The 112,263-nt window shown below is 70.8% G+C and carries 102 protein-coding genes, 7 tRNA genes and 2 pseudogenes (1 of these 111 running past the window's edge); 67 read left to right on the top strand and 44 right to left on the bottom strand.

Annotated features, from left to right (window positions below):
- The first annotated feature begins 207 nt into the window (after nucleotides 1–207).
- The 3 genes from ACIRR9_RS20600 (at nucleotide 208) to ACIRR9_RS20590 (ending at nucleotide 3,473) form a co-directional block, all read left to right on the top strand.
- Entirely contained in the window at nucleotides 208–1,299 is a 1,092-nt protein-coding gene (locus tag ACIRR9_RS20600) for a PP2C family protein-serine/threonine phosphatase (protein WP_403753626.1), read from the top strand.
- 229 nt (nucleotides 1,300–1,528) lie between these two features.
- The gene (locus ACIRR9_RS20595) at nucleotides 1,529–2,869 is read left to right on the top strand and encodes a transcriptional regulator (protein ID WP_403260822.1); all 1,341 of its coding nucleotides are present in this window, start codon (nucleotides 1,529–1,531) and stop codon (nucleotides 2,867–2,869) included.
- Nucleotides 2,870–2,936: 67 nt separating this feature from the next.
- On the top strand, nucleotides 2,937–3,473 hold the full coding sequence (locus ACIRR9_RS20590; protein WP_365343947.1) for an NUDIX hydrolase: 537 nt from the start codon (nucleotides 2,937–2,939) through the stop codon (nucleotides 3,471–3,473).
- Here ACIRR9_RS20590 and ACIRR9_RS20585 read toward each other — a convergent pair.
- Nucleotides 3,470–3,727, bottom strand: a complete 258-nt coding sequence (locus ACIRR9_RS20585) for a hypothetical protein (RefSeq protein ID WP_316774681.1) — start codon at nucleotides 3,725–3,727, stop codon at nucleotides 3,470–3,472. The genes ACIRR9_RS20590 and ACIRR9_RS20585 overlap by 4 nt on opposite strands.
- A 265-nt stretch (nucleotides 3,728–3,992) precedes the next feature.
- Between ACIRR9_RS20585 and ACIRR9_RS20580 the strand changes: the two genes are divergently transcribed.
- Nucleotides 3,993–5,483 carry an FGGY-family carbohydrate kinase gene (locus ACIRR9_RS20580; protein ID WP_403753622.1) on the top strand — a complete coding sequence of 497 codons (1,491 nt, stop codon included), beginning with the start codon at nucleotides 3,993–3,995 and terminating at the stop codon, nucleotides 5,481–5,483.
- Between the two features lie 181 nt (nucleotides 5,484–5,664).
- On the opposite strand, the pseudogene ACIRR9_RS20575 reads toward ACIRR9_RS20580, so the two are convergent.
- Both ACIRR9_RS20575 and ACIRR9_RS20570 read right to left on the bottom strand, forming a co-directional pair.
- Nucleotides 5,665–5,778 (bottom strand): annotated as a pseudogene (locus tag ACIRR9_RS20575) (3-hydroxyacyl-CoA dehydrogenase family protein); the annotation flags it as partial.
- Between the two features lie 409 nt (nucleotides 5,779–6,187).
- Nucleotides 6,188–7,045, bottom strand: a complete 858-nt coding sequence (locus ACIRR9_RS20570; protein WP_403753619.1) for a 3-hydroxybutyryl-CoA dehydrogenase — start codon at nucleotides 7,043–7,045, stop codon at nucleotides 6,188–6,190.
- A 185-nt stretch (nucleotides 7,046–7,230) separates the two neighbouring features.
- Between ACIRR9_RS20570 and ACIRR9_RS20565 the strand changes: the two genes are divergently transcribed.
- Nucleotides 7,231–8,460 (top strand): glycoside hydrolase family 10 protein, encoded by a 1,230-nt coding sequence (locus ACIRR9_RS20565; RefSeq protein WP_403753616.1) that lies wholly within the window; start codon nucleotides 7,231–7,233, stop codon nucleotides 8,458–8,460.
- A gap of 33 nt (nucleotides 8,461–8,493) precedes the next feature.
- On the opposite strand, the gene ACIRR9_RS20560 is transcribed toward ACIRR9_RS20565, so the two are convergent.
- Together ACIRR9_RS20560 and ACIRR9_RS20555 are read right to left on the bottom strand one after the other, a co-directional pair.
- The gene (locus ACIRR9_RS20560; RefSeq protein ID WP_123978415.1) at nucleotides 8,494–8,694 is read right to left on the bottom strand and encodes a DUF1918 domain-containing protein; all 201 of its coding nucleotides are present in this window, start codon (nucleotides 8,692–8,694) and stop codon (nucleotides 8,494–8,496) included.
- A 13-nt stretch (nucleotides 8,695–8,707) separates the two neighbouring features.
- Nucleotides 8,708–9,649: a DMT family transporter gene (locus tag ACIRR9_RS20555; RefSeq protein ID WP_403753613.1), complete on the bottom strand. Its 942-nt coding sequence runs from the start codon at nucleotides 9,647–9,649 to the stop codon at nucleotides 8,708–8,710.
- On the opposite strand from ACIRR9_RS20555, the gene ACIRR9_RS20550 reads away from it, so the two are divergent.
- The 3 genes from ACIRR9_RS20550 (at nucleotide 9,648) to ACIRR9_RS20540 (ending at nucleotide 12,293) form a co-directional block, all read left to right on the top strand.
- A complete protein-coding gene (locus ACIRR9_RS20550) occupies nucleotides 9,648–11,093 on the top strand; it encodes a PLP-dependent aminotransferase family protein (protein WP_403753610.1) in 1,446 nt (481 codons plus the stop codon). The genes ACIRR9_RS20555 and ACIRR9_RS20550 overlap by 2 nt on opposite strands.
- Nucleotides 11,094–11,136: 43 nt before the next feature.
- Complete coding sequence (locus ACIRR9_RS20545; RefSeq protein WP_403257341.1) at nucleotides 11,137–11,583, top strand: GNAT family N-acetyltransferase; 447 nt, start codon at nucleotides 11,137–11,139, stop codon at nucleotides 11,581–11,583.
- A gap of 116 nt (nucleotides 11,584–11,699) precedes the next feature.
- The gene (locus ACIRR9_RS20540) at nucleotides 11,700–12,293 is read left to right on the top strand and encodes a histidine phosphatase family protein (RefSeq protein ID WP_403753607.1); all 594 of its coding nucleotides are present in this window, start codon (nucleotides 11,700–11,702) and stop codon (nucleotides 12,291–12,293) included.
- A gap of 109 nt (nucleotides 12,294–12,402) precedes the next feature.
- On the opposite strand, the gene ACIRR9_RS20535 is transcribed toward ACIRR9_RS20540, so the two are convergent.
- Entirely contained in the window at nucleotides 12,403–12,849 is a 447-nt protein-coding gene (locus ACIRR9_RS20535; RefSeq protein ID WP_403753604.1) for a DUF6314 family protein, read from the bottom strand.
- A 2-nt stretch (nucleotides 12,850–12,851) separates the two neighbouring features.
- Nucleotides 12,852–13,115, bottom strand: coding sequence for a hypothetical protein (locus ACIRR9_RS20530; RefSeq protein WP_403753601.1), 264 nt, complete (start codon nucleotides 13,113–13,115; stop codon nucleotides 12,852–12,854).
- Nucleotides 13,116–13,247: 132 nt separating this feature from the next.
- Here ACIRR9_RS20530 and ACIRR9_RS20525 point away from each other — a divergent pair, with 132 nt between their 5' ends.
- Nucleotides 13,248–15,734 (top strand): alpha-L-arabinofuranosidase C-terminal domain-containing protein, encoded by a 2,487-nt coding sequence (locus ACIRR9_RS20525; RefSeq protein ID WP_403753598.1) that lies wholly within the window; start codon nucleotides 13,248–13,250, stop codon nucleotides 15,732–15,734.
- Here ACIRR9_RS20525 and ACIRR9_RS20520 read toward each other — a convergent pair.
- The 3 genes from ACIRR9_RS20520 to ACIRR9_RS20510 all read right to left on the bottom strand — a co-directional run bounded on the left by ACIRR9_RS20520 (nucleotide 15,721) and on the right by ACIRR9_RS20510 (nucleotide 18,451).
- Nucleotides 15,721–16,155, bottom strand: coding sequence for a carboxymuconolactone decarboxylase family protein (locus ACIRR9_RS20520; RefSeq protein WP_123978421.1), 435 nt, complete (start codon nucleotides 16,153–16,155; stop codon nucleotides 15,721–15,723). The genes ACIRR9_RS20525 and ACIRR9_RS20520 overlap by 14 nt on opposite strands.
- An 87-nt stretch (nucleotides 16,156–16,242) precedes the next feature.
- Complete coding sequence (locus ACIRR9_RS20515; RefSeq protein ID WP_403753595.1) at nucleotides 16,243–17,229, bottom strand: phosphotransferase family protein; 987 nt, start codon at nucleotides 17,227–17,229, stop codon at nucleotides 16,243–16,245.
- Nucleotides 17,230–17,542: 313 nt separating this feature from the next.
- Nucleotides 17,543–18,451, bottom strand: coding sequence for a LysR family transcriptional regulator (locus ACIRR9_RS20510; protein WP_403753592.1), 909 nt, complete (start codon nucleotides 18,449–18,451; stop codon nucleotides 17,543–17,545).
- An 81-nt stretch (nucleotides 18,452–18,532) separates the two neighbouring features.
- On the opposite strand from ACIRR9_RS20510, the gene ACIRR9_RS20505 reads away from it, so the two are divergent.
- The 11 genes from ACIRR9_RS20505 to ACIRR9_RS20455 all read left to right on the top strand — a co-directional run bounded on the left by ACIRR9_RS20505 (nucleotide 18,533) and on the right by ACIRR9_RS20455 (nucleotide 30,033).
- Entirely contained in the window at nucleotides 18,533–19,447 is a 915-nt protein-coding gene (locus tag ACIRR9_RS20505) for a DMT family transporter (protein ID WP_403753588.1), read from the top strand.
- Between the two features lie 216 nt (nucleotides 19,448–19,663).
- Nucleotides 19,664–22,288, top strand: a complete 2,625-nt coding sequence (locus ACIRR9_RS20500) for a YfhO family protein (RefSeq protein WP_403753585.1) — start codon at nucleotides 19,664–19,666, stop codon at nucleotides 22,286–22,288.
- 22 nt (nucleotides 22,289–22,310) lie between these two features.
- Nucleotides 22,311–23,285: a glycosyltransferase family 2 protein gene (locus ACIRR9_RS20495; protein ID WP_123978426.1), complete on the top strand. Its 975-nt coding sequence runs from the start codon at nucleotides 22,311–22,313 to the stop codon at nucleotides 23,283–23,285.
- Nucleotides 23,285–23,704 carry a GtrA family protein gene (locus tag ACIRR9_RS20490; RefSeq protein ID WP_403753581.1) on the top strand — a complete coding sequence of 140 codons (420 nt, stop codon included), beginning with the start codon at nucleotides 23,285–23,287 and terminating at the stop codon, nucleotides 23,702–23,704. Before ACIRR9_RS20495 ends, ACIRR9_RS20490 begins: the two co-directional genes overlap by 1 nt.
- Nucleotides 23,705–23,769: 65 nt before the next feature.
- Entirely contained in the window at nucleotides 23,770–24,798 is a 1,029-nt protein-coding gene (gene argC, locus ACIRR9_RS20485) for an N-acetyl-gamma-glutamyl-phosphate reductase (RefSeq protein WP_365343903.1), read from the top strand.
- A complete protein-coding gene (argJ, locus tag ACIRR9_RS20480) occupies nucleotides 24,795–25,946 on the top strand; it encodes a bifunctional glutamate N-acetyltransferase/amino-acid acetyltransferase ArgJ (protein ID WP_403753578.1) in 1,152 nt (383 codons plus the stop codon). Before argC ends, argJ begins: the two co-directional genes overlap by 4 nt.
- On the top strand, nucleotides 25,943–26,845 hold the full coding sequence (gene argB, locus ACIRR9_RS20475) for an acetylglutamate kinase (RefSeq protein WP_403753575.1): 903 nt from the start codon (nucleotides 25,943–25,945) through the stop codon (nucleotides 26,843–26,845). The genes argJ and argB overlap by 4 nt, the downstream gene beginning before the upstream one ends.
- Nucleotides 26,842–28,038 (top strand): acetylornithine transaminase, encoded by a 1,197-nt coding sequence (locus ACIRR9_RS20470; RefSeq protein ID WP_403753572.1) that lies wholly within the window; start codon nucleotides 26,842–26,844, stop codon nucleotides 28,036–28,038. Before argB ends, ACIRR9_RS20470 begins: the two co-directional genes overlap by 4 nt.
- 7 nt (nucleotides 28,039–28,045) lie before the next feature.
- The gene (locus ACIRR9_RS20465; protein ID WP_123978432.1) at nucleotides 28,046–28,591 is read left to right on the top strand and encodes an arginine repressor; all 546 of its coding nucleotides are present in this window, start codon (nucleotides 28,046–28,048) and stop codon (nucleotides 28,589–28,591) included.
- 109 nt (nucleotides 28,592–28,700) lie between these two features.
- Nucleotides 28,701–29,288, top strand: coding sequence for an RNA polymerase sigma factor (locus ACIRR9_RS20460; protein WP_403753569.1), 588 nt, complete (start codon nucleotides 28,701–28,703; stop codon nucleotides 29,286–29,288).
- Nucleotides 29,278–30,033, top strand: a complete 756-nt coding sequence (locus ACIRR9_RS20455) for a zf-HC2 domain-containing protein (RefSeq protein WP_403753566.1) — start codon at nucleotides 29,278–29,280, stop codon at nucleotides 30,031–30,033. The genes ACIRR9_RS20460 and ACIRR9_RS20455 overlap by 11 nt, the downstream gene beginning before the upstream one ends.
- A 1-nt stretch (nucleotide 30,034) precedes the next feature.
- On the opposite strand, the gene ACIRR9_RS20450 is transcribed toward ACIRR9_RS20455, so the two are convergent.
- The 8 genes from ACIRR9_RS20450 to ACIRR9_RS20415 all read right to left on the bottom strand — a co-directional run bounded on the left by ACIRR9_RS20450 (nucleotide 30,035) and on the right by ACIRR9_RS20415 (nucleotide 38,035).
- Entirely contained in the window at nucleotides 30,035–30,853 is an 819-nt protein-coding gene (locus tag ACIRR9_RS20450; RefSeq protein WP_403753563.1) for a serine/threonine-protein kinase, read from the bottom strand.
- Nucleotides 30,850–32,664, bottom strand: coding sequence for an ABC transporter ATP-binding protein (locus tag ACIRR9_RS20445; protein ID WP_403753560.1), 1,815 nt, complete (start codon nucleotides 32,662–32,664; stop codon nucleotides 30,850–30,852). The genes ACIRR9_RS20450 and ACIRR9_RS20445 overlap by 4 nt, the downstream gene beginning before the upstream one ends.
- A gap of 78 nt (nucleotides 32,665–32,742) precedes the next feature.
- A complete protein-coding gene (locus ACIRR9_RS20440; protein ID WP_403753557.1) occupies nucleotides 32,743–32,919 on the bottom strand; it encodes a hypothetical protein in 177 nt (58 codons plus the stop codon).
- 125 nt (nucleotides 32,920–33,044) lie between these two features.
- On the bottom strand, nucleotides 33,045–33,785 hold the full coding sequence (locus ACIRR9_RS20435; RefSeq protein WP_403753723.1) for an FAD:protein FMN transferase: 741 nt from the start codon (nucleotides 33,783–33,785) through the stop codon (nucleotides 33,045–33,047).
- A gap of 55 nt (nucleotides 33,786–33,840) precedes the next feature.
- Nucleotides 33,841–34,674 carry an FMN-binding protein gene (locus ACIRR9_RS20430; RefSeq protein ID WP_403753554.1) on the bottom strand — a complete coding sequence of 278 codons (834 nt, stop codon included), beginning with the start codon at nucleotides 34,672–34,674 and terminating at the stop codon, nucleotides 33,841–33,843.
- 46 nt (nucleotides 34,675–34,720) lie between these two features.
- On the bottom strand, nucleotides 34,721–36,103 hold the full coding sequence (locus tag ACIRR9_RS20425) for a ferredoxin reductase family protein (protein ID WP_365343883.1): 1,383 nt from the start codon (nucleotides 36,101–36,103) through the stop codon (nucleotides 34,721–34,723).
- 59 nt (nucleotides 36,104–36,162) lie between these two features.
- On the bottom strand, nucleotides 36,163–36,666 hold the full coding sequence (locus ACIRR9_RS20420; protein ID WP_403753550.1) for an FMN-binding protein: 504 nt from the start codon (nucleotides 36,664–36,666) through the stop codon (nucleotides 36,163–36,165).
- Nucleotides 36,667–36,676: 10 nt separating this feature from the next.
- Complete coding sequence (locus ACIRR9_RS20415) at nucleotides 36,677–38,035, bottom strand: ferric reductase-like transmembrane domain-containing protein (protein ID WP_403753547.1); 1,359 nt, start codon at nucleotides 38,033–38,035, stop codon at nucleotides 36,677–36,679.
- A gap of 151 nt (nucleotides 38,036–38,186) precedes the next feature.
- Between ACIRR9_RS20415 and ACIRR9_RS20410 the strand changes: the two genes are divergently transcribed.
- A complete protein-coding gene (locus ACIRR9_RS20410) occupies nucleotides 38,187–38,927 on the top strand; it encodes a response regulator transcription factor (protein ID WP_403753720.1) in 741 nt (246 codons plus the stop codon).
- A complete protein-coding gene (locus tag ACIRR9_RS20405) occupies nucleotides 38,924–40,417 on the top strand; it encodes a sensor histidine kinase (RefSeq protein WP_403753544.1) in 1,494 nt (497 codons plus the stop codon). Before ACIRR9_RS20410 ends, ACIRR9_RS20405 begins: the two co-directional genes overlap by 4 nt.
- A 335-nt stretch (nucleotides 40,418–40,752) precedes the next feature.
- On the opposite strand, the gene ACIRR9_RS20400 is transcribed toward ACIRR9_RS20405, so the two are convergent.
- Complete coding sequence (locus ACIRR9_RS20400; protein ID WP_403753541.1) at nucleotides 40,753–41,295, bottom strand: DapH/DapD/GlmU-related protein; 543 nt, start codon at nucleotides 41,293–41,295, stop codon at nucleotides 40,753–40,755.
- A gap of 103 nt (nucleotides 41,296–41,398) precedes the next feature.
- On the opposite strand from ACIRR9_RS20400, the gene ACIRR9_RS20395 reads away from it, so the two are divergent.
- On the top strand, nucleotides 41,399–41,659 hold the full coding sequence (locus ACIRR9_RS20395) for a hypothetical protein (protein WP_403753539.1): 261 nt from the start codon (nucleotides 41,399–41,401) through the stop codon (nucleotides 41,657–41,659).
- Nucleotides 41,660–41,735: 76 nt separating this feature from the next.
- On the opposite strand, the gene ACIRR9_RS20390 is transcribed toward ACIRR9_RS20395, so the two are convergent.
- The 7 genes from ACIRR9_RS20390 to ACIRR9_RS20360 all read right to left on the bottom strand — a co-directional run bounded on the left by ACIRR9_RS20390 (nucleotide 41,736) and on the right by ACIRR9_RS20360 (nucleotide 50,242).
- Nucleotides 41,736–41,870 (bottom strand): hypothetical protein, encoded by a 135-nt coding sequence (locus ACIRR9_RS20390; protein WP_403753536.1) that lies wholly within the window; start codon nucleotides 41,868–41,870, stop codon nucleotides 41,736–41,738.
- A 44-nt stretch (nucleotides 41,871–41,914) separates the two neighbouring features.
- Nucleotides 41,915–42,526, bottom strand: coding sequence for a hypothetical protein (locus ACIRR9_RS20385; protein ID WP_403753533.1), 612 nt, complete (start codon nucleotides 42,524–42,526; stop codon nucleotides 41,915–41,917).
- Nucleotides 42,523–42,906 (bottom strand): hypothetical protein, encoded by a 384-nt coding sequence (locus tag ACIRR9_RS20380; RefSeq protein ID WP_403753530.1) that lies wholly within the window; start codon nucleotides 42,904–42,906, stop codon nucleotides 42,523–42,525. Before ACIRR9_RS20380 ends, ACIRR9_RS20385 begins: the two co-directional genes overlap by 4 nt.
- On the bottom strand, nucleotides 42,899–47,866 hold the full coding sequence (locus ACIRR9_RS20375; protein ID WP_403753527.1) for a caspase family protein: 4,968 nt from the start codon (nucleotides 47,864–47,866) through the stop codon (nucleotides 42,899–42,901). Before ACIRR9_RS20375 ends, ACIRR9_RS20380 begins: the two co-directional genes overlap by 8 nt.
- Before the next feature lie 75 nt (nucleotides 47,867–47,941).
- Nucleotides 47,942–48,646, bottom strand: coding sequence for a L,D-transpeptidase (locus ACIRR9_RS20370; protein ID WP_403753524.1), 705 nt, complete (start codon nucleotides 48,644–48,646; stop codon nucleotides 47,942–47,944).
- 3 nt (nucleotides 48,647–48,649) lie between these two features.
- Complete coding sequence (locus ACIRR9_RS20365; protein WP_403753521.1) at nucleotides 48,650–49,237, bottom strand: pyridoxamine 5'-phosphate oxidase family protein; 588 nt, start codon at nucleotides 49,235–49,237, stop codon at nucleotides 48,650–48,652.
- 132 nt (nucleotides 49,238–49,369) lie between these two features.
- Entirely contained in the window at nucleotides 49,370–50,242 is an 873-nt protein-coding gene (locus tag ACIRR9_RS20360) for a hypothetical protein (protein ID WP_403753518.1), read from the bottom strand.
- A gap of 188 nt (nucleotides 50,243–50,430) precedes the next feature.
- Here ACIRR9_RS20360 and ACIRR9_RS20355 point away from each other — a divergent pair, with 188 nt between their 5' ends.
- The 3 genes from ACIRR9_RS20355 to ACIRR9_RS20345 all read left to right on the top strand — a co-directional run bounded on the left by ACIRR9_RS20355 (nucleotide 50,431) and on the right by ACIRR9_RS20345 (nucleotide 54,920).
- Entirely contained in the window at nucleotides 50,431–51,624 is a 1,194-nt protein-coding gene (locus tag ACIRR9_RS20355) for an argininosuccinate synthase (protein ID WP_403753515.1), read from the top strand.
- A 78-nt stretch (nucleotides 51,625–51,702) separates the two neighbouring features.
- Entirely contained in the window at nucleotides 51,703–53,133 is a 1,431-nt protein-coding gene (argH, locus tag ACIRR9_RS20350; RefSeq protein WP_365343860.1) for an argininosuccinate lyase, read from the top strand.
- Nucleotides 53,134–53,483: 350 nt separating this feature from the next.
- On the top strand, nucleotides 53,484–54,920 hold the full coding sequence (locus tag ACIRR9_RS20345) for a hypothetical protein (protein ID WP_403753512.1): 1,437 nt from the start codon (nucleotides 53,484–53,486) through the stop codon (nucleotides 54,918–54,920).
- Nucleotides 54,921–55,022: 102 nt separating this feature from the next.
- On the opposite strand, the gene ACIRR9_RS20340 is transcribed toward ACIRR9_RS20345, so the two are convergent.
- Nucleotides 55,023–55,778, bottom strand: a complete 756-nt coding sequence (locus ACIRR9_RS20340) for an HAD family hydrolase (RefSeq protein ID WP_403753509.1) — start codon at nucleotides 55,776–55,778, stop codon at nucleotides 55,023–55,025.
- Nucleotides 55,779–55,956: 178 nt separating this feature from the next.
- Here ACIRR9_RS20340 and ACIRR9_RS20335 point away from each other — a divergent pair, with 178 nt between their 5' ends.
- From ACIRR9_RS20335 to ACIRR9_RS20325, 3 genes are all read left to right on the top strand, one after another.
- Entirely contained in the window at nucleotides 55,957–56,928 is a 972-nt protein-coding gene (locus ACIRR9_RS20335; RefSeq protein ID WP_403753506.1) for an aldo/keto reductase, read from the top strand.
- 84 nt (nucleotides 56,929–57,012) lie between these two features.
- On the top strand, nucleotides 57,013–57,564 hold the full coding sequence (locus ACIRR9_RS20330) for a TetR/AcrR family transcriptional regulator (protein WP_221305148.1): 552 nt from the start codon (nucleotides 57,013–57,015) through the stop codon (nucleotides 57,562–57,564).
- A complete protein-coding gene (locus ACIRR9_RS20325; protein ID WP_403753503.1) occupies nucleotides 57,561–59,087 on the top strand; it encodes an MFS transporter in 1,527 nt (508 codons plus the stop codon). Before ACIRR9_RS20330 ends, ACIRR9_RS20325 begins: the two co-directional genes overlap by 4 nt.
- A 109-nt stretch (nucleotides 59,088–59,196) precedes the next feature.
- On the opposite strand, the gene ACIRR9_RS20320 is transcribed toward ACIRR9_RS20325, so the two are convergent.
- Entirely contained in the window at nucleotides 59,197–60,837 is a 1,641-nt protein-coding gene (locus ACIRR9_RS20320) for a multicopper oxidase family protein (protein ID WP_403753500.1), read from the bottom strand.
- Between the two features lie 191 nt (nucleotides 60,838–61,028).
- Complete coding sequence (locus ACIRR9_RS20315; RefSeq protein ID WP_365345519.1) at nucleotides 61,029–61,700, bottom strand: lysophospholipid acyltransferase family protein; 672 nt, start codon at nucleotides 61,698–61,700, stop codon at nucleotides 61,029–61,031.
- 321 nt (nucleotides 61,701–62,021) lie between these two features.
- Between ACIRR9_RS20315 and ACIRR9_RS20310 the strand changes: the two genes are divergently transcribed.
- The 3 genes from ACIRR9_RS20310 (at nucleotide 62,022) to ACIRR9_RS20300 (ending at nucleotide 64,329) form a co-directional block, all read left to right on the top strand.
- The gene (locus ACIRR9_RS20310) at nucleotides 62,022–63,206 is read left to right on the top strand and encodes a glycerophosphodiester phosphodiesterase (protein WP_365345521.1); all 1,185 of its coding nucleotides are present in this window, start codon (nucleotides 62,022–62,024) and stop codon (nucleotides 63,204–63,206) included.
- Between the two features lie 74 nt (nucleotides 63,207–63,280).
- Nucleotides 63,281–63,787: a sigma-70 family RNA polymerase sigma factor gene (locus tag ACIRR9_RS20305; protein ID WP_403753497.1), complete on the top strand. Its 507-nt coding sequence runs from the start codon at nucleotides 63,281–63,283 to the stop codon at nucleotides 63,785–63,787.
- 44 nt (nucleotides 63,788–63,831) lie between these two features.
- Nucleotides 63,832–64,329, top strand: a complete 498-nt coding sequence (locus tag ACIRR9_RS20300) for a GNAT family N-acetyltransferase (protein ID WP_365345525.1) — start codon at nucleotides 63,832–63,834, stop codon at nucleotides 64,327–64,329.
- A gap of 116 nt (nucleotides 64,330–64,445) precedes the next feature.
- Here the strand turns inward: ACIRR9_RS20300 and ACIRR9_RS20295 are convergent, their stop codons facing one another.
- Both ACIRR9_RS20295 and ACIRR9_RS20290 read right to left on the bottom strand, forming a co-directional pair.
- Complete coding sequence (locus tag ACIRR9_RS20295; RefSeq protein ID WP_403753494.1) at nucleotides 64,446–64,865, bottom strand: hypothetical protein; 420 nt, start codon at nucleotides 64,863–64,865, stop codon at nucleotides 64,446–64,448.
- Nucleotide 64,866: 1 nt separating this feature from the next.
- Nucleotides 64,867–65,226 carry a hypothetical protein gene (locus ACIRR9_RS20290; RefSeq protein ID WP_365345528.1) on the bottom strand — a complete coding sequence of 120 codons (360 nt, stop codon included), beginning with the start codon at nucleotides 65,224–65,226 and terminating at the stop codon, nucleotides 64,867–64,869.
- A gap of 69 nt (nucleotides 65,227–65,295) precedes the next feature.
- Here ACIRR9_RS20290 and ACIRR9_RS20285 point away from each other — a divergent pair, with 69 nt between their 5' ends.
- The 9 genes from ACIRR9_RS20285 (at nucleotide 65,296) to ACIRR9_RS20245 (ending at nucleotide 77,719) form a co-directional block, all read left to right on the top strand.
- Complete coding sequence (locus ACIRR9_RS20285) at nucleotides 65,296–65,952, top strand: HAD family hydrolase (RefSeq protein WP_403753491.1); 657 nt, start codon at nucleotides 65,296–65,298, stop codon at nucleotides 65,950–65,952.
- 374 nt (nucleotides 65,953–66,326) lie between these two features.
- Nucleotides 66,327–67,361, top strand: coding sequence for a methionine ABC transporter ATP-binding protein (locus ACIRR9_RS20280; protein WP_384574133.1), 1,035 nt, complete (start codon nucleotides 66,327–66,329; stop codon nucleotides 67,359–67,361).
- 20 nt (nucleotides 67,362–67,381) lie between these two features.
- Complete coding sequence (locus tag ACIRR9_RS20275; RefSeq protein WP_403753717.1) at nucleotides 67,382–68,095, top strand: methionine ABC transporter permease; 714 nt, start codon at nucleotides 67,382–67,384, stop codon at nucleotides 68,093–68,095.
- Between the two features lie 77 nt (nucleotides 68,096–68,172).
- Nucleotides 68,173–69,009 (top strand): MetQ/NlpA family ABC transporter substrate-binding protein, encoded by an 837-nt coding sequence (locus ACIRR9_RS20270; protein WP_403753488.1) that lies wholly within the window; start codon nucleotides 68,173–68,175, stop codon nucleotides 69,007–69,009.
- A 168-nt stretch (nucleotides 69,010–69,177) separates the two neighbouring features.
- Complete coding sequence (locus ACIRR9_RS20265) at nucleotides 69,178–69,816, top strand: GNAT family N-acetyltransferase (RefSeq protein ID WP_403753486.1); 639 nt, start codon at nucleotides 69,178–69,180, stop codon at nucleotides 69,814–69,816.
- A gap of 106 nt (nucleotides 69,817–69,922) precedes the next feature.
- Entirely contained in the window at nucleotides 69,923–71,155 is a 1,233-nt protein-coding gene (gene cbiE, locus ACIRR9_RS20260; protein ID WP_403753484.1) for a precorrin-6y C5,15-methyltransferase (decarboxylating) subunit CbiE, read from the top strand.
- Between the two features lie 395 nt (nucleotides 71,156–71,550).
- Nucleotides 71,551–75,327, top strand: coding sequence for a nicotinate-nucleotide--dimethylbenzimidazole phosphoribosyltransferase (gene cobT / locus ACIRR9_RS20255; protein WP_403753480.1), 3,777 nt, complete (start codon nucleotides 71,551–71,553; stop codon nucleotides 75,325–75,327).
- A 248-nt stretch (nucleotides 75,328–75,575) separates the two neighbouring features.
- Nucleotides 75,576–76,808 (top strand): uroporphyrinogen-III C-methyltransferase, encoded by a 1,233-nt coding sequence (cobA, locus tag ACIRR9_RS20250; protein WP_403753477.1) that lies wholly within the window; start codon nucleotides 75,576–75,578, stop codon nucleotides 76,806–76,808.
- A gap of 92 nt (nucleotides 76,809–76,900) precedes the next feature.
- Nucleotides 76,901–77,719, top strand: a complete 819-nt coding sequence (locus tag ACIRR9_RS20245) for an RNA methyltransferase (RefSeq protein WP_365345547.1) — start codon at nucleotides 76,901–76,903, stop codon at nucleotides 77,717–77,719.
- A gap of 37 nt (nucleotides 77,720–77,756) precedes the next feature.
- On the opposite strand, the gene ACIRR9_RS20240 is transcribed toward ACIRR9_RS20245, so the two are convergent.
- Nucleotides 77,757–79,073 carry a serine/threonine-protein kinase gene (locus ACIRR9_RS20240; RefSeq protein WP_403753714.1) on the bottom strand — a complete coding sequence of 439 codons (1,317 nt, stop codon included), beginning with the start codon at nucleotides 79,071–79,073 and terminating at the stop codon, nucleotides 77,757–77,759.
- 196 nt (nucleotides 79,074–79,269) lie between these two features.
- Here ACIRR9_RS20240 and ACIRR9_RS20235 point away from each other — a divergent pair, with 196 nt between their 5' ends.
- The 4 genes from ACIRR9_RS20235 (at nucleotide 79,270) to ACIRR9_RS20220 (ending at nucleotide 81,668) form a co-directional block, all read left to right on the top strand.
- Nucleotides 79,270–79,545, top strand: coding sequence for a hypothetical protein (locus ACIRR9_RS20235; protein WP_123978468.1), 276 nt, complete (start codon nucleotides 79,270–79,272; stop codon nucleotides 79,543–79,545).
- Between the two features lie 210 nt (nucleotides 79,546–79,755).
- Nucleotides 79,756–79,932 carry a hypothetical protein gene (locus tag ACIRR9_RS20230; protein ID WP_123978469.1) on the top strand — a complete coding sequence of 59 codons (177 nt, stop codon included), beginning with the start codon at nucleotides 79,756–79,758 and terminating at the stop codon, nucleotides 79,930–79,932.
- A gap of 358 nt (nucleotides 79,933–80,290) precedes the next feature.
- Nucleotides 80,291–81,214: a phosphotransferase family protein gene (locus ACIRR9_RS20225; RefSeq protein ID WP_403753472.1), complete on the top strand. Its 924-nt coding sequence runs from the start codon at nucleotides 80,291–80,293 to the stop codon at nucleotides 81,212–81,214.
- Between the two features lie 142 nt (nucleotides 81,215–81,356).
- Nucleotides 81,357–81,668, top strand: a complete 312-nt coding sequence (locus ACIRR9_RS20220; RefSeq protein ID WP_365345554.1) for a zf-TFIIB domain-containing protein — start codon at nucleotides 81,357–81,359, stop codon at nucleotides 81,666–81,668.
- A gap of 81 nt (nucleotides 81,669–81,749) precedes the next feature.
- Here the strand turns inward: ACIRR9_RS20220 and ACIRR9_RS20215 are convergent.
- The 5 genes from ACIRR9_RS20215 to ACIRR9_RS20195 form a co-directional block, all read right to left on the bottom strand.
- A tRNA-Val gene (locus ACIRR9_RS20215) sits at nucleotides 81,750–81,821 on the bottom strand.
- Nucleotides 81,822–81,855: 34 nt separating this feature from the next.
- Nucleotides 81,856–81,927, bottom strand: a tRNA-Val gene (locus ACIRR9_RS20210).
- Between the two features lie 34 nt (nucleotides 81,928–81,961).
- Nucleotides 81,962–82,033, bottom strand: a tRNA-Val gene (locus tag ACIRR9_RS20205).
- Between the two features lies 1 nt (nucleotide 82,034).
- Nucleotides 82,035–82,108: transfer RNA gene (locus tag ACIRR9_RS20200), tRNA-Cys, on the bottom strand.
- Nucleotides 82,109–82,146: 38 nt separating this feature from the next.
- Nucleotides 82,147–82,219: transfer RNA gene (locus ACIRR9_RS20195), tRNA-Gly, on the bottom strand.
- A 177-nt stretch (nucleotides 82,220–82,396) separates the two neighbouring features.
- On the opposite strand from ACIRR9_RS20195, the gene ACIRR9_RS20190 reads away from it, so the two are divergent.
- The 3 genes from ACIRR9_RS20190 to ACIRR9_RS20180 are packed head-to-tail and all read left to right on the top strand — an operon-like array spanning nucleotide 82,397 to nucleotide 85,137.
- On the top strand, nucleotides 82,397–83,440 hold the full coding sequence (locus ACIRR9_RS20190; RefSeq protein ID WP_403753469.1) for a chorismate-binding protein: 1,044 nt from the start codon (nucleotides 82,397–82,399) through the stop codon (nucleotides 83,438–83,440).
- Entirely contained in the window at nucleotides 83,437–84,258 is an 822-nt protein-coding gene (locus ACIRR9_RS20185) for an aminotransferase class IV (RefSeq protein ID WP_403753466.1), read from the top strand. The genes ACIRR9_RS20190 and ACIRR9_RS20185 overlap by 4 nt, the downstream gene beginning before the upstream one ends.
- A gap of 54 nt (nucleotides 84,259–84,312) precedes the next feature.
- On the top strand, nucleotides 84,313–85,137 hold the full coding sequence (locus ACIRR9_RS20180; RefSeq protein WP_403753463.1) for a GNAT family N-acetyltransferase: 825 nt from the start codon (nucleotides 84,313–84,315) through the stop codon (nucleotides 85,135–85,137).
- Nucleotides 85,138–85,192: 55 nt separating this feature from the next.
- Here ACIRR9_RS20180 and ACIRR9_RS20175 read toward each other — a convergent pair whose 3' ends face one another.
- Nucleotides 85,193–85,711 carry a DsbA family protein gene (locus ACIRR9_RS20175; protein ID WP_403753460.1) on the bottom strand — a complete coding sequence of 173 codons (519 nt, stop codon included), beginning with the start codon at nucleotides 85,709–85,711 and terminating at the stop codon, nucleotides 85,193–85,195.
- A 260-nt stretch (nucleotides 85,712–85,971) separates the two neighbouring features.
- Here ACIRR9_RS20175 and ACIRR9_RS20170 point away from each other — a divergent pair, with 260 nt between their 5' ends.
- Complete coding sequence (locus ACIRR9_RS20170) at nucleotides 85,972–86,418, top strand: hypothetical protein (RefSeq protein WP_403753457.1); 447 nt, start codon at nucleotides 85,972–85,974, stop codon at nucleotides 86,416–86,418.
- A gap of 256 nt (nucleotides 86,419–86,674) precedes the next feature.
- Nucleotides 86,675–86,827: a hypothetical protein gene (locus ACIRR9_RS20165; RefSeq protein WP_167450005.1), complete on the top strand. Its 153-nt coding sequence runs from the start codon at nucleotides 86,675–86,677 to the stop codon at nucleotides 86,825–86,827.
- Between the two features lie 128 nt (nucleotides 86,828–86,955).
- Here the strand turns inward: ACIRR9_RS20165 and ACIRR9_RS20160 are convergent, their stop codons facing one another.
- The gene (locus ACIRR9_RS20160) at nucleotides 86,956–87,516 is read right to left on the bottom strand and encodes a CGNR zinc finger domain-containing protein (protein ID WP_123978477.1); all 561 of its coding nucleotides are present in this window, start codon (nucleotides 87,514–87,516) and stop codon (nucleotides 86,956–86,958) included.
- Between the two features lie 299 nt (nucleotides 87,517–87,815).
- Entirely contained in the window at nucleotides 87,816–88,229 is a 414-nt protein-coding gene (locus ACIRR9_RS20155; RefSeq protein ID WP_004002642.1) for an SsgA family sporulation/cell division regulator, read from the bottom strand.
- A 191-nt stretch (nucleotides 88,230–88,420) separates the two neighbouring features.
- On the opposite strand from ACIRR9_RS20155, the gene ACIRR9_RS20150 reads away from it, so the two are divergent.
- The 10 genes from ACIRR9_RS20150 (at nucleotide 88,421) to ACIRR9_RS20105 (ending at nucleotide 98,987) form a co-directional block, all read left to right on the top strand.
- Nucleotides 88,421–88,885, top strand: coding sequence for a TIGR02611 family protein (locus ACIRR9_RS20150; RefSeq protein ID WP_403753453.1), 465 nt, complete (start codon nucleotides 88,421–88,423; stop codon nucleotides 88,883–88,885).
- 76 nt (nucleotides 88,886–88,961) lie between these two features.
- Nucleotides 88,962–89,033 (top strand) — tRNA-Val (locus ACIRR9_RS20145).
- Nucleotides 89,034–89,819: 786 nt separating this feature from the next.
- Nucleotides 89,820–91,106, top strand: a complete 1,287-nt coding sequence (locus tag ACIRR9_RS20140; RefSeq protein WP_403753450.1) for an ABC transporter substrate-binding protein — start codon at nucleotides 89,820–89,822, stop codon at nucleotides 91,104–91,106.
- A 16-nt stretch (nucleotides 91,107–91,122) separates the two neighbouring features.
- The gene (locus ACIRR9_RS20135; protein WP_403753447.1) at nucleotides 91,123–92,091 is read left to right on the top strand and encodes a carbohydrate ABC transporter permease; all 969 of its coding nucleotides are present in this window, start codon (nucleotides 91,123–91,125) and stop codon (nucleotides 92,089–92,091) included.
- On the top strand, nucleotides 92,088–92,978 hold the full coding sequence (locus tag ACIRR9_RS20130) for a carbohydrate ABC transporter permease (protein WP_403753444.1): 891 nt from the start codon (nucleotides 92,088–92,090) through the stop codon (nucleotides 92,976–92,978). Before ACIRR9_RS20135 ends, ACIRR9_RS20130 begins: the two co-directional genes overlap by 4 nt.
- 7 nt (nucleotides 92,979–92,985) lie before the next feature.
- Nucleotides 92,986–93,567, top strand: coding sequence for a hypothetical protein (locus tag ACIRR9_RS20125; protein WP_403753441.1), 582 nt, complete (start codon nucleotides 92,986–92,988; stop codon nucleotides 93,565–93,567).
- Nucleotides 93,568–93,662: 95 nt separating this feature from the next.
- Nucleotides 93,663–96,401, top strand: a complete 2,739-nt coding sequence (locus tag ACIRR9_RS20120; RefSeq protein WP_403753438.1) for a Tat pathway signal sequence domain protein — start codon at nucleotides 93,663–93,665, stop codon at nucleotides 96,399–96,401.
- Between the two features lie 122 nt (nucleotides 96,402–96,523).
- Nucleotides 96,524–96,970: an SRPBCC family protein gene (locus tag ACIRR9_RS20115; protein ID WP_403753435.1), complete on the top strand. Its 447-nt coding sequence runs from the start codon at nucleotides 96,524–96,526 to the stop codon at nucleotides 96,968–96,970.
- 39 nt (nucleotides 96,971–97,009) lie between these two features.
- Nucleotides 97,010–97,081, top strand: a tRNA-Val gene (locus ACIRR9_RS20110).
- A gap of 91 nt (nucleotides 97,082–97,172) precedes the next feature.
- Nucleotides 97,173–98,987, top strand: coding sequence for a DUF2207 domain-containing protein (locus ACIRR9_RS20105; protein WP_403753432.1), 1,815 nt, complete (start codon nucleotides 97,173–97,175; stop codon nucleotides 98,985–98,987).
- Between the two features lie 37 nt (nucleotides 98,988–99,024).
- Here ACIRR9_RS20105 and ACIRR9_RS20100 read toward each other — a convergent pair whose 3' ends face one another.
- A complete protein-coding gene (locus tag ACIRR9_RS20100) occupies nucleotides 99,025–99,750 on the bottom strand; it encodes a 3'-5' exonuclease (RefSeq protein ID WP_365345584.1) in 726 nt (241 codons plus the stop codon).
- Nucleotides 99,751–99,919: 169 nt separating this feature from the next.
- Here ACIRR9_RS20100 and ACIRR9_RS20095 point away from each other — a divergent pair, with 169 nt between their 5' ends.
- The 3 genes from ACIRR9_RS20095 to thrS all read left to right on the top strand — a co-directional run bounded on the left by ACIRR9_RS20095 (nucleotide 99,920) and on the right by thrS (nucleotide 103,816).
- Nucleotides 99,920–100,486, top strand: coding sequence for a DUF4365 domain-containing protein (locus ACIRR9_RS20095; RefSeq protein ID WP_093505297.1), 567 nt, complete (start codon nucleotides 99,920–99,922; stop codon nucleotides 100,484–100,486).
- Entirely contained in the window at nucleotides 100,483–101,718 is a 1,236-nt protein-coding gene (locus tag ACIRR9_RS20090; protein ID WP_123978488.1) for a hypothetical protein, read from the top strand. The genes ACIRR9_RS20095 and ACIRR9_RS20090 overlap by 4 nt, the downstream gene beginning before the upstream one ends.
- 121 nt (nucleotides 101,719–101,839) lie before the next feature.
- On the top strand, nucleotides 101,840–103,816 hold the full coding sequence (thrS, locus tag ACIRR9_RS20085; RefSeq protein WP_403753427.1) for a threonine--tRNA ligase: 1,977 nt from the start codon (nucleotides 101,840–101,842) through the stop codon (nucleotides 103,814–103,816).
- A gap of 31 nt (nucleotides 103,817–103,847) precedes the next feature.
- Here the strand turns inward: thrS and ACIRR9_RS20080 are convergent, their stop codons facing one another.
- Nucleotides 103,848–104,507 (bottom strand): potassium channel family protein, encoded by a 660-nt coding sequence (locus ACIRR9_RS20080; protein WP_403753424.1) that lies wholly within the window; start codon nucleotides 104,505–104,507, stop codon nucleotides 103,848–103,850.
- Between the two features lie 67 nt (nucleotides 104,508–104,574).
- On the opposite strand from ACIRR9_RS20080, the gene ACIRR9_RS20075 reads away from it, so the two are divergent.
- Entirely contained in the window at nucleotides 104,575–105,138 is a 564-nt protein-coding gene (locus tag ACIRR9_RS20075) for an HIT family protein (protein ID WP_384573795.1), read from the top strand.
- Between the two features lie 135 nt (nucleotides 105,139–105,273).
- On the opposite strand, the gene ACIRR9_RS20070 is transcribed toward ACIRR9_RS20075, so the two are convergent.
- A complete protein-coding gene (locus ACIRR9_RS20070) occupies nucleotides 105,274–106,914 on the bottom strand; it encodes a hypothetical protein (protein ID WP_403753421.1) in 1,641 nt (546 codons plus the stop codon).
- A gap of 161 nt (nucleotides 106,915–107,075) precedes the next feature.
- Nucleotides 107,076–109,274, bottom strand: coding sequence for an elongation factor G-like protein EF-G2 (locus ACIRR9_RS20065; protein ID WP_403753418.1), 2,199 nt, complete (start codon nucleotides 109,272–109,274; stop codon nucleotides 107,076–107,078).
- A gap of 222 nt (nucleotides 109,275–109,496) precedes the next feature.
- On the opposite strand from ACIRR9_RS20065, the pseudogene pgsA reads away from it, so the two are divergent.
- From pgsA to ACIRR9_RS20050, 3 genes and pseudogenes are all read left to right on the top strand, one after another.
- Nucleotides 109,497–110,232 (top strand): annotated as a pseudogene (pgsA, locus tag ACIRR9_RS20060) (phosphatidylinositol phosphate synthase).
- Nucleotides 110,229–111,137, top strand: coding sequence for a phosphatidylinositol mannoside acyltransferase (locus tag ACIRR9_RS20055; RefSeq protein ID WP_403753416.1), 909 nt, complete (start codon nucleotides 110,229–110,231; stop codon nucleotides 111,135–111,137). Before pgsA ends, ACIRR9_RS20055 begins: the two are co-directional and overlap by 4 nt.
- On the top strand, nucleotides 111,134–112,263 hold the 5' portion of the coding sequence (locus tag ACIRR9_RS20050) for a glycosyltransferase family 4 protein (protein ID WP_365345601.1). 31 nt of this gene lie beyond the right edge of the window; 1,130 of the gene's 1,161 nt are visible here — the first part of the coding sequence; its start codon is at nucleotides 111,134–111,136; its stop codon lies beyond the right edge, outside the window. The genes ACIRR9_RS20055 and ACIRR9_RS20050 overlap by 4 nt, the downstream gene beginning before the upstream one ends.

Raw genomic sequence — 112,263 nt, 5'->3', positions numbered from 1 at the left:
GCGGGTTGTCCGTGGCTGGTCGCGCAGTTCCCGCGCCCCTTCGGGGCGCTTGCCACCTGCATAAATGCGGGTGGCTCGGTGATCGTCACTCATTTGGGTGAGATCCAACCCGGACATGGGCGTTTCGGGGGATGCCGTCGACAGAATCGGACCGGCCTTTCGGGGTCGGTCCGTCTGTCTGTCAGGGCCTATATGGGGGCCATCGGCATGATCCGCATCAAGGCTGGGGTTCCCCGCAGCGGGCGGCCCCGGACGAACCCACGGCCCAGGCGCCGTGGCCTCGCCCTGGCGTTGCCCACGGCGTGGGGTGTCGTCGCGGTCGGCTACAAATTCGGATGCCCGCTGGCCGAGCAGAACGGGCTCGGTGCGCGGATCGTCACCAGCGCCGTGTTCTTCGCGGTCGGCACCGGGCTCATACTCCACGTCCGCCGGGCCCTGCTCCGGGAGCTGCGGCAGGTCCGCAAGGTCGCCGGCGCCGCGCAGAGCGTGCTGCTGCGCCCGCTGCCGCCCCGCCTCGCAGGGCTGAACATCGCCGCCGCCCAGCTCTCCGCCGACCGGGGCGCCAGCATCGGCGGCGATCTCTACGAGGCCGTCGCCACCGAACACGGCGTACGGGTCGTGATGGGCGACGTCCGCGGGCACGGCCTGTCCGCCGTCGGCACCGCCGCCGCCGTCCTCGGCAGCTTCCGCGAGGCCGCCCATGACGAACCCGAACTGGGCCGTGTCCTGGGCCGGTTGGACCGCGCCCTCGCCAGGCATCTGCGCGAACGGGCCAGGGCCGAGCACCCGTCACGAGGTGGCCAGGACCCCGACGACCCGGTGGCCGAAGAGTTCGTCACGCTACTGCTGCTGGAGATCGCGGGAGACGGCGAACTACGGGCGATCAACTGCGGTCATCCATGGCCGTATGTGCTGAGCGGTGCGAGCGTGGAGCCCCTGTCACGAGCCGATCCGCTACCGCCCCTCGGCCCGTTCCCGCTGCCGACGGACCTGGTCGCCATCGACTGCGGCCGCCTGGACCCCGAAGACTCCCTGGTGCTGTTCACGGACGGTGCGGAGGACGCGAGAGACGCGAGGGGGCGCTTCTTCTCCCTGCAGGAAGCGCTGGAGAAAGCTGTACGAGACCAACAGGTCTCTCCCCAGAGCATCCTGAGAACTATCTTCACCGGTCTGCTCCACCACACGAACGGACGCCCCACCGACGACATCGCGCTCCTGGTACTTCGCAACGAAGGCCAGCACCAACGCCCTTTCTCGGGGGCGCGGGAAACTGCGCGACCAGCCCCCACCCATCCGTAGCCGACAACGCACCGCTAGCCCCGAACCGTCGGCCAAGCCGACGGCCAGGCCACCGCACTGTACGAGGGGGAGCCGGCGGCCCGGCCGGCCTCTTGCGAGGCAGTTCAGTCAACCGGTACGACACTCTCCGCAACAGTGCGCGCACGCTACGGATTCGCGCACTCCGTTCACACCCCGTGTGAATACGGACGCACTACGCTGACGGCACCAGGCCACTCGGGGGGCATCCATGCAGCCCAACTCACTGCTCGACGCGATCCTGGACGAGGCGGGGATCTCGCACGCCGGTCTCGCCGCCCACGTCAACCAGGCGGGCCGGGCCCGTGGGCTCGCGCTCCGTTACGAACACACCGCCGTCGCACGGTGGTTGAAGGGGCAGCGGCCGAGAGGCCAGGTGCCGGACCTGATCTGCGAGGTGCTGGCCGGCCGGCTGCACCGCCCCGTGACCCTCGACGACATCGGCCTCGGCGTCCCCGGCGAGCCCAGCGTCCCGCACACGACCTCGCTCTCCGGATTCGTCGAACGGGCCACCGCCCTGTGGCGGTCCGACGAACAGCAGCGTCCGCACATACTCGGCGCCCCGGCCGTCACCGGCACGCCCGCGGTGATGCCGGTGTGGGAGTGGGAGAACCCCCCGGAGGACGTGGACGTCTCGCGCGGCGGGCGGCACCGGGTCACCCATGCCGACCTGGAGATGCTGCGCTCCGCCCGCGCCCACTACGAGCAGATGTACCGCAAGGCCGGCGGCATGGCGACCCGCACCAGGATCGTCGGCTTCCTGAACGCCGAGGCGGCCCCGCTGCTGCGCGGCAGCTACACGGATGCCACGGGGCGTCAACTGCACCGCGCGACCGGCGGGTTGGTGGCGATCGCGGGTATCTGCGCCTACGACTCCGACGCCCACGGCCTCGCCCAGCGCTACTTCCACCAGGCACTGCGGCTGGCAAAGGCGAGCGGCGACCGGGGACTCGGCGCCTACGTCATCGCGCTGCTCGTCAACCAGGCGCTGTTCATGAGGGAGTACCGCCAGGCCGTCGCCTTCGCGGAGGCCGCGCTGCGCGCCGCGGGCAAGCACATCACCCCCGCCCTAGCCTCCGACCTCTACGCGATGCAGGCCAAGGCGTACGCCCACCTCGGTGACGGCACGAGCGCGCTGTCCTGCATCCGGCGGGCCGAGACGGCCGCCGAACGCATCCGGCGCGGCCACGAACCCGACGAGACCGGCTATGTCCAACCCGGCCTGGTCAACGTGCAGGTGGCCGAGGCGCTGCTCAGCCTCGGTGAGATCGCCGCCGCCCGGGAGCATGCCGCGGCCGCCGTCGACAACCCGGCCCACGACCGGGGGCGGGTGCACCGGCTCGCCATGCTCAGCACCATCGAACTGCGCCAGGGAAACGCGGACAACGCGGTGGCCACGGCCGTGCAGATGGCCGAACAGGCCCGCGGAATGGAGTCCCAGCGTCTGCGCGACAGACTCCGCGCGGTACGCGAGCACCTGGTGCGCAGCGGTGGTGCCGGAACCGCCGAAGCCGCCGAACTCATTGACGGCGCACTGCGCGTACCGCTGTAGAGGCCCGGTAGGCCTGAGGAGTCCCTGCTGCGATATTGCCACTTACTCGGCGGAAGGTGGCAGAACCGTGCAGTGGACGAAACAGAACGAACAAACTGTGTATGAAAACCGCTGGTTCAGCGTCAATCTCGCAGATGTCGAGCTGCCGGACGGCCGGCATCTCGACCACTTCCTGATCCGGCTGCGGCCTGTGGCCGTGGCGACGGTGGTCAACGAGGCCAATGAGGTCCTCCTCCTGTGGCGCCACCGTTTCATCACCGACAGCTGGGGGTGGGAACTGGCCGCGGGGGTCGTCGAGGACGGCGAGGACATCGCGTACGCGGCCGCCAGGGAACTGGAGGAGGAGACCGGCTGGCGGCCGGGGACCCTGCACCATCTCATGACCGTGGAGCCGTCCAACGGCCTCACCGACGCCCGGCACCACATCTACTGGTCCGACGAGGGCGAGTACCTCGGACACCCCGTGGACGACTTCGAGTCGGACCGCCGGGAGTGGGTACCCCTCAAGCTCGTCCCGGACATGATCGCCCGTGGGGAGGTCCCGGCCGCCAACATGGCGGCCGCGTTACTCCTGTTGCATCACATGCGGCTCACTGATGATTAGTGGGCCAGCGCCTGCCAGACGGTGACGACCAGGGCGCCCAGTGCGGTGAGCGCGGCGATCGAGGGCAGGGGCCAGCGAGCGTGCTCCAGCGAGGCAAGTCGGGTGTTCAGGTCGTCCAGTTCCTTGGCCGTCTCCTTGGTGCGATGGCTGAGCAGGTTCAGTCCTCCCTCGACCTGGGCGTAGGCCACATCGAGGCGACGACGTAACTCTGCGAGTTCTCCTTGGACCACGGGATGCTCTGGTTCGGTGGCCACGGGTCCGCTCCTTTGCGTAGTCGAAGATGTCGTTCCGCATCCCATTGCATGCGCATGATGAGTGAACTCGCCTGGTGAACGCGTGGGGAGAGTGTGCGAAGGGCATATGCGTGCCCGGCGCGCACACGGTGTGTGAAAAACCCGGGCCCGGCACCGATGATGGTGCCGGGCCCGTGGGGCATCGCTCCCTGTAACCAAGTACGGCGCAGCCGCCGGACGGCGAGTGCCGGCCGCCCCCCCGCACCCTTCCGACCCGAGGATCCTCATGACCCTGCTGCTCGGCATCGACATCGGCACCTCCGGCTCCAAGGGCGTGCTCACCCGCCCCGACGGCGAGCTCGTCGCCCAGGCCGTGCGCGAACACCGCACCTCCAGCCCGCGGCCCGGCTGGGTGGAGCACGACGCGGAGGCCGTCTGGTGGCAGGACTTCCGGGAGCTGGCCGGCGAGCTGCTGGCCCGCGCGCCGCACGGCGAGCGGCCGGCCGCGGTCGGGGTCAGCGGGATCGGCCCCTGCCTGCTGCCCACGGACGCCTCCGGCACCCCGCTGCGGCAGGCGATCCTGTACGGCGTCGACACCCGGGCCGGGCAGGAGATCGCTGAGCAGACCGCCCGCTACGGCGCCGAGGAGGTGCTGTCCCGCTGCGGGTCACCGCTGACCAGCCAGGCGATCGGCCCCAAACTCGCCTGGCTGCGCCGCCACGAGCCGGACGTCTACGCCCGCACCCGGCGCTGGTTCATGGCGAGCTCCTACCTCGCCCACCGCCTCACCGGCGCCTATGTCCTGGACCATCACTCGGCCAGCCAGTGCACCCCGCTGTACGACCTGCGCGAGCAGGCGTGGATCGAGGACCGTTGCGAGGAGATCGCCCCCGGACTTCAGTGGCCGCGGCTGGTCCAGCCCGCCGAGGTGGTCGGCACCGTCACCGCGGGGGCCGCCGCCCGGACCGGACTGCCGGAAGGCGTCCCGGTGGTCGCCGGCACGGTCGACGCCTGGGCCGAGGCCACCGCGGTCGGGGTGCGCAGCCCCGGCGACGTCATGCTGATGTACGGCACCACCATGTTCCTGGTGAACGTCACGGCCGACGTGGTGAGCAGCCCGCGGCTGTGGGGCACCGCGGGCGCCTTCCCCGGCACGTACTGCCTGGCCGCCGGGATGGCCACCTCGGGAGCGGTCACCGGCTGGCTGCGCGACCTCACCGGGGCCCCGTACGAGACCCTGACGGCCGAGGCGGCCGAGGTGCCGCCCGGCGCGCAGGGCCTGCTGATGCTGCCGTACTTCGCCGGGGAGCGTACCCCGCTGTTCGACCCGGACGCCCGCGGCCTGCTGCACGGTCTGACGCTGCGCCACCAGCGCGGCCACCTGTACCGGGCCGCGCTGGAGGGCACCGCCTTCGGGGTACGGCACAACCTCGCCACCATGGCCGAGGCGGGCGGCGACCTCCGCCGGCTGGTCGCCGTGGGCGGCGGCGCCCGCACCCTGTGGACCCGGATCGTCTCCGACGTCACCGGCAGGCCGCAGGAGCTGCCGCGCCACACCATCGGCGCGGCGTACGGCGACACGTTCTTCGCCGCGCTGGGCGCGGGGCTGGCCGGCCCCGACGACATCGACGACTGGAACCCGACCGTGGCCGTGGTGGAACCGGACCCCGGGGCCGGTGCGGTCTACGACGAGCTCTACCGGCTCTACCTGGACCTCTACCCGGCGACCCGCGAGGCGGCGCACGCCCTGGCGGCCCGCCAGCGGGCGGACTCCTGACGGATCGGATGACGGATCTGATGACGGACCGGATGACGGACCGGACCGGCTGATCCCGACCGCTCACGTACACACGCGCTCACGTACACACGCCGAGGGGCCCGGTCCATCGGACGGGCTCCTCGGTCTCTGCCAGGCGGCGGAACATCGCGGTGCGGCGGTGTCGCCGGACCCGCCGCTGGTACGTGTAGAAGCCCGAGCCGGTCTTCCGGCCCAGCCGGCCCGCCTCGACCATGCGCTGGAGCAGCGGGGGAGCGGCGTACAGCGGCTCCTTGTACTCGGCGGCATACACGTTGTCAGTATGCGCCGTTACCGCTCTCACCTGCGTGCCCTGACAGCTTTCGATGGTGCGGCACCAGGCGCCGGCGCAAAGCACAGAACGCGCCGTCTGATCAGGCACAACAGCATCCCGCAGCATCACTGGGTCGCGCCGAACCAGGGACTTTCCAGGGACTTTCCGCTGAGTGAGCGGGAAGGCCCTGACAGCTTGGAAAGACACAAAGCCCCAGGTCAGGGCCGGTTTTTGTGTCGGCCGATGCCGCTCACCAAGCCGTGTCCCCGTGCAGTCCACATGGGCTGGGCGAGGAGGCGCGGACGAGGACCTCGCGGGCGTCGCGAGAGCCCTCCACGGCAGCGCCGCCATGGGTGCTGGTCCGGGTGAATTCACCCTGGAGCAGCGCCACTTGGCGGCGTCGCCGAACTCCCTAGTACGTGTAGAAGCCCGAACCGGTCTTCCGGCCCAGCCGGCCCGCCTCGACCATGCGCTGGAGCAGCGGGGGAGCGGCGTACAGCGGCTCCTTGTACTCGGCGTACATGCTGTTCGCGATCGACACGATGGTGTCCAGGCCGATCAGGTCGGACAGCCGCAGCGGGCCCATCGGGTGGGCGCAGCCCATCTCCATGCCGTTGTCGATGTCCTCGCGGCCCGCGATACCGGACTCGAACATCCGGATGGCGGAGAGCAGATACGGCACCAGCAGCGCGTTGACCACGAAGCCGGAGCGGTCCTGGGCGCGGATCGCGTGCTTGCCGAGCACCTTCTCGGCGAACAGCTGGGCGCGGCTGAGGGTGCCCTCGGAGGTGGTGAGCGCCGGGATCAGCTCGACCAGCTGCTGCACCGGGGCCGGATTGAAGAAGTGGATGCCGATCACGTGGTCGGGGCGGGAGGTCGCGACGGCCAGCTTCACCAGCGGGATCGAGGAGGTGTTGGAGGCCAGGATGGCGTCCGGGCGGGCCATCACCTGGTCGAGCACCTGGAAGATCTCCGTCTTCACCTGCTCGTTCTCCACGACGGCCTCGATCACCAGGTCGCGGTCGGCGAACTCGCCGAGATCCGTGGTGAAGCTCAGCCGCGCCAGCGTGGCGTCCCGCTCCTCCTCGCTGATCTTGCCGCGCTCGGCGGCCTTGCCCAGGGAGTTGAACAGCCGGGTACGGCCGATCTCCAGGGCCTCGCCGGTGGTCTCGGCGACCTTCACGTCCAGTCCGGCGCGGGCGCACACCTCGGCGATGCCCGCTCCCATCTGGCCGCAGCCCACGACTCCGACCTTCTCGATGTCGGTCACATCGTCCCCTTCGCTGATCTACGGGCGGCCGGCAGGACCTCCGGATCCGGTGCCTGCTCCGTTCGTGCACGTTACCCGTAAGTATCGATGATCGATCGTCCGGGTGGGGCATCCTGCCCGCGGACGAAGATCCGCCAGGGTGCGGATCTCCCTACCGGATCCCCCGAGCGTAAGAGGGTCTCACGATGGCAGGAGTGTCTCGCAGGGCATTCGCGTTGGCCGCGCTGTCGACGCTGACGCTGGTCACACCGGGCGCGGCGGCCGTACGGGGACTGCCCCGCCGGGCGGCCACGGAGATGCGGGGCATGTGGCTGGCGACCGTCTCCAACCGCGACTGGCCCTCCCGTACCGGTCTCACCGCTTCGGACCAGCGCAAGGAGCTGACCGCGCTCCTCGACAAGGCGGTCGACCACCGGCTGAACGCCGTGATGTTCCAGGTACGGCCCACCGCCGACGCGTTCTGGCCCTCGCCGTTCGAGCCCTGGTCCGAGTACCTCACGGGCACCCAGGGCGGGGACCCCGGCTGGGACCCGCTGGGCGTGGCCGTCGAGGAGGCCCATGCCAGGGGCCTGCAACTGCACGCCTGGTTCAACCCGTACCGGATCGCCAACAACACCGACCCCGGCAAGCTGGTCCCCACCCACCCCGCCCGCACACACCCGGACTGGGTGGTGCCGTACGGCGGCAAGCTCTACTACAACCCGGGCATCCCGGCGGTCCGCGCCTTCGTGGAGCAGGCGATCCTGGACGCGGTCGCCAAGTACCCCGTGGACGCCGTCCACTTCGACGACTACTTCTATCCGTACCCGGTGGCCGGCCAGACCTTCGACGACGACGACGCCTACGACACCCACGGCGGCGACTTCTCGTCGCGGGCGGCCTGGCGGCGGGACAACATCGACAGGCTGGTGACCGAGACCGCGGCCGGGATCAAGGAGCTGCGGCCCGGGACCCGGTTCGGGATCAGCCCGTTCGCGGTGTGGCGCAACGCCGCCACCGACTCCCGGGGCTCCGACACCAAGGCGGGCGTCGAGACGTACGACGACCTGTACGCGGACACCCGGACATGGGTGCAGAAGAACTGGATCGACTACATCGTCCCGCAGGCGTACTGGCAGATCGGCAACACGGCCGCCGACTACGCCAAGGTCGTCGACTGGTGGGCGGGCGTGGCCAAGGACACCGGGACCCGGCTCTACATCGGCGAGGCCCTCTACCAGGCGGGGGCCGCCGACGCGCCCTCGGCCTGGCAGGACCCGGCCGAACTCTCCCGGCATCTGACCCTGACCGACCGGTATCCGCAGGTCGGCGGGCATGTGTACTTCGCGGCCAAGGAGGTGGCCGCCGATCCGATCGGGGCGCTCTCGCGGGTGGTCGCCGACCACTACCAGCAGCCGGCGCTTCCGCCGGGCTGACCTGCGCGCGGCCGGCGACCTGGTCACCGCGGCCTAACGTTGCGGATGGGTCTCCCGGTGCTTGACCTGGCAGTCGGGGCCGGGGGACATGATGGCCTCGTGGCCGTCCTCGAAGCGGACCCGGTAGGGCGGGGTGCCCTCCGGTCCCAGCACCTTGACGATGGTCGAGACATGGTCGTGCTGACCGACCACCCTGCCGTGCTGGACAAGCTGGTCGCCCTCGGATGCACGCATCTCCAGGGCCTCCTCACGATCGCGATCGTTGGGTGACGGCGATGCACACGAGCACTGCGGCGGCCGTGAGTGGAGCGGCCGCGGAGAGGTGCTCGCCCAGCAGCAGCACCGACCACACCAGTGTGAGCAGCGGCTGGGCCAACTGCAACTGGCTGGCCTTCGGAATGCCGACGGCCGCCATGCCCCGGTACCAGACCACCAGACCGAGGAACTGGGAGCCGACCGCGACCCACAGCACACCGAGCACGCCGTGCGCGTTCCAGACGACCGGCTCGTACGACAGTGCGACCACCGCGGCCGGCACGGTCAGCGGCAGACAGAACACCAGCGCCCAGCCGATGACCTGCCAGCCCGGCATGATCCGGGCCAGTCGGCCGCCCTCGGTGTAGCCGGCCGCGCACACCACGAGCGCCGCGAACAGGTAGCCGTCGGCCGCCGTGAGCGCCCCGCCGCTCTGCGCGACCGTGAACGCCAGCACGGCCGCCGCGCCCGCCAGGGCCGCCGCCCAGAAGGTACGGGAGGGCCTGATGCCCATGCGCAGGGCGGAGAAGAGGGCGGTGGTGAGGGGGAGGAGGCCCACGACCACGGCCGCGTGCGAGGTGGTGGAGGTCTGCAGGGCGAGCGTGGTCAGCATCGGGAAGCCCAGCACGACCCCGGCCGCAACGACGGCCAGCCCCGCCCAGTGCCGGCGCTCGGGCAGCCGTACCCGAAGCATCAGGAGGCAGGTGCCCGCCATGGCCGCCGCGAGCACACTGCGCACGGCCACCAGCGACCAGGGGCCGAAGCCCTGCAGGCCCCAGGCGGTGGCAGGGAAGGTGAGGGAGAAGGCGACGACACCGAGGGCGGCCTGCAGCGTGCCGAGCCGCTGGGAGGCGGGAGCGGTGCCGCCGGGATCCGCCGGGGAGGTGCTGACCGCTATCGAACTCGGACCGGTAGCGCTACTCTGTGCTCTCATGCAAGAGCGTAGCAGCGTCCTTGAACTGGCGGAACAGCTGAGGCGAGACCTCGACCGCTACTCACCCGGGGGAAAGCTCCCGTCGAGCCGGGCGCTCGTCGAGCGGTTCCGGGTGAGTCCGGTGACCGTCTCCCGGGCGCTGGCCCAGCTGGTCGCCGAGGGCCTGGTCGTCACCCGGCCCGGCGCCGGTGCCTTCAAGGCCCGGCCGCGCACCACGGCCGAGCCCGCCGGGGACACCTCCTGGCAGGAGGTGGCGCTCAGCGCCGACGGCGCCCTCGACGTGGTGCCGCGCACGGTCGACGCGTCCGGGGTCACGGTGTGCCTGGCCGTCCCACCGCCGGGTGTCCTGGAGCTCAGCGGCGGCTATCTGCATGCCTCCCTGGAGCCGGAGCGGGCGATGGCGGCCGCGCTGGCGCGGGCCGGCCGCCGTCCCGGCGCCTGGGGGCGGCCGCCCCTCGAAGGGCTGCCGGAGCTGCGCGAATGGTTCGCCCGCGAGATCGGCGGCGCCGTCACCGCGGCCGAGGTGCTGATCGCGAACGGCGGCCAGTCCGCCCTGGCCACCGCCCTGCGCGCACTCGCCCCGCCCGGCGCCCCGATCCTCGTCGAGTCCCCGACCTACCCCGGCATGCTCGCCATCGCCCGCGCCGCCGGCCTCCGCCCCGTCCCGGTCCCCGTCGACCCCGACGGGGTGAAACCGGAGCTGCTCGCCGACGCCTTCCGGGCCACCGGCGCCCGCGTGTTCGTCTGCCAGCCCCTCTTCCAGAACCCGACCGGCGCCGTCCTCGCCCCCGGCCGCCGCCCCGAAGTGCTCCGCATCGCCCGCGAGGCGGGTGCCTTCGTCATCGAGGACGACTACGTACGACGGCTGGTACACGCCGACGCCGGACCGCTGCCCCGACCGCTGGCCGCCGACGACCCCGACGGAGTCGTCGTCCACGTCGTCTCACTGACGAAGGCCACCTCGCCCAGCTTCCGGGTGAGCGCCCTGGCGGCCCGGGGCCCGGTCCTCGAACGCCTGCGCGCCATCCAGATCGTCGACACCTTCTTCGTCCCCCGCCCCCTCCAGGAGGCAGCCCTCGAACTCGTCGGCTCCCCGGCCTGGCCCCGCCATCTGCGCAACCTGTCGGCGGAGTTGAAGACCCGCCGCGACGCCCTGACCGGCGCCCTCGCCCACCGGCTCCCCGAACTCGCCCTCCCGCACATCCCCTCCGGCGGCTACCACCTCTGGGTGCGTCTCCCCGAAGGCACCGACGACGCGACCCTGACCGCCGCCGCCCTCCGCGCGGGCGTCGCCATCACCCCGGGCCGCCCGTACTTCAGCGCCGAACCCCCGGCCGCCCACGTCCGCCTGAGCTTCGCGGCGGTCGCCGGGGCGGGGGAGATCACCGAGGGGGTACGACGGCTGCGGGCGGCCTGCGACGAGGTGCTGAGGCCAGGACCGTGAAATCCCATCGACGCCGGTGCCCCCGACCGGCGAGGATCCCCGCATGAGCGATGCACCCGACCTCCCCGAGGGATACGAGTTCTCCGCCGACACCGACCGCGTGGACGTCGAGCGCGTCCACGGCTGGCTGTCGACCGACGCCTACTGGGCGACCGGCCGGCCACTGGAGCAGCAGCGCAGGGCGATGGCGGCTTCCCTGAACTTCGGGGTGTACGACACCGTCACCGGGGAGCAGGTGTCGTACGCGCGTGTGGTGACCGACCATGCGCTGTTCGCCTGGCTCGCCGACGTGTACGTCGACCCGTCGGTGCGCGGCAAGGGCGTCGGCACGGCGATGGTCGGGGCGATCCGCGAGCACCTGCGGCCGACCGGGGTGCGGCGCGTGCTGCTGGCCACCAGTGACGCTCACGGGGTCTACGAGAAGGTCGGATTTGCCCCGCTCGAACACCCGGACATGTGGATGGCGCTCTACTACACGTCGCCCGAGTGACATTCCGGCCGACTTGTCGGACACCTCCTGACCTTTGAGTAACATTTCCTCCACCTTGGACGACTCATCACCCCATAGCCCTTGACCTGCGCACATGAGCGTCACACCATCGCCGCATGTCACTTCGGGTCACGTTCGTCGCAGCCGCGCGCAGCTCACCGCTGCTCGCGGAGCGCTTCGAGGACACCCGCCCGCTGGACCAGGCGGGCTGGCAGGAGGTGCAGCATGTCGCGGGTGAGCTGCTGCCCCTCGCGGCGGCCGAGCTGCGCTACTGCTCGCCGACGCCACGCAGCCGTTCGACCGGCGAGGGCCTGGGGTACGCCCCGCTGGTCCAGGTCGCGCTGCGCGACTGCGACATGGGCCGCTGGCGCGGGCTGACCCTCGGCGAGGCGATGGCCAGGGAACCGGACCAGGTGGACGCCTGGCTGTCCGACCCGCGAGCCATCCCGCACGGCGGCGAGTCGCTGCTGGCGTTCATCTCCAGAGTCGGCGGCTGGCTCGACACCCGGCCGGTGGGCGACGGCGGCCGGATCGTCGCCGTGGCCGAGCCCTCGGTGATCCGCGCCGCTCTCGTCTACGCCCTCAAGGCACCGCCCTCGACCTACTGGAACATCGACGTCCGCCCGCTGTCGACGACCACGGTGACGGGCATCGCCGGCCGCTGGAACCTCCGCTTCGACGCGGCGTCGGCCCAGGCGTCGCGCGCGTAGGCGCTCCGCTGGGTGCGCCGGGGCATGTCGTGCCTCGTCCGCAGCGCCGTCGTGGCTGGTCGCGCAGTTCCTCCCCCAGCCTTCGGCCGGGGGTACCCCCGGCGCCCCTTCAGGGCGCCCCGCGCTCGTAGTCGGTCGTGAGTACCAGGTCCTTTGCCGGGCCGCCCACCCGCCAGACCGTCCGCCAGTGGTCGGTGTCCCGGACCGTGAACTCGCCCCGATAGAGGTCGGCCGCGCAGGGGTGGTCGGCGACATACCGCCCCGACGTGAGGTCCAGGTCGTGGAAGGGGCGACCGTCGGCGAACCGCACGTCCGCCGTCCCCGGACGCGCGCCGGGCAGGAAACGCAGGGTGCGCTCGGCGGGCCGGGCCACGCCCTGCCAGGTGAACGTCCCGGACTCCTCGTGCAGCAGTCCGCCCTCCGCCAGCGGCCGGAACACCGTGGCGCCCTCGAAACGCCCCTCGTCCCCGCCGGCCAGATCACGCACGGTCCGCTCGACGTGCCACCGCCCGGTGAGATGGGCCAGTACATCAGGCACGGGCCAGAAGTCGTCCACGGTCACTCCTCCTCCGTGCGCGGGGAGCCGGTCGGCTGCTTCGGCCGGGGAGTCCCGGTCGGCGCCTTGCGCTCGGCCTGCTGCCTGATCTCGTGGTGCGAGGCATGACTCGTCGCCCGGAACGCCTCCTCGTACGCGGCCATCACCCCACCGAGCCCGCCGCCCGCGGCGCCCCGCCGCCGGATGTACCGCGCCAGCCGGGTCAGACATGCCAGGACGGCACCGAAACCGGCGAACACGATCAGGTACGGCAGCAGCGTCTGCATGCCCCGACCCTACGCCCGCCCCATTGACGCGCTCATGCCCCGTACATATCTTGCCGTTCGAAGTGCTGACCGCTGTCCGATATTTCGAATAAGTAACTCCTGAGCAAATCCTTCACGAGCCGCGGAGTATCCATGTCACGCACCACCCGCACCCGGCTGAGACTCGGCCTTGGAGCAAGCGCTTTCCTGCTCGCCGCCGGCCTGGTCCCGGCCCCTGCCCACGCCGAGGACACCACCGACTACTCGATCACCGTCGCCCCCGCGACCCGGGGCGCCAAGATCGACAAGACGATGTACGGCGTCTTCTTCGAGGACATCAACCGCGCCGCCGACGGCGGCCTGTACGCGGAACTGGTCCAGAACCGGTCCTTCGAGTACACGACCGACGACAACAAGTCGTACACCTCGCTCACCGCGTGGACGGTCACCGGCACCGCCCAGGTCGTGGACGACTCCGGCCGCCTCGACGACCGCAACCGCAACTACCTCTCCCTGTCCGCCGGTTCGGCCGTGACCAACTCCGGCTACAACACCGGCATCCGGGTCGAGGACGGCAAGAGGTACGACTTCTCGGTCTGGGCCCGCGCCGATGCCGGTACGACCCTCACCGTCGGCCTCTCCGACTCCGGCGGCACCCTGGCCACCGCCCGCCAGGTGGCCGTGAAGAAGAACGGCTGGGCCAAGTACCGGGCGACCTTCACCGCCACCCGCACCAGCTCCACCGGCCGCCTCACCGTTGCCAGTTCGGACGTGGCCGCGCTCGACATGGTCTCCCTCTTCCCGCGCGACACCTACAAGCACGAGCCCAACGGCCTGCGCAAGGACCTCGCGGAGAAGATCGCCGCCCTGCACCCGGGCTTCGTCCGCTTCCCCGGCGGCTGCCTGGTCAACACCGGCTCCATGCAGGACTACAGCGAGGCCTCCGGCTACCAGCGCAAGCGGTCGTACCAGTGGAAGGACACCGTCGGCCCGGTCGAGACCCGCGCCACCAACGCCAACTTCTGGGGTTACAACCAGAGTTACGGCCTCGGCTACTACGAGTACTTCCGCTTCGCCGAGGACATCGGCGCGATGCCGCTGCCCGTCGTCCCGGCCCTCGTCACCGGCTGCGGCCAGAACAAGGCCGTCGACGACGACGCACTGCTCAAGCGGCACATCCAGGACACCCTCGACCTCATCGAGTTCGCCAACGGGCCGGCGACCTCGACCTGGGGCAAGGTGCGCGCCGAGATGGGCCACCCCAAGCCCTTCCACCTCACCCATATCGAGGTCGGCAACGAGGAGAACCTGCCCACCGAGTTCTTCGCCCGTTTCACACAGTTCCGGGCCGCCATCCAGGCGAAGTACCCGTATATGCAGGTGATCTCCAACTCCGGTCCGGACGACTCCGGTTCGACCTTCGACACGGCCTGGCAGCTCAACAAGGACGCCAAGGTCGACATGGTCGACGAGCACTACTACAACAGCCCGCAGTGGTTCCTGCAGAACAACGACCGCTACGACTCCTACGACAGGAGCGGGCCGAAGGTCTTCGTCGGCGAGTACGCCTCCGGCGGCAACACCTTCAAGAACGGCCTCGCCGAGGCGGCCTACATGACCGGCCTCGAACGCAACGCGGACGTCGTGAAACTCGCCTCCTACGCCCCGCTGTTCGCCAACGAGGACTACGTCCAGTGGCGCCCGGACCTGGTCTGGTTCAACAACCACGCCTCCTGGGGCTCCGCGAACTACGAGGTCCAGAAGCTGTTCATGAACAACGTCGGCGACCGGGTGGTCCCGAGCACGGCCACCACCACGCCGAACGTCAGCGGCCCGATCTCCGGTGCCGTCGGCCTGTCGACCTGGAACACCAGCGCCGCCTACGACGACGTCAAGGTGACCGACGCCGACGGGAACACGCTGCTGAGCGACGACTTCTCCGGCGACGCCTCGCAGTGGACGCACACCGGCGGCGGCAGCTGGGCCGTCCAGGACGGCCAGTACGTCGAGACCTCCGACACCGCCGAGAACACCATGGTCCAGGCCGGCGACACCAACTGGCACGACTACGACCTGCATGTGAAGGCCACCAAGAAGTCCGGCAAGGAGGGCTTCCTCGTCGCCTTCGGCGTCAAGGACACCGGCAACTACTACTGGTGGAACATCGGCGGCTGGAACAACACCCAGACCGCGGTCGAGCAGGCCGTCGACGGCGGCAAGTCGACGCTGATCGCCAAGGCCGGGTCGGTCGAGACCGGCCGCGCCTACGACGTCGACATCAAGGTGCGGGGCCGGCAGGTCACCCTCTACCTCGACGGGCAGGAGTGGGGCAGCTTCGCCGACAACAAGCCGGCCGAGCCCTTCCGGCAGGTCGTCACCAAGGACGGGAAGACCGGTGACCTGATCGTCAAGGTCGTCAACGCCCAGTCCACGGCGGCCCGTACGGCCATCGACCTCGGCGACGCCAAGGTGGCGAAGAAGGCGCGGGTGACCACGCTCGCGGCGGCGCAGGACGCGGTGAACACCGAGACGGCCACCGCGGTCGCCCCGGTCACGTCCACCCTCACCGGGGTCGCCGACAGGTTCACCTACACCTTCCCGGCGAACTCGGTCACCTTCCTGCGGATCAGGCAGAAGTAGTGTCCTGCGTGGGCTGCTGTCCGACCGGCAGCAGCCCACGCTCGGCGAACACCTTCTTGGCGACCAGGGTGGCGTTGAGCGCCTTGGGGAAACCGCAGTACCCGGCGGAGTGCAGCAGCGCCTCGACGATCTCCTCGGGGGTCAGACCCACGTTGAGGGCCGCGTTGACGTGCACCTCCAGCTGCGGCTCGCAGCCGCCCAGCGCGGTGAGCATGCCCAGGGTCACCAACTGCCGGTCCCGGGGCGCGAGTCCGGGCCGGGAGTAGATCTCGCCGAAGCCCCAGGCGACGACCTGGTGGCCCAGCTCGGGGTTGATGTCGGCCAGCGAGTCGATGACCCGCTGCCCGACCTCGCCGTCGACCTTCCGCAGGACCTCCAGGCCGTGGGCGAAACGTTCCTCGCGCGTGGTGCTCTCGCTCATGTCAGCTCTTCCGTTCTCCTCGGATCCGGACACGACCAGAAGAACGCTAGGAGTTGGAGCGCGCTCCAGGTCAAGCCGTTTGCGCGGTCACCCCAGCGAGCGCAGTGCGGCGACCCGTTCGCCGAGGAACTTCCGTGTCCAGTCGGCGTGTTCCCCGGTATAGCCCCGGGGCCCGCACTCCACGACCAGGATCAGTCCCAGGTAGAGGCCGTAGAGCGCGAGGCGGTGGCGCAGCGCCGGGGTGAAGTCGAGGCGGCCGCCGGCCCCCAGGTACCCCGCCACCAGATCGCTGTCCGGGCCGACGTCCCCGCCGAACTCCAGGGAGGCCAGTTCGGCGGCCGGGTCGCCCCAGAAAGCCCGCTCGTGGTCGATGAGGCCGGTGATCCGGGCACCGTTCCCGGGGTGGTCGACGAAGATGTTGCCCGGCCAGAGGTCGAAGTGGACCAGACGGGGCTCGCCGACCTCGTCCAGCGCGGGGCCGCCCTCGGCCACCAGGGTCCGGATGCCCGAGGCGGGTACTCCGAGGTCGGACTCCCAGCGTCCGGCGTCCTCCAGGAGTGCCTCCACCATGACGGTGAAGGCGGTCCGCCAGTCGGCGGCGGCCAGACCGGCCTCCGGCGCCGGGTAGCCGAACCGGCCGTCCTCGCTGGTCAGGGTGTGCAGCCGGGCGGTGATCGCGCCGAGTTCGCGGCGCAGCTCCGACGCCGTGGCCGGTGGCAGCCGCTCGGCCGCCTTGTCCCACGGGGTGCCCTCCAGCACGGAGACGGCGAGGAAGTCGTCTCCCGAGTGCAGCAGCACGGGCGCCGGCACCGCGCCCTCGGCCAGGGATGCGAGCCGCCGGTAGACCATGGTCTCGGTCGCCATGATGCCGCGTTCGTACCTCAGCACGGGTGCCTCGGCGGGCGGCGCGAGCTTCACCACGGCCGCGCGTCCGTCGTCGAACCGCACGCGGTAGGCGGTGTTGAACCAGCCGTCGGTCAGCTCCGCCTCCACCCGGCATCCCATGCCGGTCGCGGCGCGGAGGAGAGTGTCGAGCTCGGACGCGGACACATGACGCTTGGTCAGGCTCTGCATGGGGCGACTCGCTCTCGTCCAGGGCCGTTTGGGAGCGCTCCCGAACATACGGGACCCGCCCAGGGGGTGTCCGGCGGATTCCGCCGGCGCCGAGAGCCTCAACACGCCCTCTCGGCAGAGGTGTCGTCGTCACTCACCGACGTCCCCCGGGCCGTCGGCCGAAAGGCATTCCCCCTGCGTCGCCCGCCGTGGCAGCGGCCGGTCGGCTCAGCCGACTCCGCCTCGCGGCGGTATGCGTGCCATGCTCCAGGTCGGCCCGCCCGGCCCGGCCGGTGAGTGCCGTCTCCCGCAGCCGGCCTGATCGCCGTACCCCTCAGGCCGGTCCCCGGCTTCGAATGGTCTCCGCCGCCTCCACCAGCTCGGAGAGCACGGTCCGCACCGCCCGGCGCGCCGTGCGCTCGGGGCGGTGGAGTACGTCGACATGGCGGTGGGCCTCGATACCGCCGAGCGGTCTGAGGGTGACACCGGGGTGCGGGCGGGACGTCCAGCGGGGCATCAGGGCGACTCCGCCGCCCGCGGCGACCACCTCCGCCACCACCGAGATCTCGTTGACCCGGTGGACGATGTCGAGCCGGCGTCCGGCCGCGGCGGAGACGGCCTCGACGGTCGCGAGCAGCGGGAAGCCGTCGTGCACGGTGATCCAGGGCTGGTCGGCGACGTCCTGTGCGGTGAGGACGGACCGCGTGGCCAGGGGGTGGCCGACGGGCAGGGCGATGTCGAGGGGTTCCCGCAGCAGCGGTGTGGCCACGGCGGTCCGGGGCCAGGGCGGGGCGTGGTCGAGGCGATGCGCGATGACCAGGTCGTAGCTGCGGGTGAGGGGCGGGAAGCCGGCCTGGGCCACGTCCTCGTCGTGGAGTGCGAGCCGGGGCGACCCCGGCGCACCCAGCCGTCGTAGCAGCAGCGGATAGAACGCGGCGGCCCCGCTGTGGAAGGCCGCCACCGACACCGTGCCCTCGGGTTCGTCGACGTACTCGTCGATGGTGTGCCGGGCCCGGGCCAGTGCCGTCTCCACCCCGATCGCCGCGTCGGCCAGGGCCTGCCCGGCAGCCGTGAGGACCAGCCGGCGCCCGGCGCGCTCGGTGAGCGGGACCGGGATCGAGCGCTGCAGCAGGCGTAGCTGCTGCGAGATCGCCGAGGGCGTCACCCGCAGCGCCTCCGCGACCGCCGTGACACTGCCCAGTTCGCCGAGCTCCCGCAGGACGCGCAGCTGCCGTTCGTCCACGGCATAAGTGTAGGTCTGCTACAGGGTTGGTTGAGCAACTCGTCGTTTACTTCACAGTCCAGGCCGTGGATCGTGAACGGCATGCCGACCACCCGTCGTACCGATGCGGTGCTCCTGGTCGTCGCCGTGGTCTGGGGCTCCAGCTATCTGACGGCGAAGACGGCCACGGACACCCTGCCCGTCCTGATGGTCCTCTTCCTGCGCTACGCCATCGCCGCCGTCGTCTGCGTCGCCGCGCTGCGCCGGTCCGGTATGCCCACCCGGGACGAGAAGGCCTACGGCTGTCTGCTCGGCCTCACCCAGGCCGCCGTCCTCGTCCTGGAGACATACGGTGTCGCCCGCACCAGCGCCGGGAACGCGGGCCTCATCATCAGCCTCACCCTCGTCCTGACCCCGGTCATGGACCGCGTGGGGCGCCGGGACGGACTGCCGGGGCGCTTCTTCCTCGCCGCCGGGGTGTGCCTGGCGGGTGTCGCCCTGCTCGTGTCCGGCACCGGGCTGCGCGCTCCCGGAACCGGTGATCTGCTGATGCTCGCGGCGGCGGTGGTGCGGGCCGGCCATGTGGTGCTGGTCGGCCGGGTGACCGCGGGCCGGGCCCTGCGCCCCTTCCCGCTGACGGCCGTACAGACCGTCGTGGGGACGGTCCTCTTTCTCGTGCCCGTGGCGCCCGGGCTGCCCGTGCTCGCCCGGACCGGCGCCGCCACCTGGGCGCAGCTCCTCTACCTGGCCCTCTGCTGCGGCCTGTTCGCCTTCCTCGCCCAGACCTGGGCCGTGCAGCGCACCTCCGCGACCCGGGCCAGTCTGCTGCTGGGCACCGAACCGGTGTGGGCCCTGCTGGTCGGCGTCGGTCTCGGCGGTGAACGGCTCACCGCGCTCGCCGTGTCCGGCGCCACGCTGATCGTCGCGGGGACATACTGGGGCCAAGCCGTCGAACGCGCCCATCGGGTCGCACCGCCGCACATGGCATCCGAAGGGGTCCCGCAAGGCGCCCGATAGGCCTCCCCAAAGCGCGTTTACCTGCGGCTCATTTCCCGGAAAACTTCCGTTTCCTTTGACGTCATGAATTGCTCGTAATGGCGTACGCGTATTCGGAATTCGGGCTATCAATTCATAGCTGAAGCACAACCAACCTGGCCCCCTACCCGTCTATGTCGGCGAAACACCGTCCTGCGGGGAGTAATGCCCGCGTTTTTTATCTAGGGGCCGCACAGAATGAATCGCACCACCCTGACCGGGCACGAACAGGGGGTGGAACCGGCAGGGAGCGAACAGCAGGAGACCGGGCCCGTGAGACGGCGCAGCGGCGATCCACGCCGGGCCGCCGCCCTGCTCGCGGCACTCCTGACCGCCGTCGCCTTCTGCGCCGGCGACATCATCGCCGGCAGCTATCCCTTCGGCTCCCGCACCCGCAGCGTCAACGACCTCGGGAACCAGTACGTCCCCTTCCACGCCCATCTGTGGGACCTGCTGCACGGGCGCGCCGACGGCGGCCTCTTCATCAACTGGCAGTCCGGCTACGGCTCCAGCTTCCTGCCCGACATCGGCACCTACCTCAGCAGCCCGTTCGCCCTGCTGGTGGGGGTGTTCCCGCGGGACGAGATCGACCTCGCGGTCTACACGATCACCGTGCTGAAGACGGCGACCGCCGGTGCCGCCATGGCCTGGCTGCTGATCAGTCTGCGCCGCGGCCGCTGGTGGGCGGCCGGCGTCCTGGGCGCCTCCTACGCGCTGTGCGGCTGGAGCCTCGCCCTCGCCTCCTTCAACCCGATGTGGCTGGACGGGCTGATCGCGCTGCCGCTGCTCTGCCTGGTCGGGGAGTGGGTGAAGGCCGGCCGCCGCCCGCTGCTCGCCGTGCTGGTCGTGGCGCTCGCCTGGATCGCCAACTTCTACACCGCCTACATGGCCACCCTCGCCGCGGCACTGGTACTGCTGCTCCGGCTGGTGCTCGCCGAGCTGCCGTGGCGGCGTGCCCTGGGCATCGTGGGCCGGGCCGCCGGGACCGTCCTGCTCGGCATCGGTCTGGCCGCGCCGCTGGTGATCGTCGTGTACTCCGGGACCAAGCACGCCTATCCCGGACGGGACAACCAGTTCGCCCCGGTCGGCGCGGAGGACCTGCTGGCCCGGCTGCTGCCGACCACCTACAGCTACGCCTCCCCGGCCCTCTACGTCGGCATCACCGCGCTGGTGCTCGCCCTCGCCCTGCCGTTCCACCGGGCGGTCCCGGTCCGGGTGCGGGCGGGCTGGACGGGGTTGGTGCTCGCCGTCGCCCTCTCGCTCCAGTGGGCGCCGAGCAGTCTGGCCTGGCACGCCTTCGCCGTCCCGAACGGCAGCTCCTACCGCCAGGCCTTCGTCCTGTGCGCCCTGCTGGTCATCGCGGCCTGGCACGCCCTCGCCTACGGTCTGCCCGACTGGCGCGCGCTGGGGGCGGCGGCCGTCCTGTTCGCCCTGATCGCCGGCGTCGCGAGCCGCAGCATCCTGACCCAGCAGCACAACCACCACACCTGGCCGGTCGTGCTGCTCGCCGTGGCCGGCGCGCTGGGCGGGCTCGCGCTGCTCGGTCTCGGGAGCAACGGCCGGCCCGCGCTCGCCGGACTCGCCGTGGTCCTGCTGATCGGCTCCCAGATCGGCGAGGCCGCCGCCACCACCGCCGTGGCCGACCGCGTCCGCCTCAGCAACATGGACGACTACGCGCCCTGGGGCGACCGCCAGCAGCGGCAGGCGGACGTCGTCTCCGAGAGCGACGCCTGGCCCGCGTACCGCACCGAACCGGGCCGCGACCAGACGGTCGCCAACGACCCGATGATGGTCGGCGGCCAGGGCTCCCAGTACTACAGCAGCCTCACCGCCGATGTCCTCAGCCGCACCATGACCGCCCTCGGCGACGGCTGGACCTCGCGCGGCCGCAGCCTGCAGAGCCTCGACAACCCGGTCACCGACGCGGTCTTCGCGGTGGGCGCCCGGGTGCACAACCCGCCGGACCCGCACCAGAAATGGCTGCCCCAGGGCGGCGGTCCCTCGACCGTCACCCGCGAGGACGTCCCACCGCTGGTGACCGTACGGCCGGCCGCCGCGGACACGACCCCCGCCGCCTTCGGCCCCTCCCCGTACCGCAACCAGGAACTGCTGCTCGGCGCCCGCGTCTACACCCTGCCCGCCACCACCCTGAGCGGTCAGCAGCAGGGCGGCGCGGCGCGAGGGCTGCTGGTGCGCGGCCGGCAGACCGTCACCGCCCGCTGCCAGGCCGGGAGTTCGGTGTTCCTGTGGGCGCCGCACTACATGGGCACCGCACAGCTCGCCACCGGCGGCGACCAGAAACTGTTCCGGTCCGACGACCTGGGCACGAAGATCGCCGCGATGCAGCCGCTCGGCACCGTTCCGGCCTCCGGACAGGTGCGGATCGCGCTGACGCCCAACTGGCCCACCCGGATCCCGGCGCAGGGCGCCGTCGGCTGCCTCGACAACGCCAGACTGCGTGCCGCCGTACAGCAGTTGAAGTCCACCGGCGCGACGAAGGTCACCGTCTCCGACGCCACGCTCCACGCCCAACTGCCCGCCGGCAGCAGGGGCACCGCCGTCGTGGCCGCCCCCCGTATCGCCGGCTGGCGCTGCTCCGCCGGTGGCGCCGAGGTCGCGGCCGGCGAGTTCTACGGCCTGATCGCCGTCCCGCTGCACGGCTCCGCCACCAGCCTCACCTGCACGTTCCACCCGCCGGGCCTGCGCCTGGGCGGAGCCGTCGGCGGCGCCTCGCTGCTGACCCTGATCCTGCTCGGCACCGTCCCGGCCGTACGCCGCAGAGTCACCGCCCGCTCCGGCGCGCGCACGACCGCCGCTCACTGACCCGTCCCCAGGGGAGAAACCCATGCTGATATCGATCGTCGCGCCCTGTTACAACGAGGAAGACGTCATCGAACGCTTCCACGAGGCGGTCCAGAAGATCGCCGACGAACTCCTGCCGCTCGGCCACGACATGGAGTTCGTGTACGTCGACGACGGCAGCCGCGACAAGACGCTGCACCTGCTCAGCCAGCTCGCCGACCGCGACTCGCGGGTCCGGTACGTCTCCTTCAGCCGCAACTTCGGCAAGGAGTCGGCCCTGCTCGCGGGCCTGAAGCACGCCGCCGGCGACGCCGTGATCGTCATGGACGCCGACCTCCAGCACCCGCCGGAGCTCATCAAGCGCATGGTCGAACTGCGCGGCGAGGGCTACGACCAGGTCATCGCCAAGCGCACCCGGCAGGGCGACCGCTTCACCCGCACCCTCACCGCCCGCCTCTACTACCGGCTGATCAACCGGATGGTCGACGTCGAACTCGTCGACGGCGTGGGCGACTTCCGGCTGATGTCGCGCCGGGTCGTGGACGCGATAGTGAACCTCACCGAGTACAACCGCTTCTCCAAGGGCCTGTTCGCCTGGGTCGGCTTCCCCAGCACCACCTTCGAGTACGAGAACGCGGTGCGCGAACACGGCACCAGCTCCTGGTCGTTCCGCAGCCTGCTCAACTACGGCCTCGACGGGCTGCTCTCCTTCAACAACCGCCCGCTGCGCGCCGCGCTCTACCTCGGCATGACCCTGCTGGCCCTCGCGGGCGCGTACACGGCGTGGATCGTGGGCGCCACGATGATCAACGGCGTCCAGACGCCCGGCTATGTCACCATCATTACAGCCGTCACCGCCCTGGCCGGCGTACAGATGATCATGCTCGGGGTCATCGGCGAGTACACCGGCCGGATCTACTACGAGGTCAAGGGGCGCCCGCACTTCCTGGTGAAGGCGACGAACGTGGACCGAACGGAAGACCGCACCCGCGGCACGACGAAGGACCTCATCCCCTGATGCCGAACGCCACCCTGTCGACCAGCACCGTACCCGCCCGCCCGATATCCGGGCAGATCATCACCTTCGCGCTGGTGGGCGTCGTCAACACGGCGACGTACTACGGCCTTTACCTTCTCTTTCTCAGGTATTTGCCGTACCTCGCCGCACACGTCATCGCTTTTACGCTGAGCATGATCGGTTCATTTTTCCTCAACGCGAAGTTCACCTACCGGATACGTCCCACCTGGCGGAAATTCCTGCTGTTCCCCCTGACCAACGCGACGAATTTCGTGATCACGACGGTGGGTGTGTACGTGATCGTCGACATGCTTCACGTGGGCAGCAAGTTCGCTCCGCTGATGGCTTCGGCGGCGGCGATTCCGGTGACGTTCGTGGTGTCGCGGTGGGTGATGCTGCCGAAGGTGGAGGCTGCATAGTGATGCCAGACGTTGCATAAACGTGCAGCGAGCCGTATAGTCATGCCATCTGGAGGAGGATGGACATGGCGGTACGTGCGGCGGTGGCCGGAGCGAGCGGGTACGCGGGCGGAGAGGTCCTGCGCCTGCTCCTCGCGCACCCCGAGGTCGAGATCGGCACCCTGACCGGCAACTCCAACGCCGGTCAGCGGCTGGGCGCGCTCCAGCCGCACCTGCTGCCGCTGGCCGACCGCGTGCTGGAGGAGACCACCGCCGAGGCCCTCGCCGGGCACGACGTCGTCTTCCTCGCGCTGCCGCACGGGCAGTCCGCCGCCGTCGCCGAGCAGCTCGGCCCGGATGTCCTCGTCGTCGACATGGGCGCCGACTTCCGCCTTACGGACCCGGCCGACTGGGAGCGCTTCTACGGCTCCCCGCACGCCGGCACCTGGCCCTACGGCCTTCCCGAACTGCCGGGTGCCCGCGCCGCGCTGGAGGGGTCCAAGCGCATCGCGGTACCCGGTTGCTACCCCACCGCCGTCTCCCTCGCCCTGTACCCGGCCTACGCCGCAGGGATCGCCGAGCCCGAGGCGCTGATCGTCGCCGCGTCCGGCACCTCCGGCGCGGGCAAGGCGCCCAAGGCGCATCTGCTGGGCAGCGAGGTCATGGGCTCCATGACGCCGTACGGCGTCGGCGGCGGCCACCGGCACACCCCCGAGATGATCCAGAACCTGAGCGCGGTGGCGGGGGAGCGGGTCGCCGTCTCCTTCACGCCCACGCTCGCGCCGATGCCCCGGGGCATCCTCGCCACCTGCAGCGCCGCGGCGAAGGACGGCGTGACCGCCGAGGCCGTCCGCGCCGCCTACGAGAAGGCCTACGCCGACGAGCCCTTCGTCCACCTGCTGCCCGAGGGCCGGTGGCCCGCGACGGCGTCCGTCTACGGTTCCAACGCCGTTCAGGTGCAGGTCGCGTACGACGAGGCCGTCGGCCGCATCATCGCGATCAGCGCCATCGACAACCTGACCAAGGGCACCGCCGGCGGTGCTGTCCAGAGCATGAACCTCGCCCTGGGTCTCGCCGAGACCACCGGGCTGACCACGATCGGAGTTGCGCCGTGAGCGTGACGGCAGCGAAGGGATTCACGGCGGCGGGCATCGCCGCCGGGATCAAGGAGAACGGCAACCCGGACCTGGCCCTCGTGGTCAACAACGGACCCCGCCGTGCCGCCGCGGGCGTCTTCACCTCCAACCGCGTGAAGGCCGCGCCGGTCCTGTGGTCCGAGCAGGTCCTCAGGAGCGGCCAGGTCTCGGCCGTCGTCCTCAACTCCGGCGGCGCCAACGCCTGCACCGGCCCCAAGGGCTTCCAGGACACCCACGCGACCGCCGAGAAGGCCGCCGAGGTGCTGGGGCGCGGTGCCATCGAGGTGGCCGTCTGCTCGACCGGTCTGATCGGCGTGCTGCTGCCCATGGACAAGCTGCTGCCCGGCGTCGAGACCGCCGCCGCCCAGCTCTCCGAGCACGGCGGCGAGAAGGCCGCCATCGCCATCAAGACCACCGACACCGTGCACAAGACGTCCGTCGTCACGAAGGACGGCTGGACCGTCGGCGGGATGGCGAAGGGCGCGGGCATGCTCGCCCCGGGCCTTGCCACCATGCTGGTCGTCCTCACCACGGACGCGGTCGTCGGGAGCGAGGACCTGGACAAGGCGCTGCGGGCCGCGACCCGTACCACCTTCGACCGCGTCGACTCCGACGGCTGCATGTCCACCAACGACACCGTGCTGCTGCTCGCCTCGGGAACCGCTGACGTCACCCCGGAGTACGCGGAGTTCGCCGAGGCCGTCCGCGCCGTCTGCGACGACCTCGGCCAGCAGCTGATCCGGGACGCCGAGGGCGCCAGCAAGGACATCAGGGTCGAGGTCGTGAACGCGGCCAGCGAGGACGACGCCGTCGAGGTGGGCCGCTCCATCGCCCGCAACAACCTCCTCAAGTGCGCCATCCACGGCGAGGACCCCAACTGGGGCCGCGTGCTCTCCGCGATCGGTACGACGAAGGCCGCCTTCGAGCCCGACCAGCTCAATGTCGCCATCAACGGCGTCTGGGTCTGCAAGAACGGCGGGGTCGGCGAGGACCGCGAGAAGGTCGACATGCGCTACCGCGAGGTGCACATCGTCGCCGACCTCGCCGCGGGCGCCGAGACCGCCACCATCTGGACCAACGACCTGACCGCCGACTACGTCCACGAGAACAGCGCGTACTCGTCATGAGCACCACGCGTAAGCACACCGCGCTGCCCAAGGCCCAGACCCTCATCGAGGCGCTGCCCTGGCTGGTCCGTCACAACGGCAGGACCGTCGTGATCAAGTTCGGCGGCAACGCCATGATCGACGAGGACCTGAAGGCGGCCTTCGCCCAGGACGTCGTCTTCCTGCACCACGCCGGGCTCAAGCCGGTCGTCGTGCACGGCGGCGGACCGCAGATCAGCGCCGCCCTCGACAAGCACGGCATCGTCAGCGAGTTCAAGGCCGGGCTGCGGGTCACCACCGAGGACGCCATGGACGTCGTACGGATGGTGCTCGCCGGGCAGGTCCAGCGCGAGCTGGTCAACCTGCTCAACCAGCACGGGCCGCTCGCCGTCGGGCTCACCGGCGAGGACGCCCACACCATCACCGCCACCAAGCACCGGCCCGAGATCGACGGCGAACTCGTCGACATCGGGCGGGTCGGCGAGATCACCGCGATCGACACGGGTGCGATCGAGGCCCTGCTCGCCGACGGCCGGATCCCGGTCGTCTCCTCGATCGCCCGCTCCCAGGACGACGGACATGTCTACAACGTCAATGCTGATACGGCGGCTGCGGCACTCGCTGCTGCTCTGGGCGCCGAAACCCTCATGGTCCTCACCGACGTCGAGGGCCTCTACGAGGACTGGCCGAACTCCGACGAGGTGATCAGCCGTCTCACCGCTTCCCAACTGGAGAAGCTGCTGCCGGAGTTGAGCGCCGGCATGGTGCCGAAGATGGAGGGCTGCCTGCACGCCGTGCGCAACGGTGTGCAGACCGCCCGGGTCATCGACGGCCGGGTCCAGCACTCGATCCTGCTGGAGATCTTCACGAACGACGGCATCGGCACGATGGTCGTGCCGGACGCGGAGGGGGAGTCGTGAGCAATCAGGAACTGACCTCGCGCTGGCAGGGCGCGCTCATGAACAACTACGGCACCCCGCGGCTGCCCCTCGTGCGCGGCGAGGGCGTCAAGGTCTGGGACGCCGAGGACCGGCAGTATTACGACTTCGTCGGCGGTATCGCCACCAACGCGCTCGGCCACGCCCACCCGGCGATCGTCGAGGCCGTGAGCAAGCAGATCGCGTCCCTCGGCCACATCTCCAACTTCTTCATGGCCGAGCCCACCGTCGCCCTCGCCGAACGGCTGCTCCAGCTCTTCGGCCGGGAGGGCAGGGTCTTCTTCTGCAACTCCGGAGCCGAGGCCAACGAGGCCGCCTTCAAGATCGGCCGGCTGACCGGACGCACCCACATGGTCGCCACCGACGGAGGTTTCCACGGCCGGACCATGGGTGCCCTCGCGCTCACCGGCCAGCCCGCCAAGCAGGACCCGTTCCGCCCGCTGCCCGCCGACGTCACCCACGTGCCCTACGGCGACGCGCAGGCCCTGGCCGCCGCGGTCACCGAGGACACCGCCCTGGTGATCATCGAGCCCGTCCAGGGCGAGAACGGCGTGGTCGTACCCCCGCCCGGCTACCTCAAGGCGGCCCGCGCGATCACCGCCGCCACCGGCGCGCTGCTCGTCCTCGACGAGGTGCAGACCGGTACCGGCCGCACCGGCACCTGGTTCGCCTACCAGGCCCACGAGGGCGTGCTGCCCGATGTCGTCACGCTCGCCAAGCAGCTCGGCGGCGGGCTGCCGCTCGGCGCGACCGTGGCCTTCGGCCGGGCCGCCGAACTGCTCCAGCCCGGCCACCACGGCACCACCTTCGGCGGCAACCCGGTCGCCTGCGCCGCCGGCCTCGCCGTCCTCGACACCATCGAGAACGACGGGTTGCTGGAGAACGTCAAGCGGCAGAGCGAGAAGTTGCGGGACGGAATCGAGGGTCTCGGCCACGGGTTGATCGATTATGTCCGGGGTGCGGGCCTGCTCCTGGGTATCGTGCTCACCGAGCCGCTGGCCGCACAGGTGCAGCAGGCGGCTCAGGAGGCCGGGTTCCTGGTGAACGCGCCCGCCCCCGACGTCGTACGGCTGATGCCCCCGCTGAACCTCCGCGACGACGAGGCGGACGCGTTGCTGCAGGCGCTGCCCGGCATCCTCGACGCAGCGAGCGGGGACGGACGATCCGGGGAATGAGACGACGATGAGCCAGGCGCAGGAGTTCGACCAGTCCGGCGGGACGGGGGCTGCGGTGCCGCAGACCCGGACCGCCCGGCACCGCCGGATCGTGGACATCCTCAACCGGCAGCCGGTGCGCTCGCAGAGCCAGCTCGCCAAGCTGCTGGCCGACGACGGGCTCACGGTCACCCAGGCGACGCTCTCCCGGGACCTCGACGAGCTCAACGCGGTGAAGATCCGCAACACCGACGGCGAACTCATCTACGCGGTCCCGAGCGAGGGCGGCTTCCGCACGCCCCGCGCACCGCTGGGGGAGTCGGCCAAGGAGGAGCGGATGCGCCGCCTCTCCCAGGAGCTCCTGATCTCGGCGGAGGCCTCGGCGAACCTGGTCGTCCTGCGCACCCCGCCGGGCGCCGCGCAGTTCCTGGCGTCGGCGATCGACCAGGCGGAGCTGCACGACATCCTCGGCACCATCGCCGGTGACGACACGCTGCTGCTGATCAGCCGCGAGCCGACCGGCGGCCAGGCCCTGGCCGACCACCTGCTGCGCCTGGCCCAGAACGGGCACTGACCCGCGTGCGGGGCCCGGCCCGCCGACGGAGAATGGACATGTGATCTTCCGCGGCGGGCGGGCAGGCGGGCGGGCAATCCCCTGGCGGCCGTCGAACGTATACAGGGGTGTGTCGGGCATCCGGTCCCCCGTCGGCCGCCTCCCGGACGAGGCACTGCTGTCCGGGCTGGCCACCGGAGATCCGGAACTCGCCGAGATCTTCGTACGGAGATTTCAGCACCGGGTCTTCGGGGTCGCCATGGCCGTCACCGGGGACCAGCAGCTCGCCGAGGACGTCGCTCAGCAGACGTTCGAACGCGCATGGCGGCATGCCCAGATCTACGACTCGCGCCGCGGCTCGGTCGGGACCTGGCTGACGACCATCGCGCACAACCTCGCCGTCGACGCCGTCCGCGCGAGGCGGACGGAACCGATGGCACCCGAGGACCTCGACCCGCTCCTCGAGGTCGTCACCGAGACCCCCGAGCGGTGGGCGCTGGCCGACGAGGCCTCCTCCCAGCTCCGGGCCGCGCTGGCACGGCTGCCGCGGGAGCAGGCCAGGGCCCTGATGATGGCAGGGATCTACGGCATGACGGCCCAGCAGATCGCCGAGGCGGAGAAGATCCCGCTGGGCACCGCAAAGACGCGGATAAGGGCGGCGATGGCCAAACTCCGCACCACCCTCACGTCTCCGGACCGAGGCGACCATGGCGAGTGACGCGCACTGCGAGAAGCTGCGGGAGGTCGGCGCCGAGCTGGCGCTGGGCGTACTGCCCGGCCGCGAGCGGGCCGCGGCCGTCGCGCATCTGGACGGGTGCGCGGACTGCCGGGAGTACGTACGGCAACTGACCGGGATCGGCGACCGGCTGATCGGCCTGCTCCCGGACGCGGAACCGCCGCCCGGCTTCGAGACCCGGGTGGCGCGCAGCCTGGCCGAGCAGGCGGCGACGGCACCCGAAGGACAGCGGCCCGCCCGCGCCGCCCAGGGCTGGCGCAGCCGCGCCCGGCGGGCCCGGCTGCGGCTCGCCGCGGTGGCCACCGCCCTCGCCGTGGCCGTCGGCTTCGCCGGCTGGGCGGTCGGCACCGCCGTCGAGGGAGCCGTCACCGCCTCGGCGCCCGCCACGCAGTCCGAGCCCATGCTGGTCGGGGACGTGATCCCGACCGGGGGCGGGCAGCCCATCGGCGACGTCTACGCCCACCCGGGCAGCCCCGCCTGGATGTTCGTGTCGGTCTCCTTCCCCGGCACTCCCTACACCGGCAAGGTCACCTGCCTCCTCGAACACATCGACGGTACGACCACGCGCGTCGGTGAATTCCTGGTGCGCGAGGGACGCGGCCACTGGGGGGTGGCGGTCCCCGTCGACCTCACCCAGTACTCCGGCGCCCGCCTGACCTCTCCCGACGGCACCGTCGTCGCCACCGCCCAGCTGCAGAAGGGCAAGGTGGTGACGCCGGAGGCGTGAGTCACGCGCCGCGGTGCGGGGCGGGCAGCGTCGCCGCCAGGGCGGCGGTCAGCTCGGCGACGGTGGGGCGGGCCGCCGGATCGGCCCGGAGGCAGCCGTCGACGGCCGCGGCGAGAGCACGGGGGAGCCGCCGCCGGGATGAGACCGGCGGGGCGCCGCGCTCCCGCGTGTCCTCGCAGGGGAACGGGGCCTCCCCGCACGCCGCTTCGAAGAGCGTGACTCCGATGCCCCACACGTCGGCGGCGGCCGTGAGCGCCCCGCCACGGGCCTGCTCGGGGGCGCGGTAGCAGCAGGTGCCCAGCCCGGCCGGGGCGGCCCCGGGAGGCCGTGCCACGCTCAGGTCGAGGACCTTGGCGTGCCCCCGGTCCACCACCACGTTGGACGGCTTGAGGTCCAGGTGCAGCAGGCCCCGGCCGTGCAGATAGTGCACCGCCGAGCACAACTGCACCCCGAGCAGCGCCACATCGGCCGCGGACGGCCGGTGCCGCAGCCGGTGCAGCAGGTGGGAGAGCGTCTCCCCGGTCAGCGTCTCCAGGACCACCAGCGGCTCGGGGAAGTCGAAGGCGTCGTACCCGCGGACCAGGTGCGGATGGCTGAACTCCCGCAGCCACCGGCCCTCCCGCAGCAGCCGTTCACCCAGCCCCGGCTCGTCCCGGCGGTCGGGCCGCACCACCTTGACCACGCACCGGCAGTCCCGCTCCGCGCTCCAGGCGTCGTGGACGTCGAGCCAGCCGGTGCGGGCGAGATGCCCCAGGACCTCGTAGCCCGGGACCGGCACCGTGCCCGGCGCCAGCGGCGGGGCCCGGCCCACCGGGCTCATGACAGCACCGCACCCGCGTTCAGCCGGTGCAGCCGGGCGTACGCCCCCTCGCGCCCGAGCAGGTCGGCGTGCGCCCCGTCCTCGACGACCTGGCCGTGGTCGAGCACCACGATCCGGGTGGCGTCCCGGACGGTCAGCAGGTTGTGGGAGATGACGACCGTCGTCCGCCCGGCCATCAGCCGGCGCAGCGGATCCATGATCCGCCGGCCCGATCCGACGTCGAGCCCGGCCGTCGGTTCGTCCAGCAGCAGCACCGGCGCGTCCCGGATCATCGCCCGCGCGATCGCCAGCCGCTGGCACTGACCGCCGGAGAGCGTCCGGCCGCGCTGGCCGACGAGCGTGTCGTAGCCCTCCGGGAGCCGCTCGACGAACTCGTGCGCGTCCGCCGCGCGCGCCGCCGCGACGATCTCCGCCTCCGTGGCCGCCGGCCGGCCGTAGGCGATGTTCTCCCGCACGGTGCCGTGGAAGACAAGGGTTTCCTGCAGCACCACCGCGACACTCTCCCGCACGTCGGACAGGGCGAGTCGGCGCAGGTCGGTCCCGTCCAGCCGGACCGCGCCCCGGTCGGGGTCGTAGAACCGCAACTGCAGTTTCGCGAGCGTGGACTTGCCGGCCCCGCTCGCCCCGACCAGCGCCAGTGTCTCCCCGGGCGCCACCTGGAACGACACGTCCGACAGCGCCCAGGCCGCCGTACCGGGATAGCGGAACCACACCCCGTCGAACTCCACGGCACCGCGCGCCCGGCGGATCCGCCGGGCCCCCGGCGCCTCGGTCACCTGGGGCCGCTGGTCCAGCAGTTCGATGATCCGCTCCGCCGAGGCGGAGGCCGCGTAGAAGGTGGTGCCGAGCCCGGAGAGGCCGTGCACCGGGCCGTACAGCTTGCCGATCAGTGCCAGGAACACCAGGAGCCCGCCGAGCGTGAGCTGGCCCTGGGCCAGCTTCCAGGTGCCGAGGCCCAGCACCGCGAGGCCGCCCGCCACCTCGATGATCTCCACGACGGGTCCGTAGACGCCCCGGATCCGTGCGGAGGCCATCGCCGCCCGGAACCTGCCGAGGTTCTCCCGCTCGAACCGGTGCGCCTCCCAGCCCTGCCGGTTGTACGCCTGCACCAGTACGACATTGCCGAGCGACTCCTCGGCGATCGCGCTCAGCGTGCCGCTGCGGCGCCTGCGCTCCCGGGACGCCTCCTTGATCAGCCGCGAGAAGTGCCGGGCGCAGCCCCAGAACACCGGCACGACGAGGAGAGAGAGCAGGGTCAGGTCCCAGCGCAGGTAGAAGAGCAGACCGAGGAAGACGCCGAGCCGGATCAGGTAGTACAGGGCGTCCGCCACGCCCGAGAGCAGGAACGTCTCCACCGCGTCGACGTCGCCGGTGACCCTGGACAGCACGTCCCCGAGCCGCCGGCGCTCGAAGAAGCCGAGGGACAGCCCCTGGACGTGCCGGAACACGTCGGAGCGCAGCGCGAGCAGGAAGTGTTCGCCGACCCAGGTGGAGGTCACGTCGTCGGCGAAGCGGAGCGCACCGGAGCAGACGATGAGACCGAGGTAGGCCGGTGCGATCCACAGGAACGGCCGCAGGTCCCGGGGGACGAGCACGTCGTCGATGACGATCTTGAAGAGCCAGAGTTCGGCCGCGTCGACGGCCGGAGCGGCCAGGCTCAGCAGGACGAGGGGCACGAGCCAGCGGCGGCCACCGCGGGTGTACGGCCAGAACCGCCGGAACACCTCGCGCGGGGAGACCCGGGGGGCGGCCGCGACCACGTCGTCGCAGGGGGCGCCGGCCGACAGCAGACGCCGTAGGAGATGCGCCATGGCAGGAGTTCCTCGGGTACCGACTAAGGCGCGGACCGGCTGCCCCGGTCGCCGGTCCGCTCACCCTTCCCTCTGCGGTCAGTAGCCGTTGTGGCCGTGCCGGTCGCCGTGGTCGTGCCGGTCGCCTTCGAAGTCGTCGTGGTCGTGGCCGTGCCGGTCGCCATGACGGTCCCCGAACCGGTCGTCGCCGTGGCCGGACGAACCGTGGTCGTGGTCTCTGTGCAGTGCTGGCATCAGGTTGCTGAAGATGGCCATGTTGTTCCTCCTGAAACTTGCTTCACAGGGGATACGGGGGAGGAGGGAACTTGGATGGCGTTTTATGGAACGAATATGCAAAAAACGGGCACACGTCAGCCGTAGCCGTAGTCGCGTTCGGGGCGCTAGCCCAGACGCGCCGCAAGCCCCCCGGTGCACCGCACCTCGTCACCGGCCGTGATCAGCAGCCCTTCCACATCCGGCAGCGACTCCAGGAAGGCCAGCCCCGCCCGCGAGCCCATCGCGAACGCCGCCGTAGCCCAGCAGTCCACCCACGTCAGCCGCGGACCCACCACCGTCACCGCCACCAGGTCCGTCACCGCCGACTTGCCCGTCCGCGGATCGACGATGTGCGCGCCCCGCTCCGCCGTACCGGACGTGGCGACCGCCAGCTCCGCCACCCCGGCCGCCGAGATCACCGCCGCCAGCCCGCCCGGCCGCAGCGGATCGGCGATCCCCACCCGCCAGGCCCGCGCCGGCTCCGGCGCGCCGAACATCTGGACGTCGCCGCCGCCGTTCACGCTCACGCCGCTCACCCCGGCCACCCGCGCCAGCGCCCGCGCCGCCCGCTCGGCCGACCAGCCCTTGACGATTCCGGTGGGGTCGAACCGCCCCCGGTAGCGCGTGCTGAACCAGCCGTCGCTCACCCGCTCGGCCTCGGCCGCGAGTTCCAGCACCTCGGAGACCTCGGCATCGCACTCGTCGACGCCGATCTCCTCCCGCGCCAGCCGGGACACCTGGCTGTCCTCGCGGTAGGTGCTGAACACCTGGTCGACCCGGTGCAGTCCGGCGACCGCCTCTTCGAGGGCCGCCCGTACCGCAGCCGGATCCCCGCCGCGGACGTCGAAGGAGAAGACGGTCCCCATGACCTCCTCCGCATGACGTACCGCGGCGGGAGCCTTCGCGGACTCCGCCACCGCGTCAGCCACCGGCCTGGTCCAGCGCCGACTGCAGTGACTGCTTGTAGCCGGTGCTGGTGTAGGTGGCTCCGGAGACGGAGTCGATGGTGGCGTTGCCCGCCGCCACCGCTTCCTGGTTGAGCTTCGGCACGGCCAGTGCCGTCTTCTGGTCGCTCAGTCCGCCCTTGGGCGCCTGTACGGCCTCCGCCTTGGTGATCTTCCCGCCCGAGACCGTGATCCGGACCTGGACGGCCCCGTACTGGGTCTGCGCGACCTGCCCGGTCACCGTCTTGGCCTGCGCCTGCGCGGACCCCGACGAGGACGAACCGGAGGACGAGCCCGTGCCGGAGGACGAACCCGAACCCGAGGACGACGACGATCCGGAAGAGGACGACGCAGCCGCCTCCTTCATCTTGTCCAGCGCCGACTGCAGCGACTGCTTGTAGCCGGTGCTGGTGTACGTCGCCCCGGAGACCGAGTCGATGTTCGCGCTCTGCGCCGCCACCGTCTCCTTGTTGAGCTGCGGCACCGACAACGCGGTCTTCTGGTCGCTGGTGCCGCCCTTGGGCGCCTGGACCGCCTCGGCCTGGGTGATCTTGCCGTTGGCCACGGTCAGCCGGACCTGCACGACCCCGTACTGTGTCTGGGTCGCGTCACCGGTCACCGTCGTGGCCCCGGCGGCCCCGGTGCCGCCCTGCGGCGACTCCTGCCCGGCCGCGGCCGCCGACGGGGCCGTGCCCGCCGCCGACGCGGACGTCGGGTCCGACGACGGCTTCAGCGACAGCAGCAGCACGACGGCGGACACGGTTCCCGCGGTGGCCAGCACCACACGCCTGAGGGGGTGACTCTTCCTCATCGTTCCAGAACTCCCGATTCCCCTGGATTCCCTGAATTCCCGTCGCTCACATCTCGAACGACTCGTGATGGATGCGGCGGGCGGGAACCCCCGCGCCGCGCAGTGCTTCGTACACTCCCTGCGCGAACCCGGGCGGGCCGCACATGAAGACGTCGTGGTTGTCGATGTCCGGGATCTTCCGCTGGAGGTTCTCCGCGGAGATGTCGGGACGTTCTCCGTCCGGGCTGTTGACCGCGTACATCAGCCGGGCCCCGCGCTCGTTCGCGATCTTCGCGAGTTCGTCCCAGAGCGCCAGGTCCTGCGTGGTGTTGGCCCGGTAGAGCAGGGTCAGGTCGCCGGCCGCGCCGGGCAGCGTCTCGAACAGCGCCCGCATGGGCGTGATCCCGACACCGCCCGCCACCAGCAGCACCTTGCCGCGGCTGCGCCGGGAGGCGGTCATCGCCCCGTACGGCCCCTCGGCCCACACCCTGGTCCCGGGCCGCAGTTCGCGCAGCCGGGCGCTGTGGTCGCCGATCGCCTTGACGGTGATCCGCAGCATGTCGGGGCGCGGGGCCGCCGACAGGGAGTACGGGTGCGAGCTGAACCGCATCCCGGGAGCCAGGAACCGCCAGCGGAAGAACTGCCCGGCCTCCGCGCCCATCCGGTGCAGCTTGCGCCCGCCGATCAGCACCGACACGATGCCCGGCGTCTCCTCGATGACCGCCTCGACCCGCATCCGGTGGCGCAGGTTGAGCCGGATCGGGGTGAGGATCCGGTACCAGATCACCAGCGCGGTGACGATGCCGTACAGCCCGTACCAGAAGGTCTTGGCGATCGGGGTGAGCGCGAAGTCGTTGCCGGTGGTGATCTGGTGCCAGAAGGTCAGGAACACCGCCGCGTACGTCAGCAGGTGCACGTGGTACCAGCCGTCGTACGGCAGCCTGCGCCGGACCACCCCGATCGACGTCAGGCCGATGACCACGAACAGGCCTGTGCCGATGGCGGCCTTGCCCATGTCCGGCAGCTGGTTCACCGAGTCGATGGTCTGCTGGACGATGTCGTTCAGGGTCTTGCCGGCCTGCAGCGCGTAGCCCCACATGATGAGGAAGACGTGCGCGAAGACCAGGCAGAGGGTGTAGCGGCCGCTCATCGCGTGCCAGCGGGCGACGCGGTCGGAGCCGACCCGGCGCTCCAGCGCGGGCACCCGGGCCATCTGCAGCACGACCAGTGCCATCAGATATCCGGCCAACAGGCCCGTGATGCGGCCGGCGTTGAGTATCTTGCCGTTGGTGTCGGCGATGGACGGCGTGTTGTGCCACCACAGCCAGAGCACGGCCGCCGCGCCCGCCCAGACGGCGAGCAGCAGCGGTACGGCCGGGGAGCGGCGCGGGCGGATGCGGCGCATCGTCTGGCGGCGGGCGGCACGTCCGCCTGCGAGCGTGGTGGTCACGGTTCCTCCGTAGGGACTTGACCCTTGGCCCACAGGTACGTGCCGTACGGCCCGATTGTTCAGAGTCCGGCGGAGTCCAGTGCCGATTGGAGTGACTGCTGGTAACCACCGCTGGTGTAGGTGGCCCCGGAGACGGTGTCGATCTTCGCGCTCTGCGCCGCCAGCGCCTCGCTGCGCAGCTGCGGGAGGGCGTAGCTGTTGATCTGCTGGTCCCGGGGGTTGTCCGACGGGTACTGCACCGCCGTCACGTCCGTGATCTTGCCGCTCTTGATCGTCACCCGCACCTGGACGGGACCCCAGCGGGTCTGGACGGTGTCCCCGGTGACGGTCTTGGTGCCGGTGACCTTGCTGCCCCCCGACTTGCTGCCGGTGGCACCGGGCGCGGGGTTTGCGCTGCTCGACGACGACGATGACGACGGGGCCGGCGCCTGGGCCACCGAGCCCGTGACCACGGTCGGGCTGGTGTGCGGCTTCAGCGCCAGCAGCATCACGATCCCGGAGACGGTGGCGGCACTCGCCAGCATCACGCGGCGCAGGGGACGGTTCTTGTTCAGTGCGTGCACGGCAGCGGCCTCACAGCTCGAAGGACTCGTGGTGGATACGGCGGTCCGGCACTCCGGCGGCCCGCAGCGCGCCGTACAGCTCCTGGGCGAAGCCATGGGGGCCGCAGATGTAGACGTCGTGGCCGGCGAGGCCCGGGAAGGTCGCGCGCAGTGCCTCGGCCGAGATGTCCGGGCGTTCACCCCGGGGTCCGTTGAGGGCGTACAGCACCTGGGCCCCGCGCCACCGCGCGATCGCCTCCAGCTCGGCGCCCAGCGCCAGGTCCTCGGCGGTCCGCGCCCGGTACAGCAGCGTGACCTCGCCGGGCAGCGTCTCGAACAGCGCCCGCAGCGGGGTGACGCCGACACCGGCCGCGATCAGCAGGGAGCGATGGCTGGTGGCCCGGTCGGCGGTGAGACCGCCGTACGGGCCCTCCGCCCACACCCGGGTGCCGGGCCGCAGCAGCGGGACGGCCGCGCTGTGGTCGCCGAGCGCCTTGACCGTGATCCGCAGCAGGTCGCCGCGCGGCGGCGCCGACAGGGAGTACGGCGTCGACGTCCAGCCCATGCCGGCACCGCCGAAGAACCGCCAGCGGAAGAACTGCCCCGCCTGCGCGCCGAGTTCGCCGATCCGCCGCCCCCGCACCACGACCGAGAACACGCCCGGCGCCTCCTGCTGCACGGAGTCCACGCGCAGCCGGTGCCGGAGGTTGAGCCGCACCGGCGCCAGCACCCGGAACCACAGGACCAGGGCGGCGACCCCCAGGTACAGCGCGTACCAGAAGGCGGTGGCGACCAGCTTGCCGTTGAGGTCGTTGCCCAGCGAAAGCTGGTGGCCGAAAGCGAGGAAGACGGCCGCGTACGTCAGGAGGTGGACGTAGTACCAGAACTCGTAGCTGGTCCGACGGCGCACCGCCCGCGCCGAGGTGATGCCGACCGCGAAGAGGATCACCGTGCCGGCGGTGGCCTTGAGCATGTCCGGGTAGTTGAGGACGACGTCGAGCGTCTCGTGGACGAGCGAGGCGTGGTCCTGGGCCGCGTACCCGGTGAGGATCAGCACGACATGCGCGACCAGCAGACAGACCGTGTACCGCCCGGCCATGGCGTGCCACCGTGCCACCCGGTCGGAGCCGACCCGGACCTCCAGCAGCGGCACCCGGGCCATCAGGCCGACCAGCACCGCACAGGAGTACCCGCACAGCAGCCCGGCCATCCGCCCGGCCCCGGTCAGCCAGCCCGCCGCACCGACGACCGAGCCGGTGTCGGACCACCACAGCGCGAGCACGGCCGCCGCCCCGGCCCACAGCAGCGCGAGCACGGCGCCCGCGGGGGAGCGGCGCGTGGCCACGGCGGGCGCGGCCGGGGCCGTACGCCGTTCGTCCACGGTCGTCATGAGTCGCGTCCTTTCTCCGGTCAGGACGCCCACTGTGCAGCGCGAACTTCTGAGCGGCCTCTGAGCGTGGTCCGGCTCAGCCGACTCAGAGCAAACTCAGAGCGCCGCGAGTCCCCCCTCCTCACCCGGAGGAGCGATGCTGGTAGACGCGATGAACACGACCCGCTCCGGCCGCCCCGCCCTCACCAGACCCGACGGCACCCCGCTCCGCGTCCTCGTCGTCGACGACGACCCCGACCTCGCGGAGGTGCTCACCGGTGCCCTGCGCTACGAGGGCTGGGAGGTCCGCGCGGCCGGCGACGGTGCGGCCGCGCTGACCGTGGCCCGTGAGCTGCTGCCGGACGCGGTGGTCCTGGACGTGATGCTTCCCGACACCGACGGCTTCGCCGTCCTCCGCTCTCTCCACCAGGTCAAGCCGGACGTCTGTGTGCTCTTCCTCACCGCCCGGGACGCCGTCGAGGACCGGATCGCCGGTATCACCGCGGGCGGCGACGACTACGTCACCAAGCCCTTCAGCCTGGAGGAGGTCGTCGCCCGGCTGCGCGGACTGCTGCGCCGCGCGGGCATGGCCCGCCAGCAGGAGGACGGCCCCCGGCTCACGGTCGGCGATCTCACCATGGACGAGGAGGCCCGCGAGGTCACCCGGGCCGGCGAGCTGATCGAGCTCTCCCCGACCGAGTTCGAGCTCCTCCGCTTCCTGATGCGCAACCCCCGCCGCGTCCTCAGCAAGGCCCAGATCCTCGACCGCGTCTGGTCCTACGACTTCGGCGGCCGCGCCCATGTCGTGGAGCTGTACATCTCCTACCTGCGCAAGAAGGTGGACGCGGGCCGCGAGCCCATGATCCACACCGTGCGCGGCGCGGGCTACGTCCTCAAGCCGGTGACCAGGTGAATCTCCTACGACGGCCATGGCTGCGGCTACGGCGCCTGCCCCGCCCCCGCACCCTCCGTGCCCGCCTCACCGCGGGCCTGGTCGTGCTCCTTGCGGTGAGCTGCGCGGCCGTGGGCGTCGCGGCGGTGGTCGAGCTGAACGGCTTTCTCACCGGCCGTGTCGACCAGCAGCTCCAGCAGAGCGGGCCGAGCTTCCCGCAGTCCCTCGAACACGGGAAGTACAAGCCCAGCGACCGGGACGGCGACGAGCACGGCGACACCCGCCGCCAGGCCTCCGGCACCTTCGGCGCGCGCCTTCTGAACGGTCGGATCACCAACGCGGCCCTGATCCCGGCCGACGACGACCCGGACCTGACCGTCGGCCTCACCGCACACGACCGCACGGTCCTGGCCGGGGTCCCGGCGGACGGCAGGGCGCACACCGTCCACCTGAAGTCGATCGGCGAGTACCGGCTGATGGCCTGGACCGGCCTCGACGGCGACGTTCTGGTGACCGGACTGCCCCTGGAGCCGGTACGGGCCACCGTGCACCGCCTGGAACTGGTCTCCGCCGCGGTCTTCGGCCTCGCCCTGGCCGTGGCCGGGGTGGCCGGCGCCTTCTGGGTCCGCTGGTCCCTGCGCCCCCTGAGCCGGGTCGCGGCCACGGCGGCCAGGGTCAGCGAGCTCCCGCTCGCCAGTGGCGAGGTGGCGCTGCCGTCCCGCGCTCCCGAAGCCGACCCGCACGGCGAGGTCGGCCGGGTGGCCGCCGCCTTCAACCGCATGCTGGGTCATGTCGAGGACGCCCTCACCAAACGCCACGCCAGCGAGGAACGCCTGCGCACCTTCGCGGCCGACGCCAGCCATGAGCTGCGCACCCCGGTCGCCTCGGTCCGCGGCCATGCGGAACTGGCGCTGCTCCACCCCGGCCCGGTACCCCCCGAGGTCACCCGCGCCCTGGAACGCATCGCCGCGGAATCCTCCCGGATGGGCGAGATGGTCGACGACCTCCTCCTCCTGGCCCGCCTGGACGCGGGCCGCCCCCTGGAGCGCCGGCCGGTGGACCTCACCCACCTCATCCTGGACGCGGTCACGGACGCCCGCGCCGCGGGCCCCGACCACCGCTGGACCCTGGACCTCCCCGAGGACCCGGTGACGGTGCCGGGCGACACCCACCGCCTCCAGCAGGTGCTGGCCAACCTCCTGGCCAACGCACGTCTGCACACCCCCGCCGGTACCAAGGTGACGGTGCTGCTGGAGGCGGAGGACGGCACGACGGTCCTGCGGATCCACGACGACGGCCCCGGTATCCCGACAGACATCCAGCCCGGCGTCTTCGAACGCTTCACCAGAGCAGAACACCGCCGCCGCCAGGACGCGACGGGCGCAGGGGCGGGCCTGGGCCTGTCGATCGTGGCGGCGGTGGTGGAGGCACACGGAGGCACGGTGACCGTGGAGAGCCGCCCGGGTTCGACGACGTTCACCGTGCGACTTCCGCTCGGGTCACTCGCCTAGGGCCGCATCAACCGACAATCGTCCTGCAGCGCCGCGCTGTTCGACCCGCGCCGCCGGCGTCTGTCCTGGATCGTCAGGTCCGGGCGGTGGCGCACTCATCGCTGCCGTCAGGAACGTGATCGCCCATTGCCGGGCTACCTCCGCCCGCCACCGGGGAATCGCAGCCGGGGGAGGGCTGCTGGTGGACCTGGAGGCGGTCGCCGGCCGTCACGGCAAGGATCCCCCGCATCCGGAACCACAGCTCCTCCGGGGAAGGGCCGGGCAGTACGCGCGCGAAGGCCGCGAAGTAGCGGTCGCGGACCGTGTCCTCGGCCGGACCGGTCCTGAAGAGGCCGTCACCACTTTCGGTGCACGGTTGCCTTACTGCCGGTCACCAGGCTTGCCGGTGGCACGTCATCGGCCACGACCGCGCCAGCGGCAACCACGGCGTCACGGCCAATGCTGACGCCGGGCAGGATCGTGGCACCGGCACCGATCCACACGTTCTCCGCCACGTCGATGGGTGCGCCGGTGAGGTACAGCCGCCGCTCCTCGGGATCAACCGGGTGGCCGCTGGTGATGAACGTGACCTTCGGTCCGATCATCACGCGCTCGCCGAGCCGGATACCGGCATAGTCCAGGAACGTGCAGTTCTGGTTGATGAAGACACTCTCGGCGAGGTCGAGGTTCAGGCCATGGTCCGTGTAGAAGGGCGGATAGATCGTGACTCTCGGCGGCAGTGGCTTGCCAAGGATCTGCTCGAACAGTTCCGCCTTGCCCGCTTCGTCTTCGAAAGGCAGGACGTTCAGGCGGGAGGTGAGCTCGGTGACCCGCAGGACCCTCTCGGCCATGGCCTGGAACTCGGCGCTGCGGATGCGTATGAGACGGTCGCTGGGCATGCCACGATCCTTTCTGCGTACCGGCGGCGGGACAAGACTCACCGGTGATCAAAGTCAAGGGGGGGCCAACGGAGATGAACACGAGGGCGTCCAGGACCGTTCTGTGAGGAACAGCCTGGACACCCTCGCGACGGCACTCCGTGTGAAGACCGACGACCTGCTGAAAGCGTCTCCGCATCTGGCGCCCCTGCGTCCGGCCGTCGGGATCGCCCCGCAGCTCACCGACGCCGAACTCATCACGCCGACATTGATGGAGGCCATGCCCGGCTTCACCTCCGAGGCCAGGTGGCTCCGCCACGCCCGCGGTCACCTGCGGCGCCTCTTCCCGTACCTGCCCCAGCAGCCCGGCTGCACAAGCGCCTGATGCGTCTGCACCTGGTGTGCACCCTCCATGGCCTGACCTCCGCCTGCCCTGGACAGACGCTGATCGGCGACAAGAACTACTTCGGCCGCACCTTCGGATGCGGCAGGTCATCGAGTCGGTCAACGAGACCTTCAAGGGCCGACTCAACCTCGAACAGCATCGAGGCCGCACACCAGACGGCGAGATCGCCCGCGTCGTGCAGTGCATCCACGGCTTGCACTCGCCCGCGCCCGATCAACCGTGCGAGTCGCGGCGCTACTGCGGTCCACCGCTCCCGCACTCTCCAACCGGCGTTACAGACAGCACGCTTGCTGCGGCCAGGACGACACGCTTCTCACTTCCGGTCTTCAGCACCACCCCACCGGGCCCGGACCCCAGAAACCCCCCGCACCGTTCCCCACTCGTCGTCACCACTCGCACGAGTGGGTCCGACGGTGACTCCGTGGTCGTCCAGGCGACGACGATCGCGCCGCACACCAGAACGATCCCCGCCGCACAGCACACTGAGGCCTGTCGCAGTGCTCCGGTGACCCGAATGGTTTCCTGCTCGGTCCACCGGCGCAGCATCTGCCCGGTGAGCAGGACCCGACTGCCCGGTCGGCCGTAAGCGGCCCGTACCGCCAGCACCGAGCCGACGGCCAGTGACAGGAACGCCGCACCCAATAGCGCCGTGGCTGTGTGGCGCGCGGCGGACGGAAGCTGGGACAGATCGTCACGCCCCTTGAGCGTGACCAGGACCGCGAGCAGCGCGGTGAGCCCGGTCAGCCCGTTGCGCCAGCCCTCCGCCTGCTTCCTGAGTTCGCCGAGCTCGGAGAACTCCATCTCCCGCGCCAGCTGGGCCCAACGCCGGTCGGACTGCGCGCTCATCCGGCCCCGCCCGGGTTCAGCACCCCGATGCGCCAACTGGCTCCGCAGCCGGTGAACGGGGCGTCCTGCGGAAGGTTGTGATGCGGATGACCGCACTCGCAGAAATGGGTCTCCCGGAGCAGCAGACCGGCGTCCTCGGCAGGATCCGGCTCGGGCTGTTTTCCGCTGAGCCAGGACCGCAGCCCTTTGGTACCGGTGCCGGGCGCGCCGTGCCGGTACTCGGTGGACGTCCGCCCGTGACACCGCGGACACTCTCCGGCGACCATGATGCCGTGTCCGTCGGCGGAGGGGCTGTGGGCGAAGGGGGCGGCTGCCTGGCCCAGGTCCTCCTCGGCGTACGCGAGGTCGAAGTCATGGCCGGAGCCGGAGGGTTCAGTCATCTGCGCAGGTCTCACTCTCGCTCTTGTCCTCGTTGTCGGGAATCACCAGGCCGAACATCCCGGCGTACAGCCGCAGTCGGCCGTTGATCCACGCCTCGCTCTCACCGGTGGCCTCGGCTGCGCCTGCGATGTGCCGCTCCGTCACAGCCCCTTCGACGGCGGGGAACCTGCCGTCGAAGCCCTGGGTGAGCAGGGTGAGGTCCTGCCAGCAGGGGACGATGCCGGTGTCTGTGGGCAGGTCGCTCCGCACCGGAAGCAGACGCAGGTACGGCTTGATCCGCCGCACGGTGTGGGAGACGGGCTCACCGAGTCGGGCGGCGATACTGACCAGCTCGAAGGGCGTGTAGGGGGAATCCGGGGCGGAGAGGCGCTGCGCGGGGGAGAGGGCCACCACATCCCACTCGTCCGGAACGCTGTCGGGCAGCGCTGCCAGTTCCTCCGGCGTGAGCTCCGGAACGAGAGCGCCGAGGGATCGGAATTCGCTCAGCTGTGCATACGCGGAGGCGGGAGGGAGGGCGGTCCGCCGGGCATAGCGGGCCAGTGCCCCGGGCGTCAGCGTTCTCCACTCGGGTACGTCCACTTCTCCCTCGTCCCACGAGTTGAACGCACCGAGCGCGCGACACAGCGCCGGGGAGGGACGAACGTCGGCCAGACCCGCCGGGAGCGGCGGTATCGAGACCCCCAGCGAGACGGCTTGCCGGTCGGCGACGTTCCAGACCTCTCTCAGCGATTCCTGAAGGAACATCGCGGCGTTGACCAGCACGGCCGTGGTGAGCCGCGTGGCGGGAGAGTCGTAGTCGTTGTTCGCCGCGTCGTTGCCCGAGAACACGTAGCGGCTGCGCAGGTCCATCGTGTGCCATGACGTGCTGATGCGGTGGCCGTCGGCCACGGAGAGGCCCATGGCGCGCAGGGCGGCGATCAGCTCGTCGGTGACGAAGTCATCATCTTCTACGGCGGCGTAATAGAGGTCTCTCAGATCAATGCCGTCCTCAAGCCTGAGGCCGATCTCTTTTGTCGCGTACTCGACGAATTGGATCGTGTCGAAGGAGGGCGTCATCCTGCCGTCGAAACGCCCGTTGACATAGCGTGGTTCGTGCTCCAGGTCCAGCGCTGCAGCGACCTTGGCCATGCGCTGCTCGGCTTCGGCGAGTGGGATCTCGAACAAGTTCGCAGCCCGCATGGTGGCGGCCCAGCTCAGTCGGATACGCCCGTCCTGTGACGCGGAGACGCAGTGCTCCAGGAGACGACTCGTTGTGTCGTCCAGTTCTGACCAAGGGGCCATGGCGGAGTCAGCAGGAGCCGTCCAGCCGAGCCAGCTGAACCTCGCCAGACAGGCCAGCACATCGGACACCGGCGTTCCGCTCTGGCGGGAGCGGGCATGGACATCGTGAGGACCCACCACCCGGCGTCGCTGGCGATAGCCGCTGTCCACGAACAGACAAGCGATCTCGGCCTCGGTACAGATGTGGTGTACGTGGTGCGGCGGTGGCGAGGGGACGGCCAGCGAGTGCAGTGGAGTGAGGCGGGCGAGCGACTCGACCAGTTCGCCCAGCGGAAGGCTCAGCGCTGCCGAGACCAGAACCAGGCCGGCGAGGTCGTCGACATGGTCTCCGGCCCAGGCGGTTCGCGCAGACACTTGTTGAAGGAGATCCGACGTGCCGTTCAGCGTCGCGGCCACGTCGGCGTCCTGCGCCGACGGCACCCAGTCGAGTGTGCCCGCTCCGTCGGAGGGCAGCGGTGAGAAGCTGGGATCCGCAATGCGCAGCCTGCGCAGCCGGCGCAGCAGTTCGTCGAGGCGCATCGCGTTTCCCGCCGCGTACACCACGACATCGTGCCAAGAGTCGAACCTCGTGACCGCCAGACCCGCATCCCCGGGCGACGGCACGGGATACCCCGCGACGCTGCCCGGAGCACCGGAATCGTAGCTCCACCGGGGCACGCCGCGAACGGCATAGCGCCACGGCCTGATGCGGAACGGGTGTTCGCCGGCAGACGATCGCTCGTCGAGGTAGAACCAACCCACCTCGTCCAGCGAGAGAGGCTCGCCGTCCTTCTTGGCTACTGTGACGCCTTTGCCCCGCCAGGCCTTGTCCAGCACCTGGGCCACCCGCAGGCTCTGTTCCTCCAGCGCTGCGACCCACCTGCTGGTGAGCCCCGACCATCGCGACAACGCCTCGGCACCCCGTCGCCACTGCTCTTCCGCCCACTCGTGGTCGAACTCCTGGAGTTCCGTGCGGCTGACGCTGAGCTTCCCCGCATGTGGGCCCGTCAGGTTCAGCACATACCCGAACGGCTTCTGATCGGTCACGATCCCGTCGCACAGGATCGCTCCGTCTCCGTCGACCCACCAGAGCACCCCGGGAAGAGCGTTCAGGGGCTCGGGCGTACCCCCTCGCTCCGTCGGCGGCTGGAGCACCCCGCGGTCCCACCGATGCCGCACGCCCTCCCCGTCCACGGCCTCCACCTCGAACTCGGTCACCCGCACCAGCTCGCGCAGGATCCGGGTGCAGGACAGCCCCTTCGTGGCAGCGCCCTCCCGCAGGTACAGCCGGACCCGGGTACCGCCCTCCGCCAGCCCGTCGTCCGGTCCGGTGTGGCGGCGGATGCGGAACAGGCTTCCGCTGCTGGGGATGTCGACGCGCAGGGCGTGCTCGGCGGGGATGCCGTCCGGACTCACCTGCCGGGTCACGATCGTCATCTCGTCGGCGAGCATGAAGTAGCTGAACACGCCGATGCCGAATCGGCTGTTGGGGTAGAGCCTGAGGCTGCGGTCGTGCCGCAGCCAGCGCGACTGCTCCCGACGGAACGACTTCGACCGCTCGAAGCGGCTGCCGGCCCGGGTGAACGTATTGGCGAGTAGTTCCTCGCTCATGCCCACCCCGTTGTCCCGGCACTCGACGTACCGCCCGCGTTCGTCCTCGCCCTGAGTGAAGGTGATCTGCCCGCTCCACTCGGCGGGAGGGGCACCGCTGCTCCTGAGGTACGTCCAGCGCATGGCCCGGTACCGGCAGGCGTCCATGGCGTTCTGGTACAGCTCGCGCAGCGCGAGGGTCGGGTCGCCGCCGTACAACTGCTCGCCCATCAGCAGTTCCCGTACCTCCGCCTGGGCGAGATGGAAGCGCAGCAGCGGCACCTCGTACGGCTCCCGCCCGCCGCTGGTCCGCGCCGGACGCAGCGCACGTGCGGTCACCCGCTTCGGTACGTCCGTCAGTAGATCCGCTTCGGGGCCCGGCAGGTTGACGGCTCGGTCACGGATGCGCGTGACGAGCTGGTCCGCCTCCTCCACGACCTCGGCCAGCCCGGCGTGCACCGCCTGATGCGGGCAGGGCGCGTCCAGATGGAGCGCCGCGTCCTCCCGTTCCCAGCTCAGGCCGTGCGCGACGGCCCTGACGTGCTCGGGCAGGACCGGGTCCGTCACGGCCAGGTGCTCGGCCACGATCTCGGGGAACGTCCGTACGTCGACGGACAGGACGGCCGCCAGCCGTAGCAGTGCGGCCAGCGGGCGTATCCGCAGCGGCTGCGGGCCGGTGGGCAGCACCGCCTTGACCGGCGTCCGACCGGACGTCACGCCACCGTCGGGCAGTTCGTCGAAGCGGATGGCCGACGCGGCCGCGCACAGCAGCTCGACCACCTCGTGCACCCGGTCCGCGGCCACTCCAAGGTCGCGGACGAACGTCTCGGCCAGGCTGACCGGCACGGGTTTGTCGTCCGTCTCGAAACGGTCGGCGATCCACCGGTGCACCAGCCACATCACGACCGCTGTCTCGTCCTCCACCCGATCACGGGTCCGGCACTGCTCCACCTTGCGCACGATGCGCGCATGCTGGTCGCAGACCTGCTCGAAGTGCCTGCGGTGGGCCTCGGCTCCCGGTTGCCGGTCCGCTCGGTACGGATCGACCTCGGCGGCCTGGCTCAGCCGGTCGGCCCAGGCGGCTTCCCACAGGAACGGCGCCGCGACGAGGAACGCCGCCTCCACGGCGGACAGTTGCTGAGTCTCCGGCAGCACCAGCGGGAGCCGGTTCTCGACCAGCCGGACCGGGAACGCCTCGTCCGACCAAGGATCGGGGCGCAGCAGCCTGCCCTGTGTCAGATGCAGCATCCGGGCGCACCGCTCCACGAAGCCTGCCACCTGCTCCTGGAATCCGGGCACCGAGTCCCGATCCTCCGGGCGGACCCGCCCCCACAAAGGCGTCACACGCACCGCCCGCAGCCAGGTCTCCAGCAGTGGCCGGCCCTCACAGATCGCCGTCTCCCGGGTCGCCGCCTCGCCGTTGGTGCCGTACCGGATCAGAGCCGTCTGGCTCAGCCCGTGCCGACGTGCGGCAGCCGCCGTACGGCCGCGCGCCAGCTCGAAGACCTCCTCGACGGTCCGCGCCGACGTCAACGGGCCCAGTGCGTCCGCCAGCCCTCGGGTGAAGAAACTCCCCTCGGCCGAATAGCCGCTGCGTTCACCGGCGGAGCAGGCGGTCAGCACGGCGAACCCGCTTTTCGGCGGGCCGTTGTCGATGGCGTTACCGAAGGCCGTCTCGTCCTCGCCGAGATCCGTACGGCACGCGTCGACCAGCCACAGCACCGTCCCCGCACGGCACTTGGTCAACAACTGGCTGACGTTCGCGGGCAGCAGGGAATCGAGGTACGGCCACTCCCAGCCGCCCTCGGGTGAGGGCTCGGCGTCGGCGGGTACCAGGTAGTCGGAGCCGCCGACCCGGACGCCGTGCCCGGTGAAGTACAACAGCAGGGTGCTGCCGGGCGGTGCGTCGCACGCGACCTCGTAGAGCCTGCGTTGGATCTGGCCGCGGTCCGCGTCGTGCAGGACCTCCACGTCGTAGCCGACCCCGTCCAGCACCGAGGCCATCAGCCTCAGATCGCCCTCGACGACCTCGTCCAACGATTCCAGCAGCCCGTCGGTGGCGGGCGCCCGCCCCACCCCGATCAGGAGCGCTTTGCGCGCCTGTTCCATGTGCCCTCCCCGCAGAGGGACATGATGTCACCAGCCACGGACAGCAGCCGGCAAACGGCAACGCGCTGTCGGCCGTCAGTACCGGGTGAGAGCGGTGTCCCCGCTCACCGTCCCGATGGCGATATGCGGTGCCTTCCTCGGATCCGCCCACTGCAGAATCCGCCGCATCGCATCCACCGGCACCGACACACACCCGGCCGTCGCTCCCGCCCCGTTGACATGCAGAAAGATCCCGGCACCCCGCCCCCGTACCGGCTGCTGGTAGTTGAACCCGATCACCAGCGCGTACGCGTACTGCGTCGTGTACGACGACAACCGCTCCGACTCGGCGGCCCGGCAGTCGCCCGGCAACGGCTCGACCCAACGGTTGTAGGAGCTGGAGTCGTTGTCCTGGCACCACCACGAGTCCGCGGTCACCGCCCGGTACTCGACGGCGGTCCCGGCGGGCGCGGCCTGGAGACCGAAGCCGAACGGAAGGTCGTACAGCCCCGTAGGGGTCGTGTTCGTGCCCTGCTGCCGCTTGACCCCCTCGACCAGCCCCTTCGCCCCGAAACGGGCATCGGCGGACCCCACCTTCGCCCACGCCCCGTCCCGGCGCTCCCACCACGTGAGCGTCCCCGACGTCGAGCTCGGCGCGGACGCCTCCGCGGTGATCAGCTGGGTGCCGCCGCCCGTGTCGGCCATCCGGGCGGGCAGCGGGGACGAGTCCCCGTCCCCCGGAGCCGCACCGAGCAGCAGCAGGGACGCGGAGACAAGGGTGACGACGACACGCGGGCGCATGGTTCAGACGCTAGACGGAGGCAGCGGCAACGGCAGCCCGGGTAGGCCGTCCAGGCTCACCGCGATGTGGTCCTTCCGCTCGAAGTACGCGCTCAGGGAGGCGTCGTCCTCGCGCGCGAAGCGCTTCCCGTGCAGCTCGCGGTCGGACTCGTACGCCATGTGGGGGACCGCGTAACCGCAGCTGTCCCGGATGAGTTCGGCGCGTACGACGATCACGGCGCGCAGGCCGTGCTGGGCGGGGTCGATGTCGGGGAAACGGGTGAGGAGTTCCTGGAAGCGCGGGTCGTCGCGGAAGACCGCCTCGCCGCGCCCGTGCACCCGAACGATGTTCGGCGGGCCCTGGAACGCGCACCACATCAGGGTGATACGGCCGTTCTCCCGCAGATGCGCGATGGTCTCGGCGTTGGAGCCGGCGAAGTCCAGGTACGCCAGGGTCAGTTCGTCGAGTACGACGAAGGAGCCCTTGAGGCCCTTGGGGGAGAGGTTGACCGTGCCGTCGCCCGCGAGCGGGGCGGTGGCGGTGAAGAACAGGGGCTGTTCCTCGATGAACGTGCGGAGCCTGCCGTCGATGCGCTCATAGGTCTTTCCCATATCTCGGGATTATCGGCGCACTTACTTCGCATGTCTAAGGATTTGCCCTGCGGAACTTCGGGATCCGGACAGGCTCCACCGTGGCCGCCCCGGCCGGCGCTGTACACGGGGCGGCCACAGCTGCCTGTCACGTCACTTGGTGAGCGTGCAGGCGGCCAGGGAGTCCAGGCCGGTGGGCTTGGTCGACGTGCGGCCGATCGCGATGGCGATCCGGTCGATCGTCGACTTCCGCTTGTCCGCCAGCGGGCCGAGGATCGCGTTCTGCACGAAGTTCGGGCCGCCCTGGCCGACCGTGGTCTGGAGCCGGTTGTTGGCCTCCTGGATCTGCGTCTGGAGCAGCGTGAGGTTGCGGGTGACCTCGGCCTGCGCGGTGGCGGGGATCGCCGGCAGCTTGGAGGCGACGTCCGGGCAGGTGATCGTGCCCACCGCGCTGGTGTTCGTGTTCGTGCCGGTGCTGCCGGTCGACTGCTGCTGGGTCGCCGCAGTGGTCGGCGTGGCCGAGGCCGCGGTCGAGCCCGCCGCCGTACCGCTGCCCGTGTTCGTGGCGGTCCCGCCCGCGGCGTTCAGGGTGCACGGCGCCAGCGAGTCCAGGCCGGTCGGCTTGGCGGCCGTACGGCCGATCGCGGTCGCGATCCGGTTGATGGTGGCGACGCGCTTGTCCTTCAGGGGGCCGAGGATCGCGTTGTTCACGAAGTTCGGGCCGCCCTGGCCCACCGTGTCGACCAGCCGCTTGTTCGCCTCCTGGATCTGCGTCTGGAGCAGCGTCAGATTGCGGGTCACCTCCGCCTGCGCGGTGGCGGGGATCGCCGGCAGCTTGGAGGCGACGTCCGGGCAGGTGATCGTGCCCGGGCTGGAGAGGGTGCGGGCGTTCGTCGTGTCGCTGCTCTTGTCCGGCGTCCCGGCGAGGGCCGAACCGGCGATGACCGCACCGGACAGCGCCACGGCGGCAGCGCCGCCGATGAACGCGACGCGACGCTTGTTGTACTTCGGAAGAGCCCTGGACATACGGATGCCTCACTTGGGTCAGAGGTGGGTTTACAAACGCGGCGCCAGCGTTCAGGCATGGGTACGGGAAAGCGGTTTCGTTTGTTCAAACCTCTTTCGGAATTCGTTCCGCGACCGGAGCGGATTGACGAATCATGCAGAGCTCTGCATACTCATGCATAGCACGCGGATGTACGGGAGGAGGACCCATGACCGAGCGCGTCGTACTCGCCTACTCGGGCGGACTGGACACCTCCGTCGCCATCGGCTGGATCGCCGAGGAGACGGACGCCGAGGTCATCGCCGTCGCGGTGGACGTCGGCCAGGGCGGTGAGGACCTGGACGTCATCCGCAAGCGCGCCCTCGCCTGCGGCGCGGTCGAGGCCGAGGTCGCCGACGCCAGGGACGAGTTCGCCGAGGAGTACTGCCTCCCGGCGATCAGGGCCAACGCCCTCTACATGGACCGCTACCCGCTGGTCTCCGCCCTCTCCCGGCCGGCGATCGTCAAGCACCTGGTCGCCGCCGCCCGCAAGCACGGCGCCGCCACGGTCGCCCACGGCTGCACCGGCAAGGGCAACGACCAGGTCCGCTTCGAGGCCGGCATCGTCGCCCTCGCCCCCGACCTCACCTGTATCGCCCCGGTCCGCGACTACGCGATGACCCGCGACAAGGCCATCGCCTTCTGCGAGGCGAAGAACCTCCCGATCGCGACCACCAAGAAGTCCCCGTACTCCATCGACCAGAACGTCTTCGGCCGCGCCGTCGAGACCGGCTTCCTGGAAGACATCTGGAACGGCCCGATCGAGGACATCTACGAGTACACGCAGAACCCGGCCACCCCGCGCGAGGCCGACGAGGTGATCATCACCTTCGAGGCGGGCGCCCCGGTCGCGATCGACGGCAGGCCCGTCACCGTCCTCCAGGCGATCCAGGAGCTCAACGAACGCGCCGGAGCCCAGGGCGTCGGCCGGATCGACATGGTCGAGGACCGCCTGGTCGGCATCAAGTCCCGCGAGGTGTACGAGGCCCCGGGCGCGATCGCGCTGATCACCGCCCACCAGGAGCTGGAGAACGTCACCGTCGAGCGCGAACTCGCCCGCTACAAGCGGCAGGTGGAGCAGCGCTGGGGCGAACTCGTCTACGACGGCCAGTGGTTCTCCCCGCTCAAGCGTGCCCTGGACGGTTTCGTCAACGAGGCGAACCAGCATGTCACCGGAGACATCCGGATGACCCTGCACGGCGGCCGCGCGGTCGTCACCGGGCGCCGCTCCGCGTCCTCCCTCTACGACTTCAACCTCGCCACGTACGACACCGGCGACACCTTCGACCAGGCCGCGGCGAAGGGCTTCATCGACATCTACAGCCTGTCGTCGAAGATCGCGGCCAAACGCGACCTGTCCTGAGCAGTAGCGTGACGACCGCCTCCCCGTTCATGGCCGGGGAGGCGGTGCCACATCCGTATCTCTTCTAGGAGCAACGCAGTGAGCAGCAACAGCGGTGACGTACGGCTCTGGGGCGGCCGTTTCGCCGACGGCCCCGCCGAGGCCCTGGCGAAACTGTCCGCGTCCGTCCACTTCGACTGGCGGCTCGCGCCCTACGACATCGCCGGTTCGCGTGCCCACGCGCGCGTGCTGCACAAGGCGGGCCTGCTCACCGCGGACGAACTCCAGCGCATGATCGCCGGCCTCGACCAGCTCGAAGCCGATGTCGCCGACGGCTCCTTCGTGGGCACGATCGCCGACGAGGACGTCCACACCGCCCTGGAGCGCGGTCTCCTGGAGCGGCTCGGCCCCGACCTGGGCGGCAAGCTGCGCGCCGGCCGCTCCCGCAACGACCAGGTCGCCACCCTCTTCCGGATGTACCTCCGGGACCACGCCCGCGTGATCGGCGGCCTGATCGCCGACCTCCAGGACGCCCTGATCGGCCTCGCGGAGGCCCACCCGGACGTGGCGATGCCCGGCCGCACCCACCTCCAGCACGCCCAGCCGGTCCTCTTCGCCCACCATGTCCTGGCCCACGTCCAGTCCCTGTCCCGGGACGCGGAGCGGCTGCGCCAGTGGGACGACCGCACGGCCGTCTCCCCGTACGGCTCCGGCGCCCTGGCCGGTTCCTCCCTGGGTCTGGACCCGGAGGCGGTGGCGGCGGACCTCGGCTTCGAGCACGGCAGCGTCGGCAACTCGATCGACGGCACGGCCTCCCGCGACTTCGTGGCGGAGTTCGCCTTCATCACCGCGATGATCGGCGTGAACCTCTCCCGGATCGCCGAGGAGATCATCATCTGGAACACGAAGGAGTTCTCCTTCGTGACCCTGCACGACGCGTTCTCCACGGGCTCGTCGATCATGCCCCAGAAGAAGAACCCGGACATCGCGGAGCTGGCGCGTGGCAAGTCCGGCCGCCTGATCGGCAACCTCACCGGCCTCCTGGCCACCCTCAAGGCGCTGCCCCTCGCCTACAACCGCGACCTCCAGGAGGACAAGGAGCCGGTCTTCGACTCCTGCGACCAGCTGGAGGTCCTGCTCCCCGCGTTCACCGGCATGATGGCCACCCTCACCGTCAACCGCGAGCGCATGGAGGAACTGGCCCCGGCCGGCTTCTCCCTCGCCACCGACATCGCCGAGTGGCTGGTCAAGCAGGGCGTCCCGTTCCGGGTGGCGCACGAGGTGGCCGGCGAGTGCGTGAAGGCGGCGGAGGCCGAGAACAAGGAACTCGACGAACTGACCGACGACCAGTTCGCGAAGATCAGCGCCCACCTGACCCCCGAGGTCCGGACGGTCCTGAACGTCCCGGGCGCGCTCGCGTCCCGCAACGGCAGGGGCGGCACGGCACCCAGCGCGGTGGCGGTCCAGCTGTCGGAGGTCAAGGCGGACGTGGCCGCACAGCACACCTGGGCGACGGCCAGGACGGCCTGACCCCCAGGCCCGACTCAGGCCTGAGGGTCGGGCCTGACTCGGGCCTGGCTCGGGTCTGACCCAGTGCAGCCAGAAGGGCCCGGACGACATGTCCGGGCCCTTCTGGCTGCCCCGTCCCCCGACTGGCCGCCGAACCCGCCGCGTTCGGTGGCCCGCCCATACCGGGCGCGGGCCAGCGGGGACGGCCTGCTCAGCCGTCATCACCGCCGGTCGGAGGGGCTGCCGACCGCTCCTGTTCGAATTGACACCGGGCTACCGGGGCCTCGTACTGAACCAGGAGACACTTTGCATCAAATGTGTCTCTTCGGTGCACTCCACCACCCCCCACCCCACCCCCACATGGAGCCGCCATGACGGTGCAGCCACAGCAAGCGACCATGCCGACGGTCCTGGTGTTCGAGGACGACCCCGGCGGAGACCCTCTGCACATCAACATGCCCGTACCGCATCCCGTCCCCCAACTGGACACCCAGCCCTTCCCGACGGCCATCGCGGAGACCGCGCCGCAGCCGAACGGCGCCGGGCCCGGCACCGAGCCATTCCGCTACTGGGTGGCGGCCGACTCGCTCAGCCGGGCCGGCCAGACCTGGGGTCCGCTGGTTCCGGCCGGAACGAAGTGGCATCCGCAGGTCGGCCGCGCGCTCACGGCGCACCTCAACGCGGGCGACGACCTGAACGCCTTCTACGACCGTAAAGGCGTGTGGTTCTTCCGCAGCACGGTGGCGGGCGTCAACGTCGCCGCGTGCGAGAGCAACGAGGTCGTCCTGCACGAGACAGGGCACGCGATCCTCGACGCCCTGCGCCCCCAGCTGTTCAACATGGCGAGCGCGGAGACGGCCGCCCTGCACGAGGCGTTCGGTGACATCAGCGCCCTGCTGGGCTCGCTCCACCTGGAATCGCTGCGGATCGCGGTCCTTGCCGAGACGCACGGCAACCTCGAACTGTCCTCGCGGGTGTCCAGGATGGCCGAGCAGCTGGGCTGGGCGATCCGCCAGGGCGCGCCGAACGCGGTGGACCCGGACTGTCTGCGCAACATGGCGAACAACTTCTTCTACCGCGACCCGGTGCTGCTGCACCCGAACGAGCCCGCGAGCATGCTCTCCAGTGAGCCGCACTCGTTCTCCCGGGTGTTCAGCGGCGCCTTCCTGAAGGTCGTCGCGGGGATCTTCCGGCAGCAGGACCTGCAGGACCATGCCGGTCTGGGCAGGGCGGCCGAGATCGCGGGACAGCTGCTGGTGGACGCGGTCGTGGCCGCACCCGTGGTGTCCGCCTACTACGCGCAGGTCGCGGGGCACATGATCGCCGCGGACCAGCGCCGCAACGGCGGCATGTACGGCCAGTCCCTGCGCTCGGCGTTCATCCGGCACGGCATCCTCTCCCTGGAGGCCGCCGCGTCCGTCACCGAGCCGGAGGTGGCACGCCGAAACGCCGCAATCGCCGAGGCGACGCCGGGCGGTGGCGATGACGAGAGCCTGATGCCCGTCACGGTCCAGGGGACGATGTACGGCATCACCCAGCCGCTCACCCTCTTCGCCCCGGCGCAGGAGCGACGCTTCGGCATCGCGGGCTCCGACCCCGCCGGCGGTACGGTGCGGCCCTCCGACCCCGAGCGCGTGGCGACGTCGTTCCTCGAGGACCTCTTCCGTCGCGGCCGGGTCCAGGTGCCCGCGGAGCACCGCTCCGCCATCTCGTTCGCCGACGACAACCCGTCCCGGCTCAAGACGCACGAGATCACGCGGAGCGCGACCGGCGAGGGCCTGGCCCTGATCCGGCGCTGCTTCGACTGAGGAACCGGTCCGGGTGTTCTTGAGGAGCCGGTCCCGGTGTTCTTGAGGAGCCGGTCCGAGTGCTCGGTCCGAGCGTTCGGCCCGAGGGCCGGCTCTGAGCGCTCACCGGGAAAAGCGCAGACGGCGGACGGTGAGCCGTCCGTCGTCCTCGCGCTTGACCACATGCGTCGTCCTGGGCGTCGGCTCCTCACCCTCGAAGACCGCCTCGCCGCGCGCCAGCAGATCGCTGACGAACTTCTCGGCCTCCGCCTGGTCCTCCACCCCTCCCTCCACGTCCACCGTGAAACCGGCGTGCTCCAGCACTTCGGTGCCCCGTTCGGTCGTCATGACGACCACGAGCCGCTGGGAGACGACCCGTACGGGAACGGCCTCGGTCCCGTCCATGGCCGCGGTCAACGCCGCCTGGCCCTGGCCGTCCGGCAACTCGATCCGCGCCCGGAACACGGGACGGTTCTCCACCGCCGCCACGGTGAACACCGGGTGGGGTGCGGTACGCAGCCCCGCCTCCCGTGCGAACGCGCGCTCCTGGGCGTTCTCGCCCACGAAGACACAGCCGTCGGCCGTCGTTCCCCCCGTGCTCGCGACCGCCCGGTCGAAGATCCCGCGACTGTCCTTCGCACCCCAGTGCACAAGGGCCTCGTCCGTGAAACGGCCGGGGAACGCCTGCGCCAGCGCGCCCGCCGCCCGCGCCACGGCACCGTCGTCCGACCCGGGGTTGGAGATGATGCCCTTGCGCACCTCGCGGAGGGCGTCGAGCACGGCGATGACACGCGGCAGGGGCTGGAGTTCCAACGAGCCGTCAGGGCCCACGTGGGGATGCGCGAGGGTCTCCCCGATGTCGAAGAAGATCACAGACATGAGGAGTGCCTCCCCATGGTGAACGCTTTCGAGTCGGGACCGGCGGAGTGAAAACGCCGTGGGCGTGACAGACGACGACAGCTCCCGGCGCGGGCTGAACCGCGCGGGGCTGGGTAGATTGGTGCGAGATCTCTCCCCGGATCCGAGACCCCCCTACGCCGATCGTGCCGGAGCCCCCATGCCGTTCAGCCGCCTGGCCACCGTGACCACGCCCACCGCGCACCTCGGGTTCGGCCTCGCCGCCGTCGGCCGCCCCGGCTACATCAACCTCGGCCGCGAGGAGGACCTCGGGGATGACCGCAGCGTCGAGGCGCTCCGAGCCAGGACCCACGGCCTCCTGGACGCGGCCTACGCCCAAGGCGTCCGCTACTTCGACGTCGCGCGTTCCTACGGCCGCTCCGAGGAATTCCTCGCCGACTGGCTGAAGTCCCGACCCGATGTCACCGACGTGGTCATCGGCAGCAAATGGGGCTACACCTACACCGCGGACTGGACCACGGACGCCGAGAAGCACGAGGTCAAGGACCACAGCGTCCGCACGTACGACCGGCAGCGCGCCGAGACCGCCGAACTCCTCGGCGACCGTCTCGACCTCTACCAGATCCACTCGGTGACCCCGGACAGCCCCGCCCTCACCGACAAGGAACTCCACGCCCGCCTCGCCGAAGCGGCGTCCGCTGGCCTCACCGTCGGCTTCTCCACCAGCGGCCCCGCCCAGGCCGACGCGATCCGCGCCGCCCTCGCCGTCACGGTCGACGGCGAGCCCCTCTTCCGTACCGTCCAGTCGACGTACAACGCCCTGGAGACCTCGGCGGGCCCCGCGCTCGACGAGGCGCACGACGCCGGACTGGCGGTGATCGTGAAGGAGGGCATGGCCAACGGCCGGCTGGCCGCCCCGCACGCGCCCGACGCCCTCAGGGCCGTCGCCGAGGAGACCGGCCTCGGCTGCGACGCCGTGGCCCTCGCCGTCGTGCTGCGGCAGCCCTGGGCCGGAGTCGTCCTCTCCGGCGCGGCGACGCTCACCCAGCTCGCCTCCAACCTGCACGCGGCCGTGGTCGACCTCGACGAGGAACAGCTGAGCCGGCTCGCCGCCCTGGTCGAGGACCCGCACGCCTACTGGGAGCGCCGCGGCAGCCTGCCCTGGCACTGACGCGCAGCCGGTCGTGACCAGCCCCAGGTGAGTCACACATGCCCATGTGAGACAATAATGTCTCACATGGGCTATTCTTGTCTCATGGCTCTCGATCGTGACCACGTCCTCCGCAGCGCGGCCGCCCTGCTGACCCGCAAGTCCACCGCGACCATGGACGAGGTCGCCAAGGCCGCCGGGATCAGCCGGGCGACCCTGCACCGGCACTTCGCGGGACGGGACGCGCTGGTCCGCGCGCTGGAGGCGCTCGGCATCGAGGAGTGCGAGGCGGCCCTGGACGCGGCCCGCCTGGACGAGGGCCCGGCGGCCGACGCCGTACACCGCCTGGTCCGGGAGATCGAACCGGCCGCCGGGCTGCTCGCGTTCCTCTACACCGAGAACCAGCTGTTCGAGGGCGAGGGGCAGAACCAGGGCTGGGCCCGTATCGACGACCGCATCGCGGGCCTGTTCAGACGCGGCCAGCGAAGCGGCGAGTTCCGTATCGATCTCACGCCCGCCTGGCTCACCGAGGCGCTGTACGGCCTGCTGGCCTCCGCCGCCTGGGCGGTCTCCGAAGGCCGCGTCGCCCCCAAGGACTTCACCCACATGATCGTCGAGCTGTTGCTCGGCGGCGCACGACGAAGAGAGGAATCATGACCAGCACCCTGCAGCCGGCGCGTGGGACGGAGACGGAGGAGAAGCGCCCGGGCCGCTGGATCGCGCTCTCCGTCCTCGTGCTCGCCGTGCTGCTGGTGGCCGTCGACGCGACCGTCCTCGGCCTCGCGACCCCCTACATCAGCGAAGACCTCAGGCCCACCGGCACCCAACTGCTCTGGATCGGGGACGTCTACTCGTTCGTCATCGCCGGTCTGCTGGTCTCGATGGGCAGCCTCGGTGACCGCATCGGCCGCAAGCGGATCCTGCTCGGCGGCGCCACGGCGTTCGGCGCGATATCCGTCCTGAACGCCTATGCGACGACCCCGGGCATGATGATCGCCGCCCGCGCCCTGCTCGGCGTCGCGGGCGCGACCCTGATGCCCGCCACCCTCGCCCTGATCCGCAACCTCTTCCACGACCCGCGCGAGCGCAGCCTCGCCGTCGGCATCTGGGGCGCAACCGCCTCCGCCGGTACGGCCGTCGGCCCGATCGCGGGCGGCTTCCTGCTCGAACACTTCTGGTGGGGCTCGGTCTTCCTCATCAACCTGCCGGTGATGGCGGTCCTGGTCCTCGTCGGCATCCGGACGCTCCCCGAGTCCCGCAACCCCGATCCCGGCCCCTGGGACCTGGTCAGCGTCGTGCTGTCGCTGGTCGGCATGGTCTCGGTCGTGTACGCGGTGAAGGAGGCCGCGACCCATGGCCTCACCGGAGTGACCGCGGCCGCGGCGCTCCTCGGCACGGCCGCCCTCTACGGCTTCGTCCGCCGCCAACTCACCATGCCCAAGCCGCTGTTGGACATGCGCCTGTTCCGCAGGCGCGGCTTCGGCGGCGCGGTCCTGGCCGACCTGCTGACCGTGCTCGGCATGTCGGGCCTGGTGTTCTTCCTCTCCCAGTTCCTGCAACTGGTCCAGGGCAGGCGCCCGTTCGAGGCGGGCCTGGCCGAACTCCCCGCCGCCGTCGGCGCGGTGGCGGCGGGTCTGGTGGCCGGCCGGGCGGCCCGCCGCTACTCGGTACGCGCGGTGGTCTCCGGCGGACTGGCGGCGGTGGGCGTGGCCCTCGCGGCACTGACCATGATCTCGCAGTCCACCGGCTACCCCGTCCTCGGTGCGGCCCTGCTGGTGGTCGGCATCGGCGCGGGCCTCTCCTTCACGGTCACGGCGGACGTCATCCTCTCCAGCGTCCCCAAGGACCAGGCGGGCGCCGCCTCGGCGGTCTCCGAGACGGCGTACGAACTGGGCGCGGCGCTGGGCATCGCCCTGCTGGGCTCGATCGTGATGGGCGTCTACCGCGACTTCGCGGCTCCGGCGGGCACCCCGGCCGCCGCCCACGAGTCCCTCGGGGCGGCGGTGGAGGCGGCGAAGACCATGCCGGCACACCCGGCGACGGAGATGCTGGCAGCGGCCCGCGACTCCTTCACCCACGGCCTGCACCTGGCATCGGGCGCAGGCGCCGCGGTCCTCCTGGCAACGGCGGTGGCGGCCTGGTTCCTGCTCAGGAACCAGAAACTGGAAGACGCCGCGTAGGCGCAACCCCCCAGGGGCGCGGGGCTGTATCCGATATGCGGCTACCGCCGTGTGGGCGCGACCAGCCCCCACGCACCCGCGCCCGAAAGCCCACCGAACCCACCCTCACTCACTTCTGGTAACCGAGCACCGTCATCATCCCGCTCTCCGAGTGGTACTGGTTGTGACAGTGCAGCATCCACAACCCCGGATTGTCGGCGTCGAAGTCGAGGACCAGCTTGCGGTGCGGCAGCACGATCGTGGTGTCCTTGCGCGCCCCCGCCGAGCTGATCCCGGTGACCGCGAACGTGTGCCCGTGCAGATGCATCGGATGCCACATGTCCGTCGCGTTGACGAGCGTCAGCCGGACCCGCTCACCGGCGCGTACGGCATGCCGCTGCCGCACGTCGTACACCTTGTGGTCGAAGCCCCAGTCGTACCTCTGCATCGAGCCCGTGATCCTGATGAGCAGGTCGCGGTCGGGCACCCGGTCGTCCATGGCGACGGACTCGGCCGGCAACAGCCGCCGCGCCGGCACGCACTCGCGGTCCAGTTCGGAGGGGCGGACGTCCGGTGAGGGAAGGTTTCCCCCCTTGTTGGTGCGGAGGACCGCGAGCGCCTTGCCCGGCTTGCCCTCGGCGAGCGCGACGAAGGGGAAGACGCCGTCCTTGGCGGTGACGAGGACGTCGTACCGCTCGGCCATGCCGATGAGGAGCGCGTCGGTCTTCGTGTGCTGCACGGGGTAGCCGTCGGTGTGGGTGATGGTCATGGCGTGGCCGCCGAGCGCGACCCGGAAGGCCGTCTCGGAGCCCGCGTTGATGATCCGGATCCGGATCCGGTCGCCGGGGCGGCACTGGAAGACGGAGGGGTCGGTGCGCACGCGCCCGTTGGCCAGGTAGTGCGGGTAGGCGACGTTGCCGCCCTCGCCGTGGAGCATGCTGCTGTGGGAGTTGCGCAGCACCCGGTCGGGACCGTTCGCCGTCTTGGCCCCGGACTTGGACTTGGCGTTGGACGGCGACGGGGACGCGTGCGCCGATCCGTGCGGGCTCGGACTGTCGCGGCCGGGGCCCATGCCCATCCCCATGTGGGCGCCCGGTTTGAGCTGGGCGAGCACCTGGTCGGGCGTGGAGCCGCCGATGCCGTCGACCCAGTCGTCCAGGACGACGATCCACTCCTTGTCGTAGGCGAGGGGCTCGCGCGGATCATCGACGATGAACGGCGCGTACAGGGCACGGTCGGGCTGCATGCCGACGTGCGAGTGGAACAGATATGTGCCGGGGTGGGCGGCCACGAAGCGGTAGATGAAGTCGGTCTTGGGCTCGATGGAGGGCTGCGTCAGGTCCGGAGCGCCGTCCATGTCGTTGCGCAGGCGCACCCCGTGGGCGTGCATCGTGGTCTTCTCGGGCAGCTGGTTGCTGAGGGTCAGGCTGAGGACGTCACCGGCGGTGACACGCACCAGCGGGCCCGGGAGCGACTCGTTGTACGCCCAGCTGTGGACGGAACGCCCGCCCAGGTCCAGCGTGCTCTCGGCGGCCGTCAACCTGACCATGCGGACGGGTCCCGACCCGCGCTTCCGCTCGGCCGCGAGCACCTCTGGGTCCGACGGGTTGACGAACCCCTTGGGACCCTGGGGGACGAACGCTCCGGTGCCGGCCGTGGGCTGCGGTCCGGAGCGGGGGTCGGGGCCGGAGTCGGAACATGACGGCAGGAGCCCCGCGCCTACGGCAGCGAACGGAGCGCGGAGCAGGGTACGCCGAGAAGGTTTCTGCATGTCTGAATAAGACATGCTGTGTGCTCATATGCCCGGTAAATGCGAAGGAATAACCGAAGTGTCGGGCCAGATTCCACCACCAGGCGGACGGCAGGCGGATGCCGGACGGATATCAGGCGGATGGCAGACAGAAGGGCACGGACCACCGGTCCGTGCCCTTGCGCCGAAAGAGTGCCGGGCGGCCCCCGCCGTCAGGCGGCCTTCGCCTTCGTGGCGTACATGTCCACGTACTCCTGCCCGGACAGCCGCATGACCTCGGCCATCACCGAGTCCGTCACGGCCCGCAGCACATAGCGGTCCCGGTCCATCCCCTCGTACCGCGAGAACTCCATCGCCTCGCCGAAGCGGACGGTGACCCGGCCGGGCCGCGGCAGGCCCGAGCCGCCCGGCTGCAGCTTGTCCGTGCCGATCATCGCGAACGGCACCACCGGCGCGCCGGTCATCAGCGTCAGCCGCGCGATGCCGGTACGGCCCCGGTACAGCCGGCCGTCGGGGGAGCGGGTGCCCTCCGGGTAGATCCCGAAGATCCTGCCCTCGTCCAGGACCCGCTTGCCGGTCATCAGCGCGGCGACACCGCCGCTCGCGCCGTCCCGGTCCACCGGGATCATGCCGACACCGGTGAAGAACCAGGCCATCAGCCGACCCTTGAAGCCCTTGCCGGTGACGTACTCGTCCTTGCCGATGAAGAACACCTGCCGCTTGCTGACCAGCGGCAGGATCATCGAGTCGATGAAGGTCAGGTGGTTGCCCGCGAGGATGACCGGGCCGTCCCCCGGGATGTGCTCCACGCCCTCCACCTGGGGGCGGAACATCAGGCGCATGATCGGTCCGAGCACTGCCTTGATGAGCGCGAAGCGGGACAACGGGTCCTCCGATGTCGAGGGGCGATATGAGTCTGTGCAGGTGAGGACATTACTCGCGGCTCCGTGGGAAACGCACATCGGGTACGGCCGGTTCACCGAGGTCTTACGTACTGTTGACGCTGGTTTACCTGCAGTGGCGTCCCGGAGACGGGTCGTGACGAGCTCGCAACGATGTGACGGAAGTCGCCGACGGACCGTCATCGTTCGCCGTCCATCAGCCATACGACGTCATCCGGCCGTTGGGTCGGCGGTCTCCCTTCGGTCACATCCGGACCCCTACCATCAGCCGGCATCGAAGGGCGAAGGTCAGGAGAGGCGCTCATGGACACCAACGACTCGAACGAGCGGACGCACGCGAACGGCACGACCGGACGGCGCGCGCTGCTGGGCGCCGCGGTACTCGGCGCCGGCGGCGCGGTCCTCGGACTGCCCGGCGCCGCCAGAGCGGCCGAGGCGAAGCAGGCCGGCTACGGCAACGGCGGCCTGAAGAGCCTGCCGAAGCCGGCGATCATCGGCCACCGGGGCGCCAGCGGCTACCGTCCGGAGCACACCTTCGGCTCCTACAACCTGGCCCTCGACCTCGGCGCCGACATCGTCGAGGCCGGCGACCTGGTCCCCACCAAGGACGGCCACCTGGTCTGCCGCCACGAGCCGGAGATCGGCGGCACCACGAACGTCGCCGACCACCCCGAGTTCGCCGACCGCAAGACCACCAAGACGCTGGACGGCGTCCCCACCACCGGCTGGTTCACCGAGGACTTCACGCTCGCCGAGCTGAAGACGCTGCGTGCGATCGAGCGCATCCCGGCCAACCGCCCGCACAACACGCTCTACAACGGCCGCTGGGAGATCCCCACCTTCGAGGAAGTCCTCAAGTGGCAGGACGAGCAGACCCGCAAGCGCGGCAAGCAGGTCTGGATCTACCCCGAGACCAAGCACCCCACCTACTTCCGCCGGCTGGGCCTCGGCCTGGAGGAGCGGGTCGCCAAGCTGCTGCGCAAGTACGGCAAGGACAAGCGGAACTCGCCGGTCATCCTGCAGTCCTTCGAGCCGAGCAGCATCCAGCGCCTGAACACGCTGGTCGACAACCCGCTGGTGGTCCTGCTCTCCGGCCTGACGACCCAGCCCTACGACTTCGTCGCCACCGGTGACCCGCGCACCGTCGCCGACCTGATCACGCCCAAGGGCCTCCGCGAGATAGCCGGCTACGCACAGGGCATCGGCCCGACCCTGGACCTGATCATCCCGAAGGACGCGAACGGCAACTTCACCACGCCGAGCACGCTGGTCGCGGACGCGCACAAGCTGGGCCTGATCCTGACCCCCTACACCATGCGCAACGAGAACCCCTTCCTGCCGCCGGCCTTCCGCAAGGGCACCGCCGCGGACGCCTACGGCGACGTCTTCAGCGTCTTCAAGACGTACTTCGCCACCGGCATCGACGGTGTCTTCACGGACAACGCCGACACCGCCGTCCTGGCCCGCGCCGACTTCGTCAACGGCTGAGCCCCCGCACCCCGTTCGGGGTGTCTCCCGGCCGCCCCGGCAACCTGCCCCGGGGCGGCCGCGTCGTTCCGCATATGACGCACGACCTGGTCACCGCCCTGGGCCCGCTGCTCGCCGCCGAGGCCTCGGCCGAGGCGCACGCCTCCGGAGGCGATCCCGGCGACCTGGAACAGACGGTCTGGCTCCGCCTCCTGGAGCGCCTGGAGACCCATGGCCCACCACGCGCCCCCGCGGACTGGCTGCGCCGGGCCGTCCGCGCCGAGTCCCGCCGCACCCGCCGTACGACTCGCCGTGAACGCCCGTACGACACCGACCCCGCGGACCACACCACCCCCACCCCCGAACAAGTCGCCCTGGCCACCGCCCACCGGCGCGCCCTGCGCGACACGGTCGCCCGCCTCCCCGGCCGCTGTCCGCGTCTCCTCCAGGCCCTGCTCTCCCCGAAGGATCCGACATACCGTGAGATCGCGCGGGAGTTGGGTATCTCACAGGGCAGCTTGGGACCGGAACGTTCCAGATGTCTGGGATGTCTTCGTCGATTGTTGACGCCGGAGGTTGCGGCCCGCGAAGTGCGGGGATAGGAGTGAGAACTACTGGCGATCAGGTGAGCGGGAGGCGTGCGCACATGGGCATGAGCGTGACCATCTCGGTGGCGACCGAGCAGGATGCAGAGCAGATCTTCAGGCTCCAGTACCTGTGCTTCCAGAGCGAGGCGGCGCTGTACGGCAACTACCGCATCGACCCGCTCGTGCAGAGCCTCGACTCGGTCCGCCAGGAGGTCGCCTCAGACTGCGTCTTCGTGGCCCGCCTCGGCGAGGAGGTCGTCGGCTCGGTCCGCGGCTCGGTCACCGAGGACGGCGCCGCCGCCATCGGCAAACTCTGCGTCCACCCCCGGCTCCAGGGCCACGGCATCGGCGCACGCCTGCTGCGCGCGGCCGAGGGGGCGTTGGAGGAGGAACGGGGCGCCAAGAAGTTCCGCCTCTTCACCGGCCACCGCAGCGAGGGCAACCTGAGGCTGTACCGCCGCGTCGGCTACGAGACGGTGGGCACATCGAAGGGCGCGGACGGCGTACCGATGATCGTCCTTGAAAAGCCGGCCAGTACCTACGCAACAACGGCCTGACTTTCCAGCGCCCCGAACTGAAGCGCCCCGAAAGGGGCGCTGGGGGTACCCCCGGCCGAAGGCTGGGGGAGGAACTGCGCGACCAGCCACGAACCATCCGCAGTCGCGCACGTTCCTCAGGCCGCAGCCCCTTTCACGCCCTTCCGCAACCAGTACAAGGCGGAAAGCGGCAGCAGCACAGGGATGAACACGTACCCCATACCGAAGTCCGACCACACGGTCGCATCGGGAAACGCTGACGGCTCGACCAAGGTCCAACTGCCGACCGTCAGCACCCCCACCAACTCCGCCGCGCAACACACCACGGCGACCCGACGTGCCGTCTCGCCGCCCCTCACCAACGTGTACGTGATGAACCCGTACACCACCCCCGCGACCGCGGACAGCGAGTACGCGAGCGGCGCCCGGTCGAACTCCGTCGCGATCTGGTAAGCGGATCGCGACACCGCCCCGACGACCATCACGCCGTAGAACCAGACGAGCAGCGTCCCGGGCCCGCTGGTCAGCCGCTTCGGCTTCTCTTCCACGGCCGTCATCTCAGCCTCCCCAGATGTCATAGAGCCGCACCTCCAGCACGGCCAGCACCACACCGCCCGCGGCGACCGTCACCGATCCCCACCGCGTCCGCTCGGCGAGCGACATGAACCCCGCGGCCGGGACACACGCGAACGCCCCCAGCAGATAGGCGACGAAGATCGTCGTCCCCTGATCCGGCTTCTCGCCCCGCGCCAGCAGCACGATCCCGGCCACCAGCTGGATCAGCGCCAGCACCGACACCACGGCCATCCCGATGAAGTGCCAGTCCTTCGTCGGCTGGTCCCGGTACGCGGCCCACCCGCACCACGCGGCGAGCAACAGCGCGGCGACTCCCGTCACCAGCAGCAGGGCATTGAGCATGCGGTGACCTTATTACGGCCGAAACGGCCCGATGCCGCCGCCCCTGCCGTACGCCTTAGGGTCTGGACCATGACGTTCCAGACGATCCACGCACAAGCCCTCCTCTTCGACAACGACGGCACCCTGGTCTCCTCCCTCGACTCCGTGGACCGCTGCTGGGCCCGCTGGGCGGCGGAACACGGAGTCACCGAGGAGTTCGCCCGAGTCGAACTGCACGGACGGCCCGCCGCGGACATCGTCGCCGACCTGCTCCCGCCGGCCCTCGTGGCGGAAGCCGTCGCCCGGGTCGAACAACTGGAGGTGGAGGACGTCCCCAACGACGGCGTCCGCCTGCTCCCCGGCACCGCCGCGTTCCTCGACTCCCTGCCCGCCGACCGCTGGGCCGTCGTCACCTCCGCCACCCGGCGCCTGGCCGAGGCCCGCCTGGACGCGGTCGGGATCCGGCCCAAGACGCTGGTCTGCGCCGACGACATCACCCGCGGCAAGCCCGACCCCGAGCCCTACCTCCTCGCCGCCCGGCAGCTGGGCGTCGACCCGGCGCACTGCGTGGTCTTCGAGGACGCCCCCGCCGGACTCCAGGCGGGCCGCGCGGCCGGCATGACCACCGTGGCGTTGGCCACAACCCACCAGGCGCACGAGCTGGACGCGGACCTCGTGGTGAAGGACCTCTCGGCCTTGTCCGCGCTGGTCACCGACCGCGGCGTCGAGATATCGCCCCGCGGCTGAAAGGTGTCCGCCGCTGTCCAGGATGCGGACAGCGGCGGCTTGTCAGGACCGTAGGTCTGGTTTACTGATCGCATGACCACGACGAGCGACCGCACCCCTGCGACCGAGGCGACCATGACGCCCGGTGCTCGTTGTATGTGTCGAATGTGCGCCTTCTAGAGGGCCCCCGCACCACCCCAGAGCTCGCGCCCCGAAGCGAGACAGGTGGCATGTCCGTACGACGCCACGACGCGTGTATGTGACATCTGCCTCCCCCGCGCACATGTTCTCCCCGGTTCAGCGCCTCCGCGAGAACCGTGCCGCGTCCCTGAACGAACGCATCCGTGCGCCCGGGCACACCCACGCCCGCGCACTCGACAGTGACGGAAACCCACGTGATCACCACCACGGGCCTCACCAAGGTCTACCGCTCGCGCGGCCGCGAGGTCACCGCGCTCGACGGCGTCGATCTGCACGTCCGGGAAGGCGAGGTGTACGGCGTCATCGGCCAGTCCGGCGCCGGCAAGTCCTCGCTCATCCGCTGCGTCAACCTGCTGGAGCGCCCCACCGCCGGCACCGTCACGGTCGACGGACGGGACCTCACCGCCCTCGCCGGGCGCGGTCCCCGGGCCGGCAAGGAGCTGCGGCAGGCACGCAGCCGGATCGGCATGGTCTTCCAGCACTTCAACCTGCTGTCCACCCGGACCGTCCAGGACAACGTCGAGCTGCCGCTCGAGATCCTCGGCACCTCGGGCAAGGAGCGTTCCCGCAAGGCGCTCGAACTGCTCGACCTCGTCGGGCTCGCCGACAAGGCAAAGGCCTACCCGGCCCAGCTCTCCGGCGGCCAGAAGCAGCGCGTCGGCATCGCCCGCGCCCTCGCCGGCGACCCCAAGGTGCTGCTCTCCGACGAGGCCACCAGCGCCCTCGACCCGGAGACCACCCGCTCCATCCTCCAGCTGCTGCGCGACCTGAACCGGCAGCTGGGCCTCACCGTCCTGCTCATCACGCACGAGATGGACGTCGTGAAGACGATCTGCGACTCGGCCGCCCTCATGGAGAAGGGGCGCATCGTCGAGTCCGGAACCGTCAGCGAGCTGCTCGCGACCCCGGGCTCCGAGCTGGCCGCCGCGCTCTTCCCGGTCGGCGGCGAGGCCTCCGGTGACGACCGCACGGTCCTCGACGTCACCTTCCACGGCGAGGCCGCCACCCAGCCGGTCATCTCCCAGCTCTCCCGCACCTACAACATCGACATATCGATCCTCGGTGCCGCCATCGACACCGTCGGTGGCCTCCAGATCGGCCGGATGCGCATCGAACTGCCCGGCCGCTACGAGGACAACGTGGTGCCCATCGGCTTCCTGCGCGAACAGGGCCTGCAGATCGACGTGCTGGGCCAGGAGCCCGCGCTGGCGAAGGAAGGTGCCAAGTGAGCTGGACTGATTGGTCTGCGATGCAGCCGCTGCTGTCCCAGGCGTGTTGGGACACGCTCTACATGGTCGGCTGGTCCACGGTGATCGCGGTCGTCGGCGGACTCCCGCTCGGCATCCTCCTCGTCCTCACCGACCGGGGCGGACTGCTCCAGAACGTGCTGGCCAACAAGGTCATCGGGCAGATCGTGAACGTCGCCCGCTCGATGCCGTTCATCATCCTGATGGTCGCGCTGATGAACTTCACCCGCTGGATCACCGGGACGACCATCGGCCGCGAGGCCGCCATCGTGCCCCTCGCCATCGGCGCCATCCCGTTCTTCGCGCGCCTGGTCGAGACGGCCGTCCGCGAAGTGGACGGCGGGCTGGTCGAGGCCGTCCAGTCGATGGGCGGCAACACCTGGACCGTCGTACGCAAGGTCCTCGTACCCGAGTCGCTGCCCTCGCTCATCTCCTCCACCACGACCACGATCGTCGCGCTCATCGGCTACTCCGCGATGGCCGGCACGGTCGGCGCCGGCGGCCTCGGCGACATCGCCATCCGCTACGGCTATCAGCGCTTCGAGACCGAGCTGATGTGGATCACCGTCGCGATCCTCGCCGTCGTCATCTCGGTCATCCAGTTCGCAGGCGACTACGCGGCCCGCTCCCTGCACCGCCGCGGCGGCCGCTCCGGACCGGCACCCAGGCTGCGTCTGCTCAAGGCCTCGACGGCCACCACCGGCGAGACCGCCTGAGCCTCCCCGGCGCCCCCACAGGTTTCCCCGCACCACCCTTCGCGGGGTCGCTCCACCCTTAAGGAAAGGCACTTTTCGTGCGTAACACCGCCAAGCTCACCACCGCCGTCCTCGCCGCCGGAGCCCTCACCTTCGGGCTCACCGCCTGCGGCTCCGGCAAGGACTCCGCCTCCGGCTCCTCCGACTACAGCGGACCGCTGGTCGTCGCCGCGAGTCCGACCCCGCACGCCGAGATCCTCGACTTCGTGAAGAAGAACCTCGCGAAGAAGGCCGGACTCGACCTGGAGGTCAAGGAGTTCACCGACTACATCACGCCCAACACGGCGACCGAGGACGGCTCGGTGGACGCCAACTACTTCCAGAACAAGCCGTACCTCGACGACTTCAACAAGAAGCGCGGCACCCACATCGTGCCCGTCGTCACGGTGCACCTGGAGCCGCTCGGCCTCTACTCCCACAAGGTCAAGAGCGCCGACGCGCTGAAGAGCGGTGCGACCATCGCCGTCCCGAACGACGCCGTGAACGAGGCGCGCGCCCTCAAGCTGCTCGCCGCCAACGGACTCATCACCCTCAAGGACGGCGCCGGCAGCGAGGCGACCCCGCAGGACATCGCCAAGAACCCGAAGAACCTCCGGTTCAAGGAGGTCGAGGCGGCCCAGACCGCGCGCTCCCTGGACGATGTGGACGCCGCGGTGATCAACGGCAACTACGCCATCTCGGCCGGCATCAAGCCCGCCAAGGACGCCCTCGTCCTGGAGTCCGCGAAGAACAGCCCCTACGGCAACTTCCTCGCGGTGGAGAAGGGCAACGAGAAGGACCCGCGGGTGAAGAAGCTCGCGAAGCTCCTCACCTCGCCCGAGGTGAAGAAGTTCATCGAGGACAAGTACCAGGGCTCGGTCATCCCGTCCTTCTGACGGCACGCAGGGCGGCACGTATACGGCGTATCGCCACGCACGGGGTCCACTCGCTCACCGCGGGTGGGCCCCGTCGTGCGGTTGAGTGGTTTCATGCTGCATGCTGGGCAGTTCGCGGGTCCTCGAGGTCTGGGCCCGGAAGGATTTCCGAAGGTTACGGAGCGGCGCATGACTAGCACCTTCCCCAACATCTCCATCAGCACGGAGCGGTTGGTGCTGCGTCCCCTCGACGAGGACGACGTGCCCGCGCTGGCGGAGATGATGAACGACGAGCAGGTCGGGGCCTGGACGTCCGTGCCGCAGCCGTACACCGAGAGCGACGCCCGCGCCTGGATCACCGGGATCGCCCCCGCCGAGCGCGCCGAGGGCCGCGGCATCGTGCTCGCCGTCACCGAGTTCCTCACCCAGCGTCTCGTCGGCATGGTGCATCTGCAGAACACCGACTGGCGCGTCCGGGCCAGCGAGATCGCGTACGTCATCGCCCCCTGGGCCCGAGGCGAGGGCTACGCCACCGAGGCGGCCCTCGCCATCGCCCAGTGGCTGTTCCACGACCAGAAGTTCGAGCGGATGGAACTGCGCACCGCCGCCGACAACACCGCCTCCCAGCAGGTGGCCCAGAAGATCGGCTGTATCAGCGAGGGCGTGCTCCGCAACGCCTGGATAGCCCGCGCCCGGACGGAGAACGGCGGGTGGGCCGACGTGCGCACCGACGTCATCGTCTGGAGCCTGCTGCCGGAGGACCTCGCCGGGGTCAGCGAACAACTGGCCGACACCGGTGGTTTCACGTCCTTCAACGACTGGAACTGACATCTCGGGGCCTGCCGGGGGAACGACCGCCGCCACGACGACGGAACCTTCCACCAGGTAACCTCACGGAGCCCGACCTGCGTAAACCCTCTGGAGACCGACGACTATGGCCGACCGCGTCACAGTGATCGGCTGGGACGGCTCGCCGCTGACAGCCGCGGCACGCTCCGCCCTGGGCGCCGCCACACTGGTGGCCGGCGCGGCCCACCACCTGGCACTGCCCGAGGTGCCACCGCGGGCCGAACGCATCCGCCTCGGCAGCGTCTCCCTCGCCGCCCGCCGGATCACCGGCCACCGCGGCACCGCCGTGGTGCTCGCCGACGGCGACCCCGGCTTCTTCGGTGTCGTACGGGCCCTGCGCGCGCCCGAGTTCGGCCTGGAGGTCGAGGTCGTCCCCGCCGTCTCCTCCGTCGCCGCCGCCTTCGCCCGCGCCGGAATGCCCTGGGACGACGCACAGGTGGTCGTCGCACACCGGCGCACCCTGCGACGCGCGGTGAATGTATGCCGGGCCCACACCAAGGTCGCCGTCCTCACCTCACCCGGCGCCGGACCCGCCGAACTCGGACTGCTCATGGAGGGCGTCCACCGCACCTTCGTCATCTGCGAGGAACTCGGCACCGAACGCGAGCAGGTCTCCGTCGTCACCTCCGACAAGGCCCCCGACCACACCTGGCGCGACCCCAACGTCGTCATCGTCATCGGCGGACCCGCCGGACCGGTGGTGGCCGGCGAGGGCGGCGGCTGGATCGCCGGCCGGGACCCCGCGGCCGGACCGCGCGGCTGGGTGCAGCCCGACGCGGAGTACGGCGAGGGAGTCGCGCTCGGCGAAGGGGAGCGGGACCTGCTCCGGTCCGCCCAACTCGCCCGCCTCGGGCCCCGGGTGGGGGACCTCGTCTGGGACATCGGCTGCGGCAGCGGCGCGTTCGCCACCGAGGCCGCGCGCGCCGGGGCCGCCGTCATCGCCGTCGACCGGGACCTCGCGGCCTGCGTGCGCACCGAGTCGGCCGCCCGCAGGTTCGGGGTCCAGGTCCAGATCGTGCACGGCAGCGCGCCCCATGTACTGGAGAACCTGCCCGAGCCGGATGTCGTCCGGGTCGGCGGCGGGGGAGCGGCCGTCGTCACCGCGGTGGCCGACCGCCGGCCACAGCGCATCGTCACGCACGCCGCCACCCGGGACGCCGCCGAACTCGTCGGCCGCGACCTGACCGAGCACGGCTACCTGGTCGAGTGCGCCCTGCTCCAGTCCGTCGAACTCGACACCAGGGCCTGGACGGAGACCGAGCGGAACGTCGTCTTCCTGCTCAGCGGGACACTGCCGCAGCGCGAAACGCCTCGTTGAGGGGTGGTGGCCGGGCGGCGGGCGGGCCTGTCCGAGTGTGCCCCGTGATCCGGTTGTCATACTTCGCGCGGTAGGCTGGCCGATCGCTGCACTGCACCGGTGGCCCGGAAATTCGTTCGTCAATGTCCGGAAAACGCGCCCCTTTTGGGGTGGGTGTGGTACGGCAGAAACCGGGGACACGCGCAACGTGGCGCAGTCCACAGCGGGCTGTCGCGGATCACGCTGTCGCGACGGTCGAACGGCCGGGACAATGCCACTGAATGGCTTTGTCGCCTTTTCCGGCGGGTCGTTCGTGCCGCTGGGCACGCACGCTCGTTCTTCACTGTGGGGCGGTCGGTGCGCCGCCCCGGGTGAGCTGGTCGTAGAAGGCACTAACCGATGGGCGAGGGGTACGCATGACGGACACCGGCCAGGTCCCGGGCGAGGGACTGCCGGAGAGCGCAGGCATGGTGGAACAGCCGGGCGTTCCCGCGCACGGCGCGTACACCTACCTCTCCGAGTCGCCTGCCGAGGACGAAGAACTGCTGCTGCCCGGCGCCCAGGGCGCCTGGGGCAACGAAGTGCCGCCACCGGCCCCGGAACCGGTCGTCGAGACCGTCCACGAGCCCGGCCCGCACGAGACGGCGGGCCGTGACAGCGGGTCGGTCGACCTCACCGGAGTCCGGCTGCCCAGCTCGGTGCCCGCCTCCCCGATCCTCTCGGTGCCGCACGACCCGGCGGCCGCCCCGGCCCCGCGCCGCCCGCTGCACCTCGGCCCGCCGATCCCCGATGCCTCCACCAGCCCGGTCCGCTCCCTTGCCGACCGCGGCCCGGCGGGCGCGCCGGTACGGCAGCCGGGCCAGCCGGCGACCGGCCCCGAGTACCTCGACGCCCAGCCGCTGCGCGAGGCCGTACCGCAGCCCGCCGCGCCCTGGGGTGCGCCCCAGGGCGCCCCGCAGGCTGTCCCCCAGATCGTCCCTCAGGCCGTGCCGGTGGCACAGGTGAGCGCACAGGCCCCGGCTGCCGAAACGGTTGCTCCAGTACTGGAGGCGGTCGCTTCCGCCGTGCCCGTTGCCGCCGGTGCTCCCGCCGCTCCCGCTCCGGAGCCTGCGATGATCCAGCAGGTCCGGACTGCCGAGCCGTCCGGCGCCGCCCAGGCGGCCGTCGCCCGGCTCGCCACGGAGGCAGGTGCTCCGGGCGCAGTGGGTGTCGCAGGTGTCGCGGGTGTCGCGGTCGAGCAGCAGGTGCCGGTGGCCGGGGCGCAGCCCGAGCACGTTCATGGCCCGGTCGGTGCGGCCCAGCCCGCCGCCGGGGACGCTCCGGTGCCCGTGACCGAGCCGTCGGCGCCGCAGGTCGTCGAGGCCGCGGTGGCTGCGGAGGCTGCGCCGGTCGCGGAGGTTCCGCAGGCCCCGCAGGCTCCGGAGGCTCTGGAGGCCGTGCAGGTGACCGGCGCCGGGGTGGCTCCCGGCGAGGTGGTCGTACCGGCGGAGGATGCGCCGGTGGTGGTCGAGGCCGCGGCCCGGGCTGTGCCGGACGTCGAGGCCGGTCAGGTTGCGGAAGCAGTGGTTCCGGAGGTCGTCGAGGCTGTGGTGGCCGAGCCGGAGCAGCCGGTCACACCGGACCTGCAGCCGATCGCGCCGGAGCCGCAGTCCGTGCCGCCGGTCGCGCCGGAGCCACAGGTCGGGGAGCCGGTCGTAGCCGAACAGGTCGTGGAGGCCGTGGTGCCCGAACCCGTTCCGGCACCGGAAGCCGAGTCCGAGTCCGAGTCCGTCGTGCCGGAGGAGTCCGTTCCGGCACCCGAGGCCGTTGTGACCGAGCCCCGTCAGCCGGTGGTCGTGGCGCCGCCCGTGCCGGTACCGGCAGCGGAGGCGGCGGTCACCGAAGAGCCCGCACTCTTCCCCGAGGCCCCGCAGTCGCCGGAGCCGCTCGCCGCCACGGCCCCGGAGGCCGAGCAGTCCGTGCCGCTCGCCCCGGACCCGGTAGCCCCCGAGGCACCGGCCGAGTTCCCCGCGGCGGCTGCCGTACCGCAGGCCGAGCCCGCCCCCGAGGCTCCCGAAGCGCCGTCCGTCCCGCCGGTCGTGGTGCCCCCCGCCGGCCCGCAGACCCAGGGCACCACGTCCGTTTCCGAGCCCCCGGCGGCCCCGGAGCCCCTCGCCGCCGCCGTGCCCCCGGAGCCGACGCCGGACCAGCCGCTGGGTGAGTTCGTCGCCGTCGACGGCCAGGTGCCGACCACCCCGCACCTCGCCCCGACCCCGCCGCACCCGCTGGTCCTCCCCGCGCAGGACCAGGGCGAGCCGGCGCCGGAGCAGGCCGCGACGGTTCCCGCGCCGCGCGAGGCCGAGCCCGGGTCGGTGGCGGAGCCCCACCCCGATGTCGTACAGCAGGCGGAGGACCTGGAGACCAGGGCCGCCGAGCAGGAAGAGAGCACGGCCCCCGTGGCAGAAGTACGTCAGTCCACCGGCCCGGCCGCGCCCGCCTACGACGACGCCGAGCGCGAGGCCGTCCTCAAGGTCATGCGTGAACGCCGTGACATCCGCAACGGCTTCCGCAGCGACCCCATCCCGCACGAGGTGCTGCTGCGCGTCCTGGAGGCCGCCCACACCGCGCCCTCCGTCGGCCACTCCCAGCCCTGGGACTTCGTCGTCATCCGCTCGGCCGACACCCGCCGTTCGATGCACGAACTGGCCATGCGCCAGCGCGACGCCTACGCCAAGTCCCTCCCCAAGGGCCGCGCGAAGCAGTTCAAGGAACTGAAGATCGAGGCCATCCTCGACACCCCGGTCAACATCGTCGTCACCGCCGACCCGACCCGCGGCGGCCGCCACACCCTCGGCCGGCACACCCAGCCGCAGATGGCGCCCTACTCCGCCGCCCTCGCCGTCGAGAACCTCTGGCTCGCCGCCCGCGCCGAGGGCCTCGGCGTCGGCTGGGTCAGCTTCTTCGACGAGCGCGAGATGGTCCGCGCGCTGGGGCTGCCCGAGCACCTCGAAGTCATCGCCTACCTGTGCGTGGGCTACGTCGACGAGTTCCCGGACGAGCCCGAGCTGATGCAGGCCGGCTGGTCCAAGCGCCGTCCGCTGTCGTGGGTCGTCCACGAGGAGACGTACGGCCGCCGCGCGCTGCCCGGCGAGGACCCGCACGACCTGCTCGCCGAGACCGTCGCCGGGATCCGCCCGCTGGACGCCAAGGCGCTCGGCGAGGCCTGGGAGCGGCAGAAGCGGATGACCAAGCCGGCCGGCGCGCTCGGCATGCTGGAGATCATCTCCGCCCAGCTGTCCGGTCTGTCCCGGCAGTGCCCGCCGCCGATCCCGGAGCCCGCGGCCGTGGCGATCTTCGCCGGTGACCACGGGGTGCACGCCCAGGGCGTCACCCCCTGGCCGCAGGAGGTCACCGCCCAGATGGTGGCCAACTTCCTCGGCGGGGGAGCGGTCTGCAACGCGTTCGCCGGCCAGGTGGGCGCCGAGGTGTGCGTGGTGGACGTCGGTGTCGCCTCCGAACTGCCCGCCACGCCGGGGCTGCTGCCCCGCAAGGTCCGCGCGGGCACGTCCGACATGACGACCGGTCCGGCGATGACCCGGGAAGAGGCCAAGCAGGCCATCGAGGTCGGCATCGAGACCGCGCGCGACCTGGTGGCGGCCGGCAACAAGGCGCTGCTGACGGGCGAGATGGGCATCGCGAACACGACCGCGTCCGCCGCCCTGATCTCGGTCTTCACCGGCGCCGACCCTTCCGAGGTCACCGGCCGGGGCACCGGCATCAACGACGAGACCCTCGCCCGCAAGACCGAGGTCGTCCGGCGCGCACTGGAACTCCACCAGCCGGACCCGGCCGACCCGATCGGCGTCCTCGCCGCGGTCGGCGGCTTCGAACACGCGGCGATCGTCGGCCTGTTGCTGGGCGGCGCGTCCCTGCGCACCCCGGTGATCCTGGACGGCGTGAGCGCCGGCGCCGCCGCCCTGGTGGCCCGCGCGATCGCCCCCGAGGTCCTGGCCGCCTGCATCGCCGGCCACCGCAGCGCGGAACCCGGCCACGTGGCAGCGCTGAACAAGCTGGGCCTGCGCCCGCTGGTCGACCTGGACCTGCGCCTGGGCGAGGGCACGGGCGCGCTGCTGGCACTGCCGCTGGTGCAGAGCACGGCGCGGGCGATGCACGAGGTGGCGACGTTCGACTCGGCGGGCGTGACGGAGAAGTAGCGGGAGTCGCGGAGAAGTAGCGGGAGTCGCGGAGAGGTAGGGGACTACGGCTCCGGGTTCCTATGGCAGCCGGCCGGTGGTTGTGGGCAATCGTTCCGCAGGGCGGAACGGGTGGGCACAACCACCCACAGCCCTGCACCCGGCCCGCAACGCCCAGCCATCGGACACCTGACCCGCCGAAACCCCGTCCCCCTTAAAATGCCCACGTCAGGGCTATCGCGCCGCCGCCTCAAGAGGAGCCGCACCTCATGGCCGAACACCCCGCCTACCCCGTAGGCCTCCGTCTCACCGGCCGCAAGGTGGTCGTCCTCGGCGGTGGCCAGGTGGCCCAGCGCCGCCTCCCGGCTCTCATCGCAGCGGGCGCCGACATCACCCTCGTATCGCCGGAAGCCACCCCCTCCGTCGAGGCGATGGCGGATGCCGGTGAGATCACCTGGGAACGCAGGCCCTACGCCGAAGGCGATCTCGCCGACGCCTGGTACGCCCTCATCGCCACCGGCGACCTCGCCGCCAACACCGCCGCATCCGCGGAAGCGGACCGGCACCGTGTCTGGTGCGTGCGCTCCGACGACGCCGACCAGGCCACCGCCTGGACCCCGGCGACCGGCCACAGCGAAGGCGTCACGGTGGCCGTCCTCACCACCGACGCACGGGGCCGCGACCCCCGCCACACCGCCGCCATCCGGGACGCGGTCGTCGAGGGTCTGCGCGACGGCACCCTCGTCGCCCCGCACCACCGCACCCGCACCCCCGGCGTCGCCCTGGTCGGCGGCGGCCCCGGCGATCCCGACCTGATCACGGTGCGCGGCCGCCGCCTTCTCGCCGAGGCCGACGTCGTCATCGCCGACCGCCTCGGCCCCCGCGACCTCCTCGCCGAACTCCCGCCGCACGTCGAGGTGATCGACGCGGCGAAGATCCCGTACGGCCGCTACATGGCCCAGGAAGCCATCAACAACGCCCTGATCGAGCACGCGAAGCAGGGCAAGTCGGTCGTACGGCTGAAGGGCGGCGACCCCTATGTCTTCGGCCGGGGCATGGAGGAGCTCCAGGCGCTCGCCGAGGCCGGGATCCCGTGCACGGTCGTCCCCGGCATCTCCAGCTCGATCTCCGTACCGTCCGCCGCCGGTATCCCGGTCACACACCGGGGCGTCGCGCACGAGTTCACGGTGGTCAGCGGCCATGTCGCGCCGGACGACGAGCGCTCGCTGGCCGACTGGCCGTCCCTCGCGAAGCTCACCGGGACCCTCGTCGTCCTCATGGGCGTCGACAAGATCGGGAAGATCGCCGAGACGCTCGTCGCCCACGGCAAGTCCCCGGACACCCCCGTCGCCCTCGTCCAGGAAGGCACGACGGCCGCGCAGCGCCGGGTCGACGCGACCCTCGCCACCGTGGCGGAGGTGGTCCGCGTCGAGGAAGTGAAGCCCCCGGCGGTCATCGTGATCGGCGAGGTGGTGAACGTCGGCCCGCGCCCGGCGGCCTGAAAGGGCACCCGCGCGGGCACTGACGTAACCCCGGGTAACACAACCCGTCCCAGACCATTGGCACCCCACCCAGGACAAGGCAGTATCACCCTGTGGCCGATCTCATCACCGTCGAGGATCCCGACGACCCGCGCCTCCGTGACTACACAGGCCTGACCGACGTCGAGTTGCGCCGCAAGCGCGAACCGGCCGAGGGTCTGTTCATCGCCGAGGGCGAGAAGGTCATCCGCAGGGCGAAGGACGCGGGCTACGAGATGCGTTCGATGCTGCTGTCCGCCAAGTGGGTCGACGTCATGCGCGATGTGATCGACGAGCTCCCGGCCCCCGTGTACGCGGTCAGCCCGGAGCTCGCCGAGAAGGTGACCGGCTACCACGTGCACCGCGGTGCGCTCGCCTCCATGCAGCGCAAGCCGCTGCCGACGGCGACCGAACTGCTACGCACCGCCCGCCGGGTCGTCGTCATGGAGTCGGTCAACGACCACACCAACATCGGCGCGATCTTCCGCTCGGCGGCGGCCCTCGGCATGGACGCGGTGCTGCTGTCCCCCGACTGCGCCGACCCGCTCTACCGCCGTAGCGTCAAGGTCTCGATGGGCGCGGTCTTCTCTGTGCCGTACGCCCGTCTCGACACCTGGCCCAAGGGGCTGGACTCGGTCCGCGAGGCAGGGTTCACGCTGCTCGCCCTGACCCCGGACGAGAAGGCCCGCAGCCTCGACGAGGCCGCCCCGCACCGGATGGACAGGGTCGCGCTGATGCTCGGCGCGGAGGGCGACGGCCTCTCCACCCAGGCGCTGGTCGCCGCCGACGAATGGGTACGCATCCCGATGTCCCACGGCGTCGACTCGCTGAACGTCGGCGCGGCGGCCGCGGTCGCCTTCTACGCGGTGACCGCCGGCCGCCCCGAGGCGTAACGCCCCTGAGGAGCAGGACCCCTGTGGCGTAGTACCCCTACTCCCTGAGAGCCACGGCCTTGGCCGGTACGGCACCACCCGGCACGAGACCCATCCCGTGCGCCGGGCCGGAGCAGCCCTGGGCCAGTGCGATCCCCACCGCCACCAGCAGGGTCACCACGACGAACACGAACAGCCGCTGGCGCAGCAGCCGGGGATTGGCCGGCCGCCGCCCGGTGCCGGTGGGGCGCGGCGCGGGCCGGCCGGTGCCACTGCGCGGCGCGGGCCGGCTGCCGGTACCGGGCCGGGAGCCGTTGCCGCGCGGAGCGGGCGTGGGGCGCGCGCCGTTCGGCCGCGACGGAACGCCGCCGCCCGGACGCGGGCCGCTGCCGCCGCGCGAGGGCGCGTTGCCGCGCACCGGCGCACCCGACGAGGACTGCGGCCGACGCTGGGTGCGCTGCGGCTCCGGGTAGGTCTCGGTGAGCCGCCCGGTGGGCCGGTCCGCCTCCGCGGCACGGGGCGCGGGGGGCCGTACGTCGGCCAGCCCGTGTGCCTCACGCGCGGCGATCTCCTTCAGCCGGAGCGAGAGCTGGAGCGTGCTCGGCCGTTCCTCGGGATCCTTCGCAAGACAGGCCCGTACCAGGGGCGCGAGCGCGTCCGGTACGCCGTGCAGGTGCGGCTCCTCGTGGACCACGCGGTAGAGCATCACCTCGGAACTGCCGTGTCCGAAGGGCGAGTCACCGGTCGACGCGTACGCGAGGGTCGCACCGAGCGAGAACACGTCCGTGGCCGGGGTGACGGCGGCGCCGCGCACCTGCTCGGGCGCGAGGAACCCGGGCGAGCCCACCGCCGTACCGACGTGGGTGAGCGTGGAGGCCCCGGTGGCCCAGGCGATGCCGAAGTCGATGATCCGCGGGCCCTTCGGGGACAGCAGGATGTTGGACGGCTTCAGATCCCGGTGCACGACCCCGGCCTCGTGCACCGCGACCAGTCCCTCGGACAGCGCGGCCCCGACCGCCGCGGCCTCGGCCGCGTGCAGCGGGCCCTCGTCGGCGACCTTGTCGTGCAGCGAGGGCCCGGGTACGTACTGGGTGGCGAACCACGGCCGCTCGGCCTCCAGGTCCGCCGCGACCAGCCGTGCCGTGCAACCGCCCCTGATCCGGCGGGCCGCCGAGACCTCGCGGGCGAAGCGTGACCGGAACTCCTGGTCCTCCGCCAGATCGGGCCGGATCACCTTCAGCGCGACCCGCTGCCCCTTCTTGTCGGAGCCGAGATAGACGACGCCCATTCCGCCGGCGCCGAGCCTTCTGTGAAGCCTGAACGAGCCGACGACGCGCGGGTCCTCGCGCCTCAGGCGCATCATCGCCATGTTCATCCCCGCTGCCCGGTCCGTTTGACGTGGCACAGCTTACGTTTACCGGGCCGCCCGTGCGCAGAGGCCGCGCCCTCTCGGCCCGATGGATTGTCAGTGCCGGGTGCGAGACTTGAGAGGTGGTCAGAAAGGCGCCGTAATCGGCTCCTTTGAGTACCTGTCTGCTTCAACAAGCCGTAGCAGAAGGGGGATTGAAGCTGTGAAGGGTGACCGCGTGGAGATAGTCGTCGACGCCGGCGACACCACCCGTACCTATGAGGTGGTGGCGAGCAGAGCGGGTCGCCGGGTGGAGACGGCGGTACGGCGAGGGGTGGTGGAAGTGAGCGAAGTCACGCGAAACGGGTCGGTTGTGCGCACCGCCCGCTTCATGGCGACCAGGGTCCTGGCCCTCGTCGAGCAGCCGGTACCCCGTGAGGACAGCTCGGAAAAACCGGGAAGGACCGGGCACCCCCTCCGGGAAGACCCCGAGTCGTAGGACGAGACCTAGGGCGCCGTCTCCACCCAGGGGAGTAGTCCGCAGGTCATGGCTCATCCTCTCGGAGGCCCGCGATTCGGTACGAGGGCATGACGTCCGCGAGGCGCCGCGCGCCTAGATTTGAAGTCAAGCGGCGGGTGCAGCACTCGTCCCCCGAGGTCAGACATCCGCCGCTGCCAACGACAACCGAGAACGGTCAGGAGAGGGACCATGGCCCTTACGGCACAGCGGACACACACCACCCGCCCCCGCCGGCAGGGTCGCCGCCACCCCCTGGTGGCGACGCTCATGGCCCTTCCCCTGGCGGTCCTGCTCCTCGTCGTCTTCGACGGCTGGGAGACAGTGGCCACACAGGCGTCGTCCGTGGGAGTGATGCTGGGGCGCTGAGCGGCGACCCCAGGCCCGGAAGAGCGGTCCGGGCGGGGACATCCACCCATGAAACCCCGTGGGGACGGGGGTGCGGCGGACGGCAAAAATGCCGGCGCAGCTGGGGAGCTGCGCCGGCATTGCTTTTTTTGGACCCGATCGCGGCGGGGCGGCGAAGACGCGCCCCGTAAGGGGCGCGGGGAACTGCGCGACAAGCCCCCACCGGCCCGCACCCGAACACCCGCGTCGCCCCGCATCCGAACACCCGCGTCGCCCTGTACCCGAACACCCGCGTCGCCCCGCAATCGCGCCTGCCCACATCGGCGCAGACGTGCGGCCCCGTACGCTCACCGCAGGAAACCGCACACCCGGGGGACCCTTGACGACCGCAGACGTACTGGCACACCTGACCGCCGAGGCCGTTGCCGTCGCCCACCCCGAAGCGGCGCCCTGTCACTGCGGTGCCACCACGACCCTGGCCCACCGCCCCGACACCACGGTCGTCCGGCATGCGGCAACCGTTGCCAAGGCCCACGCCCCCGGCACCGACCCCAGGGCCCTCGCCCTCCGCCTGGCCACCGCCGCCCGCCTTCCCGACGTCTTTGTCCCGCCCCTCACCGTGACCCCGGGCGCCCTCGTCGACGCCCGCCCGGTCACCCTCTGGCCCTACGGCACCCCCGTGGACCCCGACGACCAGGGCGCGGCTCCCTGGGAAGCCGCCGCCACCCTCCTCGCCCGTCTCCACCGCACCCCGCCCACTCCTGGCACACCTGCCATGCGCGGCCCCGCCAAGGCCGCCCACGCGATGGCCCGCCTCCACGAGGCGCTGGCCACCGCGGCCCCGCACCCCGCCGCCCCGCCCGTCCTCCGTGCCTGGTCGGCCCTGCCCGCCTGGGCCCGCGCCGAGGCGCCCATGCCCGGCACCCTCACCCTGTGCCACGGCGACCTCCACCTCGGCCAGCTGGTCCGGCACCCGGCCCCGGACGGGCCATGGCTGCTCATCGACGTCGACGATCTGGGCTTCGGCGTCCCCGCCTGGGACCTCGCCCGCCCCGCCTCCTGGTACGCCTGCGGCCTCCTGTCACCCGCCGAGTGGACCCGCTTCCTCACCGCCTACCGCGCGGCGGGCGGCCCGGCCGTACCGCAGGACGGCGACCCCTGGGCCGCCCTGGACGTCCCGGCCCGGGCCCTCACGGTCCAGACGGCCGCGCGGTACCTCGCGAAGGCCCTCGCGGCGGACCGCCCCCTGGACGAGGTCGAGCAGTCCTTGATCGACGCTTGTGCCCGGATGATCCAGGAATGACCTCGCGGCGCTTTCGAAGGGTCCTGGTTTGCGCCCAGTTGCGGCCCGCATTCCCGAAGTAGGGTGCAACCGACCGGGGTCGGACGGAGTCTGTCCTGGGGAAACGTGAAGCAGTACCGACCGGCGAGGAGTTGAGCCGACCATGCATTGTCCGAAGTGCCATGCGCCGATGCACACCTACAACCGCAGTGGCGTCCAGATCGAGCAGTGCAGCGGCTGCCGGGGCATCTTCCTCGACTACGGCGAGCTGGAGGCGCTGACCCAGCTGGAGGCCCAGTGGGCGAAGCCCGTCCCGCCGGCCCCGCAGGCGTACCCGGCCCAGCAGGCGTACCCGGCCCCGCCCGCGCCGGCCTGGGGTGCCCCGCACCACGGCGGCGGTCACCATGGCGGCCACGGAGGACACCACGGCGGCCACCACAACAAGAGCTGGGCCCACATGCTCTTCTCCAGCTGAGCCCTGGTGCGCCCGGCGCAGGCCGGCCGGGCGCACGAAGAAGCCCCGGCCGTTCGAGACGGCCGGGGCTTCTTCGGTGTGTGGACGATACTGGGATTGAACCAGTGACCTCTTCCGTGTCAGGGAAGCGCTCTCCCGCTGAGCTAATCGTCCTCGGGGCCGCGGTCCGAAGATCACGGGCAATGCGTGCGCGATACTGGGATTGAACCAGTGACCTCTTCCGTGTCAGGGAAGCGCTCTCCCGCTGAGCTAATCGCGCAGGTCAGATCTTCGATCATCAGACCAAGATCCAGTGGACGATACTGGGATTGAACCAGTGACCTCTTCCGTGTCAGGGAAGCGCTCTCCCGCTGAGCTAATCGTCCTTGGAGGTGGAGACGGGATTTGAACCCGTGTAGACGGCTTTGCAGGCCGTTGCCTCGCCTCTCGGCCACTCCACCAGGAGTGTAGGGGATCGGGGATACCCCTGTTTCCTTCGAGCGGACGACGAGGCTCGAACTCGCGACCTCAACCTTGGCAAGGTTGCGCTCTACCAACTGAGCTACGTCCGCCTGTCGTTTCGGTCCGCTCTCGCGTCCCGGCGACGTGTTGAACTCTAGCGGATTCCCCGGCCAGCACAAAAACGCGTTTGTGCAGCGTGCTGCGCCGGACCCGACGGACGACGTGGTCAGGGCCCCCTCGACGACATGCCCGGGTCACCCCCAGGACACCCGCATAGACTCGACGACGTGCTCCGTCTCCCTCCTCTGGCCCGGTTCGGCGACCGTGTCGCCACCGGTCTCCTCGATGTCACCAGCGATCCCGCGGCCCTCGACTCCACCGGTTTCTGGGCCGTCTGCGCCGACTTCGAGGGGCGGCTGACCTGCGCCCGCTTCGGCGACGTACGGGAGGAGCCGGTGCCCGCGCCGGTGCCGGGGGAGTGGCACGGCCCGGCGGCCGGTGACTGGACCTCGTCCCTGGACCGTACCGCCTACACGGCGGCCGTGCGGCGGATCCGCACCCACATCGCGGCCGGCGAGGTCTACCAGGCCAACCTCTGCCGTGTCCTGTCCGCACCGGTCGCCCCGGACGCCGACGTGGACGCCCTGACCGCACTGCTGGCCCGCGGCAACCCGGCCCCGTATGCCGGAACGATTCGGCTGCCGGAGCACGGCGTGGAGATAGCCACCGCCTCGCCCGAGCTGTTCCTGCGCCGGGCGGGGCGCACCGTCGAGAGCGGACCCATCAAGGGCACCGGCCGTACCGAGGCGGACCTCCTGGAGAAGGACTACGCCGAGAACGTGATGATCGTGGACCTGGTCCGCAACGACATCGGGCGCGTCTGCGCCACCGGCACGGTGACCGTGCCCGACCTGTGCGCCGTGGAGAAGCACCCGGGACTCGTCCACCTCGTCTCCACCGTGCGAGGCGAGCTGCGCGCCGACGCCGGCTGGCCCGCGCTGCTCGCCGCCGCCTTCCCGCCCGGCTCGGTCACCGGCGCACCCAAGTCGAGCGCCCTGCGGATCATCGAGGCCCTGGAGACCGCGCCGCGCGGTCCGTACTGCGGCGGCATCGGCTGGGTCGACGCGGACCGGGGTACCGGCGAGCTGGCCGTGGGGATCCGTACCTTCTGGATCGACCGTGGTGAAGGGGCGCTGCGGTTCGGTACCGGGGCCGGGATCACCTGGGGTTCCGACCCGGAGGGCGAATGGCGGGAGACCGAGCTGAAGGCGGCCCGGCTGCTCGCGGTAGCGTCGGGCACGTACGACATGAACGAAGGGGGTCCCAGGTGAGGATCTGGCTGGACGGCGAGCTGCAGGACATCGAGTCCGCGCGTGTCTCCGTCTTCGACCACGGGCTGACCGTGGGGGACGGCATCTTCGAGACGGTGAAGGCGACCGACGGCACGCCCTTCGCGCTCACCCGCCATCTCGACCGGCTGACCCGTTCGGCCCGGGGCCTCGGCCTGCCCGACCCCGACCACGACGAGGTGCGCCGGGCCTGCGCGGCGGTCCTCGCGGCCAACCCGATGCCACTGGGCCGGCTGCGCATCACCTACACCGGCGGCCACGGCCCCCTCGGCTCCGACCGGGGCGAGCACGGCCCCACCCTGGTCGTCGCCCTCGGCGAGACCGTCCGCCGCGCCGACTCCACCGCCGTGATCACGGTCCCCTGGACCCGTAACGAGCGGGGTGCCCTGACCGGTCTGAAGACGACGTCGTACGCCGAGAACGTCGTCGCCCTGGCCCGCGCGCACCAACACGGCGCCTCCGAGGCGCTGTTCGCCAACACCGTCGGGCAGCTCTGCGAGGGCACCGGCTCCAACGTCTTCGTCGTCCTCGACGGCGAGATCCACACCCCGCCGGTCGCCTCGGGCTGTCTGCCCGGGATCACCCGTGCCCTGGCCGTCGAGTGGACCGGCGCCAAGGAGACCGACCTGCCCCTGGACGTACTGGAGCGGGCCGACGAGGTCTTCCTCACCTCCACCCTGCGCGACGTCCAGGCCGTGCACCGTGTCGACGACCGCGAACTCCCCGGCGCCCCGGGCCCGGTGACCGCCAAGGCGATGCGGATCTTCGACGAGCGGTCCGGCGAGGACCTGGACCCGTAAAAGCCCGCTTTATTGGGCAGACGTGGTGCGCCTTCGGTGGGTAGAACACCCCTGATGACCACGACCCTGCGGCCGACCGAGCCGCTCCAGCACGGGGCCGACGGGGCGCTTTCCCGCCGCTTTCAGGTGTGCGTGAACAGCCGGCCCGTCGGCACCCTCCACCTGGGCACCTCACCGAACCTCGGTGCTCGGGTGGCCCACATCCTCGACCTGCGTATCGAGGAACCCGACCGCCGCCGGGGCCGGGGCACGGTGGCCGCGCTCGCCGCGGAGGAGGTGGCGCGCGGCTGGGGCTGCCGGCAGATCGAGGTGTCCGTGCCCGCCGCCGCGCAGCCGGCGCTGCGTCTCGCCGAGGCGCTCGGCTACGTCCTGCGCAACCGGGGCATGTCGAAGGAACTGGGCGACACCCCGCCCGCCCTCCCGGCGGGCAGCCGGGGCCGTGACATGACCGGGGCCGAGTACGAGGCATGGATCGCGTACGAGTCCGAGCACTACGCGCGCGTGTGGATCGAGCTGGGCGTGCCCGAAGCCGAGGCGTACGAGAACTCCCGGGTCGGCCACGAGAAGCTGCTGCCGCGGGGGCTCGCCACGGAGGGCATGCGGTTCAGCGTCCTCGATCACGACGGCACGCGCGTCGGCGTCCTGTGGGTGGCCTTCCGCGAGGACAAGGCCTGGGTGTACGACGTCGAGACCGACGCCGCCCACCGTGGTCACGGGCACGGCCGCACTCTCATGCTGCTGGCGGAGAACCAGGTGATCGCCACCGGCGGGCGGGTCCTCGGCCTCAACGTCTTCGCCGGCAACACCCCGGCCGAGCGGCTCTACGAGTCGCTGGGATACACCACCATGACGTACGTCCTGTGCAAGGACCTGATCTGAGGTCCGGGGAGGGACCTGGTCCGAGGTCCGGGCAGGGACCTGGTCCGAGGTCCGGTCATTCCCGCTCGGCCAGCAGCCGGTCCGCGATCTCCGCCACCCGCTCGCGCAGCCCCTCCTGGCTCTTGCCGCCGTCGAGGCGCTCGCCGCCGATGACATAGGTCGGGGTGCCGGTCACGCCGATGGCCTTGCCCTCGGCCTGGTCGGCGTCGACGATCAGGATGTGCCGGCCGTCGACCAGCGCGGTGTCGAACTCCTCGGCGTCCAGGCCCAGTTCACGGGCCACCTCGACCAGGAAGGGCTCGCCCCCGCGGTCCAGTTCCTCGACCCGGCCGAGGACCGCCTCGACGTACTCCCAGCCCTTCCCCTGCTCCAGAGCCTCCTCGGCGGCCTGCGCGGCGGCGAAGGCGTGCTTGTGCTTCTCCAGGGGGAAGTGCCGCAGCCGCAGCTCCAGCCGGTCGCCGTACCGGGCACGCAGGGCGCGGAGGTCGTCCAGGGCGCTGCGGCAGTCGGGGCACTGGAGTTCGCACCAGACGTCGAGGACCGGGGCGTCGGTGTGTGCGGGGGAGTCGTTCATGGCGACCAGTCTTCCAGGCCGGGCTCCGTCGACCCAATCGAGACGGCGGGCAGTCGGCGGGCGGCCGGTGGCGGCTCGTGGCGGCCGGTGGCCAGGTGGGGGTGCAACTCGTCCCTGGGGTGGAGGAGACCCGGAGAGGACCCCGAGATGCCCCTGATTGTCGGGCGCGGGCATGGATCGTGCGGGCCGGGCGGTGCACGATGGAAGGGGCGGAGCGCGCGCCCGTCGCCCCGACCGACCCAGCCCGCCAGGAGGACCGGATGATCGCCGAGACAGTCTGTTCCGCCGTGTCCGTGGCAGGCCTGGGCATCGCCGCGGTCACCGCCTACCGCAAGCGGTATCTGGCAGCGGCCCGTATCGCCGCCTACTCACTCGTGCCCGTCGGCCTGGTCATGACGGGAGTGGTCGGCTGGCTCGCCGACACGGCGTTCAGCCCCACCGCTTGGGCCGGGTTCGCTGTGCTCGGCGCGGCCTGGGGCCTGTTCGCCGTCACCCGTGCCGTGGAGCGCAGGCGCGGCGGCACCCGGGCGGAGCGCAAGGCGGCCGCCCGCGGGGCCCGGAGTGACGCCGTCGCCCCGACCGCCTCGGCCCCGTCCCTCGGCCCCGCCACCCGTCCGGCGGCCAAGCCCGTGGCGGCGCCCCGCAGCACCGGCTCGGGCGACGACTTCAGCGACATCGAGGCCATCCTCAAGAAGCACGGAATATGACACTCCGCGGCCGCGGGCACGGCGCGGGGAGGCGCTGCCCGCGCCGCGGGGCACGGCGCTGGTCAGCCCGGTCGCGGGCGCATGAATATGACAGTCACATGAGGCATTGAAACGACACAGTGTGCACGCGGCGCGCGCGGAAGCGTTCAGGGGGTGACCGGAAGCGGACCGGACATCACGGAATTCAGCGAACTCCCGTCCATTCCGCGTGTGTTGATCGCGCAGCGGGTGCCAGCTGGGTCATCATCACCGCGAGATGCTGGACACGAAACAGAGCGAGGCCGCGCCGCCGAAGGACGAGCCCCGCGGGTGCCTCTTCGCCCTTTCCCAGCCACCGCTGATGATCTTCCTAGCGGTGATCGGGTGTCTGCTCCTCATGGCTGCGCTGCACGACCTGCTGTGGCTATGAGCCGTACCCGCCCGTCCCGGCGCCACCCGCCGGGACAGGCGTCGGCATCGACCAGCTCCTACGCCTGCCGATCCTCGGACGTCCGGCATCCCCTCGCCGGCATCCCCTCTCCGGCGTGCGCCGGGAGATCAACCCGTCGCCTCCTTGCGGCGTGCCCGGTATGCGGCGACATGCAGACGGTTTCCGCAGGTCCGGCTGTCGCAGTAGCGGCGCGAGCGGTTGCGGGAGAGGTCCACGAAGGCACGCCGGCAGTCCGGGGCCTCGCAGCGGCGCAGCCGCTCCTGTTCCCCGGCGACGACGAAGAACGCCAGCGCCATCCCGCCGTCGGCGGCGAGGTGGTCGGCCACTGAGGCACCGGGCGCGAAGTAGTGCACATGCCAGTCGTAGCCGTCATGGTCGGTGAGCCGGGGGGTGGTGCCCGCGGCCGCGACCAGTTCGTTGACCAGTGTCGCGGCGGTCCGGGCGTCCGGGGCGGCGAAGATTCCCGCGAACCGCCCGCGGATCTTGCGCACCGCAGACAGATCGAACTCCGACAGCAGACCCACATCGCTGATGTCGTGCGTTCGTACGAAATCCTGGAGAGCCGGGACATCGAGGAGTCCGTCCGCTGCCGTGTCGTCCTCCGGCGCGGTGTTCACCAGATCCACCACGACGTCTAGGGCACGCCGGGTGTCGTGGGTGATCAGCACGTTTCGCTCCCTGGCCTGGGGGTCGGGCGGGCGCCCGCCGATGGTGGCCGATGGTAGCGACATCCGGGCGCGCCGCACCGTGCTCTGCCCCACTGGCGGCTGTCCCGTGGGACAGTCACCGCCCGCCGGAGGTTCCCGCCGGAGCAGGACGCGCAGGCGCAGGGCACGCCGGAGCAAGGCACACCGGCGCCGCCCCGTGACCGAACACGGTGGCGGCGCCGGTGCTGCCGTATGCGGTTGTCTAGGCCCGAGCCGTCTCCCCGAGTGGACGGCGCCGGGCGGCTTTCAGGGGCCGCGCCCTAGCTCTCCGCCAGAATGTGCGAGAGCTCCTGATCGAGATCGAAATGCCGGTGTTCCGTGCCGGGCGGCACGGCGGCGTCAGTTCGCTTCAGGAAGGACTCCAGGGCCCGCGCCGGGGCCTCCAGCAGAGCCTCGCCCTCCGGAGAGCTCAGGGCGATGCAGACGACGCCCTGACCGTGACTGCGGGACGGCCAGACGCGGACGTCGCCGGTGCCGGTGGGGCGGTGCAGCCCCTCGGCGAGGAGGTCGCGGGCGAACACCCACTCGACGGTTTCCTCGGCTCCGGTGTGGAAGGTGGCGTGCACGGCGTAGGGGTCGGCCGTGTCGTACCGCAGGCCTGCGGGGACAGGCAGGGAGGACTCGCTCGACACAACGAGGCGCAGGTGCAGCTCGCAGCTGACCGTGGTGTTCATAAGCGCCAGGGCCTTTCGCTCAGTGTGCGCTCGGGGATTCGCACGTCGGCGAAATCGACATGCCACCTACGGTGCCGTTGTAAACCCCTCTGAGTGTTTTGCGTGTGTTTACGTAACTCTTCCGGCCGAGAACCGGTACGGGAGCTACGACCATTCCGGTGACCGGAAACGCTCGGGTAGGGTTTGGTCGTATGAATACGGGGAGTAACGAACCGGGCGAGGTCGCTGCGGCCTCGGACGGGAGTGAGGTGGACGGGACGACGACGGACGGGGCACGTGCCGAGCAGGGGCTCGGATCGCGGGCGCCCGCATTCATCAAGGCGCGCCGGGTACTGCACCTGAGCTGGCAGGCCGGGGTCTTCACGGTCGGCCTCGCGGTCGTGGTCACGGGCATCATCCTGCTGCCGTTGCCCGGTCCCGGCTGGGTGGTCATCTTCGGCGGCATGGCGATCTGGGCGACCGAGTTCGTCTGGGCCCAGCTGGTGCTCCGCTGGACCAAGCGCAAGGTCACGGAGGCGGCCCAGAAGGCCCTCGATCCCAGGGTGCGCCGCCGCAACATCGCGCTCACCACGGTCGGCCTGGTGATCGTCGCCGGCCTGGTCGGGGTCTACCTCTCCAAGTTCGGCATAGTGATGCCCTGGAAGATCGAGGAGTGACCCGGCCGCCGGCCGCGGGCCCCCGGCGACTGGTCGGGGGCACCCCCTGACATGGGGTAATGTTCTTCCTGCGCCCGGGCGATTAGCTCAGTGGGAGAGCGCTTCGTTCACACCGAAGAGGTCACTGGTTCGAACCCAGTATCGCCCACCCGGAACTGCGGCCCACCTGCGAAAAGCAGGTGGGCCGCAGTCGTTCGAGGCCCGGCGGCCGGGCGAGTGGCTGCGACGGCGGCCGCCTGGGCGGCGCGCCCCGCTGCCGGCCGGTGAGGCTCACGTATGGGCGGTGCGGGCCGGGTACGGCCGACGAGGATCGCCTACGGGCGGTGAGGGCCGGGCACGGGTGCGGACAGGTTTCACAGGGCCAGGGGAGCGGTTTGGCGGGCCCGGTCCCGCCGTCCAGCGGGGGAGCGGCCAGACGTGGGGCGGAGGCAAGCGGGGGACGGGGAGATCGGACGCGGCTCGTCGTCGGTGCGCGATGCGGAAGATTTCCTGCTCGGCCCTGCCCGGGGCACCTTCTCGGTCGGCTGATGCGCCGGCCGTAGTGGTCGGAGGTTTCGCCCTGCCGCCCGCCTCCACATCGGATCCGTCCCCCGTTCTCGCCCCCTCTCCGCCGCATCCTCGATGCGCGGTCCGAGCGGCCTGCGCCCCTCCGAGCCGCTCGCCCCCGAACCACTCATCGAAGCCAAGCCGTAACCCCACCCACGGCAGGCCGCCTCACGTTCGACCACCCGACCGCAAGCCCCCCACCTGCGACGTCACCCACCCCACAGCCCCCGCGCCCTCGCCCACCGCGCCGTTCCGCAGCCCCCGGTCACAAGAAATTCCTGTCCGAATCATTGACGCCTCACCGGGCCCTCCGTAACTTGTGCCAGCAAGCGCTTACTTGAAACGATTCATGCGAGCGGCGGCGACCGCTGCGGGGAGGGGCCCGACTGTGGGAACCAGCAGGAATGTGGAGAGGCGGACCATCCTGAAGGCGGCCGGTGCCTCGGCGGCCGTGCTAGGGCTCGGGGCGACGACGGCGTGTGGTGGCGACAGCGGCTCCGGGGACGGAACGGTGACGATCCGTTACTCGTGGTGGGGCGCCGACGAGCGGGCGAAAAAGATCAATCAGACCATCACTCTCTTCGAGAAGAAGTATCCGAAGATCAAGGTGAAGACGGACTTCCAGGACTATCAGTCCTTCTGGGAGAAGTTCCAGACGCAGGCTGCCGGCGGAAATCCCCCGGACGTTTTCCAGAATGCCGTCGGATTTCTTCGGAAGTACGACAAGAGAGGAATTCTGCTCGACCTCAACTCCCAGGTGAAGGCCGGTAATCTGAGCCTGGATCACTTCCGCGCGGGCGTCACCAAGGTCGGCGAGGTCGACGGCAAGCAGCTCGGCGTTCCCGTCGGCTCGAACACCATGGCGCTGGTCATCGACAAGAAGGTGTTCGAGAAGGCGGGCGTGGACCCGCAGACCGGCTGGACCTGGGACGAGTACTTCAAGGCCCTGAAGACCATCCACGACAAGACGAAGATCGCGGGCGACACGGGCTACTTCTCCATCATGTACCTGTACGACCTGTACCTCCGCCAGAACGGCAAGGCCTTCTACACCAAGGACGGACTCGGCTTCGACAAGGCCGATCTGACGGAGTGGTGGCAGGACGGCTACAGCCGCGTCAAGGCGGGCATCGTCACCGACCCGAAGATCGTCGAGCAGGACAAGCCCAAGTCCTCCCTCTCCGCAGGGCATGCGGCCTCCGAGTTCACCTGGGACAACTTCACCGTCCGCTACTCGGCGGAGGGCACCAGCACCTACGGCCTCGGCCCGATCCCGACCACCGACGGCAAGCACACCGGCCAGTACCTCGCCTCCCTGATGCTGAGCGGTTCCGCCCGCAGCGCGCACCCCAAGGAAGTCGCCCAGTTCATCGACTTCATGGTCCACGACCCCGAGGTCGGCAAGATCATGGGCTACGACCGGGGCATTCTGGCGAGCGCCGAGCAGTACGCGGCGTTCCAGCCGACCGACACGGTCAGCAAGGAGATCGCCCAGTACGAGGACGACACCGCCAAGGCCGGTGTCCTCGGCACGATCACCCCGCACCCCTCCGGCGCCGACACCATCGAAGCCGCCTTCCTGCGCATCGGCGGCGACATGTCGCTGGGCAAGACCAAGGTCTCTGACGCGGTGAAGCAGTTCTTCTCCGAGTCCGAGGCCGCCTTCCAGGCCTGACCAGTCCGATAGTCCGATGGGAACTGCCGTGACGCTCGTCAAGGACTCCGCTCCCGCCGCCCGCAGGGCACGCCCCGCCGCCCCCACCAGGCTGCGGCGGCGGGGCCGCCGGGAGAACCTCGCCGGCTACCTCTTCATGTCCCCGTGGATCGCGGGCTTCCTGCTGCTGACCGCGGGCCCGATGGTCGCCTCGCTCTACTTCGCGTTCACCGACTACAACCTCTTCAACACCCCGAAGTGGGTCGGCCTCGACAACTTCACCCGGATGTTCGACGACCCGCGGTGGCAGAAGTCGGTCGAGGTGACGGCGAAGTACGTGGTCATCGGCACCCCGATCAAGCTGCTGCTCGCCCTCGGCGTCGCCCTGCTGCTCGCCCAGAGCCGCCGCGGCCAGGCCTTCTACCGGGCCGCCTTCTACGCCCCCTCGCTGATCGGCGCGAGCGTCTCGGTCGGCTTCGTCTGGCGGTCGCTCTTCTCCGACGGCGCCATCATGGACCGTACCCAGTCCTTCCTCGGCTTCCACGTCGGCGGCTGGGTCGGCAACCCGGACTGGATCCTCTACAGCCTGGTCGCCCTGACGGCATGGCAGTTCGGCGCCCCCATGGTCATCTTCCTGGCCGGACTCAAACAGGTCCCCAGGGAGCTCTACGAGGCCGCCGAGATGGACGGAGCCGGGCCGTTCCGCAAGTTCTGGAACATCACCCTGCCGATGATTTCCCCGGTGCTGTTCTTCAACGTGCTCCTGGAGACCATCCACTCCTTCCAGATCTTCGGCTCGGCCTATGTCGTCTCCAACACCCAGTGCGGCCCGGCCGACGCCACGCTCGTCTACACCTGTTACCTCTACCAGCAGGGCTTCAAGAACGCCCAGATGGGCTTCGCCGCCGCGATGGCCTGGATGCTGCTGCTCGCCGTGGCCCTGGTGACGGCCGTCCTCTTCTGGTCCCAGAAGAAGTGGGTGCACTACGAGGAGGACGCCCGATGAGCGCGACCACCACGACCACCACGACCGGCTCCGAACCGTCCCTGCTGAACCGCCGCCGGAGCGGATCCCTGGCCTGGCACCTCGGCGCCCTGCTGGTCCTCGCGGTCATCCTCTACCCGGTCGTCTGGGTGATCGGCGCCTCGTTCAAGCCCAGCAAGGACATCGTCAACAGCCTCACGCTGTTCCCGGCCCACCCGATCCTGTCCAACTTCAAGGGACTCGCCGACGGCATAGCGGATGTCTCGATCTGGACGTTCTTCCAGAACTCCCTGTTCTACGCCGTCGGTGCCGTCGTCGGCGTGCTGATCTCCTGCTCGCTCACCGCCTACGCCTTCGCGCGCATCCGGTTCGCCGGCCGCAACCTGCTCTTCTCGCTGATGATCGGCACGCTCCTGCTGCCGTACCACGTGCTGCTGATCCCGCAGTACGTGATGTTCCAGAAGCTGGGCTGGATCAACACCTACGCCCCGCTGCTCATCGGCAAGTACCTCGCCACCGAGGCGTTCTTCGTCTTCCTGATGGTGCAGTTCATGCGCAACCTGCCCAGGGAACTGGACGAGGCGGCCCGGCTCGACGGCTGCGGACACTTCCGTATCTACTGGTCGATCGTGCTGCCGCTGTGCAGGCCCGCCCTCATCACCAGCGCGATCTTCACCTTCATCAACGCCTGGAACGACTTCATGGGCCCGCTGATCTATCTCAACGAGCCCGGCAAGTACACGGTCTCCCTGGGCCTGATGATGTTCCGCGACTCCGACGGCGTGGCCGCCAACTACGGCGGGATGATCGCCATGTCCCTGGTCGCGCTGCTGCCCGTGCTGCTGTTCTTCCTCGCCTTCCAGCGCTATCTGATCGACGGAATGGCGACCTCCGGACTGAAGGGCTGATGACGTCGTGGCCGACGTGCGCACCAAGCCGTCCGTCTTCACGGAGAAGTTCGGCGTCTTCGCCGAGTGTCTGCTCACCGGGGTGTGGATCGCCGTCGCCTCGCTGGGCGTGGTGACCTACCCGGCCGCCTTCGCCGCCGGTGCCAGGCATCTGCGCCGCCGTACCGGCCACGTGGCCGGCGGCTGGCGGGAGTTCGTCGCGGACCTCCGCGTCGCCGTGTGCGGCGGCTGGGTCGTCGGGCTCGTCGGCTGGGGTGCGATGGCGGTCGCCTGGGTGGACGTCCAGGCCGTGCGCGCCGGACTGCCCGGCGGACCGCTCGTGGGGGCCGTCGGCCTGTTCGCGGTGATCGGCCTCATGGTCACCGGGCTCCGTGCGGCGGCCGTCTGGACGCCCGGCGACCGCTGGCGCACCCTGCTCGCGGCGGCCGGCCGCCGTACCGTCCTGGACCCCGGCGGATCCTTCCTGCTCGTCGGGGGAGCGGTCCTCGTGGTCTGCTCCGCCCTGCTCATCGCACCGCTGGCGGTGCCCGTACTGGGCGCCGTCGCGGCGGCGGCCGTCGCGGTGGAGGAGCGCCACCGCCGCCGCTGACCGGCCTCTCATCAGGGGCGGCGCCTGCGGCGCCGTACCTCTCTCTGTCATGCCCCTGACCACTCTGCACTCGCACGGAAAGGAAAGGCGGAAACATGTCTCCCATCCCCCGCAGGTCCCTTCTCAAGGCGGCCGCCGTGGCCGGCGCCGCCGCCCAGTTCAGCTGGGCGCTGGGAACGAAGGAAGCGCAGGCCGCGCCCAGAGCCGAGGCCGCCGACGCGGACCCGGTGACCCTGGACTGGCTGGAGGACGGCGGCCTCGGCGCCGCGCCCGGCTCGACCGTCGGTGTGCCCTGGCCGATGGGCGCGTTCCAGGAGGACCAGACCTTCGCGCTGACGGACGAGGACGGCAAGGACGTGCCCGTCCAGTCCTGGCCGATCGCGTACTGGCCGGACGGCTCCCTCAAGTGGAGCGCCCACGCGGTCAGTTCCGGGAACGGGAAGCTCACGCTCGCGGCGGGCGACGCGGCCGCGCCCGACAAGAAGGTCACCGTCGACAGGAGCGGCGGCACCATCGACGTGTCCACCGGCGTGATCGCGGTGAAGATCGGCAAGAACGGCTCCACGATCATCAAGTCCGTCACCCGGGGTTCCACCGAGATCGCCGGGAACGGGCGGCTGGTCCTCATCCGCCAGCCCGAGGTCGAGGACGAGGACCAGGGCACGGTCAAGACCGAGCGCTTCGACGGCGCGATCGACTCCGTCACCGTCGAACAGGACGGCCCGGTCCGCGCGGTCGTCCGCATCGACGGCAAGCACCGCAAGGGAAGCCGCAGTTGGCTGCCGTTCTCGATCCGGCTCTACTTCTACGCCGGCGCCGACTCCTTCCGCATGGTCCACACGATCACCTACGACGGCACCCAGGAGCCGGGCAAGGCCAGTGGTGACTTCATCCGCGGGCTCGGCGTCCGCTTCTCCGTGCCGATGCGCGACGAGGCCTACGACCGGCACATCCGGATCGGGGGTGAGGGAACCGGCCTGCTGCGGGAGGCCGTCCAGGGCATCACCGGACTGCGCCGCGACCCGGGCGCGGCCGTGCAGACGGCCCAGTACGCGGGTCAGAAGCTGCCCGACCCGTCCACCTGGGACCAGCGCGTCACCACCCGCCTCCAGTACATCCCGCACTGGGGCGACTACACCCTCTCCCAGCTCTCCGCCGACGGGTTCACGCTCCGTAAGCGCACCAGGAAGGGGTACGGCTGGATCGCGGCCGGCGGCGGCAAGCGGGCCTCCGGATTCGGGTACGTGGGCGGCGCGAGCGGCGGATTCTCCTTCGGGCTCAGGGACTTCTGGGAGAAGTTCCCGGCCCAGCTCGACATCCGCGACGCCCACACCGACGCGGCCGAGGTCACCCTCTGGCTCTGGTCGCCCGAGGCCCAGCCGATGGACCTGCGCTTCTACCACGACGGCATGGGCCAGGACACCTACGCCGAACAGCTCGAAGGCCTCAACATCACCTACGAGGACTACGAGCCGGAGTTCGGCACCCCCTACGGCATCGCCCGTACCTCGGAACTGCTGTTCTGGGCCAACGAGTCGACACCGACACCCGAGGCGCTGGCCGACCAGGTCGACGCGGTCCGGGTGCTCCCGCAACTCACCGCCCCGCCCAAGCAGTTGATCAAGGCCAAGGTCTTCGGTCCGGGCCTGTTCGCCGAGCCCGACCGCTCCACCGCCGCCAAGGCGAAGATCGAGGACCACCTCGACTTCCTCTTCACCTACTACAAGGACCAGGTGGAGCAGCGCCGTTGGTACGGCTTCTGGGACTACGGCGACTTCATGCACACCTACGACACCGTGCGCCACCAGTGGCGGTACGACATCGGCGGCTACGCCTGGGACAACTCCGAGCTCTCGCCCGACCTCTGGCTCTGGTACGCGTACCTGAGAAGCGGGCGCTCCGACATCTTCCGGTTCGCCGAGGCGCTGACCCGGCACACCGGCGAGGTCGACGTCTACCACATCGGCCAGTGGGCGGGCCTCGGTACCCGGCACGGCGTACAGCACTTCGCGGACAGCGCCAAGCAACAGCGCATCTCCAACACCACCTACCGGCGCTTCTACTACTTCCTCACCGCCGACGAACGCGTCGGCGACCTCATGGCCGCCAACGTCGACTCCGACGAGACCTTCCTCGTCCTCGACCCGCTGCGCAAGGTCCGCACCGACCCCTACACCCCCGACCGGCACGCCCTGTCCATCGGCTTCGGCACCGACTGGAGCGGCCTGGTGTCGGCCTGGCTCACCGAGTGGGAACGCAAGGGCCCGAAGTGGGAGAAGGCCAAGGCGCGCGTCCTGTCGACCATGGAGGGCATCGCCGCCCAGCCCAACGGCTTCGTCCAGGGCAGCGGCCTCTACGACCTCGACACCGGCAAGTTCGCCACCGCGGCCACCCCGGTGGTCTCGGTCTCCCATCTCTCCGCGGTCTTCGGCCTCAACGAACTCTGCGCCGAACTCATCTACCTGGTCGACATGCCGAAGTTCGACGAGGTGTACTTCGACTACTGCCGCTACTTCAACGCCACCAAGGCCGAACAGGCGGCACGCTACGGCTCCAACTTCGGCACCCTGCTGCTCTTCCAGGGCCACTCGCGGCTCGACGCCTACGCCGCCGTACAGACCGGTGACGAGACGCTGGCCAAGCGCGCGTGGACGAAGTTCTACGGTTCCGACGGCTACACGGAGTCCTCGCCGTGGAAGACCGAGGCACTGTCCGGCCCGGTCACGCTCGTCGCGGGCAGCGAGGCGAGCTGGGTGTCCTCCAACGACACCGCGCTGTACGGGCTCGCGGCCATCGAGAACCTGGCCCTGCTGGGCGACAAGATGCCCTCGTGAGCAGGTGAGAAGGGGAGCGCCGTCGCACGGGCGGCGGCGCTCGCATCCCTGAGTGTGGTCCAGGTCACCCCGTGCGGCATGAGTACGCGTACTCAGGCCCGGCACCCGGGCAGACTCCGCCCATGGACTGGACCCACTACCGCTTCCTCAGCCGGTGGCCGCTGCCCTTCGGGACCACGGCCGTCTTCCAGGCGCTCGAACGAGTCGAGGGCTATCCCGACTGGTGGCCCCAGGTGCGTTCGGTGACCCGCCTGAACGACACCACGGGCGTCATCACCATCCGTTCCGTCCTGCCGTACGACATGACCTTCACCGCCCGCGAGACGCGGCGAGAGCCCGAGGCCGGCGTGCTGGAGATCGAGATGAGCGGCGACATCAGGGGCTGGGCCCGCTGGACGGTCACCGCCGACGGCGCCGGCACGCTCGCTCGTTACGAGCAGGTCGTCGAGGTCGAAAAGCCGCTGCTGCGACGACTGGCCGTCCCCGGGCGGCCGTTCTTCCGCCTCAACCACCTGCTGATGATGCGGTCGGGACGACGGGGACTGCTCAGGCACCTGCAAGCCGTTTGAACGAAACGCGCCCGTCCCTGTATTGTTCACTGCGTTCCCGGGCGATTAGCTCAGTGGGAGAGCGCTTCGTTCACACCGAAGAGGTCACTGGTTCGAACCCAGTATCGCCCACCGCCGGGAAGGCCGGTCCGCATCAGCGGGCCGGTCTTTTTCGTGTGCGCTGAACAACTTTGTGTCTGCTGTGCTTCTTGAGGGGGGTCTCATGAGCAGTGGGGAAGACAAGGGAAAGAGAAGACGGGGGAAGGTGACGTCCGTACGACGGCGCCGGGTGCGGGGGCTGATCGTCGTCGTCATCGTCCTTGTCGTGTTCGGCGGGATCGCCGCCGTCGCGCAGGCCCTGTCGAACAAGGAGCGGGTCACCTCGATGTGGGTCGGCGCCGAGATCCGCGCCGACGGCAGCGCCCGGATCACCGAGGTCATCGACTACGACTTCGGGCACTCGGGGGACTCCCACGGCATCTACCGGGACGTGCCGGGCGATCCGTTCGAGGACTCCGAGAGCGTGCACGTCGGCATGGACGGCCACAAGGTCCCCTACGAGGACACCTACGGCGACTTCTACCGGGACGAGAAGGGCGAGCGGCAACTCGCCGACCGACTGAAGATCGGCGACCCCGACCGGCTGGTCAGCGGAATCCACCGCTACCGCGTCCAGTACGTGCTCCCCGACGTGGTGAAGGGCCGCAAGCTCGCCTGGGACGCCGTCGGCACCGGCTGGAAGGTCGACCGGGCGAACGTCGAGATCCATGTGGTGGACACGCACGGGCTCACCGGTCTGCGGTGTGTGCACGGTACATGGGACGACGGAAAGCCCTGCACGGCCACGCAGGACGAGCCGGGGCATCTCGTCGTCAAGCTCGACAAGCTCAGCGGCCACGAGGGACTCACCCTCTACGCCACGGCCGACAAGGCCAGGACGGTCACCGAGGCGCACCTGCCGGCAGCGCCCTCCGGGAAGGCCGTCGGCACGACCCTGCCGCATCCGTTGCGCAACGGCGGGATCTTCCTTGCCGTCGCGCTGGCCTGTGCGGCGCTGACCATGGGCACGCTGCGGTTCCTCGGGCGCGATCGCATGGCGGACGACGAGGGGCGGGTGCGGCGCGTCGAGATCGAGCGGCTCGCCCGCACGGTCACCCCGACCGCCACGCCGCCCGACGACCTGACCCCGGCCCAGGGCGGCATCCTGCGCATCGAGGCGGTCAAGGACCAGCACAAGGTGGCCTGGCTGCTGACCGCCGCGACCGACGGACACATCGCCATCGAAGGAGACGATCGGAATCCGGTCCTGCGGCGGTGCGATGCCGACGGTCCGCGGTCGAACCGAGAGGTCCGGGACACACTGGACAAGATCTTCAGCGGCCGCACCACCCTTGCCCTCGGAACGCGCGATCACTGGTTCAGGGAGGGCTGGGAGGACCTCTCGTGGAAGCTGGAGAGCTGGCGCAGGGGAAGCGACCTGTGGGACAGGTCCGCCACGAAGCGTGTCCTCGGGTCGGGCGCGGCCGATCTCGCCGTGGCGTTTCTCGGCTTCGTCCTCGCGATCACCGGCGGCATCCTGAGTGGGCGCCGACTGGCGGCCGGACTGCCCGTCCTGCTGGTGGGCGCCGTCGCCGCCGGCGTCGGTGTCGGTGTGCTGGCCCGCACCTGGGAACTGGACCGGCGCACCCCGCGCGGCACCGCCCGCTGGCTCCAGGTCGAGGCGTTCCGGCGCTATCTGGCCGACCCGTCCAGCTGCCCCGGCGAACTGCCCGTCGGCGAGCGGGCGGACCGGTACTCCGCCTGGGCGGTGGCCCTCGGCGTGGACTCCGCATGGGAACAGGCCATCAGCGCCACGACGTCGACAACGACAGCCGGCCGGCGCTTCTCCCTCGACTTCACCGACGTCCTGCTCACCGCAGTCGTCCTCTCCGCCGCGAGTCCGCCGTCGAGCTCCGGTGGCGGCGGTTCCAGCGGGGGCGGTTCCTCCTCCGACGGCGTCGGCGGTGGTGCCGGCGGCGGAGGCGGCGGTTCCTGGTGAAGTGACAGGCGGGGCGCCAGGGTCGGCGCCCCGCCCCTCACGCCGCCGTCGGCATTTCCGGCCGCAGTGGCCAGTCCTGGTTCACCGTCTCCGGTGTGCCGCTGCGCGTGAACCACGCCTGAAGGCCACGCGCCTGGGCCGCGTGCCACGTCGTCTGCAGCGTGTGCAGCTCGGCCGGGGTCAGGCGCTCCAGCCGGGTCGCGAAACGGCGGCCCAGCGCCCGTACGACTTCCAGGGCCGCGAGCGCGTCCGCGCCCGCGTCGTGCGCACCCTCCAGGGTGACCTCGTAGTGCGCGCACAGGTCGGTCAGGGTGCGGCGGCCCTTGCGGTAGCGGTCCAGATGCTTGTCCAGGACCCGGGGGTCGAGCACGAGCAGCGGGCTCGCCTCGAACCAGCGGTCCAGCGACGACGCCCGGTGGCGGCGCAACTCGCGGTCCAGCAGGGTCAGATCGAACGGCGCGTTCATCACCACCAACGGGCGGCGCATCGCCGCGTGTTCGGCCAGTTCCTCGGCTATCTCGTGCATCACCGGCGCCGGCCAGCGGCCGTTGCGCTGCAGATGCTCGTCCGTCAGCCCGTGCACCGCCGTGGCGCCTTCCGGCACCGGCACGCCCGGGTTCACCAGCCAGCGGGTCGCCCTCGGCCGGGTGCCCGGGGCGTCCTGGACGACGACGGCGGCCGACACGATCCGGTCGGTCTCGACATCAACGCCCGTGGTCTCCGTGTCGAAGGCGGCCAGGGGCCCCTCGTACCAGCACGTCATGTCCACACAACTCCTCGTTCACCCACGGCAGGTGACGTTCCGTCTTCTGCCTGTTTGGTGATACCCGGGCCGTTTGCGACGTACGCCGGAAGGACACAACAGGAGTGCGGGTCTTTGCAGTTCAGCGGCCCGCCACGGGGAAACTCTTTGGCTGGGAAGGCTGTTGGTCATGGCGATAGCGCAGCCCGAACGGGGCGGGCTGCTGCCCGAACGTACGGGCCCCCATCGCGGCACACTCGCGACCACCGCCTGCATGGAGACACTGCAGGTGGGCTATCTGCATGCCGTCGCGGCGGCGGCCGGCTGCTCGCTGTCCCAGCCGTTTCCGGACAACGGCATCGACTGGCACGTCAGCCATGGCTCGCCCGGTCACACCGTCGACGACGAGGTGACCATAAAGGTGCAGCTCAAGTGCACGTACCAGATCGCGCCCAACCCGCCGGGACGTTTCTTCTCCTTCACGCTCGACAACGACCACCTGCGCAAGCTCGCCCGCACACCGGTGTCGGTGCACAAGATCCTGGTGGTGATGCTGGTCCCGCGCTCCCAGGACGACTGGCTGCGCGCCAGCCACGACCGGCTCGATCTGCGCCACTGCTGCTACTGGGTCAACCTGGCAGGGCACCCGATCACCGGCCGCCACCGGACCACCGTGCGGGTCCCGACCTCGCGCATCTTCGACGACCGGGCGCTCTGCGAGATCATGACGCGGGTCGGGACGGGAGGACGACCATGAGGCACCGTCCGTACGAGGAGCAGCTGCGGGAGGTCAGGCCGCATCCCGACGATCTCCACGGGCCACACTGGAACCATCCCCCCGAGCCCGCCGACGTCGACCCGGCCGTGCTCGGCGCCCTGCTGCGCCGGCACGGCTGGCAGCGGCGCGGGGGAGCACCGGGACGGTACGGCCGCTGGACCCCACCCGGGCCGGGCAACACCGGCACCAGCCTGCTGGTACCCGAGAGCCGCGCCTTCCCGGACAGTGACGACCTGCTCGGGGAGGCGCTCACGGCTCTGGTGCGCAGCGGTACGCCCGCCGCGCGTGAGGTGCTGGTGGGGCTCGCCGTGCCCAGCGACGAGATCCGCTGGTGGCGGGACGTGCCCAGCGGGCCGGCGGACACCGCGTCCTGGACCGTCGAGGAGCAGCTGCGCACCGCCGCCCGGCAGACCCTGCTGGCCGGGGCGCTCGCCACCCGCGCGCGGGCCGGTTACTACGGCGCCCGCCACAAGCGCGCGGCCGCCGCGCTGCTGGAGTCCGTCCTCGTCGGCTCGGCGGAGGGCGGGCGCGGCCTGGCCGCCTTCGTGCCCGTGGGCACCGGCCGGCCCCTCGCCGTCCGCCTCCACCAGGCCCTGTACGCGGCCCGCGAGGCCATCGACTACCAGCGGGCCACCGGCGGCATGGACGCCTTCGACGGAGCCGTCGAGGCCGGCGTGAGCCGCGAACTGACCGACGCCCTCGTCACGCTGGTGCGCGGGACCGAAGGGGCCCGCATCTCCGTGGAGTGGGCGCCGGGCGCCGGGGTCCCCGACGACTGCGCGGCCACCACCGAGCCCGTCGAGTTCTCGCCCGGCGACCTGCCCGTGCTGCGCGAGGCCGGAGCCCGCTATCTGCGCGAGGAACCCTCCGTCGCGGTCCGCGTCACCGGAACCGTGGTCCGGATGCGCCGCTCCGACCCGCGCGGCGAGGGCGCGGTCCGGCTGCGGGTGATCGCCGGGGCCGAGGTGCCGTACGTCCGGCTCACCCTCGACGAGGAGGACTACCGGATCGCCGGGCAGGCCCACCTCGTCGGACTCCCGGTGCGGGTGCACGGCCGCCTGGAGAGCCGGGGCGGCTTCCGCCGGCTGTCCGGCGCCTCCGGGGTCGTACCGGTGCAGGTGGAGGAGGCCGACCGGGACCGGCTGCTGAAGTCCCTCCAGGAGAACCTCGACTTCTTCGAGGAAGCCTGCCACGGGGACGACTGCGACTGACCGGGAACGGCGCTTCACAAAGTGTGACCGTTTCGCAGTCGGCGGGGCCGGGTCGGTACGATCCGGTATTGCGCGCGCTCCTGGTACGGCGCCCGCATTCGTCTTCAGTCAGGAGAGACCGGTGTCAGACGTCCGTGTGATCATCCAACGCGATTCCGAGCGGGAAGAGCGCGTGGTGACGACGGGCACTACGGCCGCCGAGCTCTTCGCCGGCGAGCGCTCGATCGTCGCCGCCCGGGTGGCCGGTGAGCTCAGGGACCTCGCGTACGAGGTGAAGGACGGCGAGACCGTCGAGGGCGTCGAGATCTCGTCCGAGGACGGTCTCAACATCCTGCGCCACTCCACCGCGCACGTCATGGCCCAGGCCGTCCAGGAGATCTTCCCCGAGGCCAAGCTGGGCATCGGCCCGCCGGTCAAGGACGGGTTCTACTACGACTTCGACGTGGCGAAGCCGTTCACGCCCGAGGATCTCAAGGCCATCGAGAAGAAGATGCAGGAGATCCAGAAGCGCGGGCAGAAGTTCGCCCGCCGCGTGGTCACCGACGAGGCGGCCCGCGAGGAGCTGGCGAACGAGCCGTACAAGCTGGAACTGATCGGCCTCAAGGGCTCGGCGTCGAGCGACGACGGCGCGGATGTCGAGGTCGGCGCCGGTGAGCTGACGATCTACGACAACCTGGACGCCAAGACCGGCGAGCTGTGCTGGAAGGACCTCTGCCGCGGCCCGCACCTGCCGTCCACCCGCCTGATCCCGGCGTTCAAGCTGATGCGCAACGCGGCCGCCTACTGGCGCGGCAGCGAGAAGAACCCGATGCTCCAGCGCATCTACGGCACCGCCTGGCCGTCCAAGGACGAGCTGAAGGGGTACCTGGACTTCCTCGCCGAAGCCGAGAAGCGCGACCACCGCAAGCTGGGCAACGAGCTGGACCTGTTCTCCATCCCGGAGCAGATCGGCTCCGGCCTCGCCGTCTTCCACCCCAAGGGCGGCATCGTCCGCCGCGTGATGGAGGACTACTCGCGCCGCCGGCACGAGGAGGAGGGCTACGAGTTCGTCTACACCCCGCACGCCACGAAGGGGAAGCTCTTCGAGACGTCCGGGCACCTGGACTGGTACGCCGAGGGCATGTACCCCCCCATGCAGCTCGACGAGGGCGTGGACTACTACCTCAAGCCCATGAACTGCCCGATGCACAACCTGATCTTCGACGCGCGCGGCCGGTCCTACCGTGAACTGCCGCTGCGCCTCTTCGAGTTCGGGACCGTGTACCGGTACGAGAAGTCGGGTGTCGTGCACGGCCTGACCCGGGCCCGCGGCTTCACCCAGGACGACGCGCACATCTACTGCACCAAGGAGCAGATGGCGGAGGAGCTCGACAAGACGCTCACCTTCGTCCTGAACCTGCTGCGCGACTACGGCCTCACCGACTTCTACCTGGAGCTCTCCACCAAGGACCCGGAGAAGTTCGTCGGCTCCGACGAGGTCTGGGAGGAGGCCACGGAGACGCTCCGCGCGGTCGCCGAGAAGCAGGGCCTCCCGCTCGTCCCCGACCCGGGCGGCGCCGCCTTCTACGGGCCGAAGATCTCCGTGCAGGCCAAGGACGCCATCGGCCGCACCTGGCAGATGTCGACCGTCCAGCTCGACTTCAACCTGCCCGAGCGCTTCGACCTGGAGTACACCTCCGCGGATGGCTCCAAGCAGCGCCCGGTGATGATCCACCGCGCCCTGTTCGGCTCCATCGAGCGGTTCTTCGCGGTCCTCCTGGAGCACTACGCGGGCGCCTTCCCGGCGTGGCTGGCGCCGGTACAGGCGGTGGGCATCCCGATCGGGGACGGGCACGTCGAGTACCTGCAGAAGTTCGCCGCCGAGGCGAAGAAGAAGGGCCTGCGGGTCGAGGTCGACGGCTCCTCGGACCGTATGCAGAAGAAGATCCGCAACGCCCAGAAGCAGAAGGTGCCCTTCATGGTCATCGCGGGCGACGAGGACATGGCGGCCGGTTCGGTCTCCTTCCGCTACCGCGACGGCTCGCAGGAGAACGGCATCCCGTTCGACGAGGCCATCGCCAAGATCGTGAAGGTGGTCGAGGAGCGGACCCAGGTCTGACCCCGCCCGGCTTCGAAGGGGCCCTCGGAGATCACTTCTCCGGGGGCCTCCGCTCTTCGTCGCCCCGCGAGAACCGCTGCATCAGGAACGACGAGAACGACCCCGTGACCGTGCCCAGCAGTGCCAGACCACAGGCCATCAGCCCCACCGCGATGATCCGGCCCGTGGCGGTCACCGGGACGAAATCGCCGTAGCCGACGGTCGAGAGGGTTTCGCAGGTCCACCAGAGGGAGTCGCCGAAGGTCCGGATCGTGGCGCCGGGAGCGGAGCGTTCGGCCTGGTAGACGGCGAGCGCACCCGCGAAGCCCAGCAGCGAGATCGACAGCGCCGAGTACGACGCCACGCGCGCGTGCAGCCCCATCCGGGGCTCACCGTGCCGGCGCTGCATCGCCTCGTACGTCCGCACGATCCGCAGCGGCCGCAGCAGGGGCAGCACCAGGACGAGGGATTCCAGCCAGTGCCGTCGTACGAACCCCGGCCCCTCGCCGCTGAGCCGCCAGCGCACCGCGTAGTCGACGGCGAACATCGCCCAGGTCCCGTAGGTCAGTGTCAGGAGGACGTCGTGTACGGCGTCGGGCAGGTTCGGCTCCAGCACATGCACCGCGTACGAGCCCAGGAAGACCAGTGACGCGATACCGAGAGGGAGGTCGGTCCCGCGATCCCAGCGGTCCAGCCGGCTGCCGTCGTCCATCCGCCCAGCTTCGCCGTCGACCGGGTTCCCGCGGCCCCGGCGACACGCCGCGAACGGGCGAAGCCATATGCTGCCTAGCATGACGAGTGAGCCGGAACAGCAGATCGGAGTGGGGACGCAGGACGCGTTCCAGCGCCTGTGGACGCCCCACCGGATGGCCTACATCCAGGGTGAGAACAAGCCGACCGGCCCGGGGGCCGACGACGGCTGTCCCTTCTGCTCGATCCCGGCCAAGTCCGACGAGGACGGGCTGATCGTCCGGCGCGGTGAGCACGTCTACGCGGTGCTCAACCTCTACCCGTACAACGGCGGCCACCTGATGACCGTCCCGTACCGCCATGTCGCCGACTACACGGACCTGACGGGCCCGGAGACGGCCGAGCTGGCCGAGCTGACGAAGCAGGCGATGACCGCGCTGCGCACCGCGTCCGGCGCCCACGGCTTCAACATCGGCATGAACCAGGGCTCGGTGGCGGGCGCCGGTATCGCGGCCCACCTGCACCAGCACATCGTGCCCCGGTGGGGCGGCGACACGAACTTCATGCCGGTGGTGGGCCACACGCGTGTGCTGCCGCAGCTGCTGGCCGACACCAGGAAGATGCTGGCCGAGGCTTGGCCGACAGAACATTGAGCAGCCCGTCTGGGGGTGCCCCTCCGGGGGAGTTTGAGGACGAGGCCGTTCAGGCCGAAGCGGGGGTCTGGGGGCGGCAGCCCCCAGGGCCGCACACCGAGCCGCACCCGCCACTTCGGCCGAACCGCCGGAGGCTCACGCGTCGTACTTGTCGGCCTTCTTCGGTGACGCCTCCTGGACCGCCCCGCTGAGCGATCCCGCCCGCGCGTTGAACTTGTCCATGTTGACGTCGTGGTCCTGGAGCACGGTGAACGCGGCCCGGTGCACCGCACGCAGTATCGGCGTGGCCGCGCGCAGCGCGTCGTCGGCCATGAAGCGGTGGTTCCAGGGCTGGTCGGCCCAGGCGTGCCGCAGGCCGAACGGCTCGGGCAGGCCTATGGAACCGCCGAGCCACTTCAGCAGCGGCGGGTACCAGCTGAGCGTCGCCCGTGCGGCGAGCCGGACCACCTCGTCCGGGGTGACCAGCGGCAGCTTGATGGTCCGGGTCTCCCAGAACTTCACGGTCTTGGCGACCGTCTTGGTGGGTGCCTCCGGCTTGCCGCTGAAGAACCCGCTGAGCGGGCCCAGGGCGTGTCCGGTGACCTCGATGCGGAGGGTCTCCTTCAGCACGGTCACGGTGACCATCATCGTGATGATCAGTTCGCCGTTCCAGAGGTTCGGCCACTGCACGCCCAGATAGTGCCGCTCGCCCTTGTCGAAGTGGTTGTTGTTGCAGATCCGCTCCACGTCACCGGGGCCCACCTTGTAGTCCCCGTCGGGCCGGGACACCGCCTTGGCGCCCTCTCCGACATGGGTGACGATCCAGTGCTTGACCTGCGGTTCCGGGAAGCCGCCGGTCTTCAGGTGCTGCCGGTGCAGCACGCTCAGTTCCTTCTCGACCTCCCGGATGACCGTCCACGCGCGGAACTCGTGCACGCCCTTGACCGGGTCCAGAGGGACCAGTTCCTCCGCGAGGTGCCAGGAGCCCCAGCGGGTGCCCATGCCGAGTATGCCCTTGGAGCCGGCGTAGAAGACCGAGTTGGACTGCTGCTCGGCGCTGAGCCGGGCCAGCGACTGGCGCAGCTGCTCGGCCGCCGCCTGGTCGGGGCTGGTCGGCACCGCCTCGGGGACCTTCGCGCCGACGCTGCCGCCGGAGAGCAGGCCGTCCCAGGCCGCGCGCAGGCTCTGTGCGGTGCTCTCGCACAGCCGCTTGGCCAGGTACCAGCCGACCACGGGGAGCACGATGCAGCCGCGTGCGTACCACCCCCAGAAGCCGGTGAGCGGCATCCGGATCAGGAAGATCACCGCGAGGACGCCGACGGCGGCCAGCAGGGCGCTGCCGAGCCCGGAGACCCGCTTGTTGCCGTTCTTCAGCATGGTGGCGCGGAGCTGGAAGACCAGCAGCCAGACCGCCAGGCCGGGCAGGAAGAGCACACCGAACAGGAACATGACGGCGGTCAGCCGCTGGTCGCGCTCCTTGCGGATGCGGTTGGCGGCGAGGCAGTGCTCGACGACCACCTGGGGCTCGCTGCCGAAGGACTGGATCAGCGGCTTGCGGCCGACGCCCAGCATGCGGTCGATGACCGCCTGGGAGTACGCCTCACCGAAGTTGGGCCGGAAGATCTTCGCCCACTTGCGGCCCTCGTTGACCGTGGACTGGTGCCACTCGTTGTCGGCCTTCTTGATCTCCTCCATGGGTGTGTCCCGGTAGGCCGCCGAGGCCAGGGCATAGGTCGGGGCCTGCGCCTCGCCGCCCGGCCTGGGCACCTGTGGCCCGAAGAAGTCCTCGAAGCTCATTCCCGCCCCCACTTGCCGCCGTCCCGCTCCTGCGGCCTTCCCGACTTCCGTACTCCGCACACCTGTTGATCAAGTACTCAGAGTATCCCCAGCCACCGACAACCGTCGGCGGACGGCCGAAGCCGCCCGCCGAACACCTGTGTTGTCGACTACCGGATCAACTAGGAGGCCTCCTTCACCTGTTCGCGGATCTTCTCGGCGATCTGCGGCGGCATCGGCTCGTGCCGTGCGTAGGAGCGGCTGAACCGGGCCGTGCCGTGCGAGAGGGAGCGCAGGTCGACCGCGTAGCGGCCGATCTCGAACTCGGGCACCTCGGCCTTGACGAGGGTGCGCCCGCCGCTGGTCTGCTCGGTGCCGAGGACCCGGCCGCGCCGACCGGACAGATCGCTCATCACCGCGCCCACGTAGTCGTCGCCGACCAGGACGCTCACCTCGGCCACCGGTTCGAGCAGATGGATCTTCGCGTCGGCCGCGGCCTCCCGCAGCGCCAGCGCGCCCGCCGTCTGGAAGGCGGCGTCGGAGGAGTCCACCGAGTGGGCCTTGCCGTCGAGCAGGGTGACCCGCACGTCGACGAGCTGGTAGCCGGCGGCGACTCCCCTGGTGGCCTGGGCCCTGATGCCCTTCTCGACCGACGGGATGAACTGCCGGGGCACCGCACCGCCGACCACCTTGTCGACGAACTCGATGCCCGAGCCGCCCGGCAGCGGCTCCACCTCGATCTCGCAGATCGCGAACTGCCCGTGCCCGCCGGACTGCTTGACGTGCCGGCCGCGCCCGGCGGACTTCCCGGCGAACGTCTCCCGGAGGGACACCTTGTGCGGTACGACATCGACCTGGACGCCGTAGCGGCTGCGCAGCCGTTCCAGGGCGACGTCCGCGTGGGCCTCGCCGAGGCACCACAGCACCACCTGGTGGGTGTCCTGGTTCTGCTCCAGGCGCATGGTCGGGTCCTCGGCGACCAGGCGGGACAGGCCCTGCGACAGCTTGTCCTCGTCCGCCTTGCTGTGCGCCTGGATGGCCAGCGGCAGCAGCGGGTCGGGCATCTCCCACGGTTCCATGAGCAGTGGGTCGTCCTTGCCGGAGAGGGTGTCCCCGGTCTCCGCGCGGCCGAGCTTCGCCACGCACGCGAGGTCACCGGCGATGACGTGCGTGACCGGCCGCTGCTGTTTGCCGAACGGCGTGGACAGGGCGCCGATCCGCTCGTCGACGTCGTGGTCCTCGTGGCCGCGGTCGGCCATGCCGTGCCCGGAGACATGGACCGTCTCGTCGGGGCGCAGCGTGCCGGAGAAGACCCGGACCAGCGAGACCCGGCCGACGTACGGGTCGGACGCGGTCTTCACCACCTCGGCGACCAGCGGACCGTCCGTGTCGCACGGCTTGATCTCGCGTGGTTTGCCGTCGACGGTGGTGACCTCGGGCGTGGGGTGCTCGAACGGCGTCGGGAAGCCGCCGGTGACCAGTTCCAGCAGCTCCACCGTGCCGAGCCCCTGGCGGGCGCCCTCGGCCGCGGGGGCGGCGGCCAGGACGGGGAAGAACGCGCCGCGTGCGACGGCCCGCTCCAGGTCCTCGATCAGTGTCTTGAGGTCGATCTGCTCGCCGCCCAGATAGCGGTCCATGAGCGTCTCGTCCTCGCTCTCCGAGATGATCCCCTCGATGAGCCGGTTGCGGGCCTCGTCGATGTCCGGGAGCTGGTCGGGTCCCGGTTCGGACTCCTTGCGCTCCCCGGAGGAGTAGTCGAACAGCTTCTGCGTGAGCAGCCCGATCAGCCCGGTCACGGGCGCGTGCCCGTCCGGGCCCTGCGGGCCGTGCAGGGGCAGGTAGAGGGGGAGTACGGCGTCGGGGTCGTCGGCGCCGAACGCCTCGGCGCACACCCGGGTCATCTCCTCGAAGTCCGCGCGGGCGGCCTCCAGGTGTGTGATGACGATCGCCCGCGGCATCCCGACCGCCGCGCACTCCTCCCACACCATCCGGGTCGAGCCGTCCACCCCGTCCGAGGCCGAGACGACGAAAAGGGCCGCGTCCGCGGCGCGCAGACCGGCCCTCAGCTCACCGACGAAGTCGGCGTATCCCGGGGTGTCCAGGATGTTGATCTTGATTCCGTTCCAGTCGACCGGTACCAGCGACAGCTGTACGGAACGCTGCTGCCGGTGCTCGATGTCGTCGTAGTCCGAGACGGTGCCGCCGTCCTCCACACGGCCCGCCCGGTTCACTGCTCCCGCGGTCAGCGCGAGAGCTTCCACCAATGTGGTCTTGCCCGATCCGGAGTGGCCGACCAGCACCACATTCCGTACGGACGCGGGGTGGTCGGCCGCCGTAGCCCTGCCGGCGGCTCCGGGGTGTTCCTTGGTCTTGTCGCCCATGGTCTTGCCTCCCGTGCACGGTGAGGTCTCTGTGGGCGCGGGCCTGCATGGCGGGCCGCGTGCGGTGGCGGCTCCGATGACGCCCGCGGTTATTCGAGCTTTCCACTCCCGTCACGGTGCGTCCATACGAAGGACGTGATCGTGCCCGTGGGGCCCTTCCCGGACGTCCACCGGTGCCGACTGAGAGTGCCCAGCCGTCGCACACACGCACGCGTGGCTACGATGGGCCAGCCGGGGTGGCCAGCAGGGGCCGCACGGCGCAACGACCGTCGGGAAGGCCATGCTGAACAAGTACGCGCGTGCATTCTTCACGCGTGTCCTCACACCGTTCGCCGCGTTTCTCATCCGCCGGGGCGTGAGCCCGGACACGGTCACGCTCCTCGGCACGGCCGGAGTGGTCGCGGGCGCACTGGTCTTCTTCCCCAGGGGCGAGTTCTTCTGGGGCACGATCGTGATCACGCTCTTCGTGTTCTCCGACCTGGTCGACGGCAACATGGCCCGCCAGCTGGGCCGCACCAGCCGCTGGGGCGCCTTCCTGGACTCCACCCTGGACCGGGTCGCCGACGGCGCGATCTTCGGCGGCTTCGCCCTCTGGTACGCGGGCAACGGCAACGACAACGTCCTGTGCGCGGTCTCCATCTTCTGCCTGGCCAGCGGCCAGGTGGTGTCGTACACCAAGGCGCGCGGCGAGTCGATCGGGCTGCCGGTGGCCGTCAACGGCCTGGTCGAGCGGGCCGAGCGCCTGGTGATCTCGCTGGTGGCGGCCGGTCTGGCCGGGTTCCACAAGTTCGGTGTCCCGGGCATCCAGATCCTGCTCCCGATCGCCCTGTGGATCGTCGCCGTCGGCAGCCTGGTCACCCTGGTCCAGCGGGTCGTCACGGTGCGTCGCGAGTCCGCCGAGGCGGAGGCGGCGGCCGAGCGCGAGAAGGCCTCCCACGGCACCGAGGCCGGGCAGTGACCGCCACCGACCGGCTCACCGACACCCTGTACGGAATCGGCTGGAGCACCGTCAAGAAGCTCCCCGAGCCGGTCGCCGTACGCCTGGGCGACTCCATCGCGGACCTCGCCTGGCGGCAGCGCGGCAAGGGCGTCCAGCGCCTGGAGTCCAACTACGCGCGCGTGGTGCCCGACGCGAGCCCGGAGCGGCTGCGTGAGCTGTCGCGGGCGGGCATGCGGTCGTACCTGCGGTACTGGATGGAGTCCTTCCGGCTGCCCGCCTGGAGCGAGGAGCGGATCCGCGGCGGCTTCGACGTCAAGGACGTCCACCACCTCACCGACGGCCTCGCCTCCGACCGGGGCGTGATCATCGCGCTGCCGCACCTGGCCAACTGGGACCTCGCCGGCGCCTGGGTCACCACCGAACTGAACACCCCGTTCACCACGGTCGCCGAACGCCTCAAGCCGGAGACCCTCTACGACCGCTTCGTCGCCTACCGCGAGGGCCTCGGCATGGAGGTCCTCCCACACAGCGGCGGCACCGCCTTCGGCACCCTGGCCCGCAGACTGCGCGGCGGCGGCCTGATCTGCCTGGTCGCCGACCGCGACCTGTCCGAGTCGGGGGTGGAGGTCGACTTCTTCGGCGACAAGGCCCGGATGCCCGCCGGACCCGCCCTCCTCGCCCAGCAGACCGGCGCGTACCTGCTCCCCGTGACGCTCTGGTACGACGACACCCCCGTCATGAAGGGCCGGGTGCACGCCCCGATCGAGGTACCCGAGTCAGGTGACCGGACCTCGAGGACGTCTGTCATGACACAGGCGCTGGCCGACGCCTTCGCCACCGGGATCGCCGACCATCCGGAGGACTGGCACATGCTGCAGCGGTTGTGGCTCGCGGACCTCGACCCCGCGAAGGGACCGTCGTGAGGATCGGCATCGTCTGCCCCTACTCCTGGGACGTCCCGGGCGGGGTCCAATTCCACATCCGCGACCTCGCCGAGTACTTCATCCGCCTCGGCCACGAGGTCTCCGTGCTCGCCCCCGCCGACGACGACACCCCGCTGCCGCCGTACGTCGTCTCGGCGGGCCGCGCGGTCCCGGTGCCGTACAACGGCTCGGTGGCCCGCCTCAACTTCGGCTTCCTGTCCGCCGCGCGGGTACGCCGCTGGCTGCACGAGGGCGCCTTCGACGTGGTCCACATCCACGAGCCGACCTCGCCCTCCCTCGGCCTGCTGACCTGCTGGGCGGCGCAGGGCCCGATGGTCGCCACCTTCCACACCTCCAACCCGCGCTCCCGCGCGATGATCGCCGCGTACTCGATCCTCCAGGCGGCCCTGGAGAAGATCAGCGCGCGGATCGCCGTCAGCGAGTACGCCCGCCGCACGCTCGTCGAGCACCTCGGCGGCGACGCCGTCGTGATCCCCAACGGCGTGGACGTCGACTTCTTCGCCAAGGCCGAGCCGCGCCCCGAGTGGCAGGGCGACACCATCGGCTTCATCGGCCGTATCGACGAGCCCCGCAAGGGCCTCCCGGTGCTGATGAAGGCCCTTCCCAAGATCCTCGCCGCCCGCCCGGGGACCAGACTCCTGGTGGCCGGCCGGGGCGACGAGGAGGCCGCGGTCGAGTCCCTGCCCGCCGAGCTCCGTTCCCGAGTCGAGTTCCTCGGCATGGTCAGCGACGAGGACAAGGCCCGTTTCCTGCGCAGTCTCGACCTGTACATCGCGCCCAACACCGGCGGCGAGAGCTTCGGCATCATCCTGGTCGAGGCACTGTCCGCCGGGGCTCCCGTCCTCGCCTCCGACCTCGACGCCTTCGCCCAGGTCCTGGACCAGGGAGCGGCGGGCGAGCTGTTCGCCAACGAGGACGCGGACGCGCTGGCCGAGGCGGCGGTACGACTGCTGGAGAACCCGGAGCGCCGGGCCGAGCTGCGGGAGCGCGGCAGCGTCCATGTGCGCCGGTTCGACTGGTCGACGGTGGGCGCGGACATCCTGTCGGTCTACGAGACGGTGACGGCGGGCGCGGCGGCGGTGGCGGCGGACGAGCGGTCGGGGCT

This window comes from Streptomyces sp. NPDC101234 (genome assembly GCF_044767525.1).
GTDB lineage: Bacteria > Actinomycetota > Actinomycetes > Streptomycetales > Streptomycetaceae > Streptomyces > Streptomyces sasae.
The sequence above is the reverse complement of the archived record's forward strand: the minus strand, read 5'-3'. Positions and strand labels throughout refer to the sequence as shown.

Excerpts from the sequence above, each read along its gene's own strand:
- ACIRR9_RS20600 (WP_403753626.1), top strand. The coding sequence starts at position 208 with ATGATCCGCATCAAGGCTGGGGTTCCCCGCAGCGGGCGGCCCCGGACG.
- ACIRR9_RS20595 (WP_403260822.1), top strand. The coding sequence starts at position 1,529 with ATGCAGCCCAACTCACTGCTCGACGCGATCCTGGACGAGGCGGGGATC.
- ACIRR9_RS20580 (WP_403753622.1), top strand. The coding sequence starts at position 3,993 with ATGACCCTGCTGCTCGGCATCGACATCGGCACCTCCGGCTCCAAGGGC.
- ACIRR9_RS20565 (WP_403753616.1), top strand. The coding sequence starts at position 7,231 with ATGGCAGGAGTGTCTCGCAGGGCATTCGCGTTGGCCGCGCTGTCGACG.
- ACIRR9_RS20560 (WP_123978415.1), bottom strand. The coding sequence starts at position 8,694 with ATGCGTGCATCCGAGGGCGACCAGCTTGTCCAGCACGGCAGGGTGGTC.
- ACIRR9_RS20550 (WP_403753610.1), top strand. The coding sequence starts at position 9,648 with ATGCAAGAGCGTAGCAGCGTCCTTGAACTGGCGGAACAGCTGAGGCGA.
- ACIRR9_RS20555 (WP_403753613.1), bottom strand. The coding sequence starts at position 9,649 with ATGAGAGCACAGAGTAGCGCTACCGGTCCGAGTTCGATAGCGGTCAGC.
- ACIRR9_RS20545 (WP_403257341.1), top strand. The coding sequence starts at position 11,137 with ATGAGCGATGCACCCGACCTCCCCGAGGGATACGAGTTCTCCGCCGAC.
- ACIRR9_RS20540 (WP_403753607.1), top strand. The coding sequence starts at position 11,700 with ATGTCACTTCGGGTCACGTTCGTCGCAGCCGCGCGCAGCTCACCGCTG.
- ACIRR9_RS20530 (WP_403753601.1), bottom strand. The coding sequence starts at position 13,115 with ATGCAGACGCTGCTGCCGTACCTGATCGTGTTCGCCGGTTTCGGTGCC.
- ACIRR9_RS20525 (WP_403753598.1), top strand. The coding sequence starts at position 13,248 with ATGTCACGCACCACCCGCACCCGGCTGAGACTCGGCCTTGGAGCAAGC.
- ACIRR9_RS20520 (WP_123978421.1), bottom strand. The coding sequence starts at position 16,155 with ATGAGCGAGAGCACCACGCGCGAGGAACGTTTCGCCCACGGCCTGGAG.
- ACIRR9_RS20515 (WP_403753595.1), bottom strand. The coding sequence starts at position 17,229 with ATGCAGAGCCTGACCAAGCGTCATGTGTCCGCGTCCGAGCTCGACACT.
- ACIRR9_RS20505 (WP_403753588.1), top strand. The coding sequence starts at position 18,533 with ATGCCGACCACCCGTCGTACCGATGCGGTGCTCCTGGTCGTCGCCGTG.
- ACIRR9_RS20500 (WP_403753585.1), top strand. The coding sequence starts at position 19,664 with ATGAATCGCACCACCCTGACCGGGCACGAACAGGGGGTGGAACCGGCA.
- ACIRR9_RS20495 (WP_123978426.1), top strand. The coding sequence starts at position 22,311 with ATGCTGATATCGATCGTCGCGCCCTGTTACAACGAGGAAGACGTCATC.
- ACIRR9_RS20490 (WP_403753581.1), top strand. The coding sequence starts at position 23,285 with ATGCCGAACGCCACCCTGTCGACCAGCACCGTACCCGCCCGCCCGATA.
- argC (WP_365343903.1), top strand. The coding sequence starts at position 23,770 with ATGGCGGTACGTGCGGCGGTGGCCGGAGCGAGCGGGTACGCGGGCGGA.
- argB (WP_403753575.1), top strand. The coding sequence starts at position 25,943 with ATGAGCACCACGCGTAAGCACACCGCGCTGCCCAAGGCCCAGACCCTC.
- ACIRR9_RS20465 (WP_123978432.1), top strand. The coding sequence starts at position 28,046 with ATGAGCCAGGCGCAGGAGTTCGACCAGTCCGGCGGGACGGGGGCTGCG.
- ACIRR9_RS20455 (WP_403753566.1), top strand. The coding sequence starts at position 29,278 with ATGGCGAGTGACGCGCACTGCGAGAAGCTGCGGGAGGTCGGCGCCGAG.
- ACIRR9_RS20450 (WP_403753563.1), bottom strand. The coding sequence starts at position 30,853 with ATGAGCCCGGTGGGCCGGGCCCCGCCGCTGGCGCCGGGCACGGTGCCG.
- ACIRR9_RS20445 (WP_403753560.1), bottom strand. The coding sequence starts at position 32,664 with ATGGCGCATCTCCTACGGCGTCTGCTGTCGGCCGGCGCCCCCTGCGAC.
- ACIRR9_RS20440 (WP_403753557.1), bottom strand. The coding sequence starts at position 32,919 with ATGGCCATCTTCAGCAACCTGATGCCAGCACTGCACAGAGACCACGAC.
- ACIRR9_RS20435 (WP_403753723.1), bottom strand. The coding sequence starts at position 33,785 with ATGGGGACCGTCTTCTCCTTCGACGTCCGCGGCGGGGATCCGGCTGCG.
- ACIRR9_RS20430 (WP_403753554.1), bottom strand. The coding sequence starts at position 34,674 with ATGAGGAAGAGTCACCCCCTCAGGCGTGTGGTGCTGGCCACCGCGGGA.
- ACIRR9_RS20415 (WP_403753547.1), bottom strand. The coding sequence starts at position 38,035 with ATGACGACCGTGGACGAACGGCGTACGGCCCCGGCCGCGCCCGCCGTG.
- ACIRR9_RS20410 (WP_403753720.1), top strand. The coding sequence starts at position 38,187 with ATGAACACGACCCGCTCCGGCCGCCCCGCCCTCACCAGACCCGACGGC.
- ACIRR9_RS20400 (WP_403753541.1), bottom strand. The coding sequence starts at position 41,295 with ATGCCCAGCGACCGTCTCATACGCATCCGCAGCGCCGAGTTCCAGGCC.
- ACIRR9_RS20385 (WP_403753533.1), bottom strand. The coding sequence starts at position 42,526 with ATGAGCGCGCAGTCCGACCGGCGTTGGGCCCAGCTGGCGCGGGAGATG.
- ACIRR9_RS20380 (WP_403753530.1), bottom strand. The coding sequence starts at position 42,906 with ATGACTGAACCCTCCGGCTCCGGCCATGACTTCGACCTCGCGTACGCC.
- ACIRR9_RS20375 (WP_403753527.1), bottom strand. The coding sequence starts at position 47,866 with ATGGAACAGGCGCGCAAAGCGCTCCTGATCGGGGTGGGGCGGGCGCCC.
- ACIRR9_RS20370 (WP_403753524.1), bottom strand. The coding sequence starts at position 48,646 with ATGCGCCCGCGTGTCGTCGTCACCCTTGTCTCCGCGTCCCTGCTGCTG.
- ACIRR9_RS20365 (WP_403753521.1), bottom strand. The coding sequence starts at position 49,237 with ATGGGAAAGACCTATGAGCGCATCGACGGCAGGCTCCGCACGTTCATC.
- ACIRR9_RS20360 (WP_403753518.1), bottom strand. The coding sequence starts at position 50,242 with ATGTCCAGGGCTCTTCCGAAGTACAACAAGCGTCGCGTCGCGTTCATC.
- ACIRR9_RS20355 (WP_403753515.1), top strand. The coding sequence starts at position 50,431 with ATGACCGAGCGCGTCGTACTCGCCTACTCGGGCGGACTGGACACCTCC.
- ACIRR9_RS20345 (WP_403753512.1), top strand. The coding sequence starts at position 53,484 with ATGACGGTGCAGCCACAGCAAGCGACCATGCCGACGGTCCTGGTGTTC.
- ACIRR9_RS20340 (WP_403753509.1), bottom strand. The coding sequence starts at position 55,778 with ATGTCTGTGATCTTCTTCGACATCGGGGAGACCCTCGCGCATCCCCAC.
- ACIRR9_RS20335 (WP_403753506.1), top strand. The coding sequence starts at position 55,957 with ATGCCGTTCAGCCGCCTGGCCACCGTGACCACGCCCACCGCGCACCTC.
- ACIRR9_RS20330 (WP_221305148.1), top strand. The coding sequence starts at position 57,013 with ATGGCTCTCGATCGTGACCACGTCCTCCGCAGCGCGGCCGCCCTGCTG.
- ACIRR9_RS20325 (WP_403753503.1), top strand. The coding sequence starts at position 57,561 with ATGACCAGCACCCTGCAGCCGGCGCGTGGGACGGAGACGGAGGAGAAG.
- ACIRR9_RS20320 (WP_403753500.1), bottom strand. The coding sequence starts at position 60,837 with ATGCAGAAACCTTCTCGGCGTACCCTGCTCCGCGCTCCGTTCGCTGCC.
- ACIRR9_RS20310 (WP_365345521.1), top strand. The coding sequence starts at position 62,022 with ATGGACACCAACGACTCGAACGAGCGGACGCACGCGAACGGCACGACC.
- ACIRR9_RS20305 (WP_403753497.1), top strand. The coding sequence starts at position 63,281 with ATGACGCACGACCTGGTCACCGCCCTGGGCCCGCTGCTCGCCGCCGAG.
- ACIRR9_RS20300 (WP_365345525.1), top strand. The coding sequence starts at position 63,832 with ATGGGCATGAGCGTGACCATCTCGGTGGCGACCGAGCAGGATGCAGAG.
- ACIRR9_RS20295 (WP_403753494.1), bottom strand. The coding sequence starts at position 64,865 with ATGACGGCCGTGGAAGAGAAGCCGAAGCGGCTGACCAGCGGGCCCGGG.
- ACIRR9_RS20290 (WP_365345528.1), bottom strand. The coding sequence starts at position 65,226 with ATGCTCAATGCCCTGCTGCTGGTGACGGGAGTCGCCGCGCTGTTGCTC.
- ACIRR9_RS20285 (WP_403753491.1), top strand. The coding sequence starts at position 65,296 with ATGACGTTCCAGACGATCCACGCACAAGCCCTCCTCTTCGACAACGAC.
- ACIRR9_RS20275 (WP_403753717.1), top strand. The coding sequence starts at position 67,382 with ATGCAGCCGCTGCTGTCCCAGGCGTGTTGGGACACGCTCTACATGGTC.
- ACIRR9_RS20265 (WP_403753486.1), top strand. The coding sequence starts at position 69,178 with ATGACTAGCACCTTCCCCAACATCTCCATCAGCACGGAGCGGTTGGTG.
- cbiE (WP_403753484.1), top strand. The coding sequence starts at position 69,923 with ATGGCCGACCGCGTCACAGTGATCGGCTGGGACGGCTCGCCGCTGACA.
- cobT (WP_403753480.1), top strand. The coding sequence starts at position 71,551 with ATGACGGACACCGGCCAGGTCCCGGGCGAGGGACTGCCGGAGAGCGCA.
- cobA (WP_403753477.1), top strand. The coding sequence starts at position 75,576 with ATGGCCGAACACCCCGCCTACCCCGTAGGCCTCCGTCTCACCGGCCGC.
- ACIRR9_RS20240 (WP_403753714.1), bottom strand. The coding sequence starts at position 79,073 with ATGAACATGGCGATGATGCGCCTGAGGCGCGAGGACCCGCGCGTCGTC.
- ACIRR9_RS20230 (WP_123978469.1), top strand. The coding sequence starts at position 79,756 with ATGGCCCTTACGGCACAGCGGACACACACCACCCGCCCCCGCCGGCAG.
- ACIRR9_RS20220 (WP_365345554.1), top strand. The coding sequence starts at position 81,357 with ATGCATTGTCCGAAGTGCCATGCGCCGATGCACACCTACAACCGCAGT.
- ACIRR9_RS20180 (WP_403753463.1), top strand. The coding sequence starts at position 84,313 with ATGACCACGACCCTGCGGCCGACCGAGCCGCTCCAGCACGGGGCCGAC.
- ACIRR9_RS20175 (WP_403753460.1), bottom strand. The coding sequence starts at position 85,711 with ATGAACGACTCCCCCGCACACACCGACGCCCCGGTCCTCGACGTCTGG.
- ACIRR9_RS20170 (WP_403753457.1), top strand. The coding sequence starts at position 85,972 with ATGATCGCCGAGACAGTCTGTTCCGCCGTGTCCGTGGCAGGCCTGGGC.
- ACIRR9_RS20165 (WP_167450005.1), top strand. The coding sequence starts at position 86,675 with ATGCTGGACACGAAACAGAGCGAGGCCGCGCCGCCGAAGGACGAGCCC.
- ACIRR9_RS20155 (WP_004002642.1), bottom strand. The coding sequence starts at position 88,229 with ATGAACACCACGGTCAGCTGCGAGCTGCACCTGCGCCTCGTTGTGTCG.
- ACIRR9_RS20150 (WP_403753453.1), top strand. The coding sequence starts at position 88,421 with ATGAATACGGGGAGTAACGAACCGGGCGAGGTCGCTGCGGCCTCGGAC.
- ACIRR9_RS20135 (WP_403753447.1), top strand. The coding sequence starts at position 91,123 with ATGGGAACTGCCGTGACGCTCGTCAAGGACTCCGCTCCCGCCGCCCGC.
- ACIRR9_RS20130 (WP_403753444.1), top strand. The coding sequence starts at position 92,088 with ATGAGCGCGACCACCACGACCACCACGACCGGCTCCGAACCGTCCCTG.
- ACIRR9_RS20120 (WP_403753438.1), top strand. The coding sequence starts at position 93,663 with ATGTCTCCCATCCCCCGCAGGTCCCTTCTCAAGGCGGCCGCCGTGGCC.
- ACIRR9_RS20115 (WP_403753435.1), top strand. The coding sequence starts at position 96,524 with ATGGACTGGACCCACTACCGCTTCCTCAGCCGGTGGCCGCTGCCCTTC.
- ACIRR9_RS20105 (WP_403753432.1), top strand. The coding sequence starts at position 97,173 with ATGAGCAGTGGGGAAGACAAGGGAAAGAGAAGACGGGGGAAGGTGACG.
- ACIRR9_RS20100 (WP_365345584.1), bottom strand. The coding sequence starts at position 99,750 with ATGACGTGCTGGTACGAGGGGCCCCTGGCCGCCTTCGACACGGAGACC.
- ACIRR9_RS20095 (WP_093505297.1), top strand. The coding sequence starts at position 99,920 with ATGGCGATAGCGCAGCCCGAACGGGGCGGGCTGCTGCCCGAACGTACG.
- ACIRR9_RS20090 (WP_123978488.1), top strand. The coding sequence starts at position 100,483 with ATGAGGCACCGTCCGTACGAGGAGCAGCTGCGGGAGGTCAGGCCGCAT.
- ACIRR9_RS20080 (WP_403753424.1), bottom strand. The coding sequence starts at position 104,507 with ATGGACGACGGCAGCCGGCTGGACCGCTGGGATCGCGGGACCGACCTC.
- ACIRR9_RS20075 (WP_384573795.1), top strand. The coding sequence starts at position 104,575 with ATGCTGCCTAGCATGACGAGTGAGCCGGAACAGCAGATCGGAGTGGGG.
- ACIRR9_RS20070 (WP_403753421.1), bottom strand. The coding sequence starts at position 106,914 with ATGAGCTTCGAGGACTTCTTCGGGCCACAGGTGCCCAGGCCGGGCGGC.
- ACIRR9_RS20065 (WP_403753418.1), bottom strand. The coding sequence starts at position 109,274 with ATGGGCGACAAGACCAAGGAACACCCCGGAGCCGCCGGCAGGGCTACG.